We start from the raw sequence: 115343 nt of genomic DNA on the forward strand, positions 1-115343 counted from the left end.
TGCCCCTTACGCACTCAGTGCGAATTGCTCAATGCTTATAGTCTAGATAGTCTGCTCCAGCCCCCCCTCTGTCGCTGGTTGGTGAATTCTGTTGCAAGAACAAGTACTTCAGAAACATTTTGTTTAAAATAAAAAGCTGTGGGGAACCACAGCTTCATTTCGTTCAAATTTGAATCCAGATCCTGCGAAATTTATTGAGCCGGAGCTACCTCAGCTTCAACTGCTACAGTTTGAACACCTTTGATTTCCCTTGCCAACGGTTCAATTCGAGCGAGCTGTTCTTCGGTTGGAACCGTGCCTCGAACCGTCACTGCTCCATCCTCCGCTTCAACAGAGAGCTGACTAGCCGGTAAGTTCGCCTCTAATTTACTACGAACTTCACTCTCTAGGTCACCATCCGCACGGTCTGCATCTCCGCCCGTAATCTCATTACGTTGCTCGCGAGCACGAATATCTGACTCGAGTTGATTCCTGCGGATTTCACTAGTGGCATCATCCTGGGTGTCTTGAGCCGTTCCGGCATCAGGGGCTTGAGCGGTATCACTCGGCTGATCCGGAGCTTCGGTATTGGTCTGAGCCGTTTCAGTGCAGGCCACTGCACCCAGCAGCAAAAAGCCACCCAGTAGAGCTGTTGTTAGTCTTTTCATGTTGAGAATTCCTCACAAACTTGATTTCAATTGATTCGAGTTAACACTTCAACCAGACTAGGCAAAATGCCTCTATCGAGGTTCATCCCGCCGATCCACAATAATCACGTCCGGATCCTGATCCACAACCCGATCCGAAGTCCGCTCGTTAATCATTCGATCGGTAGGACTGATAGCATCCGTTGTAGTTCTGTGGTGTGGTTGAGCAACACTACCCTGGGCATCAACTTCAGTCGCATCATAAATATCCCAATCACGGATGTTGTGACGATTCAGAATAGACTGAGCGCGACGCAACTCATCCTCACTGCCATCCACCATGACTAGATAGTGGCCCCGGTTGACGTGATCGTTGTAGACTTTGGCTCGGTCTTCAGGAATTCCCAAACCGACCAGTCCACCCGTCAACCCACCGGCGGCAGCGCCAATCGCTCCACCTGATAACGCTGTAGCCAAGGCTGTTGCAGCGGCACCACCCAGCATCACAGGCCCAATACCAGGAATCGCCAGTGCGCCCAGCCCAACCAATAGGCCACCTAAACCGCCCACGGCTGCGCCAGTCGCAGCTCCGGCTTTTGCACCTTCGTCTGCTTTGTTGCCAGTTTTGCTGCCACGTTCCGTATTGACATCAACGCCTGCCATATTGCCGTCGCTGTCCTTACCGATAATCGATACTCGATCCATCGAGAAGCCAGAATCGCGCAGTTCGGTTAACGCCCGTTCTGCATCGCGGCGGTTTTCAAAGGCACCAACCGCTCGCCTGCGAGCATTCACCATCCGAGATGGAGTGGTCGTGGCAGTGGTGGCAGTAGTTGTAGTGGGAGGAATCGGCGTTGCTGTGGTAGGAGTAGCTGCCGTGGTAGCCGTAACTCCAGGTGTGGTTGCAGCACCAGCTGATGCAGAGTGAGCCGGAATATCGTAAACTCCGTACTCCTCAATACCACGATGACGCAGAATCGACTCAGCTCTAGCAATATCGGTATCGGTACCATCTACCAGAACCAAGTATTCGCCCCGCGAAACTCGCTCGTTGTATACTCTGGCCCGGTCTTCTGGAATACCCAATCCTACCAACGCTCCGAGCAACCCACCGGCAGCGGCACCAATCGCACCTCCAGCTAGAGTAGTTGCCAAAGCCGTTGCTCCAGCACCAGCCAGCATAATCGGACCGATTCCGGGAATGGCTAATGTACCCAAGCCCACTAGCAAGCCAGTAATACCACCAAGAGCACCGCCCGAAACAGCACCGACAGTTGCCCCTTCATCAGCTTTATTGCCAGCTGCGTCACGGCCTTTGACATCGGCTCCAGCAATCTCATCATTCCGGTCCGCGTCTTTGGCAATTACCGAAACCCGGTCCATCGGAAAGCCGGAATCTCGTAATTCGTGCAATGCTTGTTCAGCCATCTGACGGTTAGGGAATGTACCCACGGCCCGTCTGTGATGATTTCTCGTTTGATCAGAACCTAAAACCATGTTTTGTCCTCCTACATTGATCATTTGGCGATCGTGCAGTGCCCCTATCTCGCGAACGGTAAGCCAGATATCCGAGATGCGCCCTCAAGCAATTGCTTAAGCGGCTTAATCGGGTGCATTCCTTATTACAGGTGAATAATGCTCTCTATCTAGTAATCCGTCGTTAAATTGCTTAAATGCATTGTTCCATGGACATGTGAAGCCAAAAGCACGCTTGCCGTTGATTCTACTGTTTTCCAGGTAACGCTTAGCTGTAATTGTCCAATGGCTGCCTATGCACCCGAGCTTTCTACGGACTGTATTTTCTATCGCTTACTCACGTTACCAACTTCAGCTTCGCTTCACCCTCTATCCTTTGAAGCAACTTACGGCTGTTTTTATCCCCAAAATGATTTATTGCTGCAGTAGGATAGCCGAATGAATTATCTACAATGACTATGCAAACTTTTGTAAATTCGATGAATTTCACTTAGGCTGAAATTCCTGCACCAAAAGAGGCCATCTGCCATGGCCAACAAACGTCTGAAATGATTGAATTTTCGCCACTTTAGGATTCTCTAACCTCTGCTATTAGGTTTGCCAAGTCGAGTAATTTTCATATGTAATATGACTTCTGAAGGATGGCTATAGAAAGTATTTTTTCTAGGTTTAGAACTACGAACTAAAACACCAAGGTTTTAACTCTTTAAGTCTGTCAAGCATTAAGATTGGAGGTTAAAGTGAATCTATTCCACAGAATTCGCGGCGTTTTGGTTGCTTTGTCTTTAGTATTTATCCTGACGGTTACGAGTGCCTGTGCCGGAGCCGTTCAAACCGATCGTACATCTTACCAGCCCAGCGGCACCGCTAGCTCTAGCTACAATCAGCTAGAGCGAGGTGATACTGCTGTGGGTCAAAACTTTGCTGACTGGGTCGTGCAGACGGCACATGGTTTAGTCAAAGATGCTTACGTGCGGGACGATGACAAACTGGGTGTAGTCATTTCACCTCAGGTGAAGCCGAATGAAGTCCGCAATCTTGCCAGGTCTCTAGCTCAGGGATTTCACCGCAATTTTCCTAACCGTGACTTAAACGTGTTGATGTATGCCCCCGACAAAAAGCTGATTCTCAAAGCTCGCTATGACAGCACGACCAAGCAAATCGAGTACCAGCCTGTTGGTTAAACCTGACTGAATGGCACTAGAACACTTTGATTAATTGAAATTCTGAAAATCGTGAGGTAAAACTAATGCCTAGCAGCAATGAGTATAAGCGTCAGATCATGGACGATCTGGCCCAGGGCAATGTGGAATCGCTGGATGATAATACGGTCAGTTCGGGCAACGAATACGACAACTTCGACGATTTCGCCCGTCGGTCTTCTAGGGAAGAACGCCATTCTCTATTTCGTCGCTCGTTCCATCCCGACCGCATTCCTCCCCAGCAAATGGAACCTGAATTACAAAAAGCGATTGCTCAAATTAAACCCAACGAACGGGATGATGTGGCACGCGAATTCTTTAACCATCTCAAGAAGCGGGGGCTGAACGAACGCGAGCTAGAGCAGCAGCTTGGTCTATCAACCCACCACCCAAACCGGATGAATGCGGACGATGTTAGCAAGCTAGCCTCCTTTACCTACCACAACCATCCTGACATCTTCCAAGAAGTGTTAGCCGATCAGCCAGCCCTGGTAAAATTCCTCAGCAATCCGCTGGTAGGAGCTGCCCTGGGTGCAATTGCCGCTAAGTGGTTTGGTCGTCGGTAGTTTTTCACTGTAGTTTTTCACTGTAGCTTTTCACCAATGAGTTCACCAACTCATCTAATCACGGGTCTAATGCATGAGGTTGAAACATGTCTACCGGAATTGATAATAACGAGATTGTCAAAGTAGAGCCTGAGACAACCGATTTGGCGGCTGCTTCCACGATTGATGCTAATGCTGCCAATCAAGATCTGAATCAGGTTGTGATTGAAGATGTACCGTCGGATCCAACATCAGCAGAAGACTGGCAGCGGTTCCAGCAAGACGCAAAGGCATTCTTGCGGAATTTGTCGCAGTCTACGGCTAAGCTGTTTGGCGAAAATCGTTCGTTGCTAATCAGTTTAGGCTGGATTGTTCTAGCCTTGGTCAGCTTCAAACTGCTGTTAGCCATCGTTGACGCAATTAACGATATCCCACTACTGCCATCTCTGTTGGAGCTAGTAGGTATCGGCTATATCACCTGGTTTATCTATCGCTACATGCTTAATGCACGGAGCCGTCAAGAGCTATCTGATCAGATTAACCAGATTAAGGCCGAGTTCTTGGGTCCCAAAGGGCAGCAGCAGTTAGACCAGAGCCTAAATCAAATGCAAAACCAGATGCAGAATCAAACCCAAAGAATGAATGCCGAGCAGGTCGAGCAGGAGTTCACTGAGGATATGAATCGGCTAGAGGAAACTATCGAAGCAGAGCTGCAAACCGAGCTAGGCAACGATCCAGAAACCGAAGCCATGATGAACCGCGATCCCAATCTACCGTAACGATTCTTGCCATAATGGGTCTTGCCATAGCGGTGAACCAGGCATACACCAATTGGACCAGAAAAGTTAGCAAGGTCCATACAGATAGGGGATAGAAGCAAGGATGGAGGTTAACACCTTCGTCCTTTTCTTATGTTGATCAAATCAAGCGTGTTACAAGCAGGAGCAGACTTGGATGATTCTTGGACGATTTTAGGACGAGCTTCTGAATACCCTGATAACAGAACAGGATACAGATGGCTCTGACAGATACTCTTTCTACTGCCGATGGTCCTGACAGCGGTTTTGATTCCGGAGTTTCCTTATTGCAATTGGTGAGATCTATGCGTTCGATAGACTTTAGCTGATCGGGTAGCAGAGATGGTTTATGCGATGTCTTGATCGCAATAGAAACGGAACATAGAAGACAGGGGGGTGTAACTGCACCCCTAAACTGTTCCATCTACCCCTTCTGCATAGGCGCGATTAGCGGATTTCCCAATATGAGCTAGCTCATAGATTAATCTCGGCTAATTTGACAAATTAAAAAGGAAGCCTATTTGGAGAACATCATCCATGACCCACCCGACTCAGCTAGAAACCGCATCCAACCAGCAGGTTCCTGCCGCAGAAACAACGCCTGCGTCTCTATCGGTTCAGCTCAAAGACCAAATCGATTACAGCAAACCCGGCGTGACGCGAAAGGTTCTAATCAAAAATCAGACCAGTTCGTTTATGCTGATGTGTATTACAGCAGGAACCGTATTGCCCGAACACACGGCACCTCGCAATGTTTCTCTTACTATCCTAGAAGGATATGGTTGCTTAACCATCGAAGGCAAGGAGGTGAGGTTGGAACCAGGAGTATTTGTCTATATGCCAGCCAACACACCCCATTCGCTGCGAGCCGACGAAAATCTCGCCTTTTTGCACACCTGAAATAATCCGTAGGATGACCGTGGAACCAACCTTTCCTACCTTATCTCACCGCCTGAGCCAATACCGCCCGATGCTGTCCCCCGAACATGGCGTGTATATTGTGCTGTTGGTGTCATTTATCACCGGAGCAGCGGCAGCCCAAACCTGGACTTGGCAGACAACCCTTGCTCTAATTTGCGCCTTTCTGGGTTTCCAGGCCGAGCATCCCTTGGTTTTACAAATTCGTCAGCGCAAAAGCCTCAAGCCTCGCTTTCTGATTTGGGGCATGATTTATGGTGGCACAGCCTTGGGTATCGCTGTTTATCTGGCACTGCGATCTCCGACGTTGCTGTGGCTCTATAGCGGAGCACTCGTGGCCCTAGGGGTTGATAGCATCGCCGTTTGGCAGCGCGAACAAAAATCGATTCTCAACGAAATGGTTACCTTTACAGCCGTCTGTTTAGCAGCACCGCTGGCCTACGGCGCGACCACTGGGACTTTCTCACGTCTGGCAATCGGCCTCTGGCTATTAAATAGCCTATTTTTTAGCACCACAATTTTTGCAGTTAAGTGGCGGAAAGCCAAGCTAAGTTCAATCAGGCCAGGAGCAATTTATCATGCCATTGCCAGCCTAATTGTGTTTGGTTTGTACGGTAGCGGGTGGTTGCCGTGGGTGACGGCCTTAGCATTTGGTGTGGCGCTGCTCAAGTTTGGCCTAATTTGCTGGCAACAGCAGTGGTACCGCAAGGCCGATATTCGCGCTGTGGCAATGCTGGAAACCTGCAGTGCTTTGCTGTTTTTGAGCATCGTATCGCTCAGCGTTCTGCCTGCCATTCGCTAGGAGCGGTTCACCCGTCTTTTTGCTGCATCAGCCAGCGAACCAAACCCGCATCTAACGAAAAAGCACCTCCTCCGTTGACGCAGAAAAACAGAAATATCGTGCCATAGAGGGAAGCCGTCTCCAAAGGTGGAATTTTGAATCCATCTGCTTTGAGGTGGAAGTAGACGGCCACGAACATCGTTAGCAGCAAAAAGGCGGCATTGACCCGCGTAAACAGCCCTAACGCCAGTAGAATCGACCCAAACAGTTCAGTATAGGCAGCACAGTAGGTAAAGAACACTGGATAGGGCAGCCCAATTGTCGCAACCACGCCCGTTGCGAACCCCTGGACATCGGCTAGTTTGTCTAAACCGTTGTGAATCATCAGCAGGCTGGCTCCAATTCGCAGCACAGCCCAAGTGACTTGAAACCCCAGATTTCCAGTGGCGGTTGAGCGGAGCAAACTAACTAGCAGATTCGTGGAGCCTATATTGACATTTTGAGTGGTGGTCATGGCAATCTCCTGTTTTTTCCGGTGATGTTTGGGCCGAAGGATTGGTTCTATAGAATTCTTGCTCAGGATTCCTGCTAAATAACTCATGCTGAGATGGGCTAATCCATCCATCGCATGATATTGCCCGATTGGATTTGATGGCACACAACTCCATCGATTAGATGCTACTGAACTTTCGGACTTCCCGTAAAGGTAGAAGCCGATGAAAAACTGAGCTGATTATAAAATTGCATGTTTAAATACCACTCTAGATAGATGATTTGTGGGAAGGTTTTAAGAATCACTTCTTTACCCCTTTAACCAATGTCATTTAATCAACGAGCGTCGTATTATCTGGCACAGGTCAATACCGCCACTCTGCGTGCGCCCCTCAGCGACCCCAGCATGGCGGATTTTGTGGCGCGAATTCGTGCTGTCAATGCCGTCGCTGATGCCGATCCAGGCTTCGTTTGGCGATTGCGCGGCGAAGGAGAAGAGGATGCCACTAGCATTCGCGCCTTTGAAGATGAGCGAATTCTGATTACCCTAACCGTCTGGAAATCGCTGGAAGCGTTGTCTAACTACGTCTATCGCAGTACCCATGCTGGCGTAATGCGGGATCGGCGGCGCTGGTTCGAGAAAGCGGATCAGCCAATTCTGGCGCTTTGGTGGATCCCAGCCGCTGATCTGCCCACAGTGGCCGAAGCCAAACAGCGGCTAGAGCATCTACGCCAGTACGGTTCAACGGCCTACGCTTTTTCGTTTAGCAAACCTTTTCCCAGCCCTGCCGCACTAGAAATGGCTACGGTTCAACCCGTTGGGTGAGAACCGCTTTTTTCCTATCTTTCCTATCTGCGCTTCAGCTTTCTCATCTACAGATTAGAAACGCCTCAGGGTTTATTCAGACCCAATTCAGAGCCAGCGTCCACACTAATCTCATCCAGCAATTCAATCGCAGGCGTTGAGTTGAACGGTTTCTGAGTTTAACCTCTGATTCTGCCCTAGACCAGTTCCTGTTCTGTTCCTGTTCAGCATTCGCAAGGAGGACTCCATCATGGTCTATCACGGCAAAATGATCGCTATCGTACTCTTGATTGCTACATTTGGGGCAATCCAACCTGGGTTTGCCCGCCCTCTGAGCACCCTAACCACCACATCCAATGCCCTGCCCTTGCTAGAATCGGTTCCAATCCGTGGCATCATCACCCAAATCGATGGCAGCGAGGTGCAGCTTCAGTTGCCAGATCAGCAAATGCGTACCTATCGCATTCCCAGACGTACTCAGGAGCAGTTTGGCTTAGCAGTTGGCTCAGAAATCACACTGCACGTTAGACGATTGAATCAGCTCGTGACGGCCATTGACTCACCCACGTTTCAGACTGGTGAAACTCCCTGAATCAAGCGCTGATTCAAGCTGACTCAAACTCATGCCCTGCTGGAATCAGAGAATTACTCAATCCCAGCAGGTTTTTTGTTGCCTCACGCTGTAGTTCAGTTATTCTATTTAATTTTTCGCAACCCATTTACCACCCCGTCGCGGCCAAACAATCCAGTCTTCCAAAATGCTGATGCGGTGACGCAAGCTAGCTTCATTGGTTTGCAGTTCCTGCTGCCAAGTATCGGCATTTGCTAACTGCATCGACAAACGGCATAACCCCAAACCCAGCCAGCCCAAACCCAACAAAATACTCACCAGCCGAATGCTCAAAGCCAGGACTGTGCTTAGTTGAAGATGATGCACATCTAGTGGTTCACCAGTAATGCCCACCAAAAATAGCAGCAGCGCAATGGTCATTGCCGGCCCAAAATGACGAAACGATGCTGTAAACAAAAATAGACAAATCCGTAAACACCACAAGCGAATAATATCTCTGAGATTTCTAGCAAGGGGGACCTGATAGCAATACAACGTTACAGGAGTTCTCATGGGTTTTGACGCAGTTGGTGATTCAGTCGGGTGATTCAGTCGTGAGATTAAAACTAAGGTGCTGAGATTCCCCCAGCTCTAAGCTCTACCAGTTCTAAGCTCTCCATTCTACCCATTGAAGGGGGACAAATAATGTTACAGCTTTTGAAGTAATCCCCCTGTAGATAGATTTCTCTAGCGCTCTACGCCTACTAACTTCCCACCTACTGGCTCCGCTTTAGGCTCAGCAATCCCACACTCAGCGTCACAACCCCCACTCCCACAAGTTGTATGCTCGTCAGGGTTTCCTGAATCGCCAGCCAAGCCAGCACCGCCGTCAGGGCGGGGTTACTGGCTCCAATCATGGCCGCCGTTGTAGCCCCAATGCGCCGAATGCCCAAATTGTTCAGAATGTGACCACTGAAGGTCATCAGTGCCGAGAGCAGACCGCCAATCCAGAGGGGCAACCACGGCAACTGATCCTGACCGCCCGGCCACAGCAGCAGGCACAAGCCCGACAACACCAGAGTTGTTGTAAAACTAATCCAGCTAAAGGGAACCGGATGCAACTTTTCAAAACTTTTTTGCGCCACGACCGTATAAAGGGCATAGGCCACACCAGAAACCACACCCGTAATCACACCCGTCCAGTTGTAATCACCAGCCGTGGTATTCGGAACAGGCATAGTCAGCAAACTGCCCAACAACACAGCAGCCATGATACTCCAACGAAACCCAGTTGGACGGTTGCCAAACCACTTCCAGGAAAACAGCGCTGTAAATACTGGGTAGGTAAAGAACAGCGTTAGGGCAATGCTGGTGGGAATCAAGCCAATCGAAATGTAAAGCAACGCCAGATAGAGGAACATCAAGCCGCCACAGCCCACCGACTGCAATAGCAAAAACCGCTGCTCTGGTTGAGCCAACCGCGCCACATCTCTCCACATCGGCCCATAAAGGCGGGGCGCAATCGAGGCCATTAAGGGAACGCCCAGCAGCATTCGCATAAACATTAATAAAAAGGAATGGTGCAAGTTGGGCGTGACAAACCCGCCAGTCTCAAATACACCCAACACCGTCTGCTGATTAAACAAAACGCGGACAATCACATTTTGAAAGCAGAAAAACACCGAAGACAGTAAAACGATCAAAAAACCAAGCACGATTTGCTAGCGCCTATTTCCAACGCCGAAAAGTTCTACAACCGCTATAATAAGTCGCTTTATCAAAGGCTGCCGAATCCAGGTGCTCCTCTCCTAACCAACTAGAGCACCCCAAAGTAAAAAGATAACCGTTCCCCATCCACTCATTCACTCATGTCAGACCAACTCCTTCCAGACGACTACTCGGTCCTGCTTCAGGATCTAAAAGAACGGATTCGCACCACGCAAGTCCGAGCTTCGTTGGCTGTCAATCGAGAATTGATTTGGCTGTACTGGCAGATTGGGCGAGAAATTGTCCTGCGGCAGCAGCAGCAGGGATGGGGCGCAAAGGTAGTGAACCGGCTGGCGCAAGACCTGCAGCAGGAATTTCCAGATATGAAAGGCTTTTCAACCCGCAACCTCAAGTATATGCGGTCCTTTGCTGAAGCCTACACCGATGAGCAAATCGTGCAGCAGGCTGCTGCCCAAATTCCCTGGTTTCACAATTGTGTATTGCTGGATAAGGTCAAAGACCCGCAGGAGCGGCTATGGTACATCCAACAAACGATTCAATATGGGTGGAGCCGTGCCGTGCTCACCTGCCAAATTGAAAGCAGTCTCTATCATCGTCAGGGCGAAGCGGTGACAAACTTTGAGCAAACCCTACCGCCAGCTCAGTCGGATCTGGCCCATCAGCTTCTCAAGGATCCCTACAACTTCGATTTCCTCAGCTTGGGCAAAGAAGTCCAAGAGCGCGATCTGGAGAAAGCTTTAGTAAATCACATCCGCGAGTTTTTGCTGGAGTTGGGCGTTGGTTTCGCCTTTGTCGGCAGTCAGTATCATCTAGAAGTAGGCGGCGAGGATTTCTATATTGACCTATTGTTCTACCATCTACGATTGCGCTGTTTTGTCGTCATCGATCTCAAGATGGCCGAATTCAAGCCAGAATATTCGGGCAAGATGAACTTCTATGTCTCTGCTGTCGATGATCTACTGCGCCATCCAGACGACCAACCCACCATCGGCATGATCCTGTGTAAATCGAAAAACAAAGCCGTAGCAGAATACGCCCTGCGCGATGTCAACAAACCAATTGGCATTTCCACCCACCAAATGCAAGGATTGCCAGAAACGCTGCAAAGCAATCTTCCCACGGTGGAGCAATTAGAAATGGAGATGAATGCCGTCAGCCTGGAGGTTTCAGCTCAAGAGGTCGAGGCGTAACTTAGGGTACATTTAACTACAAAATAAGTAGAACTAACCCAGCATCTAAACAAGTAAATGTACCCTAACTAAGTGATTCACCCAATTAAACAATAAATAGAGTACGAGTGTACGATTCGCGATGGGCAAAATACTCGTACTCCCTTGATCGTTCATTAAGCTAAATGATTTAAAAACTAAATAAAATTAATCCGACCTTTTCTGACCTTTTCCGACTTTTTCCGACCGACAGATGTAGATCGTTGGTTTAACCTAAAACTAAAGGTCCAGTAAGCCCCCCTAGAAAACGTAATGGTTGACATAACACTGAAACTATTAGGACCAATAGAAGCTACGTTAAACGGCCAGCAGATTACCTTCCCCTATGAAAAACTACAGGTACTGCTGGCTTATCTAATGGTAGAATCTAACCGGCGTCATCATCGTCAACATCTGGCATCGCTATTATGGACCGATCAGGATGAAGCAGATGCCCGCAGTAATCTGCGCAAAGCTCTATATTTATTGCGCCGTCTGCTAAACAGTTCACCCAGTGATGCTCCACTCTTTTTTACGACACGTAACACCGTTCAGTTTAACTCTGGAGGAAATCGGTATACACTAGATACCACCGTATTTACAGAACAGATACATTGCTACCATCAATATGTGCTTCAGCCTAGTATGCTCTATGCGAGCTACATATCCAACCTGGAGCAGGCTATAGCCCTATACCGAGGCCCCTTTCTCGGCCAAGTCCGACTACCGGATAGCAAAATTCTCAAAGACTGGGTAATGTTACACCGCCAGTGTTTCCATCAGCTTGCCGTGGATGCCTGCACTAAGCTAATTAGCTATTACGAGTCTCGGCATCAAGATAAGGCACAATATTATATGCAACGTCAGCATGAGTTAGAGAGATGGAATGAAACGACCCATCAGTACCTGACTCCAACTCAGACCTCCAGAAAACGCCATACGTTGCAACAGGATAATCATCGTAAGGTTATAAACCGTAAACCGGCTGCCCAGGCAGAAAAAGAAGAAAAGGATAGTACTAAAACGCAATTTGCCAAAAAGCTAGTGCTATTGATCTAACTTTGATTAGACAATCTACTTTGACTTTCACTGGATTATAGTTAAATTAACTTCCATCGTTCTCTAAATTGAACCTATATTTCATTTTGCTAAATTCAGCTACGCGCTGAAAATATTTAGCACCCTAGTTTCTAAGATATTTAGGATGAAACCAGCTTTTTAGAACGTTAGTAATCCCTAAACCTTTAGCCTAGCAATATGGAAAGGTTTATTCCGACTGTGTTTAGAGTTTAATAAAAACTACTCACTCTTCGGTTGGCTCACCTATCTGCGAAGGTTTAACTCGACCAAGGTAAACGCTTTTGTGAGTTTTGCCATACCAATAACGCAAGTAACGGTAAGGGCCATAACCATTAATATACTTATCTTCGAAGCTGCCTCTTCCACCGCGAATTCCTTTTCGTTCCAAGGCAATTTGTTTACGGGTTTGCTTATCAGGTTTTTGCTGAGCTGATTCTGCTTCGTCCATTGCTTGCAGAATGGAGATTAACTCTAATCGCTCCGCCCGTGAGAGTTGGGCAGCTTGGGCTGTGATGGATTCGAGGGTAGGTATAACTTTGGCACGGGGCATAGCTAGTTTTAGTTAGGGTACATTAAGAGGTACTTTTCATGTAGTTCCGGACTCAAAATAGCCCCTAAGTCTTGCTTGTTGGCTTCCCCTCTCCTCTGTTCAACTAGAGGCGTTCTGAGGTTTTTATCCAGTTGAGTACGGGCTGCGGTAGGCTGTGCACTATTTTGTGGGTTTGGATCATCTGGGTTTGGATCGTCTGGGTTTGGATCATTTGGGTTAGCCTTGTCCGCTGTTGATCCAGTCGATGAATGATTTAGATCTAATATATCTAGGGGTGGATCAGAGACGCTGACGCTACCTGTGGAGGTAAGAGGAGATGGGGCTGAACTGCTGGTGTAGATGGCGTCTCGGGTTTGCCAGTGTCTGAATATTGCATCTCGCTGGTCGTTTGGCGGATGGTACTGATACACACGCAATCCGCCCCGGCGGCCATCAATTGTTTGATCTCGTCGGATGCAGGTTAGCTTCAAGCCCAGTTTATTCAATAGCGCCTGAATAATTTCGATTGGCGTCATGCGTTCTGAGATGGTCAGGTTGAATAGCGTTTTAATATCCTGACTGTGTTGAATGCAGAAGTTGGCGATTTGCTGCACATCGGCATCAGTGGCCCGAACTGCTCGCTGGGGGTCGAGCAGATTCAAGATCTCTAACCCTTTCAAAACTTCAACTTGGGCGGTCAGTAGTCGCACATCCTGCAGAGCAACCTTGCCGTTGCCGCGCTCCAGATGCCCCCGCCACTCTCGGTAATCGCGGGCGTGAACCAGGCTGACATCATGGGTAAGGTAGTAATGTAACCGCAGTTGGGTAAACCAACCCTGTTCATCTTTAAGTTTGAGGTCTGTTGTAATTGGTACCGCATAGCGTTTCTGTAGCTCGTACTTTTGCACTTCGCAGCGCTCTTGCCAGGTTTTGCTGCGCTGATCCTTGAGCGTTTCGTAATCAGCAGTGAGCAGATCAGGTGCGGTGGAAATAGCGAGGGCTTCTTGCTCTCGATGGCGCTGTCGCACAGTGGAAATTTCAGCTAAAACCGATGCCACTTTGGGTTTCGAGTGGTGGCGCTCTAAAAATTCATAGCCAGGTACTTGTAGGTTACCGTTGAGTAAATCGCTGCGAATTTGTTCTGATTGTTCGGGATCCAGAGCAGTAGATGCTGAAAGAATTTGAGACTGGGGTTGAGGCTGCTCTAACTGGATCGTTTTCGATTGCTCTGTTTCTGGACCTGCTTCTGGCTGGGCTATTTCAAATAGGTGTTGACTATCCTGAGCTGCACTGAGAATACGGGTTAAATCAGCCGTGACAATCGTGAGCGGATGCCCTTCATTTTGTAGCCCTTGGGCGAGCTGCTGGCGAAAATTCCACAGCGATGTGTTGACTCGCGCTGCCATTTTGGCCCAGGTGCGGAGAGTGATTGGATCGGTTTGCTGGTCAATATCAAAATCAATGTTTTTGAGTAGGGCAATGTTGTACTTAACCAAGCGGGTTGTCGAAGTTACGACTTCTTGGTAATTACAGCTTCCGTTCCCCACTTTGCCGGGTCCAAACGGAGCAGCCCAGACATAGCGGGGCACCGAATCGCGGACGCGGGCCAAGGCTTGACGGGATTCGGCATCGGATGTGACGCCCTGAAAAATCCCAAACACCGCTTTGAAATGGTTCCGGATATCGATACTGACGCCGGTGCCTATGGTGGGTGTAGCCAGCACAATGTCGTAGCTGGCAATTTCCTGATTCAGCCGTTCGCCAATTCCGTAGGCAGGATGGTCGGGATCGGTGACACTTTCTGAATCGATCCGCAGAATTCGTTTGTGCGGTAACTGGTTTTGCAAATAGCGCTCTAGATTCTTAGAACTCCAGCGTCCGCGTACCTTTTGGGAATCGAGCGCGACAAACACGGCTCCGGTTTTGGCGATTTCCGTGAGGCGAGCCACGAGCGCGGCTGGGTTGGGTGTGTCATAGAACCCTACCTCCCAGTTGGCTTCGGCTTGCCAGTGGTTCACCACAATCCAGGGAGTAACCGACTGTCTGGTTCCCCATCCCTGATCAGAATCAGACGCCTGACTGAGTTTGAGCAAGTAATCTACACTCACATCCGACAGATCGGCGTCTTGGGCAATTAGTAAGCCGCCGCTGCCTAAAACCACCTGCACCAATTCGCGCAGAGTTTCCAAAATTTGGATGCGGTGTTCGTAGCAGGTCAAGGAGTTGAGGGCGTGCCAAAGTACCTGCTCTACTTCATCTAAGATTACAATCGCCCCTTCCCATGCCTGGGGATTAAAACGAGCCTGGGAATGGGGATGCAGCGAATCGATACACAAGCCGTACCCAAGCTGGGTAATTGCTTGCTGAGCTGCTGACTGGTTGGCTAGCTGAGTAGGTGAGTAAACAGATTGGTCAGCTCTACTCATCCCATCCCCGTATGCACCCATCCATTCTTCTGAACAGGGATCTGGATGGGTGGCTGTATCTCGAATGGTTTCGATCCAATCAATGCCAATGCTGTTGCAAATCGCCCGTCCTAACTGAATCCGATGGGTAATCACCAAAACCTTGCGGCCACTGTGGCTGGCTTGTTGGATGAGGGGTTGCAGAGCCGTCGTTTTGCCGGTGCCTTTGGCGCTTTTGATGCAAACCAACCCAGACTGGGGGTAGGGGATTTCCTGCAAATAGGGCTGGTTCAACGTTAGAGCGGCTGGATGGGATAGGGACCAGAGCTGCCGCGCTTGCCAGATCCCCAAGGGTAAGGCTGTCTCGTATCGCTGCTGAAATGCCTCTGCACCCTGGGCCATGACAAAATCATCTACGCCTTTTTCTGGGCCAGGAAGCGTAATCACCTGTACCGGGCAGGCGGCAGCCTGCAAGAGCTGGCCTAACTTTGTAATCGCCAAGGTGATCTGGCGCTGCGGGACGGGGCGGGCGTCGTAATCAAAGCAAATGAAAACCGAGCGTTTGTTGGTCGCAAACCGTTCCAGTTCTGGAATCAGCTGACCCGTCTTGCGGTAGCCGCCAAAAATACCCGGTAGGGCAATCGCCGCGTAGCCCAAGGTCAGCAAACAGCCTGCCTTTTTTTCACCTTCGGTTAAAACGACTGGAAGCTGCTGCTGCCAAACCCAATGCCAAAAGCCCTGCGACCGTTCGAGCGGCATCGACACCCCGTAGCGCTGGGCTACCCGCTGCCAAATCTGCTCTGGTACATCCAGTAATATCAACCGACTAGAACCTGCCCCCCAACGGGGACTAAGATACTTGGCGGGCTTATTTTTGCCTCGGTCTAGGACGGGAGTGCTGGCATCAGGCTTGAAGCGGCCCCACAGCATTGGCTGCCAGCCAAAAGGATCAATCCCACTCACCCACCAACCGCGCAGGGTAGGCCGGGGTTTTTGGCCAAACGGTTTAATCGTCCAGTTCAGCCGTTCGGCAATTGGAAACAAACTATCTGCATACTGTCCTGCGGCTACAGGATAGGGATGGCTAGCTGTATCGGTGAGAGTTTCCACATTCAGGGCAATAATTCCCGCATCTACACCGCTGGTCAGCCACTCTTGCGCATGATCAGGCGCAGCTTTGCCAATCCAACCGCTGTTGCTAGTTCCAGGACTGTTGGCGGTCGGATTGGCCATTCTACCTTCGTCTAATCTTTCTGTCCCTAGGACAGTACTCATGAGCCGCTGTCATAAATCAACTGATTTTGGTTATATCAGGTGGTTTAATCCCGTTTGGGCCAGAAATCAGCCTCGTTTGTAATCAAACTGATTACAGGAGTTTGTAATCAAAAATTGGACGGTTCCCGACCCACAAGGCTCCCAGTTTAGCGTTGGGAGATGGGCGCTAGAAAAATTGGGACCTGGGTTCTAGAGAGCAGGGGAATGGGGGTCTAGAAAATTTGACCCAGGGGGTCTAGAGGGGCTTGGGTCTGGGGTCTAGAAAGATTGGGGCCTGGGGTCTAGACTGAGCCGTTATCAGTTGGGGGTTGGGGTCTAGACTAGTTTTGTAATCAGAACTGAGTTTGGGGGCTGGGGTCTAGAAGATAGCCAAAAAATTACTGACTTAAAGTTGGCTCTAGATCAGGCTTTGGCTGTAATCATGGCTAGAAGAGGGCGCTGTTTGCCCCGTTGGGTTAAGCCTGGACTGAATCCAGGAATTGTGACCTGAAGCTACCCGAACTAGCTAAACCCAGCTTCTGATTACAAATCCTCTAGAGCCTAAACCCCAATCCCTGATTACAAGCCATGTGTCTAGATCGCAACCCCCAAAGAGAAGCATGTTTGTTCCAGGTTTAATCGCTGTAATGTGTGCTGGAAAAGAATTTTGCGCTTTCATCCTCACACCTGACTGCTGCGTGGCTGTAATCAAATTCTGTAATCATCGAGGTGAATTAGCCCGGCTTGGCCCTGGTTGGCTCTGCTGATTACAACCTCTGTAATCACGACTGTAATCATGGTTGTAATCAGCTCTAATTACCGTTTCCGGCGCTGATTGCTCCGATTAGAAGACAAATTAGAGGGCAAAACTGCTGCATTGTACAGCTTTTCATTAGCGGCCGCCGACTTAAACAAATCCACAATCGGCAGTGGGTAATCAACCCCTAGCCTCACTCCATATTGTTTCTGTTCTGCTGCTGAGAGTTGCCACGGTTCGTGGACGCGCTGGGTCGGTACCTGTCTCAATTGCGGCAACCAATGCTTCACATAATCTCCTTGCGGATCATAATCTCTGGCTTGTTTAGAGATATTAAAGAAACGGAATCCACGCGCATCGTTTCCTACTCCTGCCGTATAATTCCAGTTGCCCCAGTTGCTACACACGTCATAGTCAATCAGCTGTGACTCGAACCACTCTGCGCCCATGCGCCAATCAATTCCAAGATTTTTAGTCAAAAAACTGGCTACGTTTTGCCGACCCCGGTTCGACATAAACCCAGTTGTGACGAGTTCTCGCATGTTGGCATCCACGAACGGATAGCCGGTTCTGCCTTCTTGCCACTGATGAAATCGTTGCCAATCCTGTTTCCACGGCAGCGCAATTCCCTGTAGCCCAGATGGGTGGAAAACCTTATTGCCGTGTTTGGCACAAATGAAACGAAAATAGTCTCGCCACAGCAACTCAAAGATTAACCAATAGGTCGAATCATTGCGTACTCGCTGTTCTTCGTAGCGTAGCACCTGTTCATATATATAACGAGGGGATAAACAGCCTAGGGCTAACCAGGGTGAAAACTTGGATGAATAGTTTGCTCCTAATAAACCGTTGCGTGTCTCTTTGTAATAACGCAAGCAGTCTTGCTGCCAAAAATACTGATCTAAACGGGCCTGACCAGCGGTTTCTCCACCTTGAAAGTCTAATACGGCTCGTGGTTCAGCCAACGGCGGCTCTAAACCTAAATCGCTCAAGCTGGGAATTGGCCCAGGGGTAATGGTTATCGGTAACGGGAGGAGGGCACGCGGTGCGGCAAAGGCCGGATTAATCGAGCACTGCTTTTCGACCTGCTTGCGAAAGGTAGTGAAAACTTCTGGAATATTCTGCCGATCAAATGGCAAATCATCCGGATGATAAAGTGTGTGTCCCCAGAATGGCTTGAGTGGAACACGCAGTTGAGCCAGAGCCTGCTTCAGTGCAGCTTCAACGGCTAGTTCTTCGGCAGTCACTTCCTGGTGATAGTGTACGGCTGAAATTTTCAGCGTTTTTACTAAGTCTGGAATTACCTGCTCTGGCAGAGCGTGGAAAACGAGCAGATCGCTACCGAGTAATTGCAGCGATCGGCGTAGATCGAGGACGCTCTGCTGTAAAAATTGAGCCCGAAATCTGCCGGTTTTGGGGAAGCCGAATTGAGTTTTACCAAACTGGCGCGGGTCAAAGCAGTAGACGGGGATAATGGTTGCTTGTTCCTGAAGTGCTTGCTCTAGAGGTTCATGGTCGTGCAAGCGCAGGTCGTTACGATACCAAAGTAGGATTCGGGAATTCACAGGAATGTTCTATATTAATGATTACATCAGGGCTAGCAACAGGATTGAAAACAGGGCTAAAAATAAGACCCTGCACAACCAGCAAGTCATAGACGAGATCGTAATTGGCTTGTAGGCAAATTAAATCCTGTCTTGGTTTTGCGTCTTCCAAATCGCAAACTACTAGTTGAGGTTGCAATTCTTCATACAATGATACATTTGTAGCGATTGAGCCTGGAACGGCTCCGCTACTTTGCTGATGTTACTGCGACTTTTGACGTAAGATGAGCACCATTTTGAGTGATCTGAGGCAATAACCAAGAGATAGGGTTAAATTTTAGGCGAAACTATGGCCGAAACTATGGCCGAAGCTATGGCCGAAACTGTGACGAAACTATCGTAAGACTGCGGCAAAACTGTGGCAAAACTATCAAAATGCTAGCTAGCCGAACAATCCAGAGATGGCTAGGCGAATGAAGTGATTAATCGAGAAAGAGTGAAAGGTTCTAGACAATCAGGGAAGTTGGGGCAAGCGATCGGCAGCAAGATTTTGGGCAATTTCCGATAGACTGGCGGTTTCAGCAAGTAGGAGATGAGCAGCCAAGTAATACAGGGCTTAATTTCGACCGGAATTTATCATGGAAAGATGATTGAAATTGTTAGATTTATGGTTAAAAGATGATTGAAATTACCAAGAATAAGTTAGGATTAGATTCAAACGATTCAGTCTACTGCGCAATGATTTCAACTACTAGACGTTCTCCTAACGCTACGCTTGTTACGAAAGCTTCGATTGATCAGGCATCCGAAGCTTTACAAAGCCTGCCCGAAAAAACTAAAGAGAAGCTCTCCCTCCGGGAAGCAGTGGATGTGCTACGTGATCACATTACGGCTGCTTTGGACAAAGGTTATTCCTACGAGGATATTGCAGCAATGTTGGCTAAGCAGGGTGTTTCCATTGCGCCATCATCGCTGAAGCATTACCTCGCGCGTAGTAACCGCCAGCTCAAAGCAAAGGGAGCAGGCACCCAAACTCGTCGTCGCCGTTCATCGAAGGCGGCTGAAGCATTGGAACCTGAGGAAGATCAAGAATTGCCAGATTTGGTAACGGCTGCATCGACGGAAGCAGCACCCAAACGAGGTAGACGCAGCGCGGCGAAGGCAAGTGCCCCTGAACCCAAAACAACTCGCTCGACTGCTTCACGCACTAAATCGGTTGCGGCTGCTCCCACCCGTAAGCGGCGGGGCAAAGCATCTTCTTAGTCTCAGATCAGTCTCGGATCGCTGATATTCTAAGTAGTGTTCCCCTCAACTCCGATTCAACGACTCATTTACTGCAAGTGTTCTAGCATGGATTGGTTCCGTTTCTAGCGGTTCTACCCTCTCTGTATACAGTACTAAATCAGTTCTAGAGAGGACTCATCTTTAGGTATATTGCCTCCGGTTTCTTGGATATTGGGTTTTTCGTCCCCAGCTTCCAAATTTCACCGGAGGTATTTTTAATCGCAATCGGGTTGACTGGAAATGGGTTGACTGGAACAATGAAACGGTTCAAGGCATAGTCAACCTATTGAGAAACATAGTTTATACAAAATCATCAAAAATCAGCAGGCAATTAGCAGATCAACCAGGAGTAATATACAGAACCGGATGATTCGTTTCTGCTAAGTAGTTTGGTGATTAAAATTGACACAGTTATCCGTGGATGCCGTAACTATTACTCAACCCTAAATTAGACATATATAACGTATACGAAGTTGAATGATTTTGCCCTAACTCTTAGGCTTGGTAAGGCTGACGGCTAATTTTTGATTCAACTCAAGATCCAAGCTCTGTCTTTATCGCTTCATGGCAGTAAGCCAACAGGACTGCTTTTTGAGGAACTTCAACGCAAAATTGCTACAAGCCTTAAAAAATTATGGAATTGATTGAAAATCCCTGCTTTTGGATCGGATAGTCAATCCCGTCTTGTGGTATAAATGTAAAGGTTTTTTAAGTATTTTCAGGGTTCTGCCTGTCCTGATGGTTACTTAGAACCCGAATCTGAGTTTACGTGGGCATGGGGCCATTATCTGTGTTTGCGTCAGGTTCGCGAATCTGGGTTGTGTGATGATGCAACCCATCCTTATATGGAGATGTAATCGACTACATGACTGCAACGACGGAAAATTTTGTCAATACACCCGCTCTCTCAGTAGATGCCGATCTTGATTTTGAACTAAAAGACATTATCAAAACCCTGCCGCCCACCTGTTTTGAAAAAGACCGCCGTAAGGCTTGGCTACAGGTGCTGCTCAGTGTCTCGGCTGTAACAGCTGGCTATATTGCCATTGCTCATGCTCCCTGGTTTCTGCTTCCCTTCGCCTGGATCTTCACAGGCACTGCCCTGACCGGCTTCTTCGTGATTGCTCATGACTGTGGGCATCGCTCGTTTGCTAAACGCCGTTGGGTCAATGATTGGGTCGGGCATATCTTGATGCTGCCGTTGATCTATCCTTTCCATAGTTGGCGCATTCTGCATGATTTCCACCATGTCCACACGAATGAACTGTTGGTAGACAATGCTTGGCAACCTTGGACTTCCGACAACTACGCCGGAGCACCGCCGCTGATTCGATTCGTCTATCGTGGTTTGCGCAGTCGGTTTTGGTGGCTAGCTTCGATTATCCACTGGGGAAACCTGCATTTTGACTTATCCAGGTTCTCCCAACGGGAGCGGGATAAGGTGAAAATTTCGGTTGCTGCGGTTGTAATTTTTGCGGTTGTGTTCTTTCCTAGCCTGATTGCCTTTACAGGTATCTGGGGCTTTGTCAAGTTTTGGCTCCTGCCTTGGTTGGTTTACCATTTCTGGATGAGCACCTTCACGCTGGTGCACCACACTGCTCCAGAGATTCAATTTTATCCAACTGAGATGTGGAATGCCGCAGCTGCGCAATTGGCTGGAACGGTTCATTGTCGCTATCCCCGTTGGGTAGAAATCCTTTGTCACGATATTAATGTGCATGTGCCGCATCACATCTCTGTTGCGATTCCGGCCTACAATTTGCGGGCAGCCCACGCTAGCCTGCAGCAGAATTGGGGGCGTCACATTCAGGAACAGCAGTTTTCTTGGGACTTAATGAAGCGGATTGTTGATCGTTGCCATCTCTATCATCCTGAGACGGCCTATCAATCCTTTCAAGAATACAACCGCTAATTTTGATTGCTGATTCTGCTTGATTAATCGCTGCTAACTCTATAAAAGCTGGACGAAATGCTGGTAGTCCTACTTTGGGCGCATCGAGTGTTTCTTCCAGCTATAGCAGCAGCTTGATGGCTAATACCATTTACCTTTAATCGGGCTACAGATTCCATCATGCAACGGGTTGCGGTATGCAGCTTCCATCATTCAAAACTCAAAACTAAGAATTGGTATAAAACAGTTAATCTAAAACAATTAATCTAAAGAGCTTAAGGGGAGCATTAGAACCTTGCGCATAACGAATTGCGCTCCAGTTCTCAGCTCCCCTTGTCTTACACAGCCTCGCTTACCCTAAGAATACTGTAGTTTCAAGAGTTATTCAAGGGGAGGCGAGGATTTGAATTGGCGGTGAGTGTTCTAATCCCTCTAGCATCTTGTAGGAGGGCAATGAGTTCATTGTCCTGATAAATTCCTGTATCTTTTGCTCGTGTGCCTAACCCATAGTCAGCCGTGTCGATCTGATAGTCGAAGCCTTCCCGTACCAAGATCCGATCACCCTGTCTGCCTCTGAAGTTTCTAATCAAGGTGGGAGTAGTAGAGTTGAGCTGGAAGCTGTCGGCTTTGGCGCTGCCTCTGGCAACTTTGGCCATGTTGAGCCAATCATCTTTGATCGTATTCCAGACACCAGCACGACTGCCGATCAGCGAATCATCTGCAGCTTGGCCTGACTGGCGAATTTGATTCAGCGCTTTTAGGGTGGTGCCCGCTGTTCCTTTTTGGCTGCCCCCCTTGCCGCTGCCTAAGCCAACGATTGGGTTGGATCCAAGATTGATTGAGGGGGTAGTACCCGGCTTTAGGGTTGATTGAGGAGGCGAGGGGTTAGAAAGTGGTGCGGTCGGCAAAACGGTCAGCTTCTGGGCAAACACCTTCTGGTTGCTGTCGGCGCTATCGTCAAACTCAGGAACTGCATTGGTTGGATCGAAGAAGGCAATAATATGATAACTGCCGGTTGGTACTGCAGGAAACGCGCCACTCCAAGTCACAGTTCGCCAGTTAAACGGGGCTAGTGATGAGACGTTGGCATTGCCCAATAGCCAGTGGGATCCTGTGGTATTGGTTACACTGCGATCGGTAGAGGCATAGAACGAAACCGTAAAATTGCCTGATGGAGCTGTGCCATTGTTGCGGGGATAGGCAGTGACGCTAAAGCTTTCTCCTGACCTCACTGATAGTTTGTTGAAGCGGCCAAATTGAGTGTCAAACCAGCGGTCATAATCTACCAGATCAGGGCGATCGGTGGGGCGACGGATTTGATTGTCCTGGTTAATCCAACTGTTGATGGTATCGAATTTATCTTTAGTAATCCGGGTGGCGTCATTGGAAACAGCCAGCCCTTGAGCATTCAAATCGCTGTGGGAGACAACACCGTAAATGGTTTGGTTACTATTCAACCAGACAGGGCCACCGCTATTTCCGGCAATATAATCGAGCTGCGTACTCTGCAATTGATGAGTTGTCAGTTTAGTAATTTGCCCAGTTTGGGTAGACATGTTGTAGTTATCCCAAACCCCGTTTCGATCCGCATCAAATCGGTCGCCTGGATAACCCGTCGCGGTGACGCTAGTGCCAGCCGCCAAGGTATCTGTGTAGCCATAGGCGAGCCAGCCCGTATGATTGCCTAGGTTACGGTCCAGGGTAAGGACTCCCAGATCCCAGTCCAAATCTTGATTGGTTGACCAGTTAGCAAAGGTTGTCATCCAAGCTGCTTTGGCTCGACCAAACCATTCGTTACTGGCGGCATAGGTATCGGTTGCTGACCGATTGCTGATTGCCCTACCCCCGGATCCGGGAATAAACTCAACCACATCAGCAAAACCGCCCAAATCTTTATTGTGAAAGGCGTGTCCAGCCGTTAAAACATGATAGCTGCTCACCATCGTGCCAGACGAGCTGAGGATCGTATCATCCGCGGTGTAGAGTTGTCCATCCTGACCCCGCCAGCGGGCCAAAATTCGCCCAACTGTGCGAAAAGGATAGGCTGTGTAATTCAAAACAGTTTGACGGCCATCAAGACCAATGATGCCTTTGCTGTCTCCGACAATATCGCTCGTCATTTTCTTATTGATGGTACTAAAGCTGCATTTCCACAGGGTTTTCAAGCAATGGTGAGATGGTTGAATTTAGCAGTTACGATTGGGTTAATTTTGTTCAACTTGTTGCGATGCGTCCCCAATTGCAGCAGACTCAGAATCAAGATCAACCGAGCTGCTTCTAATACCACTTCTCTCTAACTGGGCTACCAGTCGAACTGTAATGCAGATTCCACCATCGCCCAAAACTTAAAACTTAAAACCCAAGATTGTTATAACCCCTGCCCAATTCTGATCCGTATAAGCACGGGGCTTTTGGTAAAAAATTTATGATGTTGTATAGTTTTGAACAAGTTTTCAAAAAGTACCCCCTACCCCCTACCCCCTAGCCCCTACCCCCTAGCCCCTAGCCCCTACCCCCTACCCCCTACCCCCTACCCCTACTCCCTACTCCTACTCCCTCACTTGCAGCACATAATTCGCCACCTGTCGCCCTAAACGAACTCCAGCCCGGTTGGCTGACATCGTGTGAATGCCTCCATAAATGCGGCTCATACCTGCTTCTGTGGCTGCCTCACCAAAGGATTGAAACGAACGACGGATACCAGGCAGGTCGAACGAGGTTGCGGTAAACCGATAGGAGCCAAAGGTCCGGGTGAGCACCGTTGCGGCGGCTCCGGCAAAGGTACTGTGGGCTGAAACATAGTCGGGGTGGGCAGGTGTTTCTAGGAAAGATTGCCAATCGGGGACGGCACGAGTCGCGGCATTGCCATCCGAGCCAGCTAACCGAATTGCGGTTACGGGTCGCCAGGAGCGGTAGGTGTATTTTGTGTCCCAAGCGGCAATGCTGGCATCCACGAGCGCTAGGTTGAGCTGCGCAAACAATCGCGCATTGTTCAACAGGGTGGTTCTGGTTTGTTCGGCAGTCTGAGCGGCAATTTCGTTCCACAGGCCAGGAAAGGTGGAAGTTCCAGGATTGCCAAGCCAGAAGCGAGCGATTTGCGTTTGCTCGGCAGTGCGGCTGGTGCTGTCGATTTGACCGAGGCGCTTGACTTGGTTGAGTTGATCAGCGTAGGTGCGGCTTGCCAATCGGGGGGGAGCCTCAGGCCGAAACTGGGCTGCTTGCTGGAGCACGAAGGGAGCCACCTGCCTCCAGGCAACGCCTGCTGCCGGCAGGAAGCGAGGGGGCGTGGGACGCCACAGCCCAGGTTTGATTTTGGCCCGATAGGCCAGGGAGCGGTCAGAGCCATCGTCACGTCGGGCTGCCAGAATTCCATCCGCTACGGTTTGCCCAAAGGCGACCCCGCTCGCTTCTGCGGTTTCGGATTCGGATAGAGCTGTGAGCCAAGCTAAGAGTTCTGCATCTAGTCGGGGTTTTTGCCTGGGGTAAAGTTGGGATAGAACTTGGTAGGCGGCTCCGGCCACGGTTGCAGCTACTGATGCTGAAGCCGGAATCGGCTCTGCCACCGGACGATATAGACGGGTGTTCCCCACGAGAGCGTTGACTGCATCATCAATGGCAACATGGGCAATGGCTAGGGTGCGAGCGGCGGTCAATCCACCTACTCCCTCCGCTCGAAGCGTGCGCAGGATGGTGGCGTTCCAGTTGAGCACCGCATCGACAGAATCGGCAGTGACTCGTTCGAGGCTAGCAGTAAAGCGGCGAGTGCCAAATCGATTCTGAGCTGCGACGGTCAATGATCTGGTGCCTGGGCTGAGGGGGATGTCGGTAAACAGAAATTGACCGGCTGCATTCGCGGTGGTGACTAACGATGTCCCCTGGAGGGATACTTTGACATTAGGTGAAGTCAAGCCAAATAGGTCAACGCTAGCGGCGGTCGTTTTATTGTCGCCCAGCAAGCCAGAATCGGAGTGGGATGACAGGGTAAAACCAGGTCGCATCGGCAAGTTAAACATCGACTTAGACCTCTTAGACCTCAAGTTGGGCAGCTTTGCAGAGCGGCTGGATTGGCTTTGCCGATGATTTCGACTGAGGGTCCGGCTGAGATTCTGACTAGAGCGATGCCAAAAATTGGCAAGCGGCTTGGGGGTTGTAGAGGCAAAAAATTGTGCAGCAGCTTGCTGCCCTAACTCGTCTCGCCGCAGTAGCGGTAGTAGAGCTATAGATTGAGAAAATGGCAGGGGAGGGGCAGAAACAGTCCGCATGGGCAGCAATTTGCGTGATAGAGGCTATCAGATCAAGGTCAAGTTTAAGCTCATTCAATCAGGTCAATTCGATCAGGTCAACTTAACCAGATCAATTCAAAATGGTACCTGCAAACGGCTACGGTGGCTTAAGCAAGATCTACCTTGGGATACAAGTTAGTAGGCTGGTTAGCCACTGTATGATCACAAGTATGGATATTGCTCAACGTATTGCTACTTTAAATCGAATTCGCCGGTTCAGCCGTCTGATGGATAGTGCGTTCCGTCTTCCTGTGATTGGCGTGCGATTTGGACTTGATCCAATCATCGGTTTAGTTCCAGGAGCTGGTGACCTAGTTGCAACGGGATTTTCGTTGTATATTCTCTATTTGGCAACCCGATTTCACCTGCCTGGTGCGGTAATTCGTCGCATGCTGTTCAACATTGGCTTAGAAGCTGTGGTCGGAACTATTCCTCTGTTTGGCGATTTATTTGATGCCTTTTATAAATCCAATATTCGCAATTTAGCGCTTCTAGAACAGTATTTACAGGTTGCCGAACCTGATCTAGAAAATGCTGACCCGCTTGATTTAGCAAGTACTCAGAAAGATGTGGCACTTCAGATATAGTTCCATCGTTTAGGTAGAGCTGCTGCTGCTATTGCAAAGTCTAGAGTCTACCCAAAGGAACTGTTGTGGCTCTGAAAAATTTCCTAACCTGATCGGTAATGTTGCTTTGAGCCAGACGACTAATATGACGACTAATACAAATCCTGACGCCACTAATGCGAACGTCACAAATCCAACCGCTTCTCGACCCGATGGACTTGCTCCCAGAGTGGGTGGTTCTCCTTGGATTGGAGTACTGCTGATCGTGTTGGGAATTGCGGCTATTGCTCTACCAGTTGCTTCCACGATTTTTGTAGAAACTTGGGCGGCTCTGATTTTGGTGTCGGCGGGTGCTGCCAAGATCGTTTATGCGTTTCAGACGCGCCAATCAGGTGGTTTTATCTGGCAGCTTCTATTGGGCATCCTCTATGTTGCTACTGGTATTATGCTGTTTGTCTATCCATATACTGGTATTTTGACCCTGACGTTATTATTAGGCAGCTTCCTGCTTACCGAAGGTGTGTTTGAATTGATTCTTGCCTTTCGGCTGCGGTCACAGAAAAACTGGTTGTGGGTTCTAGGAGATGGGATAATCACCCTGCTGCTGGGTGGAATGATTTGGTTCCAGTGGCCGTTTGATGCGCCTTGGCTCTTGGGTACTCTGGTCGGTGCTAGCGTGCTTTTTACTGGAATTTCCCGCCTGATGCTGTCCCTAAACAGGCCGGATGCAGGACAACCTACTCAGACTGCTTCGGTTTAGTCAGCCATTTATTCAGTGGACTATTTGGGTTGGTATGTGAATCAGTACTGCTGCGGTAATAAATGAGCTAACGATGTAGCGCATACGTGAATATCCGTCAGCCTGTTTCTATTCCTATGAATTGGGTATCAGTTGGGTTGTTTAATTGCCCTGCTGGTGCCTAATGCTTTTTTTAAATGCATCTGTCTGGTTTCTATCCTGCGAGAGATAGGCAAAATTGACCAATCTCGGTAATGTGCTGTTAGCCTAAACCTAAACTTGGATGTATCGTAAATTACAATGCGGATTCCTCAAGCGACCTATCGGATTCAGTTCACCGCTGATTTTGGCTTTGATGTTGCTAATCAAATTGTTGATTACCTGACTGATTTAGGGATTTCGGATCTTTACGCTTCTCCAATTTTCAAAGCTAGGGCGGGTAGCACCCACGGCTATGATGTCGTAGACCCTACTCAAATCAATCCAGAACTGGGTACCGAAGCGGCATTTGAGCAGCTCGTGCAAGCCCTTCAGCGGCGGCAGATGGGTTGGCTTCAGGATATTGTGCCAAACCACATGGCCTATGACAGCGCTAACCGATGGTTAATGGATGTGTTAGAAAATGGTCCCGCATCCAACTATGTCAATTACTTCGATATCGCCTGGAATTCACCGTTTGCTGGAAATCATCAACCGATTCTGGTGCCGTTGTTGGGTAATTTTTACGGCGAATGTTTGGAAAACGGTGAAATTCAACTCCGTTACGATCAAGCTGGATTGACTGTTAATTACTACAGCCTCTGCATTCCTCTGCGGCTCGAATCCTACGCCACTTTTTTGACTCACAACTTAGGTAAACTAGCTAAGCACTTGGGTCGCAAACATCCGGTGTTTGTGCGGCTACTGGGCATTCTTTACTCGCTCAAAAGTGTGCCAGACCTAAGCGGCCAACAGCGGCTCGACCAAACCGAATTTGTCAAAGGCCTGCTGTGGGATCTGTATTTGGAGAATCAGGATGTCAAAGCCTTTATCGATGAGAATATCCAGACCTTCAATGGTGAACCCGGCGATCCCGACAGCTTCAATTGGCTAGATGGTTTACTGTCCGAGCAGTTTTTCCGGCTGGCCTTCTGGAAAGTGGGAGCCGAAGAAATGAACTATCGTCGCTTCTTCACTGTCAACGAACTGATCTCGGTCAAGGTTGAGGAAATTAAGGTTTTTCACGCAACCCACGCTTTAATTTTCAAGCTAATTGAGCAAGGCACGTTTACTGGATTGCGTATTGATCACATTGATGGTTTGTATAATCCAACTCAGTATTTAGAATGGCTACAAGAAAAGGTGGGGGATGTCTACATTACAGTCGAAAAAATCTTGCAGCCGGGAGAAGACCTGCCGCAAAACTGGAGCATTCAAGGCACATCCGGCTATGATTATTTGAATTATGTCAATGCCATCTTTTGCCAAACCGAGAATCAAGCTCAATTCGATCAAATCTATTGGCAATTTAGCGGACGCCGAACGTCATTTGAAGAGCTGGTGGCCGAGAAAAAGCAGTTGATTCTGGACAAAAACCTAGCTGGCGATGTGGATAACCTGGCGGTACTGCTGAAGCAAATCTCTAACCGCTATCGCTATGGTAATGATTTCACGATCAATGGTTTGAAGCGGGCTATCGCCGAAGTTCTGACTCGTTTTCCGGTCTACCGCACCTACACGAATGAATCCGGTTTGCTGGAGAGCGATCGGATATACATTGAGCAGGTGATTCAGGCAGCGAAAGATCATGCTCCCCTGCTGCAACATGAGCTGGATTTTATCGAAAAGCTGTTGCTGCTAGAGTATGACAGCTTCCTCACCTCGGCTGAAAAGGATCAGTGGCTCTACTTGGTGATGCGGCTACAGCAATATACTGGACCGTTGATGGCTAAAGGAGTTGAAGATACTGCGCTCTATGTTTACAACCGTCTCCTCTCCCTCAACGAAGTGGGCGGTGAGCCGAGTCACTTTGGCTTGAGTATAGCTGAGTTTCATGACTTTAATCGGCACCGGCAGGCTCATTGGCCACATACGATGAACGCAACATCTACCCACGATACCAAACGCGGCGAAGACGTCCGGGCACGCCTGAATGTCCTGTCGGAACTGCCGCAGGAATGGCAGCAACAGGTGCAAGCCTGGAGTGAGCTGAATCAGATTCATAAAACTCAGGTCAAGCAGGCTACCTTTCCCGACAGTAATGATGAGTACGCGCTCTACCAAACGCTAGTTGGGGCCTACCCCTTTGTCGAATCGGAACAAGCCGGTTTTGTTGGAAGAGTCAAAGACTATATGCTGAAATCAATTCGAGAAGCTAAGCTCTATACAACCTGGTTGCGCAACAACCCCACCTATGAAGAAGCTTGTCTCAAGTTTGTGGATGCTATTCTCGCTACCGAAGATAATCCGTTTCTCCAGGTGTTTCTGCCCTTTCAGCACGGAATTGCCCATTACGGTGTGCTCAATTCTCTATCCCAGACTTTGCTGAAGCTCACCTCTCCCGGCGTTCCCGATTTTTATCAAGGCAGCGAACTTTGGGATTTGAGTTTGGTTGATCCCGATAATCGGCGTCCGATCAATTTCGCGCAGCGACAAACCTATCTTGCTCAAATTAAAGCTGGGATTCAAGCTGACGTTCTGAAGCTAATCTCTAACCTATTAGCCAATCCAGCCAACGGTAAAATCAAGCTATTTCTGATCGTCCAAGCCCTCAAGGCGCGAAACAAGCATCGGGCCGTATTTCAAATAGGCGATTACCAGCCGCTTGAAGTAGAGGGACCGCACAAAAACCATATCATTGCCTTTGCTCGCCGCCACGCGAATTCTACGGTGATTACTATTGCTCCCCGTTATCTAACGTCGATAGTAGAGCCGGGAGAATATCCTTTGGGTTCTGTTTGGGGTGATACTTACCTGCAATTGCCGGATGGATTAGCAGTGCAGCAGAATTTAATTACGGTTGAATCGTTGGCTGCTGAGGGCAAAATTTTGATCGCTCAAGCCCTACAGCATTTTCCAGTAGCGCTGTTGGCCACTTGAGGAACTTGCTTTGATTTGGATTTAATGGTGAGCCGCTAGGGGCCGCCGCCGTAGCAGTACGGTTTTTAGCGAATTTTCTTCAATGCCGGTAGCCTCTAGCTCTAGCTCGCCATGCACAATGCGTTCGCCTGGAACCGGCACATGCCCCAGCTTGTCAATCATAAATTCGGCCACGGTTTGGGATGGGGAATGGGCTGGTAAGTTGAGTTCTAAGGCTTGGTTTGCAGCCGTTAGCTCCATGTCGCCCGGAACCAGAATTGGTTGAGCTGGTGAAGGTATGGTTAGGGGTGTAAAACTGGTAAGTTCGACCAGGGATTGTGATTTAATCAACCAGCCGGTCAGCAGCCGCACATTGCTATTCAATACCAACAGCAGCGGGTAGAACAGATAAGAGCAGAATCGCAGTGGGCGAATCAGCAGCAGGGCTGTTTGCTCTGGTGCATTGGCTGCTAGAACTTTTGGAATCAGCTCTCCTAAGAGAATCTCAATGTAGGTGACGAATAGAAAAGCAACCACAACAGCAATCGAGTGAGCTGTCACCTGAGCAGGAAGTTGACCCAGCGGTAGCCAGGCAATCCACGGCTCAATCCAATGAACGGTAGCTCCCTCGCCTAACCAACCCAACAATAGACTGGCAGCAGTGATACCCGTCTGCGTGACTGAGAGGTACTGCTGGAGGTTCGTTTGGGCCTGCTGCACGAGCTGAGCTGCTTTGGCTTGAGGTTGCTCGGTTTGTTCTGCTAACTGGCTGATCTCGGTTTTTGAAGCAGCGACCAACGAGAGTTCAGCCGCAACGAAGAAGCCAATCACGAGTACCAGCGCCATCAGTAGGGTTAGGCGCAGTAAGGTTTCTGCTAACTCAACTTCGATGGTGTGCAAATGATGTAACGCCTGTAGTAGCACGAAAAACTCCGCATTTTATCTTCTTTTATTGTAAAAGTTTTGTTGGAAAAGTAAGTAATTCAACTGGATTAAAACCAAGATCAGAGTGTTGTCGCCGCCCGAAGGGCGACAACACCTCCTTTGGGTTTCATGTTTAATTATGTTGTTCTACTTAGCTGAATAGTTTAGCAAAGCGCAACAAGACATTGTCAGTTTGTCATATGCAAATCTCGTTGACTAGTCACCATTTTGATATGGCCGATTTGCGTGAGTACAGCCTTTTCCTAGGAAATAGTGCTCTTACAGTATGGATGTAAGTTATAGCTATTGAATTAGGATCTGAATATTACTCATGTGAGTAATTAAAGCAAACAATGATCAACATGCAAAACCATGTTCATTATATTTTCAACTTGTATTTAAAGCTAGTATGCATCTTCAAATTATTCTTGCCGTGTTGTTTGAAATATGGGCTACACTTGTTTGCCTTATTCTATATTTATATCAACTTAGTCTCACCAAGTGGGCTTTTACTGCAATCCTAAGAAATCTTCTGCATGAATATTTATCGAAATCTTACGGGCAGAAGCAGCTACACCGAGAATGAATGTCCCCTTAGCGTAACCTGTCCATCCCACTTCTAGCTCCTGACTTCTGACTTTTGACTTTTGATATCAAATCCGACTAAACGCCCTAAATTTAAATGCCGCGTTGTACGGGCGTTTCGGCGAAACGCCTCTACGCCAACTCTGGCTGATCAACCGGATTTGATATGACTTCTGACCTTTAAAGATTTCGCCTCATACCTCATCAGCAACTAGTAGCTGTGATTTGCCTCAACCACATCTATGATTGTTCTTGCTGTTGATTGTTCAATATGTGGATTTCAGCTCGCAAGGCAGCAATTTCAGCCTTTAAATCGGCCATTGCCTCCATTCCTACAACCTCGCTATTGGGATCAGCTGCATCCTGTCCAATAAAAAAGCTGGCAATACTGGCTGTGAGATAGCCAAACATGGCGAAGGCGTAGAGCGCTAGAAAAAAGCAAAGCACTCTTCCTTCCGGGCTTTTGGGTGAATAGTCAGTTCCCATCGTTGTCATCAACATGGCTGTCCACCAGAGGGCAGTACTGTAGTCTGGAATACCTGTATTGGGTACATCCTGTTCAAATGCATAGATCCCTGCTGCTCCTATCAACGTCACCAAGGCTGTCAAGCCAACCACATAGCCGAAGCCGCGCCGACGCACACTCGTTGCCAAGGTCCGCATGCCGCGATTGGTTTGAGTGAGTAAGCGTAAGAGCCAGAGGCTGCGGATAGTGCGTGTAGTTTGCAGAACCCGTAGGAATTTAAAAATACGGAAAACCCTGAGAGCTGGAAGGACGAGGGATAATACTGTCAGCCAGTTTCGTTGTAGATAAAGACGTTTATCAGGCGCTAGGAGAAATTCGACAATAAAATCCACAATAAATACAATCCAGATGGTCATGCTGACTGCTTCTAACAAAGGCGTAAGGTCATATGTGAGTTCAATCACAAATAGAGCAAGCCAAACAATGCTAAGAATGAGCATGGGAATGTCGAACCAGTCCTCGATCTGCTGTAGAATCTCCCGCCGCTCCTGATTTAGAGCCTGTTGATGTTGATCGGACGAGTTGAAGTTGTGCATAGCAAGTGAGGCAGCGATTTCAATAGCTAGATCAAGCCTACACCGATGTGAACTCCAGCCAATCAACTTCTGAATGGACTACCGAATGGATAGTATGTACAACAGTGATTTGAAGCGATTAGCGGTGGATTTTGGAGGTTTAAAGAGTAGATCTTAGTGTGACCCTATTAACGAGAGAAGTTTCATAACCAGAATTAGCCTTATCCTCTAGGGCTGATTTAGCTTTGCCCAAATCAAATTCGGACAGATGGTCAATATATCGCATAATTTCAGCTTGACTGAAGCTAATCATTTTGGACTGTCTTTGTGTAGTTCAGTGGACGCTATAAGTGGGTCATGTTAATAATTAAACCGATTTACAATAGCGAGAATAGTTGATATTTGAATTTGAGTTTCAAGCACGGTGAGTGCAACTAAAATGACTCATCGTTAAACCAGTTATGAATTTGAATATAGAACGTTGAAACGGCCAGCCAGGCTGGGTTTTGTGCTTTTAAAAGTGAGTAAATTTTGGAATCTTTATAACAAATTCATATAGAAAAGCTGATTAGGGTTGTCGGAGTTTTTCAGCTTAAGATAGACTACGTGAAGCTTCTGATTCAGTGCACAGTTTGTCAAGTTCCTGATACCTTGCTAATCAAGATTTGTCTGTCTCACTTTTCAAATATGGGTGCATAAGATACATGTATCCAGGACAACAAATCTGTGACCATCGCGGTTATGCAATTCGCAATTAGGGGCAACCGCGGTCAAGTTTTCAATAGCTTTTAGGGTGTTTTCCTCTGCCAAGTGAGTGCAGCAAATAGCCGTTTATTCCTGATTTTAGGAGGAGTTACATGTCAGAGGTTATTACACCACCAGGTACATTAGAGCCCGTTTTCGGTTTGCAAATTTTCAACGAAGAGCCAGTCTCGGTTACTCAGCTTCCCGATGGTAGCGTTACCGTGAACTCCCCTGGCCTTTCAAATGACATCATGATTGTGGAAGATCCGTTTACGACGACGGACTACACAATTAACGCTGGTGCTGGTGACGACTTTGTTGTGACTGGCGCGGGCGATGATTTCGCCAACCTTGGAGATGGTGATGATGTCGCCTTCTTGGGCTTGGGTGACGACTTTGCCATCGGCGGTGCTGGCAACGATCGACTGTTTGGCGGTGCTGGTGATGACGTGATCTCAGGCGGCCCGGGTGATGATTTCATCCGAGGTGGTGCTGGGAATGACGATCTCAGAAGCACGCAAGGCGATGACAACATTGGCGGCGGTGCTGGCAACGATATTATTCGTGCTGGCGCTGGCAATGACACGATGTCTGGCGGCAGCGGCAACGACCTGATCATTGCCGGTCCTGGCAGTGACACCTTGATTGGTGGCGGCGGTAAGGATACCTTCCGCTTCGGACAGGGTTCCAATGCTGAGTTGGATAAGGTTGTCGATTTTGAGCCAGGTAAGGATGTGATTGAACTCAGTCGTGCTCTACTACCTGGTGCTAATCTGCGCGGTACGATCAACGCGGCTGATTTTGAAGTGGTTAACTCCATTGGTTCTGGTAGCGATGCCAAGATTGTGTACGAAGCTTCGACAGGTGTGGTCTACTACAACCCTGATAAACCTGGCAGCACACCTGTAGCTCTACTAGAGTTGAACAAGAATCTCAATCTTGGTGCTGATTCCTTCCGGGTTATTGGCTAGAAATTGAGTAGATTTGATTTGCTTCAATTGATCGTGCAATTGATCCACTGAGACTGTCAAGCATCTACATCTAGCAAGGAACAGTGATCTGTTACCTGTTAGTCTATTAACCGTAGAAACAACATACGCTGTGGTAAGCTCTGAGTGTCGTTTAGGGTTTGGCTCGTAAGCTTACACAGCAATTACGGCTCTGGGAATTTCTTCGTTTCGTGTTTCAAGGCTCTATTTATTAACTAAGTCATCTACTATTTCTATTTGCTCACATCTATCTAGGTACAGATCTAGTGAGTACTGATTCATCATTCAGCTTGCGTCTGCATAGCCTTTATTACAATTTAGGATGTATTCTACATCAACAGGGCAAGTTGGCCGCAGCAGCCGATAGCTACAGTCAAGCACTAGCGCTGAAGCCAATGCCAGCAGCCACAGCTTCCCAACGGCGTCTGACGATTGGTCCTGAGTCGCATGGTCAACGGGTGAAGCGGTCCCACTCCCAGCGCCATGTCAACTCGATTGATTATGCCAAGATTTACAACAATCTAGCCTGTTTGTTTGTACAGCAGGGGCGCTGGCAGGAGGCAATCCAAACCTATCAGCAGGCGATTGCGCTGCAGCCTAATCAAGCGGCCTTGTATAACAATTTGGGGCGTGTCTTGTTTCGCCAGGATCCGGTGCAGGCTATTGGTGCCTATCGCCGTGCGATTGAATTGCAGCCTGATTTTGTCTTAGCGCACCACAACCTGGGCTTGACTCTGCAATATCAGGGACAGCATCGTGCTGCCATTGACTGCTTTCAACGCACATTGCAACTCAATCCAACCCATCTGTCTGCTCACAGCGATTGTGCTGTCTCTTGGTTAGCATTGGGTGAAATCGATTTAATGCTGGATAGCTTGCGGCAGGCGATTTGGTTTGATGCTGACAAACTTGAATCCTACTGCGACGGGGTTGAGCAGGTGACAGATACCGATGATGAGTTGCTCTTAGCGAAAAAAAGCTGCGGTCGGTTTTTGCAAACGCTATTGCAGCAGACTGAATCAATCGATTGGGAGCCGGCCCGTGATTATCTGACTCAAACCTATTGCCATTGGGCCAATGTTCTAACCACCTATGGCGGCAGCGAACAGCTACGACGAGCCGAAATCTACTATCAGCGAGCCTTGCAGCTACAGCCGAAAAATGTTCTGATTGCGCTAGGGTTAGCTGACTGTTTAGTGCAACAAGAACGGTACAATGCAGCAATTTTGGTTTGCCATGCGGCTTTAGCCATTTGTCCGGATGCTGCTCCGATCTATCAGAAAGTAGGGTATGTCTTGGAGCAACAACAGCACTACTCAGCTGCTATCACCTACTATCAAAAGGCGTTGAATTTGCCAAGTCAGTCAAAGCTACCGTTAAAACCACCATCAAAGCTGCCATTAAACAAGGCAGTTAAGATAACCGAGTCCACAGTAGGGTTGGCAGCCGTTGCGGAAAGTGTTCCCCATGCTGTTTCCAAAAGCTACTACGCTTCCACTTGGGATTGGATGGTTGCCCATGACCTGACTGATAACTATGTAGCGTTATCGCTGAATGCCTTCGGCAAGAGAGACAATGCGGCAACCCAGCAGTTGGCGATGGAGCAAAATGATCATTCTATTGATTCGGCTGTTGGTTTAGCAAATACTAATTCAGCTAATGCTAATTCGGGTAACGGCGATAGTTGTGCAGGGTTGAACTGTAGGCGCTGTTTGCAGCAAATCTGGGATCGGTTTAATCCAATTCATTTAGGCGATGGCTTATATATCTGCAATGGAAATCCTGTATCTATTGATACATTCCCTTTGTTTGTTGCGAAGCTTCCTTACGGACAAGCTTGGGCGGTTCCGCAACAGAATGCTTGGATGGTGTGCAATGCCATTGCTGTGCTCACATCTGATCAATATCTGCTAGCCGATCTTTGCCGTGCCTATCCTGGACAATTACCTGGATGTGACCATCCTGATTCTAATCTTCATCGAATATATACACAACCTTCTCTGACTTCGTTGCAGAATATTGAAGGAAGGATCGCCGTGCTATCAAGTCTCTCTGGTAACACCTACTTTCACTGGATGGTCGATGTTTTACCTCGGATTGAGCTGTTGAGGTTTAGCGGCATTGATCTAGCGGAAATTGATTGGTTCCTAATTAATGGTGGTCAACATTCCTTCCAATGTCAAACCTTAGCTCAACTTGGGATTCCGGTAGAAAAAGTTTTGTCGAGCGACCGCCATCCCCATATTCAGGCCACCGAACTGATTGTTCCCTCCTTTGCGGGCCATTTCGGCTGGCTGGATGAATGGGCGTTGTCCTTTCTGCGACGCAGCTTTTTGTTGCCTATGCTGAATGGTGGACCTCCCAACCCAGGTAAGTTCCCAGAACGCATCTACATCAGCCGCTCCCAGGCCAATCATCGTCAGTTACTGAATGAAGCTGCCGTGCTAGAGCAACTCCGCCCGCTTGGCTTTGTACCCGTGCAGCTAGAATCCCTCAGCTTTAGTGAGCAGGTGGCTCTATTTGCCCACGCCAAAGCGATTATTGCTCCGCACGGCAGCGGCCTGACGAATATAATCTTCTGCCGTCCAGAAACCATTGTGGTGGAACTTGTCTCACCTCACTACATCCGGCATTACTACTGGGTGATCAGCCGCCTGTTGGGGCTGCAACACTACTTTTTGGTTGGAGATGACCTCACCTGTGCTCCGGTGCGGGAGTTGATGTATCAAAACCCGTTGATCGAAGACATTTGGGTGAATCTCGATTCGCTCAAAACCACGCTAGACCGCCTGCAATTGAATGACCTCACCCTAGCCTCTTGATATTGCCCATGTCTGATCTTCATGCTTTCACCAGCGATTCCACGATCCCTATCGCACCTGCACTTGATGCGCCCCTGTTTCCTGCCCCGCTATCGCAACTAAGCGGAGCGATTGTGGCCTGTGAACAAGCTCTCCAGGATGGCAAGGATGGTTCGCAGTTAGCTGCCGTCTGTCAGATGTTGGGCAATCTGCTCCAGGGGTTGGGACGGTTTCAAGAAGCGATTTTTTGGCATACGACAGCCCGCGAACCGCAGCCCAATCCAGCCGTGATCTACGCTAACTTGGGACGGCTCTGCACCCGACAGCAGCAGTGGCAGCAGGCCATTGCCTACTACGAACAGGCGGTGCAGATTGATCCGGACTTTGCCATTGCCTGTAAACACCTGGCCAACCTCTACACCCAGGCCGGACAGCGGCAACAGGCGGCAGACTATCGCTACCGGGCCGTCACCCTGAGACCAGATTGGGCCACGGCTCGCAATCAGCTCAAGTTAGGCAATTTGCTGCTGGAGGTAAATCGCTTTGAGCAGGCGTTGGATTGTTATCGCCGCAGTATTGAGCTAGACCCAAACCTGCACCAAACTTACTACAACTTAGCCGTGGCTTTGACCAGTCGCGAATGCTGGCAGGAGGCTGCCGCTGCCTATCAGCAGGCGCTTACTATTCATCCTGATCATGCTGATTCTTACTACGGGTTGTGCAAAGTGGCAGAAGGACAAAACGATACGCAAGCAGCAATTGACTATTGCCAACGGGCGGTGGAGCTGAGTCCCACGTCGTTTGCGGCCCACCATACCCTGGCCACCCTCCTGTTGAAGCTAAACCGCTGGGAAGAAGCGGCAGCCGCCTACTACAATGGCCTCAAAATTAACCCAGATTTTGGTTGGTCGTATCACAATTTGGGCTATGCGCTGCTGAAGCTAGGCAAGGCGGAAGAGGCCGTGACTCAATTACAGCAAGCGATTAAATTACTGGGGGATTCACCCTGGTCGTACCTGCACTTGGGCGATGCCTTCAGCCAGCAGGGCAAATGGGACGATGCCATTGCCACTTTCTTAGCCGTGATCCAAATGCAAGAGGATCTCTACGGCGTATACCAAAAATTAGGTTACGCAGTACGCAAACGAGTGGCCAACGACATCGAACCGGCAATTGCTCAGTATCAGCAAATGCTGTCTACCCATCAGTCCTCTCCGTCGCATCCGTTGCATCAATCCCATCAGCCGAGTTCAGTCTTCTACCGGCAAGTGGCGGCCAAACTCTCGGACATCAACCAAATGGATGCCGCCTATTTCTTTTATCGACTGGCGCTGCATCTAGAGCCGAACCACAGCGACCTGTACAGTGAGGTAGAGCAGGGCTGGTCTAAGCGCGAGCAGTTGCATCGCTGGATGAACGAGCTACGGCAAGCGATTCAAAAGAAACCCCACAATAGCTGGCTGTATACCCAGCTTGCTAACCATCTGGCCGAACAAGGTGAAATGTCTGAGGCGGCTACTGTGCACCGGCAAGGGTTAGCCCTGAAGGGTTGGCAGCATGTGGTGACGAAGGGTTACAGCTTCACGCGGGACTGGTTCAGCCACAATATTCCGGTCTTGACCGAGCAGTTGCAACGGTTTGTGAATGCCAAGGTGAATGCGCTGGAGATCGGCAGTTTTGAAGGTATGTCGGCCTGTTGGCTACTGGACTATATCCTTACTCATCCGGCAGCTCGGCTCACCTGCATTGATCCTTACTTTCAAGAGAATTTTGATACGAATATTGCCAAAACCGGCTCGCCTGAAAAAATCATCAAACTGGTCGGCCATTCTCAGGATCTGTTAGCAACGCTAGAACCAGCATCCTACGATTTTATTTACATCGACGGCTGCCACTGGGCTGAGCAAGTCAAGCAAGATGGAGTCCTCTCTTGGTCCTTACTCAAACTAGGTGGACTAATGCTGTTCGATGATTACGAATGGAGTGACCCGGAATATCCTGGCCAAAACACCAAGCTTGGTGTGGATGCATTCCTAGATTCAGTTCGTTCTCAGGTTGAAATCGTGCATCAGCAGTATCAGCTTATTGTCAAAAAGACATCTGCCTAGTCCGCCATGCGAATTTCCCCCAAACCCCTACCCCGACGCCAATTGCGTCCACCGAGCAACTCGTTGCTAGTTCATCTACCGCCCGTGATTATGTTGAATCAAGTCCAGCATTATCTCACCAAAATCAACTTTTTGCTTGCTAATCAACCCCCGCAACTGAATATGAACGACAAAATCCCCGACAGGATCCATTTGGAGTCTGCCCCTACTGCTAAAACCCTCTACTTGCCCTCTACCCAAGCGGAGCCGCTCAATTTGCCTTCTTCTAATGGAGCCTCAGTTTCTGCTACAGATCACTTCCAATCCGCCAGCCAGTCCGCCAGCCAAGCCGAAGCTGCTGTTGCGATCAAAACGGCAGAGCGGTTAGTGCTGTTGCCTAATTTGGCGGCTTCAGATGCTGAACACGCAAGTCGGGAGTTGCTCCAGCAAGGCAATTTATTGCTTCAGCAAGGCCAACTCGATGCGGCAATTACCATCTATCGCAACGCGCTGCAACTTGATCCCACCTCGGTAGAAGCCTATCAGCATCTAGCCCAAGCCCTGAGTAGTCAGGGGAATTTAGAAGAAGCGGCTGTCTGCTATCGACGAGCAATTGAATTAACAGCTCTAACAGCAACAGCCAATACCCTGGAAGCGAATGCCACGGCGAATCCAGCGCAGAATCATAGTGAGATTGAAGCTGAAGCGAGTTTGGATGAGGCTGAAACTGAGGAAGAGCAACCTTTGCCTTGGTTTGAAGAAGCCGCCTTTTATTTGCAGCAGGGCAAAGCTCACTGTCGGATCCAGAATTGGGATGCGGCAATTACTGCCTGCGAACAGGCGATTCAGTTGATGGGACCCAAGACAGCAGAAGCCTTTTATATGCTGGGGCAGTCCTATCAGGGTAAAGGCCGTCTTGATGACGCCAAGCGCTCCTACAGCCAAGCTCTGCGACTCCAACCCAAACAGGCAGAGGTGTATGCCTACTTGGCCAGCGTCTATAGCGAGCAGCAGGAATTCACCAAAGCGATCGAGTGCTATAAACAGGCGATCAGCCTCAACCCAAAGTTTGCCGGAGCCTACTGGGCAATGGGTGAGCTGTGGCAAAAGTTGGGCAATCAGGAGCAGGCAACGAACTGCTGGTATCAAGCCCTGCAACTCGAACCCGATTGGGGTACCGCCCGCGAACATTGGCGACTAGGAACGGCGCTCACCGAGCAAGGCAAACTCAGGGAGGCGATCCTGTCGTTTACTCAAGCCATCAGCTTTGATCCCAATTTTGCCGAAGCTCACCATAATCTGGGCATTGTTCTAGGCAAACAAGGAAAATGGCAAGAGGCATTAAAATGCCATCGCCAAGCAGTGGAGCAGGATTCTAACAATCCTCAACTTTTAGCCGGCTTAGGTCGGGCTTTGGTGGCCTTAGAAGCATGGGAAGAAGCCAGCGCTACCTATCAGCGCGTCACCCAGCTCAATCTGAATGGCGCTCAAGGCTATGCGGTGTTTCAACATGCTCTGACCCAGTTGGAGTATTGCCAGCGCGCGATTGTGGCCCGCTCCTATCACCACATGGCCGAAGGGCTGTGTCAGCAGGGCAAGTGGCAAGAAGCAATTCTCTGCTATCGTCAAGCCGCCGAACGCAACCCCAGGAGCGCTCAAATTCAGGCTGGCCTGGGCAAAGCCTTGGCCAGATTGGAGCAGTGGGATGCTGCCGTGGCTGTCTATCAACAGGCGATGGAGTTGGCTCCTGATCAAACGCAATACTATCTGGAATTTGGCGATGTATTGATTCAGCGGGAGCAGTTGCAAAAACAGCGGCAGCGCTCCAATTCTCAACCAACTTCGCATACACCAGTGAAAGTTCAAGAAGCTGCGAAGATAGATAGTACGACGGAACCAACGTTTACGCTGCTGTGACTCAATTGCTGTGATTCAATTGACATGATATGGGTGACAAATTGTCAGATATTCTTCCTGATATGAGGAATCTGACTAGAAAATTAAAAGTAGCGCTCTGTGATTTTATTGTTTTTGCCAAGTTTTTAATGCTCTAATTGCAGGATTGTGATGGTTTCTGTCAACTCCCATTTCAACGTCCAGAAATTTTTACCATTGGTCTTCCTGCTATCAATTCAAATATTCTGCCTCAGCTTTAACTAAAGGGTTTTAAGTAGATCAACATCATTGATTTGAAGATCCGTAGTGCAAGCGTCTCGCTGGCGCGAGCAAGATGCCCGAACTGCATCTACTGTTTAATCAGATTGACCTACTTACTGGAGCATTTTTCTACAGCCAAATGGCAAGGATTGAATCATCACTGACTTGCCGCCAGCCTGGAATCAACTCACCCGTTAACTCAAGCAGAATTCTTTAGGTGCGTTCATGATTTCCGATGACACTACGGCCAGTGTTCCTTCGTCTACTGCGGTATCTACTGCAGATGTAGCGTCTGCATCGATTTCATCTCAGGCTCCGCAAAATGGCACCGATCCTCATGCGGTGCTATCGGCAGAGGCGTTTCAGCAGCTTGCTATTGATCTACTTCAGCATGGGCAGATCAAGATGGCGATTGACTATTGCCGCCTGTCGATTCAGTCCCACCCCTCTGCTAAAGCCTACAAACTTTGGGGCGATGGGCTACAGCGGCTAGGCCAATTTGCTGAAGCGGAAACACTCTACAAAAAAGCGCTAGAGCTGGAACCCACAGCGGCTGAAGTCTATGCTAACTTGGGATCCCTCTATGCTCAACAACAGCAGTGGTTAAAGTCATTGGTCTGTTATCGGCGGGCTGTGGCCCTCAACCCCAACTTGACGGATATTGCTGTGAATATCGAGCGGGTGTGGACTCAGATTCGTCAATCGGATGCGGTGATTAACGCAATCTATAAAGCATTTTTGCACCAGCCTCAGCAGGTTGCGGCCTCAGACCATTTCCAGCTTGGGCAAATTCTGGTTGCTCATCGGCAGATCAAGCCAGCGATTGTTTGCTATCGGCAGGCGTTGAAACTAGATCCATCTCTGGTAGAAGCTCAGCAACAGCTTGAGGCGATTATTAACAACAATACGGGTAAAGCTGCTGTTCAAATGCAAGCAGCCCAGCCCCAGCAGCACCCAAACGACTCAGGCGTTCAATCCGCCTCGACTCAACCCGGCTCCGCCGCTAATTTTTGTCGCTTGGGCGATACTTGTCGGCAACAGCAGCAGTGGGACCAAGCTATATCCTACTATCGGCAGGCGATTGCCCTGGATGCCAAGCTAGCTCCAGCCCACTGGGGTTTGGCAAAAGTGCTAGAGCGGACCGGTCAGCTAGAGGCGGCTCAAGTTAGCTACTTCCAGGCACTTTCTCTGCAACCAACCTTGGCAACTGCGGTGGAGTTGTGTCGATTTGGGCAACTGTTTTGGCAGCAGGATCACATTGAATCGGCTTTGGCCTGCTACCAATGGGCGGTGCAGCAAGATCCAACCTGCGCCGATGCCCACGTTCACATCGCTGAGGCCCTGTGTCGGCAGGAGCAGCACGAGGCCGCAATTCCCCACTATCGCCAAGCCGTGCAGTTGCAACCAAGCGGACAGGGCTATCATCAGTTGGGTGATGCTTTGCTGCAATCCCAGCAGTGGGACGCGGCGGTTGAGGCGTATCGGCAGGCCATCGAGCAGGAGCCTAATTTTTCCTGGTCGCATAACAACCTGGGCGATGCCTTGCGGCAGTTAGAGCAATGGGCGGCGGCGGCTCAGGCGTATCAACAGGCGATCAAGCTAAATCCAGACTTTCCCTGGTCGCACTACAACCTGGGTGAGGTGTTGGCGAAGTTAGAGCGTTGGGATGAGGCGATCGATTCTTATAATCAGGTGTTGGCGTTGCAACCCCAAGAGGAATGGGTTCAGAGTAAGGTTGGTGCTTCGCATTTCAACGATGGGATACAGCGAATTGTTGAAGGAAAGATCAAAGAAGCAAATGCTTGTTTCAGTAAAGTCGATCAAATTGGTGACAGTGGAGGAGATTTAATTCGTTGGCCTCAACAGCAAGGTAAGCTATGGCCTTTTTGCCCGTTTAGCCACCTTAAATCAATTTTTGAAGCACTGAAACCGCAAGGCGTTGCTTGGCCTAAAATTACGATTGTTACCCCTTCTCTCAACCAAGGTGCCTACATTGAGGAGACGATTCTTTCGATTCTGAATCAAAATTACAGTAATTTAGAATACATTATTGTAGATGGTGGTTCGACTGATAATACAGTCAGCGTTCTGGAACGCTACAAAGATCAAGTAACCCAGATTGTAATTGAACCCGATCACGGTCAAGCAAATGCGCTGAATAAAGGGTTTCAGCGAGGAAGCGGCGAGTTGATGACCTGGATCAACAGTGATGATCTACTCGGCCCTGGGGCATTACATATCGCAGCGCTCACCTATCTGCAACGGCGTTGGGATGTAATGGCCGGAATTTGCCTCATGTATCGAGATCACCAGATTGTAGCAGTGCGAAAACCCAGAACTAAGACGCAGAATTTTACAGTTCAGCATTTAGCAGACATAGCTCGCTTATGGACAACCGGTCATTTTTTCTTTCAGCCTGAGGTCATTTTTACCCGCCGCATCTGGGAACAGGTTGGTGGAGCTTTGGATGAGTCATTACATTATGCAATGGACTATGACCTCTGGATGCGGTTTGCTCAAACTGATGCTCATCTAGAGGTCGTAAGTTGGCCGTTGGCTTGCTTCAGGAATCATCCATCTCAAAAAACAGCAGATCAAATTTCCTCCGTCAGAGAACTGCTGCAAGTAACTGAGCGCTACCATACCATTGCTGCTTCACCCGATCGCAAACAAGCAATTTGCAGGAGGCTCGAAATCTTCTTGAATCGACCACGCCGGCGAGTTTTGGTTTGGCACCAGCCAGATCAACCGGTAGGAACCTTGAACACGCTGCAAGCAATTGAGACTGAGCATTATTCTCTAACTTTCTGTACCCATCTAAACCAAATTGACCTGGATAATTTTGATGCCGTTCTGCTAGTTGTGGACTTACAGCAAGAATATGCTGCCATTGAGAGCTTGGAGCAACAAAGCTTTGCCGGCTTGCGTCTTGCCTGGTTTTGGAACCACCAGCAGGGTTTTGACCACAATGCTGTGATTGCTGACCGAGTTGATGTCTGCATTCCGTCTCGTCCTTTATTGGCAGCAACGCTACGCAGCTACTTCAGCGTTCTGAGCCTTGAAGTTTCCCCGAGTTTGTCCTACATCGCATCAGAAACAATACACCAATTTATTTCTTCGTTGAGTCAAATTGAGCAGCGCCTCAATCAACTGCTGTTGGAGTTGAAACAGACAGGTGGATTGACCCATTCTAATGGAGCTGTGAGTGCTCCCGGTGCAAATGTTGCTTTGCGCTCTGCTGCTCTCAAGCCGGTAACCGATGAAGATGGAAAACTCTCTCCACCCCACTCATCGGTGTACACGAAATTAGGAGATGCCTACGCCGCTGCTCAAAACCTAGAAGCAGCGATTGCTGCCTACAATACTGCCCTTAAATTTGCTCCTCATACGGTTGACATTCGAGCTAAGTTGAACCAAACAGCCGTTGTCTATGAAATGTCAACTCAGGCAAAGGAGAACCAGTCTGTTAAACCCTGGCCTTATGGAGCAGATCCCCGTCCTGTACCACCCACTCTACCCAATGGCCAACCCTGGCCGAAAATTTCAATCATTACCCCTTCCTTCAACCAGGGAGAATATATTGAAGAAACCATCCTTTCGGTAATTCACCAAAATTATCCCAACGTAGAACATATCTTGATAGATGGTGGTTCTACTGATAGCACGATGCAGGTTGTGAATCAGTACCGAGACCATTTTTCCTATGTGATCAGTGAACCGGATCAAGGACAGAGCAATGCGCTCAATAAGGGTTTTCAACAGGCAACAGGAGAAATTCTGACTTGGCTCAATAGTGATGATCGCTTGGCTCCAGATGCGCTGTACGCGATGGCCCTGGCGTTTTACACGAGTGGTGCAGATGTAGTCGCGGGAGTTTGTCAATTATTTCGGGATGGAATTGAAATTGAACAGCATCTTACATCCTGTGTAGATGGTCTGCTGCCTCTCGATGATTTGCTGGATCTGGATCGCTGTTGGCTGAAAGGAAAGTTTTTCTATCAGCCTGAGGTGATGTTTACCCGCTCGATTTGGGAGCGGGCTGGTGGATATGTAGATGAATCATTGTTCTACAGTATGGACTATGAGCTGTGGACACGATTCGCTGCCCAAGGGGCAAGGCTGTATGTGATTGGACATCCGATTGCTCAGTACCGGATGCATGCAGCGCAAAAAACTAGCGAAGTGGATAAATATGAGCCGGAGTTGCGACAGACTGCTGATTCCCTGCGGCTCCGGTTTAACTGCTCACGTTCTCAAGGTGCTTCCCAAGCTAACCGCAGTCGGTTGCGGATTGCCCTTGTGAATGATGTGGGCACATTGGGAGGAGCGGGAATTGCCCATTCTCGCATGGGTCAGGCGTTTGCTTTAGCTGGCCATGAGGTGATCCCGATTGCGGGTACGCTGGATTGGTCGTTGACGCCAGTGAGCTGCACGGCTGAGGATGTGTTTCAACTGGTGGCTGCGGTGAACCCCGATCTGGTGGTGGTTGGTAATCTACACAACATGGAACAGCCGCTGGATGTGTTGGAACTGTTGGCTAGCCATTTCTATACGGTTTTCATCATGCATGACCAGTGGTTGCTGACTGGACGCTGTGGCTATGTGGGAACCTGCGAAAAATACATGGTGACCTGTGATGCTGCCTGCCCGACCAGTAACGAATATCCCCGCCTAGCGCCGGACAAAATCAAGGATGCTTTTAAACGTAAACATACTCTAGTGCGTAACTGTGATCGGCTTTTGGTGTTGGGTGATAGTTATTGGACTACCAATTGGGCTAGATATGCGTTTTTCAATTATCAACCTCGACAAGCTGTAGTTGAGCTAGATCATAAGTTTCAAACCATTCACTATGGGCTGGATCTGAAAACTTTCTATCCGCGGGATCGCCAAGAGTGTCGCCGGCAATTGGGTTTACCGGAAGACAAGTTCATTATTTTAACGGGTAGTCAGTCGATTGAAGATGAGCGCAAAGGGTTCAGATTCTTAGTGGAAGCGCTTAAGATTGCTGCACTCGATAATGTAATGGTGGTCAGCTTTGGTTATGGGGCTTCGATTGTGGAAGGCGTAGAAGTTCACAGTGCTGGCTATGTCAGCCATCCCCTGTTGTTAGCTTGCTATTACAGCGCGGCTGATTTGTTTGTTGGCCCTTCCCAGGAGGAGGCGTTTGGCCAAACCTTTATTGAGGCAGCGGCTTGCGGTACGCCTGCAGTGGGCTATGCGTTGGGGGGTATCAAAGAGGCGATTACAGATGGAATAACGGGTCGAGTGGCTATTAAACGAACACCTGAAGCGCTAGCAGCGGTAATTGCAGAACTGTATGGGGATCAGGAGCAACGTCAGCTCTTGAGTGCTCTAGCGCCCATTTACATTGCCACTACTTTTTCGTTCCAGGCAAGCTATCACAGCTTTATGGTGGCGTTGGACCAGAGCGGTTGGCTGAATCTACTCCAGCTCAATCCGGCAAGTAAGTTTGCGGCCCATCTGCCAGAGCTGGACCAACCGACAGTCGTGATGGGTGACAATGGGCAGACTTTGCATAGTGTAATCTCGGGTTCAGGCGTTACGGGTCACGCACTGACAGGGTTTAGTGGTATGGAACCGCCTTATCCTCAGCTTGAGCTAGAAAGTCCTAGTCAGTGGTTGCTGTGGCCTGAAGGGGAATTTGTAGTGATCTCTTCTAAGTCTCAACAGGGAAGTCTTGTGATCAATTGCCGCAATATTTCTCCGGATCAGCATCTGGAAATTTGGAGAAATGGACAGCTATGTCTGCAGGAGCAAGTTCCTTGTTCTGATATCAAGCGAAGAAATGTGTTGTCGTTGACAGTCTTGCTTGAACAAGGGGTGAATAGGTTCACGTTGAAGATAAGCGATTATCAAATCGATGAAAGTCAACGAAAGTTAGGTCTTTTGATTGAAAAGATTGAGTTTGAAGTTTGCTCGAATTCGTAGTTTGTGTAATGTTGTTATGTGTCTAGTAGGATGATTGTGAGTTATGTCACTGCTACATCTATATCATCTAATGTCTAATTGTATTTAAGAGATTAGGTAGATAAATGTTTATTCTTGGGTTGGCAAAACTTACATCTAAATGAACAAGCAAAGACTACACAATAAATATGATAGGATAGCTTGCTTTTGTTCAGTCAAGGTTTCAAGAATCAATGTTCTGTAGATAGGTTGAGATGATGCAAAGGGTGATTTATACACAGGATCAACAGGAGATTAAGCTAGAGATTGCTTCTCCAGCTAATGTGGCTAGCTTTTTTGTCTTTGCTATTCCAAAATCTGGCAGTGTGTTGCAAGACAATGTGATGGAGGATATCTGCCAATATCTTGAGATTCCCGCTATTAGCATTGCTAAAACTGCTTTTAAGGAAGGAATTGAGGAAGGTAGGTTTGGTGAGGATATCTGCGAACTGTTTGTTGAACAAGGATACTGCTACTACGGATTTCGCTATTTTCCACCCTATCTGAATAATTTTGACATCAAGGATTTTAAGAAAATTCTGCTAGTTCGGGATCCGAGGGATATTCTGGTGTCTCATTATTTCTCAATGAAGAAGAGCCATCCTTTACCTCAGGGTGCAATGGGCGATCAGCTAGCGCAGTTGCGGCAAAAGTTATCGGAAGTAGATATCGATAGCTATGTATTAGAGAATGCTGAGCGATTTGCTGATATTTTCAGAGCTTATGCTCGAATTGAGGATGAGAATCTTAAGCTTTTCCGTTATGAGGATATTATTTTTGCTAAGCATCAGTGGATTGGCGAGATCTTGGCTTTTCTAGGTTTGGAAATGGAAGAGTCTGTAATCACAGAAATTGCAAAACGGCACGATATTTTTCCGAATCGAGAGAATGTTGACTTGCATATACGTAAAGTGACACCTGGTGATTACAAAGAGAAATTAAAACCAGCAACGATAGAGATTTTGAGCGAATTGCTGGAAGATGTGCTGATTAAGTATCGATACGAATTGACTTAATCTAGAACCTATTAAAAAACAGATTTTAACAAGAGTAATTCAATCAGGTTTTAACAACTAATTCTCAGCTCTAGAGTTTGTCAAAATTTAGAAATCCTGCTCACGTCTTGCTAAATCCTGAACTATGAATTACTTAGCTGAAGCTTACGCTGCGTATAGCCAAGGAAATTTGGACGAGGCATATCTTCTGTCTCAACAAGCTACTACAGCAGAACCCGGCAGTGCAGAAGCCTATGCCCTATGGGGAAAGGTTTGTCAAGCGCGATTGAACTACGAGGAAGCACTCAAGCACTATCAAAAAGCTGTTAAATTAGAGCCTGAGAAAGCGGTATACCGCTACCAAATGGCGAATGTTTTTATGCTGCAAGGCAATTATAAGCAGGCTGAAACCTTCTATCGTCAAGTGCTTGATAGTGAGTTTGATGACCCTTGGTTGTTCTGCAATTTAGGTAAAGCGCTCTTATATCAAGACAGTATTAAGGAAGCTGCTGATTTCTTGCAAAGGGCTGTTGATTTGGCTCCTCAATTAGCAGAAGCACATTGCTGTCTTGGACGAGTTTTGACCAGACAAAAACGTTTTGCAGCATCAGAGCTACACTATCAAAAGGCAATTGAGCTAGAGTCTGGTCAATTTATCTATTACCATGACCAAGGAGATAATTTCTTACTGCAAGGCAACTATCAGGCGGCAGTGACTGCTTATCGTAAAGCTATTGAACTCAACTCGTCGTATGTATGGTCTTACAGGAATCTGGCTAGAGCCTTACTACAGCTAGAAGAATGGAACAACGCGGCTACTGCACTTGAGGAAGCCATTTGCCTAGGTTCTAATTCTGCTGAAACCTACATTGAGTTGGGCTATGCTTTCTCAAAACAACAGAAATTTGACAGTGCAATTGCAACTTATCAAGCGGCAGTTGAAAAGCATCCTAACGATACTGTTTTGTATTGTGAGTTAGGAGCAGCGCAGGAGAAAGCTGGCGATAGTACAGGATGTATCTTGAGCTTGCGTCAAGCGATTGAGTTGGATCCTCAGCAGCCAGTGTGGGTCTATGAAACATTGCTGAAGTTAGTCCACCAGCAGGGGAATTTGGATGAAGCGATTGCGATTGGTCAGCAAGGGGTTGAACTGTATCCACAAGCATCTCTAGAACAACATTTGAATCGCTTACAGCAAGAAATCCAGGCAAAAACCACGTCACAATTGAAAAATCAGGAATTGGCCATTAACGGAGATGGCAAGCATCCATCTCAGCCTAAACCTACCTCAGCAACTTTGTCCAATGATGCACCTTGTACCAAGATATTTATAGTCACTCCTACCTATAATGTCGTTGATACAATTGACCGAACGATTGCCAGTGTAGTTTTACAGGCTGGAGATTTCTCAATCCGTTACCATGTTCAGGATGGTGGCTCCACCGACGGGACGATTGAAGTACTGGAACGTTGGGCTGAGCGAATCAGAACAGGCGCTATTCCTCTCTTGTGTAAACAAATAGAGTTTACTTATGCAAGTGCTGAAGATGAAGGTATATATGATGCCTTATTCAAGGGTTTTAGTAGCCTAAGTATGCAACCTAACGATTGGATGACATGGATCAATGTGGATGACATACTTATACCCGGCGCTTGCGCTTTTATAGCAGAGCTTGATAAACAGCTTGATAAAAAAACGGTTCGTTGGGTAACTGGTACTACATTCGTTGCCAGCAGCAATGTACCGGTTGCAACTAGCGAAATACCAGTAAATCAAGAGGTGATCAAGCACGGGCTATGTGATGGACGACACTGGGATTCTATTCAACAGGAAGGCACTTTTTTCAGGAATAGTTTGTGGCGTTCGGTAGACACTGATAAAGGATTTAGAAGATATAAATTTGCAGGGGATTGGAATTTATGGCGTCTATTTGCAGAAAAAAAGGCAAATATTTTTCAGGTTAACTTTTCACTAGCGCAAAGCTCGAAAGATATAAGCGAAAAGTCGCAGGATAAAATAAGTAAATACTACCTGGAGGTTGATAAAACCGTTCCGGAAGAGTTACGTTTTCAAAATCTACAGGCAATAGATCTGTATTCTTTAAAGCGGTGTCTAATTAAGAGTAGCATCGATGGGAAGATCTCGCTTAAGAAGGAGCCTTTTGATATCTATAACAAGACTTCCTTGAGTAAGAAGTCACAATTTGACTTTGCTATCAACAGTCAACATAGCAAGTTGTTGGATGCTAAATTAGCCGCAAAGCGCGTCACTTGTAATAAAACAGTGATAGGTTTTGACAGCGATTGGCAGTTTCCTGCAATTACTGAGAAGCAAGCATTTCTGAAAGCTTGCGAGATGCTGTCGGAGACTCAAGGTGCAGTTTATTTCGCATTCCCTTGGGCAACGCTAATTGACCAATTGAACACTGGGGTTATCAAAGGAAATGAACTTAAAGCGATACTAGATAGCTTCCAGGCAGAGCTTAAGAATTATCAATATGTGATCACGGTTTGTCAACATATCCTAATGTTGAAATACCAACATCTGTTTATTGATTCGGGTATAACTCACATTTATTGGAGCCATGCCGTCAAGGGACAGACCACATTGCCCCAAAATGAGTGTGTTCAGATATTGCCTTTCCCTCTATTTCCAGTACAGGTATCAGAAGCAGAAGTTAAGCAGGTAAATCAAAGAAAATATCTGTACTCTTTCATTGGTGCAAGAGCTAATCAGTGGTACCTAACTAATGCACGGGATTTGATTATAGATAACCTCAGCAAAGATCATAGAGGTTTGGTTGTTGGCCGAGATAATTGGCACTTTCAAAAAGTTGTCTATGATCATCAAATTTTTCAGAAGCAAAAGTCTAAGCAGGAGTTGGTCAATACTCAAGCTACAGAAGAATTCAAGACTGTATTATCTGACAGCCTGTTTAGTCTTTGCCCTTCAGGTACTGGACCGAACTCGATTAGGCTATGGGAATCGATTGGGTATGGAGCTATTCCAGTGGTTCTAGCTGATACCTATCAACCTCCAGGCAACAAGTCTTTATGGGAAGAAGCAACGGTTGCATGCGGAGAAAATCTTGAGGAGATATTAGCTCTTCCAAATCGCCTTGCAGAAATGGCCAAGGATGAACAACTTATTCAAAGAAAGCAGGCCGCGCTGAAACAATTATGGATGTTGTATGGACCTGATTGTTTTATCCACGATATTGTAAATCTGTTTTTAGAGCTGCAACAAAAACAGGTGACAGAAGCAAGAAAGGTGGAGCAGTTAGCTGTATAAGAACCTGTTTTGGAGTTGCTGTCTTTGCCCCTACTCCACTAACCTCGCTTTCTGATGTTAGTAGAGTTATATTTCGAGGGAAATTGGTTACTTACTAGCCCAAGTGGCTGTGCTAACGTATATGCAAGCGGACGGAAGCCCTAAACTATACCTTTGTGAGCACGCTCTAAAAGCGAGTAAAAAGCAAGGAGGAATATAGTTTTGAGCGTCTCAGAATGCAGGATATTCGATAATTTCTGGATGGTTTTAAGGTAGCGCAGATCGTGTACTCTAAAGGAGATTTTTAGGTTAAATGGCTAAATTGACGTTGTATTTATTCGGTAAGCACTCTAAGAGAACCCCCTTTGCCTATCAAAGTTACCGCTCTATTTTCGAAAAAAGGTTTGATTATTCTACTGATCCTTTTAAGGCTGATGTGATTCTTACTGGTTTTATCAAAGACTTTAATGATGATAAAGAACTCATTCACCAAATTAAGTCTAAGAACCCATCAAGTAAACTGGTTGTGATTTCTGAAGAACCAGTTTGGGACACAATTTGGACACCAAATTTTACCCGTAGAATAGTTGAAATTACCTGTTTTGACAAAAGTTATACTGTTCACCAAATTAACCATTATAATAGTAATGTTTTTGAATTTTCTAGTTATCCTTACTATCTCACAACCCATAACCGTTTCTTTACGCGCTACTGTTCCATTCTCAAGGTTGCAAGCAAATACTCTGAACAGGATATTTTAACTGTTTGGAACTCTGCACCGTACAAAATATCTTTTATTGCAGAAAAGAGACTGAGTGACAATTATGCCAAAAGCTATCCGGAGCAAAATACGTGGGGATTGAGTAAATTCCGTACAGACCTGGCGCTTAATTTTACTGGACAAAACAATTTGGTCGAAGGAAAAGGTTGGCATTCTAAGCAACCTCGGCAGGATCTACCAGATTGGCATCTTGATAAGCTTGTAAAGCTCAATAAAGCTAGCACATTTATTTCTGCTATTGAAAATACTTATTACAAGACATATGTTACTGAGAAATTATTTGATGCTTATGCCTGTTTAGGAATTCCTGTGTATGTAGGTGGTGCGGAGCATGGAATCAGAAAGATTATTAAGCATAAATCCTGGATTGATCTATATGGCCTCAATCCTAAAGAAGCATTTGATATGATCGATAGCTTTGTGCCAAATTCTGAGTTTGTGCAAGCATATATTCAAGAGTTGCAAGATTTGGCTATACATTTTTCGGACTCATTTGCATATATTTCAGAGAGAGAGCAATTTTCAGAGCGATTCAGTCAGTTACTACACTGCCTGGAGGGCTAACAATTTGTGAATCTTTCAGCTTAGTCAGAGTTTTTCTCTGGATTCATGAAGTTACTAGGAGATGCCAAATGCGAAATATCCTGATTTTTGCAAACTGTCATGGTGCGATTTATAAGAACGCTTTAGTAAAAGCAGGAGTTGATCATCAATTTAATATTGAACATATTTTATCTTATGAGAATATAGAAAATTATAATGAGCTAAAAGGAAAATTCTCTCAATGTGATGCATTGATCATACAACCGATCCAATCCTACGAGGAATTTAAGCTTGAAAACCTCAAGTCAATTCTTAAATCTGATTGTTGTATTATCAGAGTTCCCTTTGTTCGATTTAATGGCTTTTGGCCTCCAAATGATGTTCGTGAGCTTGAGCGAATTAACAGTGCTGCTGTTATGTTTTTCCCAAAAATTTATGAAGAAAGGCAAGTTGACCCTTATCTTTGTGGAGCCGATCTGGATGAAGATATTATCCGATCCACATTCAATGATGCCATGTATCGCTTCTCAGAACTTGAGAAGTTAGGTGATGTTAAATTCATAGATTTTTTTAAGGAAAGATACAGAGATATACCATTTTTTAGGGATCCGTATCATCCCACTACGCCTTTTTATGAGTACCTGGCTTTACAAATAACTGAGATGATAAAAGAGTACTTTTCCTTATCGAAGGCAGCCTGCCAAAGTACCTCGAATTTGGTATGGAATAAGGAATTTGGACATTTTAAGCCCATAACCGATCGCTTTGCTCAAGTTCTAGGGCTGCGGTATGATCTGAATTCCTATTTTGTATATTCAAGACATGATTTTTTAACTGGGGTACTAAGATATGAAAATCAAGGCATGAATACGATTGATAATTTAAGTGAGCTGAAGAATTACTTTGATACGGTGTATAGAGTGAAGTAGATATGTTTAATATTCTAAGGTTAATAGCAATCAGGGCAACGGAGGTAAAGTAGTAACTGTGAGTATAGGACTGGAAGGCCAAAACCTAATTTTCCTAATATCTCAACCTCGAGCTGGTTCTACGTTGACCCAGAAGATTTTGGGGAGCCATCCCCAAATCCACACAATATCAGAGCCTTGGATAATGCTACCACTTTTATATCCCTTATGTTATGACGATCTTCAAGCGGAATACAATACCAAGCTGGCTAGAATTGGCTGGGATAACTTTTTTCAACAACTACCAGACGGTAAAACTGCATATTATGAACATCTGAGTTTCATGTATGCTGATCTTTATAGTCAAGTATTAAAATCTACTGGAAAGAAGTTTTTTTTAGACAAAACTCCACGGTATTACTACATTATTTTAGAAATTTATAAAGTCTTTCCACAAGCTCAGTTCATTATTTTGCTTAGGAATCCCTTGGCAGTTCTTTGCTCAATTATTGCTACTTGGGTTAAAAGTGATTGGTTGCATCTGGATCAATTAAAAAATGACATCGTTAAAGCACCTGGTTTATTGTTAGAAGGAATCAGAGAATTGGGCGATGATTGTCTGGTTTTGCATTATGAAAAGTTAATTGCCAAACCAGAGATAGAATTCAAAAGAGTTTGTCAAGCAATGAAACTGAAATTTGCTCCGAAAATGATTGAGTATGGCACTACTAATTCAACAGTCTGGCGATTCGGAGACCAAAAATTGGTTTATCAGAAGTCTCGGCCAGATCCACAAAATTCAGATAAATGGATTTCATTGCTCAAAGCTCCTCAAACTTGGCAAATTGCTAATGATTATTTGGAATTTCTGGGGCATGAAACCTTGTTTCAGATGGGATACTCTTACCAGGAATTGCGAAAGACACTTGATACCCATCGTCCTCAGGAGCTTGATTCTGCTGATGTGATTCGCGTGGAATGGTTGCAAAGAAAATCTAACCAGAGCATAGAGGTTGCTCCGATGAATTAATGCATGTTCATAATTTACGGTAGTTTACTTTAGATAGGTAATTTATGCTTTTTGTGCTTATAGCGAGGAGAGGTTCCCTGATGTTATAAATTGGTTCTCATATCTAGTTGTCAGTGGCTAAATGTTGTCTAGGCAGGATAAAACGGATCTATGACTCATCCCAAACGCGCACTCATCACCGGCATTACTGGCCAAGACGGTTCCTATCTCAGCGAATTTCTATTGGAGCAGGGCTATGAAGTCCACGGCATCATCCGTCGCACCTCCACCTTCAACACCGATCGCATTGATCACATCTACGAAGACCCCCACGATCCCAACGCTCATCTTCGTCTCCACTACGGTGACCTAACCGACGGCACCACCCTGCGCCGCCTCCTGGAAGAAATCCAGCCCACCGAAATCTATAACCTCGGTGCCCAATCCCATGTCCGCGTCAGCTTCGATTCTCCTGAATATACTGTAGACTCTGTAGGTATGGGCACCCTCCGCCTTCTGGAAGCGATTCGCGACTACCAGCAGCGCACCGGCATCCAGGTTCGTTTCTACCAAGCTGGCTCCTCCGAGATGTTTGGCCTGGTTCAAGAAGTCCCTCAGAAAGAAACCACCCCCTTCTACCCCCGCAGCCCCTACGCCTGCGCCAAAGTCTACGCCCACTGGCAAACCGTCAACTACCGCGAATCTTATGGACTATTTGCCTGCAACGGCATTCTGTTCAATCACGAATCTCCCCGACGTGGTGAAACCTTCGTGACGCGCAAAATTACCCGTGCCGTAGCTCGGATTGTTGCTGGACAACAGAAAAAACTCTACATGGGTAATTTAGACTCCAAACGCGACTGGGGCTATGCCAAAGACTATGTCCGTGCCATGTGGCTCATGCTACAACAAGAGCAGCCAGATGATTACGTGATCGCTACCGGCGAGACCCATTCGATCAAAGAATTTCTCGATCATGCCTTCGGCTATGTCAACCTCGACTGGCAAGACTATGTCGAATTTGACGAGCGCTATCTCCGCCCTGCCGAAGTAGACCTGCTGATTGGTGACCCTAGCAAAGCTAAACAAAAACTAGGCTGGGAACCCTCTGTTACCTTTGAGCAGTTAGTTCAACTGATGGTGGAAGCTGACCTGAAAGCAATTGGCTTAGTTCCCCTGAATGGCAGTGTGGCACAACTAGTTGAAGACCGGGCTACTCTGCGTCAGCAAAATGTTCTTACATCTGCCTAATGGCTAACACTATGAAACCAGATTCTCCAATCTACGTTGCTGGACACAAGGGTTTAGTTGGTAGCGCCATTGTCAGAACCCTGCAAGCCAATAACTATCACAACCTCCTGCTCAAAACCAGCCAAGAACTAGATCTACGACGGCAAACCGAGGTCGAAGCCTTCTTCGCTGAAACCCGCCCAGAGTATGTCTTCCTCGCTGCCGCCAAAGTGGGAGGGATTCATGCCAACAATACCTATCGAGCTGAATTCATCTACGACAACCTGATCATGGAAGCGAATGTGATTCATAGCGCTTACCAATTCGGTGTCAAGAAACTACTGTTCCTCGGCTCATCCTGCATCTATCCCAAACTCTGCCCCCAGCCGATGCGGGAAGAACACCTGCTCACTGGGTTGCTAGAACCCACTAACGAACCCTACGCTATTGCCAAAATTGCCGGACTCAAACTCTGCGAAAACTACTGTCATCAGTATGGCGTCAACTTCATTTCTGCAATGCCGACCAATCTCTACGGCATCAACGACAACTTTGACTTAGCCAACTCCCACGTCCTGCCTGCCCTGATCCGTAAGTTTCATGAGGCTAAGCAGACTCAGGCAGACTATGTGGAAGTCTGGGGTACGGGTTCTGCCCTGAGAGAATTCCTGTTTGTCGATGACTTGGCCGATGCGTTGCTGTTTCTGATGCAGCATTACAACAGCGCAGGCTTTATTAATGTCGGAACCGGTGAAGAGATCTCGATCAAAGAACTGGCGTTGACAATTAAAGCCGTAGTTGGATACTCAGGAGAGATAAAGTTTGATCCATCTAAACCCGATGGTACACCCAGAAAGTTACTCGATACTTCCAAAATTAACAGCTTGGGGTGGCGAGCAAAAACATCGCTGAAGGAAGGAATTGAAAAGACTTATGAATGGTTCACTAAGCACCATGACCAAGTTCGAGGCAAATAAAATTTAGATTAAAGTTTCAATGGATTGTATGTAGATTATCCTGTTTCAGAGTTTATTTACTCTAGGGAATAGTGTGTCATGCTTCCTAATCGGTTAAAAGGATACTCCAAGGACAATGAGTTCGCAAGCAGAGGCAAATATCAGCACAAGGACTATGCGAAGAATATCAAATGGTCTCCACTCAAAATCACTATTGCGACTCTCTGCATTATTCTTCCTTACCTAGTAGTTGTGATTGCGATTGCCTCCGCAATTTCAATCGGTGCTGCAATGCCTCTCATCGTCATTCCACTGGTTCTAGCCGTGCTGCTTGGATTAGTTTATGGCATTGGTCTCCTAGGACGGGCCAGACCCCGCCGCCAAAAGCATTCCAAACGCCAGCGATAAGCCGAGCAAAAATTTGAATTCGTTTACTTACCACGCAACTGTCTCAACGTTGCCTGCAACCGAGCAACGTTCGGGTGAGGCTATGGGATTGCATGAAAACTTTATCCATCAGCCTGTTGCTGTTCCTGCTGGGCGGCTAACCATGCTTCTAAGTCCGCAATCGTTTTGAAATCCAGCAACGCTTCACTCAACTGTTCGAGTTGGTCTAAGGATAAGCGGGTGATTTGCACTTGCAGCGGCTCTGACAAGGCGTTCTGTAGCCGGCGGTTCAATTGGCGTAGCACCAGATTCAAGGATGCCTCTTTACGGCCCTCTTCTAGTCCTTCTGCCCGACCTTTTTCTAGTCCTTCTGTCAAAATATCTTGATAAATCACTGACTCCTGCATAATGTCCCTCCGTAACACGCGTCGAATCACCTGTTGTTTTAATATTAACCCAGCCAAAAGTGCTGTAGAAGCCGCTATGTCACTTTGAGCGACTCGCTCTGGGAAATCCTCAATCGCAGTTGCTACTCGCTGCAGGGTCTGCTCTGGCTGACTCGTCTGACTCAGTACGGCAAAAGGTAATAATCCTGGAGACTGAAAAAAATAGCTCCGTTGGTTGCTCCCATAGCTGCACCACTTCATACTCATGCCGAGTGCCGGGCATCTCGAATGCACTCTGATAGGCCAAGGGAGATGTCGTGGGATAGAGATAGACCACCACTTGACGCATAGCTTTGTTCGGAAACCGACGATACACTCGTAGGCGGTAGTCGGCCATGCAAAAGGGAACATCGGGTTTGGGTTGGGTTTGGAACTCGACATGCAGCACAACCTGATCCGATTGCAACAGCACCAGCGCATCGGCTCGTATCGGCTGCAACGACAACTCGGAAGGACTTAACTCAGTCAGTGTGACAGCTTCGCCCAACAGCCAAGTTGCAAAGTCGGTTGTGTAGTGCTCAATCAGGTATTTGCAAATATTGTCATATATAGTGCAAATGTATTGTAATCGCTCTTAAAGGTGATCCCCCTAAATCCCCCTTATCAAGGGGATTTCAATCCATAATTGGTAGGTGCTGCGCACAGGCTGCGCCTCTTCCCTCTTGATTTAAGGGGGGTTAGGGGGGATCTTCTTGTGTGGACATCGTAGCCAAATCTGGGAGGCTAGGGGGGCAGAAATTGCTGAGCTGCATAAGTCCTGAAACAAATACAGCCCTTGCATAAACCTATGCTCTAATCGCTGATTCAGGTATAACTGATGCTTAAGCAAATCCTACGTTTGCATCAACAATCGCTGCATTAGCTCACTTCATTCCAACGTTTGCTCAAGCCATCGCTGCATTGGCTCCCTCTATCGTTGCATCTGCTGCAACCAAACTTGCCTTTTGCGCAGTTCTCCTAGAAAAGTCGAACCTTTCAACTAAAATTCATACAACAGTTCCTCAAAAATACTGCGCTCCCATGCTTAAACCCTAGGCTAAGGTTTGGATATTCTGTAACTGCATCTACTCTTTACCGCATGAGGTCATCGACTATGCCTAGACGCAAACGTGGTTCTGCAATTCTCGACAAATCCCAACGCCGGATGGCTGGCATGAAATCCATTGACCCCTCCCTCGATCTGGGTAATGGCTTAACCGTCGCTACTTTTGCGGCCCTGATTGCCGATACGCAGCAAAAACTCGAAGCCTATAATACGGCCCTATCCACCGTAGATCAAACTTACCAAGCCATTCTAGAAGCCGAACAAATCTTGGCTGAATATGCTGAACGCATGCTAACGGGAGTGGCCTCTAAATACGGACGCTACAGTAACGAATACGTAATGGCCGGAGGCACACCCCGCCGCACCGTTCGCCGCCGCCCAACCTCAATCAGCCCTCTTGCCCTCGTCAATGGCTCTGCCAATGGTTCTACTGATGGTTCTACTAATGGTTCTAAGAATGGCTCAACCAGAGCTAGCAGCAAATCCTAATCGTTGTTGATTGCCTGCTGGTGTGCGTCCAACCAAGCCTCCAACTCGGCCAAAGTTGAAAAATCTAACAGCGCCTCCCCCAGCGCTTCTAACTGCTCCACGTTCAACTGCAATACCTGATTGCGTCGCTCCTCTGGCACTGGCCCTACTCGTCGTGCTAACAGCCGCAGGACTAAAGCGGCCTCTCCTTCCCGCCGACCTTCTGCCCGACCTTCTGCCCGACCTTCTGCCCGACCTTCTGCTAGTGCTTCTGCCCGCCATTCCTGATAAATTACCGATTCGCGCATGATTTCTCTCCGGAGTATTCGTTGAATTACGCTTTTTTCTAATACTAATCCAGCTAACACCGCTGTTGATGCGGCCACATCCCTCTGCATCTGTCGATCAGCTATCCCATCTACTGCTAGTGCCACTTGTTGCAGGGTTTCGATCCGATTTTGAGTTTGTCCAAGCACCGCAAATGGTAATAACCCTGGATACTCAAAAAACACTTGGCTCGGTTGCTCCCATAGGCGAATCACTTCATAGCGATGGCGCATTCCACCTGCTATAAATTCCTGTTGATACACTAGCTCTGAGCTTGTTTCTGCGAGATAGATCACCACCTGCCGCAGACGTTTATTGGGAAACCGGCGATAGATTCGTAAGCAATAATCGGCCATCCGAAATGGAATAGTTGCGCTCGCTTGGGTTTGAAATTCTAGATGCAAGACTACCGCTTCGGACTGCAACAGCATGAGTGCATCTGCTCGAATTGGCTCTAACGACAGCTCAGAAGGGCTTAACTCGGTTAACACAGTAGCCTCTCCCAATAGCCAGCGGGCAAAATCACTCGAAAATTGTTCAGCTAAGTATTTGCAGACGTTATCAAACATAGGTGGAGGTGATGGGAAACGACAAAGGTAATGAAGATCAGGACGATGGGGAAGACTACTCAAGACAGGCTCTATGGCTCCCCTCGTTCGGCGAGGCTCACGATCCCCATCTCCCCCATCTCTCCTATCGCTCTATCACCTCACCAACACAGTCATATACTGCCCTGCTGCAAACGGAGCGGGAACCAGTGGCGTGAACTTCGAGCGGTCGGTGGCGATGCGCTTGACAGTGAACTCGTTGATCAGGTGCAGCACCTCATCGCGCTGGCCGACAATCCAGATCTGGGTTTTACCGCTAGGCGGAACGGGCAGCAGTTCGTTGAACTCTGTAGTCATGAGTATTAACCTCGCTTGTGGTTGAGAAGAAAAGGCTTAAGGGAGTGACCTGACTTACAGTCAACACTCAGCGAGGCAGGTGAGATAAAATCAAACACAGCCTTGCTTCCTGGGACCACAGGAAGTCAGGTTAGCTGGTCTTGAGTGGTTGCGACACTCTTGATCAGCGCCCTGCCTTAAGCCGAAACACTGGTAGATCTAGGGCGAGAAAAACCAGTATCGGACAGAATAGAGCAAAACTGAGCAGAAGGCAAGCGTATGCTAGGGGTTTGTCAAGATTTTGTTAAGTTTGCTTTTGGCCTTTAGATTGATCGATTTTTGGGTTCTGCCTGGGTTCTGCGTGCCGATTATGCAAAGGGGTAGGGTATATATAGAGTCAATATTAGGAGGGCTGCTCCTATATTCTTACGGCTAATTGATCGATTAGATATAACTTCTGCTTCTCTACAAGATTTTTGGCGTTACTGAGAGGTATGAATTGTGGAGTTGCTGTAACGTTGGTAGCCCCCTAAATTCCCCAATTCTGGGGGACTTTGAAAGATTTTCCCCCAGAATTGGCTATGGTGTCCACACAAGTCCTCTCAGCCCCCTTTTCTGGGATGCCCGCAGCGCTATAATCCCCCGTCATGGGGACCTTCCGATCTTTCTCTATTAAACGAGCGAGTCGTTTGACAAACCGCAGGCGATGCTGGTGGGAAGAGCGAACAAGCGGGTTCAAAGTCCCCCAATTTTGGGGGATTTAGGGGGCTACCAACGTTACAGCAACTCCACAATTCATACCTCTATTCAGCAACGCCACAAGATTTTTTGCAGTTTTTGCAATAGGGTAATGATTTGATAAATATCGGTAGCAAAATGAGCTAGATCATTGAATTCCTACCGGACGATCCAATATTGTTGCGGATATTAACTAAGAGACAAATAAGACAAATAAGACAAATAAGGGTGGATCTGTTCCAAAACAGCCTAGAGTTACTGAAGTTGAATTGGTTAGTCTCAGTAGATCGCAAATCCTGTTGAGATCCCCCCTAGCCCCCCTTATGAAAGGGGAGAACCGTGGATGAAACCTGGGTTTGAAGTCCCCCTTATCCTCGCCGAAGGCGCATCCCCGCTGGGTTTAGGGGGATTATAGCCCTGCGGGCATCTCAGAAACGGGGGATTGTGCGATGCACGCGCTGCGCAAACAAACCAACCCTAGTAATCCAAACGAATTCATGTTCGACCTACTGAGTCTTTGATAATGGTTTTTCGTTGCTGAGTCATACCTGAATTCGGCAAGGGCCAAGGTTTGAATAGAGTGGTCACTGGATTTGCTGCTCTGTAGGTGCCTTCTACTAGGTTTGTTGAACCATCTTGTTCTCTTGGAGGCAATTTTGAATCACGATTTGAATAGCATTGCTCCCCACGGCGGCACTCTAATTAACCGTATTTGCACCCCGGAACAAAAGGCCCAATTTCTGGAGCAAGCCGATCATTTGCCGCGCATCTGTCTGAATCAGCGTGCCCTTTCCGATTTGGAATTGATTGCGATTGGTGGCTTTAGTCCGCTCACCGGGTTTATGGATGAGGCAGATTATCAGCGCGTGGTTGATGAAATGCATTTGGCTAACGGATTGCCTTGGTCGATTCCGATTACTCTTTCGGTTGATGCGAAACAGGCGGCCTGCCTCAAGGAAGGAGACTGGATTCGGTTAGATGATCCAAATAGCCGGTTTGCGGGCGTGCTGCAACTGACTCAGAAATATATCTGTGACAAAGAACACGAAGCTCAGCAAGTTTATCGCACAACCGATGAGAAGCATCCGGGCGTTAAGGTGGTCTATAGTCAGGGTGACGTTAATCTAGCAGGCGATGTCTGGTTACTAGAGCGCCGTCCCCATCCCAACTTTCCCACCTACCAAATTGACCCGGCTGAGTCCCGTGCCCTGTTCCGTCAAAAAGGTTGGCAAACGGTTGTCGGCTTCCAAACGCGCAATCCGATTCACCGAGCGCATGAGTACATCATCAAGTGCGCCCTAGAAACCGTAGATGGATTGTTTCTGCATCCCTTGGTAGGTGCAACCAAAGAAGATGATATCCCGGCTGATGTGCGGATGCGCTGCTACGAGATTCTGCTAGAAAAATACTTTCCGCTGGACCGTGTGATTCTGGCCATTAACCCAGCAGCGATGCGCTATGCTGGACCGCGAGAGGCCATTTTTCATGCGTTGGTGCGCAAAAACTATGGCTGTACTCATTTTATTGTTGGGCGCGATCACGCGGGTGTTGGCGACTACTATGGCACCTATGATGCCCAATATATCTTTGATGAATTTGCACCAGGTGAATTGGGTATTCAACCCATGAAGTTTGAACATGCCTTTTACTGTCAGCGGACTCAGCAAATGGCAACTAGTAAGACGAGTCCGAGTACATCAGAGGAACGGATTCATTTATCAGGGACAAAGGTACGAGAGATGTTACGTCGAGGTGAACTACCACCGCCAGAATTCTCCCGGCCTGAGGTGGCGGCTGAGCTGGCTAGGGCAATGCAAATTCCGGTTGGGGTTTAAATCCTAACCAAAAGCTTGAAGGTCCCTCTTATGAAGCTATGGTGTACACAGATCTCGATCGCAAATCAATGCAAGGGTTTGATCCCCCTAAATCCCCCTTATCAAGGGGGACTTCAATCCCGGTTTGTATGAGCTGCGCCCAGGCTTCGCCTACGGTTCCCCCTTTGGGTAAGGAGGGTAAGGGGGGATCTTCGACTGGTGTGGACACCGTAGCTTATGAAGGGGGATTTAGGAGGATCGGCAATCATCCGTATTAATGGCAATGGAGCAAATCATGCAGCATCGTGGAGTTACCGTTTGGTTCACTGGATTAAGTGGAGCTGGAAAAACAACCATTACTCAAGCCGTCGCTACCGAATTACGCAATCAAGGCTGTCGGGTTGAAGTCCTGGATGGAGATATTGTTCGGGAGAACTTGACCAAAGGGCTGGGGTTCAGCAAAGCAGACCGGGATGAGAATATCCGCCGGATTGGGTTCGTCTCGCAGTTGCTGACGCGCAATGGAGTCATTGTCCTCGTTTCGGCCATTTCTCCCTATCGGGCGGTGCGGGAAGAAGTGCGAGGTAAAATCGGGCAGTTTGTTGAGGTGTATGTGAATGCGCCGCTTGCAGTTTGTGAACAGCGTGACGTGAAGGGGCTGTACAAAAAAGCTCGAGCTGGCGAGATCCAGCAGTTTACGGGTATTTCCGATCCCTATGAGCCGCCTCTCAACCCGGAAGTGGAGTGTCGCACCGACCTGGAAACCCTGGATGAGAGCGTTAACAAGGTTTTCGCAGCTCTGGAAGAGATGGGCTACTTGCCGATACACTTCAGGGCTAAAATGGCTGTTTGAGATTACTGCGTTACTATGACTTCTTTGATTAATCCCATTGCCCTGACGTTATGCGTTCTGGTTGCTGCTCTTGTCTGTTTTGTCGCCGAGTGGCTCCCGGTAGATCTAACTGCCCTCGCCATTACCGTGGTGTTGATCCTGCTGGGACTGGTGACGCCAGAGGAAGGCATTTCTGGCTTCGGCAACTCGGCCACGATTACGGTGATGGCCATGTTTATTCTTAGCGCTGGGATTGCCCGCACGGGGGTAATTCAAGTGATTCGGAATTTTCTGATCCAATGGGGCGGCAAGAACATCAGCCAGCAGATTTTGGTGATGGGATTGATCGTGGGTCCGATTACGGCCTTCATTAATAACACGGCGGTCGTGGCGGTGTTTCTGCCCATTATAGAAGATTGGTGCAAAAAGCAGAGAATTTCCCCGTCTAAACTGCTGATTCCCCTCTCCTACGCGACGGTGTTGGGCGGCATGATCACGGTGATTGGTACCTCTACAAATGTCTTAGCTAGCGGCATTTCCAGTAAATTGGGCTATGGTGAGTTCAGTTTGTTCCAGTTCACGGGTTTGGGACTGATCACTTTTACGGTAGGGCTAACCTATCTGGCGTTTGCCGCCCCCAGGCTGTTGCCCAACCGCAAAGCGCCCGAAAGTAGCCTCAGTCAGGATTACAGCCTTAGGGATTATGTTAGTGAGGTGGTAGTAACGCCGCGCTCTAACCTAATTGGACAAACGCTGCGCTTAAGCGAGATTCAACGCAAATTTGACATCGACGTGCTGGAGCTAATCCGCGATGGTGCCCATTTTCCTCAGCCTCTAGCTGATAAGCTCTTGGCAGCTGGCGATATTCTGCTGGTGCGCGGTAGTCGAGAAGATTTGCTGAAAATCCGGGAAGAGCGAGGGCTAGACATGCTGCCGGATGTCAAATTTGGCCAGGGGCCGTCTGGTGAGGAATCCCTGGAGGCCGAATTGAGTTCAGGAGAAGAAAAAATTGCCGAGGTTTTGATTCTCTCCAACTCGCGGTTAACTGGCTCTACCCTCAAGGATCTACGCTTTCGCCAACGCTACAACGCCACGGTGCTAGCAATTCGGCGTGGCTCGGAAGTATTGCGGGAACGGCTAGGGAAAGTGCCCCTCCGGTTTGGCGATCTGCTGCTGGTGCAAGGGCCGCGAGAGAGCTTTTTGGGTTTACAAACAAGTCGCGAACTGCTGGTGCTAGAGCAGCGTGATGTGGAATCGCTGCGGCAAAATAAAGCCTGGATTGCCCTGGCGATTATAGTCGGTGTGATCGTGGTTTCGGCCTTTGACTGGATGCCGATTCTGGTGGCGTCGCTGACTGGCGTGATTCTGATGGTGATAACCGGCTGCCTCAAACCCGGCGAGCTGTATGGTGCGGTGCGGTGGGACATTATTTTTCTGCTGGCTGGTCTGATTCCGCTGGGAATTGCTATGGATAAGTCAGGTACGACCAAGTGGTTGGCAGATCAATTGCTATTGGCCGGTGGTCATTTGTCTGGATTCTGGATTTTGACTCTGTTCTATTTGGCGACCACGCTGCTGACCGAAATTCTGTCAAATAATGCCACGGTAGTCTTGATGATTCCAATTGCAGTGGAGGTAGCCAAGTCGCTGAGTTTGAATCCCTACGCCTTTATGTTTGCCGTTACGTTCGCAGCCTCCAACAGCTACATGACGCCAATTGGCTACCAGACGAACACGATGGTCTACGGTCCGGGCGGCTACAAATTCCTCGACTTCACTCGCATTGGCGCTCCGCTAAATCTGCTCTTGACAATTCTGACGCCGTTGCTGATTAGCTGGCTCTATGGGCTGTGATCGGCCTAGTTCGGATCGACTGTCTGGGCTGTTTGCTCCTTGAGGGACTTCTGCTGCAATTCCTCGACCAGCATTTGATTCTGGCGCTGTAGGTTGGCTAGCTCTAGCCAGTCCTGAAAGGCCCAAATTGCATCGCCCCAACTGCTGAGTTGCCGCCGCCGGTATAGATCCACGGTATAGATCCACGGGATAGATCCACGGGATAGATCCAGAGACAGATTGGCCGGTTGCCATGCTGTAATTTCCAGGTTCTCGTATAGCTGTATAGCTGAATTGTCTGAGGAAAATAGCGGGGAATTAAATTTAATCGGTAATGATTAAATTGGTAAGAATGCGGTAGAGATGAATCATGCCGCTGCTCGTTGGAAACAGTCAACGCAAGCTGAAATTTCTGATTAATTGCTTCAGTCCCGACCGATTGATTTTGAGTAATTGTTTGGATATTAGCCAGTAAACACTGCTCGGATGCTTGCCAACAGAACTTGAGAAGCTTCTGATTATAATCTAGTCAAAATTTAATAGCCAAGTTGGGCTGGGGCTTGAGAATTCGATCACCATTCTGCCTCCTGCTAAACAAAATCAAAATTAAAGATAAATTGAAGTTTTCACCATTCACCCATCAACTGATTGCAGTTTTAGCTATCTTGGGCATTGCACAACCACCTTGGAGTAGCATGGCATGATCGCTGTGATCGGTAGATTGGTGCACAAAGTTCAATGTTGGTTCCGTCAGTTTTCCAGAAATTCCTCTAGGCCACAGCTTCCCGCTAGTACCGCTTCATCCGATTCTGTTGCTGCAAACTCTTTGGTTCCAGAAACGCTGACTTTAGAATTACTTGAACCAGAGGTGCTAGAAATTGCAGCAGCGCCTGACCTTCTGCTGTCGCCGCCTGCTCTACCCGAATCCTCAGCTTCAGCAACGGACGATCGGGCGAACCAGATAACGTCAAGCGAGTCAGGGCTGGATGAAGCATCTGCTGATGAAGCCTCTAGAGCATCGACGCTGGAGTCTACCTATACGCAGCTATCCAACGCCCTGGAGATGGCCTGCACTGAACTTGATTCTTTAGTTGCTATCTACACTCAGCTATCCAATGCTGTAGCTGCCAAAAAACCAGCACTGCCGGAAGAGACTCCTGATGTTTCTGGCCAAATAGATGTTTCTGGCCAAATACCAGGCCAAGTATCTGAACCAGTGCCTGAACCAGTGCCTGAACCAGTGCCTGAACCAGTGCCTGAATCAGTGCCTGAATCTATCTCTAAACCAGTACCTGAACAATTTGTTGCCGAGAAATCCCGATTGCTGCCAGTTGGGGATGTAAATATAGATGTGAATCAAGATAGGGCTGCAGAACCGTTTGCTTTGGCGTTACTAAAGTCTCTTGCAGAAAATCTTGCACCTGAAACTCCTTCTATGCCACACACTCAAGCTAGCCGGCCTATTGCTGAACTCGAACAAGCGGTTGAACAAAATCCAGATTCCTTTTCAGCTCACAGCAACTTAGGGCAAGCACTGCTAGAACAGGGAAAGATTGAACCCGCCATCGCAGCTCTTCAACGGTCGCTAGACCTCAATCCTGACTTTGCCCTGACCCATGAGCGGTTGGGTTTTGCCCGTCTGCAGCAGAAACAGTTCGATGCGGCCATCGCCGCGTTTCAGCGAGCGCTAGAACTAGCTCCAACTGCAGTGGTCAGTCAGGATGGGATGGGGAAAGTGCTGTTGGAAAAAGGTCAGCTCGATGCTGCACTCAACTATTTTCGTCGTGCCCTTGAGTTAGATCGCACTTACCTGCCTGCGCTTTACAATTACGGCCTTGCTGCGCTGCGTAAAGGGGATCTAGATATTGCGATTGAAATCTTTAATTACTTCACGAAACGCTCTCCCCAGGATGCTAAAGCTCATGAAAGCTTGGGACGGGCCTATTTACGTCAGCAGCGCTTGACCGAGGCTATTGCTGCCTTTCAACGGGCTGTTGAGCTGAACCCAGAAGAATTCTGGGCCTACCAAGGCTTGGGAGAGGCTTGTTTGCAGAATCAGCAGTTAGATGAAGCGCGGCAAGCGCTCCAACAGACTATTGCGCTCCAACCTGACCTAGCGCTAGCCTACAATGCTCTGGGGCAGGTGAACTTACAGCAAAAGCAGTTGGATCAGGCGCGGCAAGCATTCCAACAGGCGATTCAGCTCGACCCCAATTTTGTGCAAGCCTATAGTGGCCTGGGACATGCAAGCTTACAGCAGGGACAGTTTGACGAAGCGCAGCAGGCGTTTCAACAGGCGATTCAGCTCGACCCCAATTTTGTTCAGGCTCATAACGGTCTGGGCCATACCTATTTGCAGCAAGGCCAGCTTGATCAAGCCTTGAATACCTTTCAGCGCATTGTAGAACTGGATCAAAAATGGCCTGCTGGCTACAACGGTCTAGGACGTGCCTATCTGCGCCAAGGCCAACTTGATGCAGCGATTGCTGCCTTGAATCGAGCGCTAGAATTAGATCCCAACCACACTCCGTCTCGGACTTTGCTGGAGCAGGCCAAGGCTAGGGCCAATGCGGTAACTGGATGATCAGCGTCAGCCTCCCCCGTTTCTGCTGCTAATCGATTACTATTTTTGAAAGCAGCGATCTGACGCCAGAGGAGCAACACAGTGATCATTTCCCATTCCAATTACCTATGCTGGTTCTGTGCTGCTCTGTCTAGATTCAAGCATCAACTTAGCTTCCTGTTCTCTCTGGGTCTCTGTGGTTGCATAAGCTTGTACCTCTGGCTAACCCTGACTCTGGTCAGTTGGGCTGCCCCAGCTGCAAATTCTAACCCATTCTTGAGCCTGGAGGATCTACCGGCGGAGTTTGTGGTGGCCTCTGAGGCGGAAGCCGAGAGCTGTCAGATGGCAGGTGAAAAGTCGGCGTTTGTGCTGAAGCAGCAGTCCCAACTGGTCGAGCTGATCTGTGTGTCGTCGTTTTCGCTGGCGGCGGTGAGTCCAGAGCCGGATCAGGTAGATAGGGTGCGACAGGTTTATGATGCAATTTTGCAGAATCCTGGAGCGCTGGTCGAACAGGCGCAGTCGATGGGAGTAGAGGGAGTCAAGACGCTGTCCCAGCTTCAAGACATCGGTGATGTGGCCAGCGGGTTCAGCAAAACCGAACCAGAGATTGGTCAAACAGATGTGGTGCTGTTCCGGCGGGGAAACCTAATCAACTCCGCACTAGTGCGATACCAGGTAGGACAAGAACCGCTGATTCCGCTGAAAACGGTAGCTCGCAAACTAGACCGCCGCATCGCTGAATTGACGACCTCTACGGCTAATTCAAACTAGTAACTGCATTGGCTATTTTTAGCGCCCAACCTAACCAAAACGTTTTGGTTAGGTTGGGCGCTACATAAATGCTTTTTCTGTGGAACATCTCATGAAGATGGGTGGATCCCGACGCTGTAGCCATGCTTCAGGGATTAGCATTACGTATTTTTTTGACAGCTTGATGCCAGATCAGAGAATTGGTGTTACCATCAAACGTCATGGCTAAACAAAGATTTTGGTTATTTAACCTATGCCAAAGGCTAAGTCTGCAAAAACGGCAGTTGCCCCTCAAAAATTGCCCAAAATTTTGGCGTTTGTGAATCAGAAGGGCGGCTCTGGCAAATCGACCGGGGCTGTGCATGCAGTTGATTGGTTTACGCAGAAGGGCTACACGACGGTTCTGGTAGATGCAGATGGGCAACAGAGTTCTTCGGGTTGGCTGCATGAACTCCAGCTTCCCTGCAAAGTGATTGGCGATCCAGAGGCGCTGTTTGATGAGTTGCCCAAGCTGACGGAGTATTACGATGTGGTCGTCGTTGATGGGCCTGGTAACGCTAGTGAGGTAACTAAAGCGATTCTGGTGCGGTCAAACTTGGTGCTGATTCCCTGTCGCGATTCCATGATCGACCTGGCCAGTACGGGCAAAATTGTCCAGTTTGTGCGTCAGGCCCGCGAGATCCGGGGTGGTTGGCCGGTAGCAGCTCTTTATCTGAATGCGGTCAAAGGAAACACGGTTCTGTTGCGAGAAGCAAAGGAAGCGTTAGAGGGTGGCATTTTGCCGTTGCTGAGTACGGTCCTGCCCGATCGGCAATGTATCAAAGATGCGCCGGGTCAGGCTAGTACGGTGTTTCGCATGAAGGGAACAGCACCCAAATCGGCAGCAAATGCCTACACCAAACTGTTGACGGAAGCTCTGAAGCTATTTGAGGCTGAATTATGACGACTCGTCGCAAGCTAAAGGACGCAATCGCTAGCAATCAGGAACTGAGCTTTGTGTTTGGGCAAACCGCTGAGAAAATTGTTCAGGCAGCGGAAGTGACAACAGAAAAGGAAGTTGCTTGGGATGCCGTGATCTGCTCGTTTAGTTTTGTTCCCGATGGTAAGCCAGTTCGCCACTATTACGATGCCGAAGAACTGGAACAATGGGCCTTTAACGACATCAAACCCAATGGCATCCGCTCGCCTCTTTGGGTGCGCCCTCATCCGATCCAACCCCAAAAGTATGAGCTGGTAGCCGGACTGCGACGCTTAAAGGCTGCTGGCATCGTTGGATTAACCACCGTTCCGGTGAAGGTATTTGACTGGGATGACCGAACCGCATTTCAGGCCGCAATTTCGGAAAATGCCAACCGACGCGATTTCAGCGCCCTAGAAGAGCTAGATAACATGCTGCGGCTGTTGGAAATTCAGCTCGGTCAGAGCACTGACGATGTGATCAGCCTGCTTTATCGGATGAACAACGCGGCCAAAGGCACAACTAACCAAAACGTTTTGGTTAGTTCCGAAGCCGAACTTGTGAAGCAAATTTTTAATTCCTTTGGTCGCATCACCTGGCAGTCTTTTGTAGCGACACGTTTACCTTTGCTGAAAAAGCCACCCGAAATTCTGCAAGTGATTCGCCAGGGCAAAGTTCACTACACCAAAGGCATTCTGCTGGCCGGGGTCAAGGATGAATCACAGCGACAACAGCTGCTTGAAAAGGCCGTGTACGATTCCCTTAGCTTATCTGAACTCAAAACCCAAATTAAGGCTCTTAGCCCTACTCCTGAAGCTACTGCCAAACCACCCAACTTACAGCAACGATTGACTCAGGTAGCCCAGCAAGTCAAGAAGAACAAGACGCTCTGGCGAGATACGGCTAAAACGCAGCAGCTTGAAACCTTGCTGAATCAATTGGAGGAGTTGCTGATGGGCTAATTGTCGGAACTATCATATTTAGAGTAATTTTTAGTGTAAGAAAAATAGAAGCCTGAAATAATGATGCGAGGTTTTGCGTGTGCAGTCTTACTTGTGAATAAGCACGATAGGAACGAACCGTCATGAATCGCCGTTTGATTTCTTCTGGATCATCGTTTGAAGCTGAAATTGGCTACTCCAGAGCAGTAGTAATAGGCGACTGGGTTTTTGTAGCGGGTACCACCGGATTTGACTATGGCACGATGACGATTGCTGCCGCTGTGGTTGAACAGGCTGAACAGTGTTTTCAAAACATCATTGCAGCTTTGGCTGAGGCAGACTGCACGTTAGATGATGTCGTTCGAGTTCGCTATATCTTGCCCAACCGAGATGATTTTGAACCCTGCTGGCGAGTGTTGCGCCAGTACTTGGGAGAGGTGCGACCTGCCGCCACTATGATCGTCGCTGGACTTTCCGATCCCCGGATGCGGATTGAAATTGAGGTGACGGCCTATCGAGGGCCAGATGCAGCTCAATCGGGGGCGCTTCCTGTTTAAGTGCAACGCCTACGACTCAGGGGTTGTCGAGCAAAGGTGGGCGGCATCAAATCTATATCTTTTGTCTAGTAATTTATCTGGTACAGTCTGGTAAAACTGATGCTGTCTCCTGAGATGCTTTGGATGCCAATGCCCAGCTTTTCTCTAGCCCATGCAGCAGTTCAGCTGTAAGTTCAGAAGCTCCAGTGAGCTGTTGGGTAGTTTCGACTCCTGTCTCCTCATGCCTCGGTAATCGCAATACGTTCTCTTCTTAACCCGATCTAACCCAAACGAGATATTAACTGTGGCTGCTATTTTTATTAACCTTTACTTAACCTAATCTTTACCAAATGGCTAAAGACGGGTCAAATGAACCGTTCTATAAGCGGAAGGTGGGTGATTTGGAATGGAGCAAATGTTCATGACCTCAAACGACTGGCTCGGTCTTGCAAGTAGACTGACGTTAGCCCTGTTGGCTGGCTGCGTGATTGGATTGAATCGCCAGCAGGGGGGGCGTCCCGCAGGCATGAGAGCATTTATGGTGGTAAGCATGGGGGCTGCCCTATTTGTGATGATTCCTCTACAGGTAGAAGGCGTAAGTCCTGTGGCTTCAATTAATGCCCTCAGCCGCACCATTCAGGGCGTCACCACGGGAGTTGGATTTTTAGGTGCGGGTCTGATTTTGCAGCAATCGTCGCAAAAGTCTGGTGAGGTGAAGGTTAGAGGGTTAACGACGGCAGCCTCGATTTGGAGCGCGGCGGGTCTGGGCGCGGCATTTGGCTGTGGTTTATGGCAACTGGGCCTGCTGGGAACAGGGTTGATGCTATTGACGCTGGGTGGTGTGAAGCGAATCCGAAAGCAGATCAAACTTCGCGCTTTGAATTCCGAACCTCATATACTTCACGACTCGGAGCGGCTGTTCCGTAGAGATTGAGTTTCAGGACTTCATTTAATTGCTAGTTCAGGTCGTTATTAGATCAAATTTAGATCAAATTTGGTATGGAACGGGAAGTCACTGACAGTGAGGGCATCACTTGGACCTGTATTCAGGCATTGAGCGGCATTTCTGACGATGCGGCTCAGGTGAAAGGCGAGGATGCGTATTGGGTTGTCTGTACACCGAGTGGAGGAGCTGCCTCAGTACGGCTCATGGTATACAGCACTGCCATCCAGACAAATTCCTGCCTACAAACATCTGACTGACTCTCAGCTGGAGCAGGCTATTGCGTTAGCCCATGCCATAATTGCCCAGCCCGATGAATACCTGCGGCAGTTGAACCAGAATAGTCTAGGTTGGCGTGGGCGGTTGTCGCAAAATGATTTTTAAACCAGCGCCTCTGATTGCTTCAGTTGCCAGGTTTGATCTTGAGCAAGTTCCAGCACGAGCGAGTGGTAATTTGCTAATGTAGCCCGATGTCCTACACTCAAAAAAGTGGTGTCAAGTGCCTGCAACTGTTGGTATAAGCGCGCTTCGTTATCCAGATCGAGGGCGCTAGTAGCCTCATCGAGAATGGCGTAGTTGGGTTTATTTAGCAGGAGCCGGGCGAAGGTCAGACGCTGCTGTTCACCGAGAGAGAGCACATCGGCCCAGTCTTGTTCGGCATCGAAACCACCAAAGCGTTGGCTCAAATCGGCTAAATTCACCTGTTCTAGAATTCGCTGTAAGTCGGCATCTTCGATCTCCAAATTGGGATTGGGATAGAGGAGCTGATCTCGTAGAGTGCCCAGCACCATATAGGGACGTTGAGGTAAAAACAGAATTTGATCAAGGGGAGGGCGCAGGATCTTGCCTTTACCAACATTCCATAAGCCTGCAATCGCCCGCAGTAACGAACTCTTGCCGCAGCCGCTCGGACCCATAACCAATAGACCGGCTCCAGTCGGCAGTGCGACTGACAAATCTGCGACCAAAGTGCGCTGGTGATTCGGCGTCTCTAGTGTCAGATGCTCCAATGCTAGCTGGTCAGCAGTGGTGGTTTGAATCAGGCTGATGTCACTGCTCTGCTCGGTTGCTGGCTCCTCATCGAGAAATTCAGAAAACTGATACAACCGGCTAATTCCAGCCCCAAAGGTAGTCAAAGCCTGGAAACGAGCCACGACTACGTTGAGCGAGAAAAAGACGCGAATGAACGCCCCCTGAGCTTCACTGACTTTCCCAACTTCAATCTCTCCCGCAAAGATAGCCGGAGCCACGACCAATGCGGGTAGAATAAACGGGATAAACTCGTAGGCATTCGTCAATACGTTTAGATTTAATTCCCAGATCAGCAAGCGTTTAACGTTCTCAAACACAGCTAAAAAGCGCTGCTTAATCTGCTCTGACTCCTGTTCTTCGCCGCGATAAAAGGCAATCGCTTCGGCATTCTCCCGCACCCGCACCAAACCAAAACGCAAGTTCGCTTCTTTTTTGAGCTGCTCATAATTAAGCCGCACCAGCGGTTTGCCGAATACTACAGTGGTGGCCAGCGTACCCAGCACGGCATAGAGTAGCAGAAAGAACACCAGCGGTCTAGAAATGCCCCAGAGTACACCGCTAAAGGCAATAATTGACAGCACGGATTCAACGACCACCAGCAAAAGGGTAAGCGACTCTTGGGTGAAGCTACGCACATCTTCTGCAATGCGCTGATCTGGGTTGTCAATCTCGGTGGCGAACATGTGCAGTTTGTAATAGGCCCGATCGTGGAAATAATGATCCACAAACCGATGCGTCAACCAGCGCCGCCATTGCAAACTCAGCCGGTCGCGCAGATACTGATACCCTGCCAGCAGCGGAGCGTAGATCACCAATACGGCCAAAAAAATCAAAACCGTTTGCCAAAAGCGCGGTTCATCTTGAGCAGAAAGGGCAGAAATCAATACACCTCGCTTGTTGTTCAGCACAACGCTCAATCCGGTGTAGGCTAACAAACACAGCACTACGGCCAGCAATAACCCTCTAGCCTGCCATTTTTCATCGCTCTGCCAATAGGTTTTAGCAATCGTCCAAAACTGCTGGAACACCTTCAGATTCAATCGATCCATGATTCTTCCACCTTTTAGAATTAGGCAAATTAGAATTAGGCAAAACTGCCGCAGCCTAACTATACCCTCCCAATCAGGGCACTTTTCCTACTCAGGTACTTCATAGTGTCTAGCGCTTCATACCTCATCTCCCCAACTGCTGTATCTATGACAACGCTGCGCCGACAACGCTGCGCGTAGGCAACGACCCATCCACTCCCTACCCATCCACCCAACCTTGGAGAGTGTAGCATCGTATCCACTGACTTTTGATTAGACGCAGGTGTGAAATTTAGTTGATAATCTAGTGGATAATAAAGCATCGAGTTTGGTGATTGCCCATGACTCAGCAACTTCTAAACGATGACGAAATCGTGACTGAGCTGGATATCAGCCATTTGGTGATTGAGGACGATACCCCTGTGGACAATTTTCAATCTGAGGAGCAGCAGCGGCTGCTTGTGGAACCGCTTTACAGTTCTAAGGTATTGCCGACTCCGTTCTTAGCGGCGGCGAATGTGGGATTGTTCTATAAACTCAAAGGCGATCCGATTGTGCCGGATGTGATGCTCAGTTTAGGAGTGCAGCGTTCAGAGGACTACTCGCAACGGCGGAACCGGTCCTACTTTGTCTGGGAGTTTGGTAAAGTGCCCGATGTTTGCCTTGAGATTGTCTCGAATCAGGAGGGAGACGAATTGGTGCTGAGCCAGAAGTCGCATCAGAAGGGAAAAACGGTCAGCAAGAAAGATATTTACGCCCAGATCGGTGTGCGGTATTATGTCGTGTTTGATCCGCTTCAGCAAATTCAGGGCCCAGAGGAAATGAATGGTGCCCTTTTGCGCATCTGGTCGATTGCTGCGGATGGCTACATTGAGCTAACTCCACCGGAGGGAATTACCGCCGTAGGTCAATCGGTTTGGCTGAATGGGGTAGGACTTGGCTTAACTCTTTGGGAGGGTCAGTTTGAGGAAGAGATTACTCGCCTGTGGCTGCGCTGGTGCGACCGCGATGGGCAAGTCATTCCAACCGGAGCCGAACGAGCCAACCAAGCCGAAACACGAGCGAATCAGGAGGAAACGCGAGCCAACCAAGCTGAAACGCGAGCCAACCAAGCAGAGGCAAGGGCCAGACTATTAGCCGAACAACTCCGTGCTTTGGGCATCAATCCTGATGAAATTGAATGAATTGCAGCAATCTCCCACCGGAGTGACTAGAAATGACCGATCCACCTAAACCGATTGGAGAGCGGAATTATCAGCAGTTCGCTGAGCGTTATGCGGCTGCGGTTGAAACTAAAGCCCACAATGCCTATTATGAACGGCCTGCTACTTTGTCACTCTTGCCGGATGTAGCAGGGTTGCGGATTCTCGATGCGGGTTGTGGGCCAGGTATCTATAGCGAGTGGTTGTTGCAGCGGGGTGCTTTGGTGGTGGCTTGCGATGTCACGCCTCAGATGGTAGCAATCACCAAACGGCGATTAGGCATTCAGGAAAAACCTGAAGAGCAGCGAGTTAAGGTTTACCAGGCCGATATCACGCAGCCGCTCAACTTTGCTGATGATGGCAGCTTCGATCTGGTGCTATGTCCGCTCGTGTTGGACAACATTGCCGATTGGCATCCGGTGTTTGCCGAATTCGTTCGGGTTTTGCATTCTGGTGGCAGGTTCGTTTTCTCCTGCGGCAATCCCACCGCAGATTTCATCTATACCCAAAGCAAGCAATTAACGCTGGGCAATTACTTCGAGGTGGAACAATTCACAATGGAGTGGCGAGGGTTTGGTGAACCCTATCCGGTGGTGACATCCTATCGTCGCTCTTGGCAGGCGGTGTTAAATCCATTGATTGAAGCTGGTTTTGTACTGGAGCAGATTCTGGAACCGCAACCAACCGAGCAATTTCGTTTAACCGATCCGGTTGGTTACGCGAAATTAATGTGCGAACCGGGTTTCTTGTGTATTCGTGCTCGTAAACCATGAGCTAGTTCTTTGTGTTACTGAATGGGAATGCATCCGGTAAAAGAATTATTTGTAAATCTTTGATTCAAATTTATTTTTTAAGTGTCAGTCAATCTCTCAATAGTGTTGATGAATTGAATTGCTCGATGTTTATTTGATGCTCTCTCAACCATTGGATCAGTAAAATGTTCAACGAGGCCAAATGGATTTCCAGCAACATCAAAATAATTTGCCATATCCCAAGGAGTCACTACAACTTTGATCACAGAACTGAGAGTACTAGCCGTTTTCTGAATCAATCCGGCCCACCATCCAACTCTATGAGGTAGCTCTTGGGCAAGAAATTCATTAAATTCAGGAATAATTACACGCTCGACAGTTCGACGGGCTGCCTCGTTGGCATCATTAGCAGTAGATTGAAGCCGCTGTTCAACGTTATCGGTCATTTTGCTCAAGTAATCTATAAAACCCTGTTTATACGGAGCGACTTCCTCCCGTAACTCAAGAATTTGTTCGGGGTGAAGTTTTTCAAGCTGAGGTAGTTGATATTCTAGGAGCGAGGTGGCAAGAACAGTTTGCAGATGCTGGGTTGAGGTATTTCCTGGGCGAGATGTAATGAATTCAGGATCGGTCGTTTGACTGAAAAGAGCGTGCATGGCTAACGCCAATTTACCGCTGAACACTTGAGATGATGTAAAGTAGGGAAGCGATGATCCTAGTTCCTCTAACAATCGCTGCGCTAAATCGACAGGTTCATCTCTTTGCGCTTCTAAGGGTGGTGGTAAGACTTCTAGCACTCCTGCATTGAATAATTCTTTGTTGGCATTGATCCAGGAGCGGTAGTGGCGTTGCTCAATCTCAAGATCATCTAATTTATCAAACGGCCATCTAATCAACGGTTTTGCATTGGCGTCGAGGTCGTAAGGATGTGGTAAGGATACCTTATCGTAAAAGAGAGCGAGTGTGGTGAGTAGACCTGAATCAGAGATCAGGAGTTCCGATGCGTATACACAATTGAAACTTTTGGCACGCATAGTTTGTAGCTTAACTCAGTTGGGATGTAATTCAATCAAGCTAGAACGTTTTTCTGATTCTGCTAAGGAAACTTAATACATTCAAATAAAACACGTTGCTCAAAGCCAATACAGTACTGCGGTAGTTGATTTGTAAACTTTTTTTGATTCGTCCTGATGTCTCTCAGTTAAGCTGAATTTTGATCAAACTGCTTGCTCAGTCATACTTGTTAGAAAGTTCATCATATTGGGATACTATGCCAAAAACTATAAAGCAATTCTGAGTTGTATAATAAAAAGTTGAATAAAAGATCTATTTGTATATGAAATTTAGTATGAAAAATTCGCATGTTTCTACTGGCAAAACGAAAGCTACCCTGCGTTCTCTAGCTAATCAAAATTCCTATCAGGTTGGTGTCGCCAAAGCCAATATCACTCCATCCGACTGGCAAACGCGCACCTACTGGCTGGCTGGGTTTAACGCTGACCGACCGGCCACCCGCGTCAACGATCCGCTCTACGCCCGTGCGATGGTAGTGGATGATGGTGCCACGCCCCTGGCAATTGTAACGCTAGACTTGATTGGACTCAGTGCTCCTGATGTGCAGCGGGTGCAAGAGGCGATTGCGGCCAAGGTGCCCCAGTTAGCCAACCGGATTTTGGTTCATGCTACCCATACTCACGCCAGCCCCGATACGATTGGCCTCTGGGGAGGAGTGGGGCCGGTGCCGTTTCTGAATCCGCGTCCGCTCGACTATATCGAAACGATTGCGGCTCAAGCCAGCAAAGCGGTCAAATCGGCCTGGACGAATCGCAAAGCCGCCACTCTCAAAGTCGCCAATATTGACCAGAAAGTGCTGCAAGACTTGGTAGTAGACTATCGTCCACCCGATGTTTTTGATCCAGCGGCGCGATTGCTGGTGTTCTCGTCAGGTCAACAGGTGGTGGGTACCCTGGTAAACTGGGCCAGTCATCCGGAGGTGCTGGGGGAAAAGAATCAGGCAATCACGGCTGATTTCGTTAAATGGGTCGTAGACGAGATGGAGGCCAAACTGGGTGGGCAGACCCTATTTGTGAATGGGGCTGTTGGCGGACTGTTGACCAGCGAAAGCGGTGATGTTTTGCCGAACCTACCGCGTAAATCCTTTCAAAAAGCTGAAGCGATTGGTCGTCAAGTGGCACAGCGCCTGCTGAAGCAGTTGAATAATCCGGGTGCAACCGACCGGATCGAACCCCTCAGCCAACTGTCGCCGATCGAATACCGCAGCCGCACGTTCTATTTGCCAGTTGAAAATCCGCTCTACATCAGCGCCAAATCCCTGAACCGAATTCCTACGCCTACTTTCCGGCAGGACCAGATTCCGACTCCAGAGCGGAGACGAGCTGCGGGTTCACAAACCTTGTATGTCAAAACCGAGGTGAACTATGTTGATTTTGGTGCGGTGTCGTTTCTGACGATGGGCGGGGAGCTATATCCCCAGTTGCTAGTGGGCGGCATTGACCCAACGATTGGTACTGCACCCTACAATCAGGCCCCGTTGGAACCACCCTTAGTCAACCACCCCGACTGGGCCGAAGACCCATTCAAGTTTTTCTTTGGCCTCACCAATGATTTCCTGGGATATTTTGTACCGCAAGCTGAATGGGACGGATGGTTTGAGGGCTACTATGGGGAGCAATTTTCTCCCGCTCCTGATGCGGGCACCATCCTGTCGGAAAATCTGCGCTGGTTGCTGGCGGGCTACGAAACGGATGAATATCCCACTGTACCGGGCTTGACTAGTATCAACGGTGGTATCGGCAACGACACGCTCAATGGCAGCAGTGGAGCCAATATTCTGAACGGCTATCAGGCTGCGGATGTCCTGAATGGGAACGACGGCAACGATATCCTCTATGGTGGCAGTGGAGCTGATACGCTCAGAGGCGGCAATGGAGCCGATAAGCTCTACGGCAAAATTGGACGAGATACCCTCTTGGGCAACGGCGGCAATGATATTCTGATTGGCGGACTGGATGGCGATACGCTCACGGGTGGCATCGGCAACGACCGCTTTGTCTATCAGCAGCTCGGCGACCGTCAGGACCAGATCACTGATTTCAACCCAAATCAGGACCGGATCGACCTGAGCCAGATTTTTGCCAATCCGGCTTACACCAGCAACGCCCGCTTCCGAGACTATGTACGTCTAGTGCAAAGCGGAGCGAGTGTGACGGTACAAGTTGATGCGAATGGCGGCAGCTCTGGTTCGTTCAAGGTCTTGGTGACATTGGCGAATATGACTGTAGATCGCCTTGGTGCTGCTCAATTCTTACTGTAGGTCGGTAGCGATCGATATTAAACTTGGACAAATTGGCGCAATAGTAAATCAATTTGCTGATGAATGTTAGCGATATGAAACCGCTCAGATGCTTGGACCTTAGCATTGTGGGCGACTGTGGTGGCATGCTCTGGAAACTGGAGGCATTGGTTGATTGCGGCGGCCAGCTGTAGCGAATCCTGCGGCGGTACGAGCCAGCCTGTCTGGTTCGGTTCGATCAGTTCCATTGCGCCTCCGGCAGCGGCAGCAATCACGGGTTTTCCTGCCAGCATTGCTTCGACAATCACGCGGCCAAACGGCTCAGGCGCTACCGAGGAATGCACTACCAAATCGCAAGCCGCCATTAACTCAGGTACATCAGCTCGAAACCCCAGGAATTGGACCCGCTGTTCTAGCCCCAACTGCTGGACCTGTTGATGCAACTGCTCGACATAAGCCTGTTCGCCAAACAAGGCATCGCCTACAAACAGGACCATCGCCTGTTCAGGGCAATGGGATAGCGCTTCCAGCAGGACATGTTGCCCTTTCCAGGGAGAGAGACGACTGAAGTGACCAATCACCCACCGCTCCTCTAGCCCCAAAGCGGCCCGAAGCACCGAACGCTGCTGCTTGGCCTGTTGATAGGGCTGGGGGTCAAATCCGTTGTAGACCACATGAACCCGCTCAGGGCGTCCACCTGCCTTGATGAAAGCTGCTTGGGTCGCGGATGAGTTGGCAATAATGAGGGCAGCAACTCGATTGGCTAACGTCACTAGAATTTGTCGATTGACCGCACTAAAGTGATCAGGTGAAAGAATATCGTGGAGATGATAAACTAGCGGTTTACGACTAATTAAGCTAGCCAATGCGCCGAGTACGAATGCTTTCTGCGTGTTGGCATAGATCAGATCAAACTGGCGGCAGAGCTGAGCAATCTGTCCGATCAGCGGCAGTAACTGTATGCCACTGCGGATTCCCTCCAGCCAATCGCTCTCTTTACGGACTCGAATCGCTTGTGTGGTCAGCACTCGAACTGGGATTTGCTGCTGCTCTAGTCGCTCCCTAAAGCTACCATCTGCCAGCAGCCCAACTAAACAACATTCCCGATAGGGGGTTGCGATATCCAAAAGACAGAGTTCTGCTCCGCCCGGTTTGCCGCTCTGATCCAAAAACAGAATGTTCATGGTGCTATTGCATAGTTTGTCTAGAAACTGGATGCTGCTTCATAAACTTCTCAAGGCTTAACAAACTGATAATTGATGCTGCAAGGAAGTAAGCGTTGCAGGTAAGGCAGCTTACTCAAAATCATGTAGTATAAAGTTTCGCCACCCCCACGTCTGAACGTGTGGGGATAGAAGTTTGGTGTACAGACTAATCCTGATTCACGGGCGATTGCCTCGATTTTGGGGTAAATTAGCACATCCTCTGGAACCTCTGGCCGCTTGTGGTTGACTCGCCAATGGGCCAAGCTGTATAGGAATGCTAGACAGGACGGTTCATAGAAGTAGTAGCAGTGGCCGTTTGGTTTCAGTACTCTAGCAATTTCTTGCAATGTACGGCGATGGGCAACAAAGTGATGGGCCGCTGCAAAGCAAAAGATTAGATCAATAGATTGATCGGGTTTAGGAATTTCGTAGCTTTTACAGGCGATCGTTTCATCGATCTTGACACGATAAATGTATTCCCATTTATGGATTGATTGTAATGCCCAGTCGCTGATGTCGGTAGTGGTAACAAACGCAGTTGGACAGAGTCGCTTTATGAAGCAGGATGCCCATCCTTGCCCTGCTCCCAGTTCTAAAATCGTTTCGGCTGAATTGAAAACGGCGGTATACGGCTTTAAGCAATCCGAGAGGATAGATGCATCAATTGCTTTGTCAAGCATTACCTGTAATGAATCAGCTTCAGGCCGTTCAATTGGAGAATACTTCCAAAAGTTGATTTCAACCTGTTGTCGTGCTTGTAGTTCCATACTGATGGCTCCAAAATTACTGCTTTTGTTTCTATAGATTGTTATTGAGTTTTGTTCTAGTCATTTGATGTAGCTGTTGATAATACATGCGCGCTGCTATACTCACACCTAAAAAAGACCAGAGGATTACTCCGCTCACTCCGCTAATTGGGTCATTCACAGGTAAGCGAATCATGGCACTCAGTACCGCAGCATGAGCTGCCGCTACAAACGGATCAAAATTCCCCTCCGAACCTTGGAAAACAGCAAAAACTAACAGTAATAGACCGCTGAGATAAAAGCTGGTGCCAATCCATCCCAAATTGAGCAACAGGGTTAGAATAGCGCTATCGATAGCGCTATCTGCGTCTGTGCGATCGACTCTGTCGCTGGCTGCTCCTAACCCTCCTCCCACAACTTCAGTCACTGCTTGTCCAGCAATTTCGCGATAGGTATTCCGCCTAGCCTCCACGCTGCCATCTTTGTTCAAGTTAGAAAATGTGCTGATTCGTTCAGAAATCATTTCTGAGAAAGGTTCCATTGTAGTTAAGGGAGCCAATAGCAGAGCAATCACCAAAAAGGTAGCAAGCAGGCGGATTTGCAAACTAGATTTCAACGATTTGGCCTGAGCGAGTAAACCAATCAACCAAGCCAGCCAAGCTGCCCGCATTGCAGTGAGCAGAAAAGCCAGAAAGCCAACAATGATAGCTGGAATTTGTAGGGCACCGCTGGTGCTGAGGACAACCAGCAACCCTGCCGCCATGAATGTCCCAAAGGGTTCGACTGAGTTCATGGTACTCCAGACCCGTACCGCCAAGGGTTCAGGGTTACCATGCGAGGTTAATTCAGTGCTGATCAACCAGAATCTATCCCATTCTGGCAACACTAAGAACTGAAGGATGCCGTAACTGCCCATGATTAAAACACCCCAAACAAAAACATGAGTGATATTGCGACGATAGGCAGGATAGCTGCGCCAGTTTGCCATCAGATGAAACCCCAACAAAATCGGAGCAAGGCTTTGCAAAAAATTCAGACAGACTCCGACTGGAGGGCGTTGAATCAACCCAATCAGAAACCCATAGGCTACTCCCGCAATCACTAGAATAAATGGGAATCCGGCTCGATGTCCTAGTTGGGGAAGGTGTCGCCCTAAGGTAATTACTGTCACCATAGCCACCAAAAAGGGAGCCAACAGCATTGGGCTAGGATCCATAAAGCCAATTTTCTGATCGACTAAACGGCGGACAAAGGGTGTCAGAAACCACATCCACCAACTAAATCCATGATAAAGAATAGGATAGCGAATATAGAGCAACACACCTACGAGCAAAGCGCCTGCCGGAAAAGCCAAATTGAGTAACTGGCTTAACCCCGTAGCTAGACATAAAGCCGTGAATACCACAAAGCCGAGAATGATGCTCCAGCCAACGGCTGGCTGAAGACCAAAGCTGAATGACTGAGGTAAGGCATGGGTAGTTGTTCTTGCTTTCACACTATGCTCCGTGATGCCTTCAGAAAATTGGCCTTACTAACTGATGAGCGTCAAACGATGGTTCGTTGTATTTGTAACCATATCTTCAAACAGTTGAATATAGCGCTTGGCCTTACTACTCCAGCTATGCTGTTGAGCAATCGCGTAACCGACTTTGCCCATGCGGTGGCGCAGGTCTGGATCGGCCATCAATCGCTGCATAGCGGCTGCTAATGCTTCTACATCTTCTGTGTCGGCTAGAACAATGCCGCAGTCTGGGGTAATTAATTCAGCTACGCCGGCAATCGCGGTTGTGATCACCGGTAATTCGGTTGCCATTGCTTCCAGCACCACCATGCCGAACGGCTCATAACGAGTCGGAAACACAAAGAAGTCTACAACTCGCATTATCTGGGCAATATCCGAGCGAAAACCCATAAAATGAACGCGATCCGCAACGTCTAATTCTACCGCCATTGCCGGATAGGGACTACGCTCCACTGCTCCAATTACAGCCAGATGCAGTCCGGGCACATGCACCAAAGCCCGCAAGACGGTATCCAGATTTTTGCGATTTAACCGAATATCGCCCGCAAATAGCGCTAAAGGCACATTGATAGGTAAATTCAACTGACGCCGATCGGTTCGCTCTGGATTGGGTTCTGGATGAAACTCGGTTAAATCGACACCGTTGTAAATCACCTCAATTTTCTCAGCCGTGACTCCAATATCGATCAACTGCTGTTTCACGGTTTCGGCTACGGCAATGGCCTGTTTAGTTTGGCGAAAGGCCTGCTTTTCCCAATAAGCATGCCAAGCGGTGTGCAGCCATTGATAAATGCCATAGAAATCACGCCGCTGACGACAAGCATGCACTGGTGATTTTAGCCAAGCATTGTGGGAAAACTGAGCGGTGTTGACATCGCTAGCAATCCCAGTGGCGGTACCATAGACCTGAATCAGGTCAAACTCGTGCCGATGTTGACGTAGCCAAGCAGTACTGCGCCAAGCAAAGACAATCTCGCGAATTAATGCCAACGGATACTGTTTGGTTGGAATATTGATCCAGCGAATCTGCGGCTGTTGCTGCAAATCGTGAGCCACCTGACTGGCCACCAACGTCACCTGATGCCCCTGGCGGATTGCTTCCCAGACGATTTCGTAATTGGCTCGCCCTTGTCCATCGCCGCGGATCACGCCGGGTGTGACTACACAGAGCTTCATGCAATTCCTCCTTTTGCACGCAAATAATTGGCAAATAAATTTCTGAGTGGATTGCCTGGTTGCAGAAAAGTTTACGATCGTGGTAATGCCTGGGATGAGACTGGATTAATCGGCTCTAGCTCGTGCTGCATTTGGTGATACTTCCAGAGTACTCCCCGCTGTTGCAATAAATCTCGGTAGCTGCCCTGCTCTACAATCTGACCCTGCTCTAGCACCACCACCTTATCGGCCCGTGTAATGGTAGAAAGCCGATGGGCAATAGCAATGACGGTACGGCCTACCGACAACTTTTCTAGCGAAGCCTGAATCAGACGTTCTGAGACCGAATCGAGGGCACTAGTTGCCTCATCGAGGATCAAGATCTCTGGGTCACGTAGGAGTGCTCTAGCAATGGCTAGCCGCTGGCGTTGCCCTCCCGATAACCGCACACCCCGATCGCCCAACTGAGTATCAAACCTCTGCGGCAGATTTTCGATAAACTCTAGAGCGTTGGCAAGACGGGCCGCCTCGCTCACGGCAGTATCGCTAACATTTGCTAAACCGTAGGCTATGTTGTCTCGGACTGATGCATTGAAAATAAATGTATCCTGACTGACCACAGCAATTTTGCGGCGCAGTGAAGTTAGGTCAAATTGGCGTAGATCGATACCATCGATTTGAATGAGTCCGGCGGTTGGGTCATAGAAGCGAGGAATGAGGTCGGCTAAGGTGGTTTTGCCAGCACCCGATGCGCCCACAAGGGCAATCATTTGTCCTTGTGGAATGGTGAGCGTAATGTTTTGCAGAACTGGATGGGTGGCATCGTAACTAAAATCTACCGAGATGAATTCGAGCGATTGCTGCAAGCCACTAAAGGGGAGTCTGCCATTCTGGAGGTAGGGTTTGTTAGAAGTTTTCAGCAGTTCTTCAATTGTTTTGACCGCACCATGCAAACTGGCGATCCGAGCGATGCCACCATTGATTTCGTGAATTGCTGGTACTAATCGAAATAGCGTGAACAAAAACGTCAATAGGGCTGCGATCTGAAGGGTGCCATTAGCGACGAACACTGTCATGCCAACAATGATCATGCCGACGAGTACTGTGGTAGCTAAGCCTTCTGCTAAAGGACGAACTAAGCCCCAGCCCATGACCGAGTAAGTGGATGCCCGCACCACCTCCGTACTCGCTTGATAGTAGCGCTGCCGCTCAAAATCTTGCGTTGCAAAAGCTTGAACCGTGCGGATTCCGTTGATAAATTCCATTGCAATTGCAGTAAACCGACTATTGGCTTGCGAAACTGGGAAACTGCGCTCACGAGCTATGCGGTTTAAGCGGGTTAATCCGACAGCCACTAGGGTAAATAGCAGGGTGGATATCAGCGTCAATTGCCAGGAGATTTGCAAAACAACGACAATGTAGGCAATTAACGCTAGTCCTTTGGTCAGTACAAAGCCTGCCGTTTGCAAAATCTGCTGCAACAGCGTGGTTTCGGTCGTGATCACATTGATGATTTCGCCAGAATTCGATTTACTGAAGAATCCTAAACTCAGAGCTTGCAATTGTTCAAAGATGCGTTTGCGCAACCGATCGACTAAATTGACCTGAGCCATCTCTAAGAAAACATAGCTGAGGTAGTTAAAGCAGGCCCGTACCCAGGTTGAGAGTAGAATCAGCCCGGAGACGCGATAGAGCCGTTCGGTTGCCGATTTGTGGATGCCTAGTACCCAGATGTCAAACCATTGCACGCCAGTTTGAAACGGCTGATCAGCAGCACCCACTAAGCTTTGAAGGAACGCCAGCAGAAATCCCATCCCAATTCCTTCACAAACGGCAGCCAGCAAGGGAAAGAGAATGGATAGGGCCGCGATCCAGGGAAAGTATTTGACTTCTCGCAGGACAAGCTGATTATCTTGCCAGAACTGGGATGCTTTGATGCCGTTCCGTAGCATAGACGAAAATTTTCTTTGCATAATTTGCATGAATGATTGCATCCAGATGGATCAATAAGCTCCGAACCCTGAGATTACTTTAGGAATGGTTAGCAGCAGTAATTTCAAATCTTGCTGAATAGACCAGGAGGTGAGATAGTACAAATCCAATTGATTCACGGCCTCTAGATCGAGCAGCGTCGAGCGAGCCTGCACCTGCCATGCGCCGGTAATACCAGGTAAGGCATTTAACCGACGTTGGCTTTCGCCCGTAATCCGCACCGCGTCATACAGCGCCCAAGGGCGGGGACCAACCAAGCTCATTTCACTCCGCAACACGTTGAATAATTGCGGCAGTTCGTCCAGGCTATATTTCCGCAGCCAGCGACCCAAGGGCGTAATGCGTGGATCATCGAGGTGCTTGTGTAGGCCGTTCTGGTTGCCCATAATTTGGTGATGCATAGTTTCGGCATCGGCGATCATGGTGCGGAATTTGAAGACGCGAAATAGCTTGCCCCGCTCTCCAACGCGCCACTGCTTGAACAAAATTGGCCCCGGCGAGGTGAAACGAACCAGGAGAGCAATCGCGATCAGAACCGGACTGAGAAGCGTCAGGATCAGGGCCGCTGCCAACCAATCGACCATGCGTTTCAGTCGCCAGCTCAAGGTGCAGGCTTTTTGCGGCAGTTCGGTAGCGGCGGGCAAACGTAGAAAAGCAGTCTTTCCAGCCTGCTTACAGGCATCTGCCCAGAGTTTTAGGGCTTCTTCTCCCAGGTTCGGATCCAGGCAAATAAGTTTGACGGGCGAGCGATTCAAACAGCTTTTCAGCCAAGCTTGATTTCCTAGTGCCGGAAGCTGCATCTGCGGCTGAAACTGGGCACGACTGACCCAAAGCTTGCCATCCCGCCATTTAACGGTACAGTGATGGCTTAAGTCATAGGATGATGACTGAGGCGCTTCTAGCAGCAGAATTTTGGCGGTTGTGAGTAGAACGTTCGATGCACTCATGTTAGTTATAGGTATGAATTTTGAATTTTGAATTTGCAATGTTGGATCGAGACTGAAAACATTTGATTAAATCATCTTTTGGTGTTTGGTCTAGGACAAAGCTTGTGATGTAGGGGATTACACAGTCTTCAAAATTTTTGGAAATTCATCTCTGATCGATTTGTGGTGGTATTTGTCTGAGTGGTTCTGATGGTATAGAAGAGACTGCCAGCGCCCTGCTCTCGGTTGTTCTACCTGAATTGCCGCCTGCTAGTTTGACATTATTCGCTACTACTCCTACTAAATTCAGTGAACTGAGCATGGCAGTGGCTTGGGCCAAGTCGGAACGAGTCACCTGATGAAGTCGGGCACTCAGGACAAAACCGCTGCAGCAGGAGCCGATTTGAATCGCATCGACTAATCCGAGGATGGGTGGGGCATCGACTACGATTAGGTCATAGTGTTCGGTAAATGTGGCCATCAGATCGCGAAACCTTTGAGAGCTTAAAAGCCGCATGGGGTCGGTAGGGGCCGGACCGGCGGTGAGTACATCAATCTCGGCATCGGCAATCACGAGATGGCGAATAAAGTCGTTGGCCGATCTGAGTTCTAGGATTGCCATCGACAAACCCTGATGATTCGTTAGCCCCAACTGCTGGTGAATGGCTGGCTGCCGAAAGTCTGCGTCTACTACTAAGACTCGCCGATGGGACCGAGCTGCACTCAGCGCTAGTCCTAATACCAGGGCCGTCTTACCTTCCTCAAACGAAGCAGAGGTGACGACCAGTGATTTCAGAAGTTTGCCTGGATTCTGGATCTGAAGATTTTTGTAAATCAAATCCAGCGATTCGCGGAATTTTGGATGCAATAGGGTTTGGATTGTGGGAACGGCAGGAGCCGCTTGGAATGGCCAGCGGTGATGCGGTTGCAGGCTGGACAGTGCAGGTAGGGTGCCCAACAGGGGCTGCTCGATCTGTTGCTTCAGATCTTCGAGGCTGCGAATCACATTGTCCAGCATCTCGCGTGTAAAGGCAGCAATCGTGCCCAAGAAAATGCCGATCACGGCTCCCAGCAATAGGTTTTGTAACGGTTTAGGACTGATTTGTTCACCTCGCTGGGGTGCTTCCACCACTTCCCAATTAAAGCCTCCCCGCAGCAGATCATTGCTGAGTTCCTGCCGATCTTCCAGCAGTTTTTCCAAAATGATTCGTTGGGTTTCCACTTCTGGCTGGAGCCGGTCATATTGGGCAATTAGGCTAGGAAAGCGGTTGAGTTCCTGCCGCAACTGCTGTTCCGATTGGGCCAAGCTCCTCTGACGCGCTGCTAAACCGGCCAGTAGGGACTGGGTTTCTGCTAAGTCCTGAGCTAGCTCCAAATCGTTCTTACTCAGTTGCCCAGCGGTAAGCAAGGATTCGCCCGATGCACTGGCTTCTGCTCCTAATACTCGTCCCATTTCCTGTTGTAATAGCTCTAGCTGTTTCTGTCGCCGTTCCTGAAGCGATTTGATACGGGGCGTGATGTCTGTGTAAATGACCTGATTTTGGGCCAACTCTAGTTCAGTTTTCTGAAGCTCGTTGAGCAATTCTTGATAACGGGTTGATTGGCTCAGCCGAGAGGCAATCAGGGCATTGCGAGGCGACAGGGCGAGCTGCTGCTGCAAACTGGCATACTTTGCTTGAGCATCCCGATATTCAGCCTGCACCTCGCGCTGATCCTGCAAAACCTTCTCTAGTGCTTCTGCAACGGTGGTTGCTTGCTCCTCTGGATCGATCAGGTTTTGATTTTGCCGAAATCGCTCTAACTGCTGCTGAGAGCTTGATAGTTCTTGCCGCAGCATTTCCAGCTGTTCATTGATTAGCGCTAGCCCTTTATCCAGCCGCAGCTTTTGCTGCTTTAAATTGTAGTCCTGATAGATCTCCTGAATTGCTTCTAGCATCCGCTGAGTTTTAATATCGTCGTTATCGGTATAAACCACCTCGACAATTTTAGTTTCAACTTTACCTTCTTCTAGCAGGGAGATCGTCAGGTTTTTTCTAATCTCCTTGATGGTTAAATCTGGATATGCGCTCTTTAATCGATCTAGTGCCTGTTCCATAAACTGATAGCTGCGTATCAAATTCAATTGAGTGGCATAGTCTACTTCATCCTGACGGTCCGTTCGGTATGTATTACGTTCGTTGTTCCGCTTCAGTCCTAATTGGTAGTTTGGCTCGACTAAAAGCTGCATTGAGCTGCGATAGGTAGGTTTGGAGAATAAGGTGATCAGCATTGAGGTACCCACTATTAGCCCAAATGTTCCAACCAACCAGAGACTGCGTCGCCACAGCACTGCAAACAGTTGCCCGTAGCTAAGCTCATCATTAGCCGCAGATTTAAGAGGGTCTACAGTCACAAAAACCTCGTTTGCCTGATTGGATTCCGATAACCTACGATGTTGGCCTTTCAGGCTGGGGTCAGGGTGGCCCCAACGCCCAGATCCTTGAGCACCTGTTCAACTCGCTGAAAGAATACCTCCTCGGTAAAGTTATTTAGGGCATGGTTGCGAATCTTGCCATAGTCCCACTCAGTTCGGCTCGCTGCTAGCAGAGCGGCTTGGACTGCATCGGGTGTTTGGCGTTTGAAGAAGATGCCGGTTACACCAGGCCGTTGGGTATCTAGAACACCGCCTGCCCCAAAGCAAATCACCGGAGTGCCGCTGAAGTTGGCTTCTATTGGAACTAGACCGTAATCCTCGAGAGCGGCCACCACGACTCCACTGGTCTGAGCCATTAAGCTGGCTCGTTCTGCATCACTCACATGACCTAAAAATTTGACATTTTCCAGGGCGATCGCTTCTAATCGTTTGCGCTCTGGTCCATCGCCAGTAATCAACAGGGGCCAACCTAACCAGTTGAATGCTTCAATAATAATGTCAATCCGTTTATAGCTAAGTAATCTAGAAGACACAAGATAAAAATCTTGCTTGCGATCGGAAAAGAAGAAGCGGCTGTTATCGATTGGATAATTGATTACAATTGCCTGTTTACCGTAAATTGAATGGATTCGACGGGCGACGGTAGTAGAGTTGGCAATATAGAGATCAGGTTCCTGGGCATATTTGACATCTAATTTTTTCAAGTGGCGAAACACGCTGTTGATCATGGGATAAAGTCGTTGATACTCACGGTATCCCTGGAGATAGACCTGAGTATCCCATAAAAAGCGGGTGACATTATGGCAAAAGCAGACATGCATTGCATCCGGACGTTTTCTCACGGCTTTGGCAAAACTGGATGTACTGCTGAGAATCAAATCATAGTTCTGCAAATCGATGGCGCGAAAAGCAGGGTAATAGAGGGGAGCTAATAGCCGGAAGTATTTACTAGAACCGGGAATGCTTTGCAAATTTGTGGTGTGAACCGGACGTGCGCCCAAATCAACCGTCGCTTGGGGATTGTACAGCGATGTGAATACATCAGCCTGAGGAAATCGCTTACACAACAGCTCAAATACCCGTTCGGCACCGCCACGCTGCGTTAAGTAATCATGAACCAGTGCAACTTTCATAGATTGTCCTACTGTATGTTCATAAGAACTCAGGTGAAAAACATGAAAACAGAAAAAATATGCTTCAGTTGATTCCAAGAAGCATCACGCGGCTCAGTTTCAGCTTTACGATCTGCAAAGCGCTCGTTGAATAACGATTCGCTTGAACAAGCTGCAAAATATCAGCCTATTTTGGATATTTAAATCTATTTGTCAAATTATTCCTAGATCGACTAGATAGGTGCTGTTGTGTAACTGGTTACGAAGCAAAAACAAACAGAGAACACTTCTAGCTACACCTATCTATAGTCCTAGCCATACATGTAGCTATAGGACTGAAGCTATAGGATCAGAACTTAGAAGTCAAACAAAAGTTTATAGTTGAGTGACGTCGAGTAGATATTCCGATGTAATCAGGGAGACTCCAGCCCGACTTTTCACTCTAGGAACTCATCCCTGCTATGGAGCAGTGCATTCGCAGAAGAAGCAAGTAAAAAGTAAGGCTATAGAACGATAAAACAATGGGTACAAGAACAGGTCTCGTCCCAGAATTCGTCTAGCACTCAGAGAAACCACTTCCTCAAGTGCAACCGCTTGAAAGCCTTGCACAAAGCGCTTAGCTCAAATACAAGCGATGAGCTAGCCTGATAGACCTTGAGAAGTAACATTTTTGAAGCTCCTGAACCGCACCTTCTGAGAGTTAGACAACTAAAAACCGATAAAAACCTTGCACTCTCTCGTCCCGGACATCAACAGTGGATTCAGTACGACTAGTCAAACCGAGGATAGAAGTCAGTATCACATACTGCTCTAGGCAGCGCTATACCCAATTATAAAGTTTGTATGAACTTAATGTGAAGTTGCTGTAAAGAAGCGTCCTATCCTGGAACATTATTTTTGGTTTAAATGCATGAAAACCTTAGAATCGCTGGTGCAGATCGAGTTTGGCTTCAGAAACTTGAGATGGTGCCGCATGACGCTGCTGCAAAGTTAAGCGGCCTTTTGGAACGTTCCTTATGTTATGGCTAGATGCTTCACGGTTGCGTATATTAGCCTGTTCGTTGTTATGCGGAACCATTTCGGTGATTCAGTCAATTGAACAAGCTGTGTATGTCTAGATTACGCCAGATAATACGTTAGATCTGGGCGAATTTGTGATCAGTGGGTGCGGCAGTTTACACCCAATCCGCTAGAGCCATTGGCAGCACAACCCCCATCGGGCAACTCTCCAGCCTCGACGCTACTGCCAACGAAATCAACTAGCCCACCAGCACTGCTGTTTTGGCTCTATCGGTGTTGCGGTCAGATCCGCCCAGCCCACCAGATCAAATAGTTTGGTCTGCCTCAGGCAGAAGCCGATTCTAGGGCCGCTGCCACGACTCGATAATTTTCATCTTGCTGGAGCTGGGCGAGCAGTTGCTTGGCTTGTGGATCTTGACAGCCGTGCAGTGCGGTTGCAGTTCGCCAACGAGTCCGCCAATCTGCATTCTGAGCCAATTCACTCAACAAGGTCAGCGCCTGCGGCTGCAACGGAGATTTTAAGATTTGATTGAGGGCCAAAATGCCGGTTTCCCGGACTGTTTCGGTGTCGTCTTCAAGGGCCTGGCGGACCATTGTTAGCAGCACCTCGTTGTAAGGTGTGCCGATCAGCAGAGAGATGATTGTCTGCCGCACCAACCAGTGATCCGAGCGTTCAAACAACTGCTGGAGCGATGGAATCGCCGCCTCGCCAAACTCAAACATGGAATTGGCGGCTTCGGCCAGCACATTCGCGTCCTGATCCTGACTCACCATCTGCTGTAGGGCCTGGAAAGCGGCATCGGTTCGATGGTTGCCCAATCCCATTGCTGCTAAACGCCGCAGCGCAAAATCTCTTTCGCCAGCCAGCTTCTCTAGAATGGGCACGGCTACCTCTGGGGGAAACTCGGCCAATTCATCCAGAGCTTCCTTACGCTGATTCAGAGCTTCAGAGCGGAGGCGCATCTGCATTTGTTCAATCCGCTGACGTTCCATGCAACTGATCTACCTTGGGCTTTAGGACAAGAGTCGTTTGACTCTTGAGTTCACCATAGCAGAAACAGCTAATCGCTTCAAAAAAAGCACTTCTGCAAATTGCGTCTGGAATGTGAGAGTAAATCTTGCTTACAGCCTTTTCCAGGCTAATGAAGTACAAAAAATGGGGAGCAGGGGCCGTGCCCCTGGGTGGAGGCGAAGCCCCTACACCCCTCGTACCTTACTAGAGTGGAAAAAGCTATATCTAGAAACTAGATTTTTAAACTACTGGAGCCGGGTTTCCAAGCTTAAGGTTTCAGAGGCGAGCTTCAGCTTGATAGCAGCATAGCCTTCTAGAATCGGATCGCCGATTTCCTGAGCAATGAGGATAGCGTTTTGGTAAGCTTCAATCGCTGAAGGGTATTGGGCCAGCGCTTCATGGGTTAATCCCAAATTGTAAAAAGCAACTGCGGCAGCCTGACCGTCGCCACTCGCTGCTGCCAGGGTCTGCGCCTGTTGATAGAACCCCAAGGCTTGCTGGAATTCTCCTAGATGGGAATAGGTGGTTCCTACTGCCACTAGCGCTTTGATCGTCAATACGGGATCCGAAATAGTTTGAGCCAGTTCTAGCGCCTGAGTATAGAGCGTCAACGCTTGCGAATAGTTTTGCTGCTGCAGGTAAACGGTTCCCAAGTTCCCCAGGCTGTAGGCTTCTAAACGCTGATCGCCAACCCTCCGATTCAGCTCAATGGCCTGCTGACAGGTAACAATGGCCTGCTGGGCCGCGTTTTGGTAGACCAGATCCAGACAGGTCTCGCTGACTGCCGTTGCCTCTGGAGGGGTTGGCTGCGGTTGAGCGAGTCCTTGCGGCGCATACCAGACTGTGCCCAGCAGGACGAGGAGACCAGACAGAGCGGTGAATCGGGAGGAGGCACGGGTGGTTTGGCGGAGTGAAATGGTGGTTCCTGGGATGCTGTGCATAGTCTCTGCTCTGTGGTGTGGGGGTAAGGCTACTATTCAGTGCTTCACAAGCCGAGAGGGGCTTTTCGCAAGACTTTGGAATCTTGGGATGCAAGCTGTAAAACTAGCTGCTCTCGACTTATGCTCTCGACTTAATTAGATATAGTCCTTGACCCTCTGCTACTATGCAGGATTTGAGTAGGCACGGTTTGGGATTGATCGGCAGATGCTGTCCAGCGCACAGTCCTATTGATGGGGAGGCAGTATCATACTAGGGTCCTTTGTTCGAATCCCTGAATGAGCCGCATGAGTGTTGAAGATTCTAAATTCACAGTTGCCGCTGAAATAGAAGCGTTAGTTCCGTCAGAAAAGCTAGAGAAAATCAAGCGTTCCTTTGTTGAACTAGATAGTAATCATGACGGTAAGATTGCGCTAGAGGAATACCTCGAATATTTTCTAGCGATAGAACGAGAGAAACTGTTGAAGCGTTTTCAATATATCGATAAAAATCAGGATGGATACATTGAATTTGAAGAATTCCTGATTGCTGCTGAGCCAAACTATTCCCTGCTAAAGCGGTTCAGAGAATTTGATGCCAATCATAACGGCCTGCTTTCGGTAGAAGAAGCGCTACAAATTGCCGAAGAATTCAAATTCCCGATTACGAAGGAATGGCTAGATCAGTTAGTTCAGGTGGATCAGGCTGGCAAAAAGCGGATCAGCTACAACGAATATCTAGGTGCAGTGATGCGATTTGGATTTCAGTGAAATGTTAGGAAAAAAGGGGCTGTATGCCCCTTCAACTCATCAATCAATTGTCCAATTCAACCGTTGTATGGTTGACCGATCTAGAACCGGAACGTGGTTCGTAGCACACCCATAAATTCATCGTTATTGTCATCATTGTGGTTAGGGGCGGTAATCCAGATGAAGCCAGGGGTGATATCGATGTTGTCGTTGACAGCATAGCGATAGAACGCTTCCAAGTGGAAACCCACATCTGGATCTTTGCGTTGTCCCAGCCGATTGCCAATTGCGGCGTCTGATCCAGTCAAGCGGGGCTGCATGCCAAAGATAATACCGCCCAGGCTACCGCGACTGAACAGATCGGGAAAGGCTAAGGTACCCGCGTAGTTCCAAACGCTGGCATCCCCCACGCCAATTGCTCGAATTGCCGAATAGCCAACCCAGCCGCCCAATTGGAAACCAGGGAAGAGCTTGAGGTTGGCTTCAATACCATAGGAATTGGCAATCACAGGTCGGTCGATATCGACTCTAGAAGCGCGGCTGCCTAAACCGAACGGTACGCCTGCCGTGATCGAACCGTCGGCGTTGGTGCTAGTGCCAGTGTAGGCATTGACATAGGTAAACGCCAGATCGACTACGTCAAAGATATTGCGGAACGTTAGCTGACCGAGAGCGCCGTAATTGCCGTTAAACAAACCGCTGCCCGGACTGGGATCCGAGTTTTCTCCAGCTAAGTAGGCGGCTTGCAGGCTGATGTTATCCGTCAAGAAGAAGTTGATTGCTGCGCCTGCCGAGGTGCTGGCAGTCCGGTAAATAGCGTTGCGCTGACCAAATCGGGTAATAGCGCTGCGAGCAGGGTTGTCGAGTGGGTTGATGGTGTTGCCAAACGTGGCATCATCGAGGCCACCGCCGTTTGCAAAGATATTGATTCGGGCAACGTCACTCACCGGGAATTGATAGCTCAGCAAATCCATGAAGAAGCGGCCATCCGTATTGCCAAAGGCACCAAAGCCCAGTTCATTTCCAGGTTGGTTGAACGGCTCTAATGTGCCGGCTTGGATCCTGGCGCGCAGTTGGTCGGTACCAGAGAAGCTGGTATCGAAGATTAAACGGCTGCGGTACTGGAAGACGGTTTCGTTATCAAACCCAGCTTCTTCGTTGAAAATATCAGCGACGTAGAACAGCGTTTCCCCCGACAGCTTAGTGGTGGTAGAAAACTGGTTTGCCTCTAGAGCTGCCGTGCGAGCTTCGAGTACATCGACCCGTCCGCGCAAAGCTGCCAATTCGGCGGCAAATTCTTCTTGCAAGCGCTGCAGCGTTGCTAAATCCTCCTTCGTTGCCAAATCAGCCGTAGACGCTGCCAACAGCTCGCTAATTCGGTCCAAACAGGCATTCATCCCAGCTGCAAATTCAAACCGGGTCAAAGCACGCTGCCCGCGATAGGTGCTGTCTGGATAACCGACAATACAGCCATAGCGCTCTACCAAGGATTGCAACGCTTGATAGGCCCAGTCGGTTGGCTGCACGTCCGTCAATTGGGTAATCGAAGTCAACTGGTCCATTGCGCCCTGTTGGCTAGCCGCACCTGGTTGTGAGAGCTGGTCAACCGAGGTTAACCGAGTCATATTAGGACTTTGGAACGAGCGAGTCTGCCCTGCCGAAGTGATGCTGTATGTGCTGGTAGCGCCAGTTGCGCTAGGAGCGGGTGCAGGGGTTTCAGCCATTGTTTGGGGCATCTCTTGGGGTATTACTTGAGGCATCCCTTGGGCTGTAACGACCGAAACTGGACTAACCGTTGGCAACTCGACTTGAGCGGGCTGCGGAGCCACGGGTTGGGCTGCATTGAATGTTGGTGTAGCGTCAGCCGACACCGCAGCTGGTTGAACGGTTTCTGTTGCTGCGGTTTCTGTTGCTGCAATTTCTGTAATTTCTGCGATTTCGGTCGGCGCTGCGATGGCTATCTCAGATTCAGCAGATGGCTCTGCGGTTGCTGAGCTGTGTCCCCAAAGCGTTGCACTGAAGACGGCAGGCACTAACACCAACCATTTCCACCCCATTATATTTGTCATTATTCCTCACACCTAAAACTGAAAATTAATCACACCACATCAGACTCATGTCAGTCTGATATCAGTCTGAGTACTTACTGCAGCAGCTCCAACCTAAAGGTCAAGCTGATCGACTCGTAAATACCTCAAAAGCACTTAATGCTGACTAGCAGCAAAGACCCCAGAGCCTCTTAGATACTGAGTATAAAATACCGCATATCGCCGAATCCTGAATTGCATTGCGATGCTAATCTGCACCATTTTAAAGGAGGCGACAAAACGCCGTTTGTATTAGCCAATACCATAGTTTGGGAGCCGAGTTGCTTTAATACCCTTTAGCGCTTCAATTAGCTTGATAGACTTTATACATCAAGTGTCTATGGGTTAAGTGTCTATAGGTTAAGTGTGTATGCATTAAGCGTGGTGGTTGAGCTGTTAAGTAGGTGAGTTTTACTCCATTTTCTCTCTTGCCTCTGCAGCGAATTTCACGTCTCCAGTTCTCCTGTGGATTATCCAACTATGGTTTCTAAATGGGTGGTAATCACATACATCTATGATCTGAAAACTACAGCAAAAATTCGCCTCAGTGGCAACAGAAATGTATTGTAAACTACATTCCTGCGGTTCCTTTCTGTCGTATACAGAGTGCTGACCTCTATAAATTAAATGTTTTATTGCCTAGAGCTGTTAGGCGTCTGGATAGTCCTATGAAAAAAACTTGGTTAGTTTGCCTGATTTCCCTATCCCTTTTGTCCCCTTCACTGCTGAGCGGCTGTCAGTCTCAACCGTCGGCGACCACTCCATCGCCAGCTGGAGACAATACGGCCACAAATACAGCACCCACTGAGAAGCGAGCTATCAAAGTCAACCCTTCTTGGCTGCTACAAGGCGATAATGCGCCGATCACGATAGCGAAGGAGAAGGGCTACTTTGGTGAAGAAGGTTTAGACGTGACGATTGAACGAGGCTTTGGCTCAGCGGATACTCTGGCAAAGGTCGCGGCAGGACAGTTCGAGATCGGCTTTGGCGACATGTATTCCATGATTGAGTTCAATGCCAAGAATCCCAACGATCCTCTGGTTGCTGTGGCAGTGCCCTACAACAAGTCTCCTTTCTCGATCGTTTCGCTCACGAAAAGTAATATCTCCGACCCGAAAGCTCTAGAAGGCAAAAAGCTGGGTGCTCCGGCTGGAGATGCACCTCGAAAGCTGTGGCCGGTGTTTGCTCAAGTGTCCGGCGTTGATCCCAACTCGGTGGAGTGGGTCACGATGGAGCCAAAACTGCGGGAAACCTTCTTGCTGAAAGGCGATGTGGATGCGGTGAGTGGATTTGTCACCACCATTGTTCCCTCACTGGTGAAAGCAGGCACTAGCCCCGATGACATGGAAATATTCCTCTATGCCGACAATGGTTTGGACCTCTACGGCAATGCCATCATCGTTAAAAGGTCGTTCCTACAGGAAAATCCTGATGTCGTCAAAGGGTTCCTCAGCGCCTATTTCAAGGGTTTGCAGGACACGCTTAAAGATCCAGCCGCTGGTTTGGCAAGCGTGATGGCTGCTGGAGATTCGTTGATGGACGAAAACGCCGAAAAGCTGCGTCTCCAAATCGCGCTTGAAGATCTGTATGTCACTCCTGAAGTTGAGAAAAACGGTTTAGGAGGAGTTGACCCGGCTCGTTTAGAGAAGACGATTGAGCAGGTTGCTAAGGGGCTGGGAGTGGCTGTGCCCAAGCCTGAAGAAGTATTCGACGATAGTTTCCTACCACCTGCTTCTGAACGTAGCCTGCCCCCTGCTTCTGAGCGTAAGCCATTGAGCTAAGCTATATTACAGCTAGCGTTTACGCTTGAATTCCTGAATTAGACTTGAATAGTATACAGCTATATCCAGCTCAAGAGGTGGCTCCGACCATCTCTTTTTTTATCAATTTGTGATTCGCAACTCTAACTTATCTGGAATAAATCTGTCTTTAGGATGAGTGCTGAAAATGTAATTCTTCTAAAAATATGCTATTCTGTATAATAAGATACAAAAAGAATGGATTTTAGACGGAAAGAGCTAAATCTTGCTCTTGCTTGGGTGCTGCTTGGGCGCTGAATCAAGCAATAGGCGGCTATCAAGCGTGCTGTCTGAGATGAAAGGAGGGGAAATACACATGAAATTTTTGCATCGTAATCTGATGAAACAGTCTCAAACTATCGCTTCAGAACACGAAGCACAGCCACATCAGCCAGTAGGCTATTTGCATCCCCATTTCCGCCATTGGATGTTTTTCCGACCGACCGGGCAGGAGTCTAGACCGGAGTGATCGTGTCTGACAGAATGGCTGTGAGGCCATGCCACTTACACCCATTTTCTAAACCTAGAGAGTGAAATCCCTGGGCACCCCCCCTTTGGGTTTCATGTTTAATTATGTTGTTCTACTTAATGCCTAAAAGTTATTCCTAATTGCTGAAGGAGTATCAGCGCGCCCAATAGATGACATATTTCTCTAACATTGCAAAGAATGCATAGAGAATCACTCCCATAGCTGAGAGCACCAGAAGACCAGCAAAGGCAAGCGGCACATCAAAATTAGAGCTAGCACTGACAACCAGATAGCCAATCCCGCTGTTAGAAGCGACGGTTTCTGAGATCACTGAACCAATAAAGGCAAACGAAACGGCTACCTTCAACGAGGCAAATAGATAGGGCATCGTGTGGGGGAAACCGATTTTCTGAAAGAATTCAACTTGGCTCGCTCCCAACGAGCGCAAAATATCCTTCACCTCTGGCTCAACCGTATCTAGACCGAGAGCCACATTGACCGCAATTGGAAAAAAGGCGAGCAGAAATGCCGTAAGGATAGCCGGGACAGTACCAATACCAAACCAGAGGGCAAACAACGGTACGAGTGCTACTTTAGGAATTGTGTTGAAGCCTACCAATAGCGGATAAAGAATCAAGTAGGCAATCCGAGAATAGCCAATCATAAACCCTAGGATGACGCCTGCAATAATTCCTAAGAAAAAACCGCCCAAGGTAGTAATCAGAGTCTGCCATGCATTTTCAATTAGTGCCTGACTTTGCTTGATCGTAGCAGCATAAATGGCAGAAGGAGCAGGCAGATTGTAGGGTGGAATTTTGAATAAATGGGTTGCTAGCTCCCACAGCACAAACAGAAGCACCGTAGCAATTAGGGGCAGGATAACCCCGGCGGATTTGGAACGAAGCAGTTTCTCAAGTCGAGACATGGTTTTGGCTGAAGAGGAATAACGTAAGAATAAATTGAGTTGTAATGAGTTGTAAAATTAGGGAAAATTCGGCGAGATTAATTTGACAAAAGCATAACCGTTAGATTAACTGCGGTGAATATGGCGTCGTAGATCAGTCACCAAATGGTTAAACTGATCCGATAACATCATTTCAGTTGTAGTGGGACGCGGCAAATTGACCTTGAGTTTGTAAATAATACTGCTGGGGCGGGGTGCCATCACATAGACCGTATCGGACAGGAAAACGGCTTCTCGCAAATCGTGGGTAATTAACACGCAGGTGCACTTGAGCCGCATCCACAGTTCCTGGAGCATCCCCCACATCTCTTCGCGAGTGAAGGGATCGAGTGCCCCAAAGGGTTCGTCCAGCAGCAAAATTTCGGGTTGGTGAATCAGAGCGCGACAGAGCGAAGCCCGTTGCCGCATACCTCCAGAGAGCTGCCAGGGAAATTGCTTTTGGAAATCTTGCAGTCCCACAGTTTTAAGCAAAGCCTCTGCACTTTTAATGTATTGAGCTTTGTTTTGCTTAAAATCGCGTTTGTAGGGTTGAACTACCTCTAACGGTAAGATGACATTGTCAAGAATGTTGCGCCAAGCTAAAAGAATCGGGCTTTGAAAGGCGATACCAACGCTTTTTAAGGGCTTTGTAATTTTGCTGCCGTGATAGCGAATTTCACCAATCGGGGCGGGTGCTAATCCCGAAATCATCCGCAAAATTGACGTTTTACCACAACCGCTAGGGCCAACAAACGAAACGAACTCCCCCGGTTCAATAGCGAGAGAAATTTCTTCGATGATGCGCCTCGGTTTGCCATCAACCATATACTCAAGTCCAACCTGATCAAATTCAAGAATAGGAATGGTGCTGATGGCGATGGGAGGATCAGACGGCTGATGTTGAACCATAATTTTCGAGCAGAAGCAGCAGAATTTTTATGAACTGTACACCCTATACAGTGAAGGCCGAGAGTGGCTCTGTATCGCAGTATACAAACCGCCTGATTGTTTCTGGATAGTCTCAAAGGTTTAACATATCGAAACCGATCTCAATACAGCATTGAGCGTGAACTCTTCAGTATTTCAAAAATATAGCAGTAGCCAAACCGCTTAGGACAGTTCCAGCTCTCCAAGCTCATCCGATTGAGCTATTTAAGATTGTCCTACAGCCTTTTTCGGGCTAGTGAAGTACGAAAAACGGGGTGCAGGGGCACTGCCCCTGCGTAGGGGCGAAGCCCCCACGTTCCCTACACCTCACATGAGGTTCCCTACACCTTACATGAGTGAAAACCGCTGAAAGATTGTCCTATCTGTTTCATCAGATTTCAGTTTTCGGCAATTAAACCTGCCGGTTGCGGTTGTTCAGTCGCTTTAATTTGGCAACTAAGATTACAGAGAAGCCTGCTGTATTCACGATTGTGTCTCTCTATTGTGGTAATCACAAGCGTTAGAGGATTCAATCATGTCTCAACAACCGATTCAGCAATCCGGTTTTCCACTGTTTCGTTTTGCCGAGTTTGAGCTGTTGTGTTTAGAAATGGCAGCAGCTACTATCCTCACTACATTAACCTTCGCGACCCTGGGCAGTCTTGTTGCTAAACCAGCCGCTGCTAATCCAGCGCCATTGGCAATCGTCGCCGATACGGATTCAGGAACGGCTTTGGAAACACCGCTGTTAGAGCCAGGCATTAGCACTGCTGCCTCTGACTTAGGAGAACCAATGTCACTTCAAGTCGAGCAGATTAGCGATTTTGACTGTGTGATTGCGGTAGCTTGGCAAGATAAACCCTACTGTTCAGCTTCTGGCAATTCTGAAGGATTGGTTTTTGATCCAATTTCGCTTCAGTTTACGTTAGAGAATTCTACCCGTGCCAACAGTCAACTCAGGTTGTTTGAAATCCAATTCTAGTTGAGCGAGTTTTACCTTCAATTGCTTCTGAATAGACCAGTTCTTACAGAACTGCCTACTCGCATCACCTCAAAAACTGAGATCCACTATTGATTTCATTGGGTATTTCCATGTTTGACAATTCTAGTAATCGCAACGTCTCCTTTTGCGTTCAATCGCAGCCATTAGCTCAGCCAGAAATCGACCCAGCTCCTTCTCCCTATTTTCCTACTTCCCGTACACAAACCCTGCTCTCGCAAGCAAAGCTAGAGAAGGAAAATCACCTCAATCGGCAAACCAATTTAGTAGACCGCATCGACCACCTTGGTAACGCCGAAGCCCCGCTCGTACAGAACCGAACATCAACCGAGCAGGTGATCACACCGTTAAAGCTCAACCAACAATCCGAGAAAGCAGCGCGACAAGGTCAAGACTCGCTAACGGGCTTAAAGCAAAGTCAAACCATTGTAGCAAGTGCAACGGCGAGTAAATTGCTGGGTAGCTCATTTGATACTACGTTCGGTTATGGATTGGTGAATGCAGCTAAAGCCGTTGCCTGGGCGGCTGGTTATTATCCCCACGCCTTTGCGGATGTGGCGAACTGGGGTGGCGTTCATTGGGGTAACGATTATGTGAAAGCACAGGAAGCGTGGGCCTGGGGTAAGACGGGTAGAGGTGTGACGGTAGCTGTGATTGATTCGGGCGTAGACATTTATCATCCAGACCTCAACGATAACATCTGGCGCAATCCCGGAGAAATTGCTGGCGATCGAATCGACAATGACCGCAACGGCTATGTCGATGACCTGTTTGGCTGGAACTTTGGCGCAGGCCAGAATAACAACAACGTGCTGCCAGGTACACGCGATCCAGGGCAAGCGCACGGAACCCACGTAGCCGGAACCATCGCAGCCGAGTATAACGGATTTGGCACAACGGGTGTTGCCCCCAACGCTAAAATCATGGCGCTGCGCATCAGTGATGTACGAGGCAATCGCTTTACGAATCCAGGCAATTTAGCCGAAGCCATTCGCTATGCGGTAAATAACGGCGCGAAAGTCATCAACATGAGCCTAGGATGGACCGAATCGCCTGAGTTGATCAATGCCCTCAACTACGCCGCTAGTCGCAATGTCATCACCGTCAGCGCGGCTGGCAATAGTGGGCTGGCTTCGCCCGCTGCTCCCGCTAAATATGCCACCCATCTTGGTATTTCGGTAGGTGCCATTGATTCCGGTGGTAGAATTGCCAACTTCTCTAACCGAGCTGGGTACGACAGCCGCATGCAGCATGTAGTTGCGCCGGGAGTAGGGGTGTGGTCCACCATGCCGACGACTTTCACGAAGTGGTATGACACAATGAACGGCACCTCAATGGCGGCTCCCCATGTGGCTGGAGTTGTAGCCTTGATGCTGAGCGCCAATCCCAACCTCACCCATGCCCAGGTTCGCTATATTCTGACTCAGTCGGCAACTGGTCCCAGCTACAGCAGTAGTTTTAGCTCAAGCGCCCGCTCCTCGCCTTCCGGTGGCAGCCGTTCTACGAACTCGATGAGAACCTTGCATCGGAACCACGAAGGAGAAGCTATTGATGTTTTGATTGGCAAACTTGTGTAGCAGTCTGTTTCAAGTAGCGTTTACTAAAGTGCACAAAATGCGCCAAACCGCATCATTAACTAATCATTGAACGACTCAGGGTTGCATCACCATTGCCTATTGCACTTTAAAAAGCCTCAAAAAATTCTAGTCTTCTAATTCATCCCATGCCCCCCCAACTTTCCGCCACTGATCAAGCTTTTCTACAGCGGCTCGCCCGCATCGACTTTGGCCCCATCGCCTTCAAGCTGATGCATCCCGACAAAGGTCCCGGTTGGCCGCTAGCCCAAACCACCCACGCGATTGAGCAATACCGTCGGTTTTTGTTTCTCCACCATCGCTATCCCACCGCCCAGTTGGTGCCTTCGCAAGAAATCGACCAGGTTTGGCATATCCATATTCTCGATACAGCTAAGTATCGTCAAGACTGTCAATTCTTGTTTGGTCGCTTCATCGATCACTATCCTTACTTTGGCCTTAGAGGTGAAGCCGACCGACAGGCTATGGAACATGCCTTTGCCCACACCCAAGCTCTGTTCGAGCAATGTTTTCAGGAGGTGAAGGGGTAGGGGGGTAGGGGGTAGGGGGTAGGGGGTAGGGGGTGCTGTCAGCATGTTTGGTTTGTATCAGTACTCGCAGGAGGGTTTATGGATTTCTCTGTTTATTGCCTACCAACTTTACATCAATTGGATTCTCGTCAATCTAGTGTATGTTTACCGAATTCAGCCAATCGTTGTGGTTCATGCCTGTTGAGCAATGTGTCACCAGAGCGCCCTCGAATTGAACTTCAGTTAGAGGATCTGGCGCTGATGGTATTACCGATTCAACGTTCGGAATGAGAATATCTATGACAGAGGACAACCTCAAATTGCTGAACTCCAAAAAAGATTTGCAACTGTCCTAATCATTAAAATTCAGAACTCCAAACTACCCCCTACCCCCCACCCCTCACCCCTCACCCCCTACCCCTCCAACAACCCCTCCATCTCCGCCGCCTTTGTTCTCATATGCAGCGCCATAAAACTCGCTTTGGCGATTCTGGCCCAATGTTGGGTGGCTGATACATTACCTCTGGCCTGTTCTAGGAGCGCAAAATAGCTTTGGCAAAAGCTTAAGCAACGTTTGTCTTGGTGTTGTTCAGCTTGTTGTAGCACATAGTTCAGCAATTGCTCGGCTTCGTCTAGATGCTGTTGAGTAATCGCAATCAAGGCTAGCCCACCTTTGATGTAAACGATTGCCCGCTGCCATTCAATGGTTTCGGCGTGCTGCAAGGCTTGTTGATAAAATTGTTTGGCTTGCTCGTAGTCTTGATCATGTAAACAGAGTTGGGCTTTGTAGTAATCGATGTTGAGCCATTGATCCAAGTGGGTAGTGGGCTGGTCAAACTGGTGTAGCAAGCGCTCGCCTTGGTTAAGCCAGTCCCAGGCGGATTCAAATTGCTGATCTTGAATATACAGGGCAGCTAGATGAATGCATAGATCGGCCTGGAAGCCCCAGTTGCAGTGGGATTGGGAAAGCTCCCAGGCTTGCTGAGCAAAGGCAATCGCTTGTTGCGTCTGCTCTGGCTGGTTGAACAGATAGAGGGTGCGGCTGGCGTGGTAGAGGGCGTCGGCCATTGTAGGCCAATCGGTGTGTTGTGTCGCGGCTTCCATCAGCCAGTCCATCCAGGCAGTGCGTTCGTGCCAATGACCGTAATTTTGGGTGTAGCCCTTCAGGCATTGCCAGAGCTGCTTAAACTCTGGATAGCGATTGTGGTCTTTGCACCATTCCATCACTTCGCGAATTGTGTCCCATTCTGGTTCGAGAGAAGCATATCCCTGCCAGTCGCGCCAGTTCTGTTGACTGTAGGGCTGCAAAAAGTTGAGGTACCAAGCGATCCACCGTTCCCGGACGGTTTGTTCAAATTCGGGATTCATCTCTAGTTCAGCTCGCATGTAGGTTTTTGTCAGTGGATGCAAATCATATCGGCCTTGGTGAGATTCCACCAGCGAGAGTCGATCCAATGTTTCTAAATTCTGATGCGTAATGTTCACATCTGCTGCTCCAAACGCAATCTGATGGAGTGCCTCCAGAGAAGCTGATTCTGGGAATAGGGCTAAAACCATCAGCAGCGCATGGGTTGGTTGAGACTTCAGAGATTGAACGATCTCGGCAAAACAATACTGAATCAGGTCATGTTCTGGTGTAGTTAGCTTCGTAGAGGATGGCTCTACCGTTAAATCATAAACTGCAATTTGACTAATGATATAGACCATTGCTAGCGGTAGGCCACCGGCTTTTTGGTGAATGAGTTGGGCTTGGTTGGGGGTGAGGTCTACGCCTTTCTCTTGGGCATAGTGCTGCATCAAGGCGAGGCTATCTTCTAGTGATAAATAGCTCAGCTCAATTGCAGTCCCCAATCCCAGTCGAGTACGACTCGTCAAGATCGCTTTAACCGTGGCAGGCAGTTCAGCGAGAAAGGAAAAAACCTGCTCTGGTTCGGTCAGTGTTTCTAAGTTATCTAGAACCAGTAATGTACGTTGACGCGCCAACAAATCTTGCACCCACTCAACCTGTTCAGTCAAATCGGGTGGAATCATGTCCACAGCGCCCAACGTCCGGAAAATCACCCGAAAAATATCGCGCAGGTTGCGTTCGGCTTTTAATCGAGTAGACCGATGCGCCCCAACAAACTGATCGGCTTTGGCCGAAATGAAAATAATTGCCTCGAAGCCGGGAATCTCTGGAAACATGTCTGGTTGTTGAGCCGCTTGCCAGCAGCGATGGGCCACTTCTAACGCCAGGGTAGTTTTACCGACGCCGCCGATGCCGGTCAGATTAATCAGCGTGGCTGGATGATTGGCGGCCAATAGGTGAAGCAAGCGGATCAACTGGGGCTTGAGGCCGATTAGGGCCGTATGCTGACGGGCGGGTAGATTTTGTCGGATGTTGACAGCGGGAGTGACGATGGAATTGACCTGAGGAGACGGTGATTTGCGGGCCTGCCACTCGCGTTCAAAGGCTGCTAGATTGGGCTGAGTGGAGCGGTGCCAAAGCTTCAATGTGAAATGCCAGTGCTCGGTTCCCTGGGTTTTAGTGCGGTTATCCTCCAAAATGTCTAAAAAATCGCGCAATAGGCGCAGATCATGGCGAACATGTTCTTTTGTAGCCTGGTTTGGCTGTGCTGGTGAAGGGTTTATTAGGGCCGCCAAGCCATTCAGCGTTGTCTGGACAATTAACCGCGGTTGAGGGGACTGGAGATCCCAGCGGGCCATCAGTTGCTTAGATAGGGATTCGCAATCGGGCCGCTCGTTGTTAGCGAAGGCGATTAGCTGCTCTAGAAGGCGAGCTGCTCGGATTTTAGCTCGATCGCTGGTACTCAGTCTCGGCATAGAAGAATGCTAGGGAGCGTGAGGCTACCAAAAAAGGCAGGAAGTGTCCCGAAGTCAAAGAGTAGTTCCGAAGTACTTGTTCCTAATCTTACAGGGATTTCTATCGCTCTGGAAAGCACGTTGCTTCGGGACAAGTTCCCAATTTAGGCTAAAGGACAACGCAAACTCGACAGTCTGCCAACAACTCCTACCGCAGTCTGAAGGGTGATCGTGGAGCAACAAACGAGTAGAGCAGGTTTGATGCCGGAACAAGCCTTGCCTCACTACTTCAGCCCTTTGTTGCTCCACGCTTTTTCAACGAATGGCCTTGATAAGGCAATAACGTTTCTAGGACTTACGCGCTTGAAAGCTGGAAACTCGATCCCCCCTATCCCCCCTTAAAAAGGGGGGAACCTCAGAAGCCCCCTTTTTAAGGGGGCTGGGGGATCTCTTTTGCGTAAGTCCTATTTTCTTTAAAAGAGGGGTTGCGTTTTATAACTAGCGCAGAGAAGGCCGTATGAGCAATTGGCAAAACTATCTCGACTACAGTATTGCCCACATACCGGGTGGTCCGATCTAAAGGTGAATTGAAATGTCTACACTGCTTGTATCAGTCAACTTCAACGGAAATGACGGAGCTGTTCAATCCTACAGTACGATTACCGGTCGGTTACTGTCACAACAACGTCTTTCAGGGATTCCAACTGGCTTAGCTGTTGGTAGGAATGGTTTGTTTGTCGGAAACGCAAGCGATCGGTTTTCGATCATCGCCAGGATCGCTCAGAATCAGGTGAGGCCATTTGCTGACCCGCCCGTGGGCACAACTGACTTAGCGATCGGTTTTAACGGCAACCTTTTTTCTCTCTCCAGGCAAGGATTTATTCAGGAATTCGATGGGCGTACAGGGGCATTTATCAGACCATTAGCTATCGGAACAACCTTTACAACTGGCATTACGTTTGGCCCTGATGGTGCGATTTACGCCAGTACTGTGAGGGGCAATATTGAAAGGGTAGATCCTAGAACGGGTCGAATCCTGGCCACGGTTGGTTTCCTCATCCCTGGACCCAGAGATCTAGCCTTTAACCGCTCGGGGCAGCTCTTTGTGCTGACCGCTCGTAATGGGAATTCTGTTGAAATTATTGGGGGACCTCGTGGCCCAATCCCATTTGTGCGCGGACTCAGAACTCCAACTAGTCTGGCATTTTCTCCGCAGGGAAATCTCTTCGTTGCCGATGCTGGCTTTGGTGGTGTACTTGAATTTAACGGTGCCACGGGCGCATTCCTGCGGCTTTATCAGACGAGGAGCACGCCACAGTATATTGCGTTTTCTGCTGCCCAAACTAGAAGAGTTAATGGACGCGGGCAAACTAGGGTTACGAACCAACCAGATCCGCTGACAGGACTGCGAACAGAGCAGGGTCTCATCGGTATTACCCGTAGTGATGAGTTAGTGAACTATTTTGCCAGGAAGAATGGTAACAAAAACAATAGAGAGCCAATTATGAAACAGGTGAGTGGTAAAGCTTTATATCAAGACGACGCTGATAGACCGCTGGCAATGGGCTTTGGTGATCCTGATTTAAGAACAGAATTTAGTCAGAAGCAAAGGGGTTTACAGCCTCAGAGGCAAGAGATGACGCCATTTGATAGCAACTCCTCTGGATTTTCTCCAGTAGCAGCAATGATATCACCGAGTCATAATAATTTGTCTGCTTAGCTTTCTGAATAGACAGAGCCTGCACAAGAAATTGGATGTATACCGTAGTTGTTTTGGAGAAAGATTGTAGACATACGGCCTTTTTCAGGCTAGTGAAGTACGAAAAACGGCGTGCAGGGGCATTACCCCTGTGTGGGGGTGAAGCTCCCACACCCCCTGTACCTTACATAAGTGAAAAACGCTGTACTACAGCTTTGACTGCTAATAACGAAGCAACAAGTTTGAACTGAATCGTTTTGTCACAAACATGTGACGGTGGCAATGTAGAGTTAGTCTACATTGCCTTTTTCTTGATATCGTATTCTTGATATCGTACCGTTACTGCAATTGTCTGTTGAGGAATACACGCCTCTGCTGCTGCAACTGTCATGGCAGGAGTTGATTGAGCGATTCCAAAGTTCTGCTTCTGAATAGGCGATGTGTTTCTAAAGATTTTTAGTGCAGAAGCCGCGAATTTTAGCAGCTTGTGATAACAATGCTCTAGTCTATTATGTGGCTAGAGGAGTTAGGGTTGTGCGTCATGCTAAGGGTTGGCAGCTAGGGTTAGTCTGCTGGAGTTTGGTTGGAGTGGTTGCTTTGAGTGATGCAGTTGAGGCTCAGGTTGTGCCTGACAATACGCTGGGTGCAGAGCGTTCGCGGGTGCGGGCAGATCGAGTTCGCGGCAGAGATGGGGTCGTACGCGATAGTGATGTGATTGAGGGCGGGGCGCAGCGCGGCAGCAACCTGTTTCACAGTTTTGAGCAGTTTGATGTGCCGGAAGAACGGGGCGCATATTTTGATAATCCGGTAGATGTGCAGAATATTTTCAGTCGGGTGACTGGGGCTGATCGCTCGGAGATTTTGGGCAGATTGGGTGTGTTGGGCAATGCGAATCTGTTTTTCATGAACCCCAACGGCATTCTGTTTGGCCCAAATGTGAGTTTGGATGTAGGCGGTTCGTTTGTAGGCACAACGGCAAATGCGATCCAGTTTGGCGAGCAGGGCTTTTTTAGCGCGACGAATCCGGAAGCTCCATCGCTGCTGACGGTGAATCCTTCGGCGTTTTTGTTCAGTCAGATTGGGAATGGAGCAATTGTTAGTCAAGCTAGAGAATTAGCTGCTGCACCGGGACGAAATCTGCTGCTTGTGGGTGGAGATATTGTTTTAAATGGCTCTACTCTGTTTAGTTCAGGTGGCAGCGTAGAAATGGGTGGATTGGCGGAAGTTGGGACAGTACAATTTGCTACTAGCAGCAATATTCCACAGTTGGAATTTCCAACAGGCGTTGCTCGCGCTAATGTAGGGTTACAGAACAACTCGTTTATTTTCACGAATGCTGGCGGTTCTGTCACTGTCCATGCCCAGAATCTGGAATTAACGAATAGCAGCATCTTTTCTAGTCTGTTTGCTGAGCAGGGTGGGCGCAGCGGCGATCTTGCAATTGATCTAACGGGAAACTTGATCCTCGATCGCAGTAATATTGCTCAGATTGGGCTTGCAAATTCTTTTGGTGACACAGACGATCTTTCTATCAATGCTCAGTCCGTTCAACTATTTAATCGAAGTTCGATCTTTAATAATAGTCAACGCAATGCAGGGAGTGTTTATATTAACGCAGCAGACAAGGTAACGTTAGATAGCAGCTTAATTTCCTCAACTAATTCATCTAGTTTCACTGTGAGAGGTAGTGATACTTTTATTACAGCGCAATCGATTGATTTAACAAACCAGAGCATTATTGGCTCTATTTCTGTTGGGCAAGGTTCGTCTGGACAAGTTTCTTTGGTTGCTCAAGGTGCGATTACTCTAGCTGGCGGCAGTGCTATTCAAACCAGTGCAAATCCGTTGATTGCTGGAAATATAAGTCGCGCATCTGCTGGAAACATTAATCTTCAAGCTCAATCTCTTTCATTAAAAGAAGACAGCCAAATTGCTGCAACTAGCCTTGATGCCGGACGATCGGGCGATGTTCAGATCAACGTTCGCGAAGGGATTACGCTCAATGACTCTATTATTACGTCTGATACTAGAGGCATTGCTGAAGCAGGTGGAAATATTAATATACAATCTGACTGGCTATCATTACTCGATGCTAGTGCAATTAGTACACTTACAGCTAACAATTCCCAAACTGGAACCGTAGGGCAGGGCAATGCTGGCAATATCACGATTATAGCTCAACGCTTATCTTTAACGACTGGCAGCCGGGTTGTTACAGATTCTACCAGTAGCCGTGGCAATGCTGGCAACATCGTTGTTCGAGCGAATGATGTAGAAATATCTGGTTTTATAACCGCAGAAGAGTTCAATTCTTCTAATACGCCCGCTTCTCGTACTGACTCAGTTCCGGGTGGTTTGCTATTGAGTAGCATCAGCTCAAATGTGACGAACGATGATGTCATGGCCGTCCCAGTCCAAGGTGGGACTATTACTATTGAAGCGAATCGACTGCGGCTCAGTAACGGCGGCAGAGTTATAGCTAACGTTCAACAAGCACGAGGTCAAGCAGGCAATATAGTCATTCGTGCCACTGACTCGATCGAAATTTCCGGTAGACCTCGCCCCAACAATCCTTCCGGTCTGTTTTCTAGTCTTCAAACAGATGGTATCGGCAGAGGTGGCTCTATTCAGGTAACAACTGATCGGCTGAGCTTAAGTAATGCTGGCGAAATTACCACAGCAACGTTCAGCCAGGGAAATGCAGGAAATATCTTGATTGAAGCTGCCGAAGTTGATTTGAGAGGATTAAATACGAGCATCTCAACTCGGATTAATGAAACAGGCAGAGGTGATGCAGGAGATTTAGAACTGAGAGTGCGAGAGTTGCAAGTTCAAGACAATGCTCAAATAGATGCTAGTACTTCTGGAGTTGGCAATGGTGGAAATTTGATAATATACGCCGATGAGATTGCACTAATTGATACGCCTGATCCACGAGATGCAGATACAGGTTTGTTTACTATAGTGGTTCGAGGTGCAGAGGGAAACGCTGGCAACATCTCTGTTATAACAAACCGCCTTACTATGAACAATGGTGCAGGTCTGCTTTCTGGCACATCTGGACAAGGGCGAGCAGGTAATATTAATATTCGGGCCAAAGAACAAATTAGCTTAGATGATGATGCAGTTATAGCGAGTAGCGTTGCAGCAGGAGCAGTAGGTAATGGTGGTAGTTTGAGTATTACAACACCAGCATTGTTTCTGCGAGAAGATTCAGATATCACAACTTCTACATCTGGAAATGGTAGCGCAGGTGATTTGACAATTAGAGCAGAGCAAATCAATTTACAAGATGCTGCTATCAGCACTGGTGTAGCTGCTAGCGGACGAGGAAATGCAGGTAATCTGGCGATTAGTACAGAAGGATTACGACTGAGAAACGCGACTATCAATTCCTTAAGTGAGGGAATTGGTAATGCTGGCAACATGATGATTAGGGCAGAACAAATTGATCTGCAAGGTCTCAGTGCAAATATCACAACTCAGATTAATTCTGGTGGTCAAGGTCGTGGAGGAAATATAGATATTAGAACAAGACAATTACGAGTTCAGGACAATGCTCAAATTAGCACAGGCACTCTAGGAATTGGCGATGCCGGAAATTTACGCATTCGTGCTAGAACGATTGAATTGGTTGATACTCCTGATCCAACTGACAGATTTACAGGCTTACTTACTCTCGTGAACGAGGAAGGAATTGGTAATGCTGGTAATCTCGTAATTGATACTAATCGTCTCACTATCCGCAATGGCGCAACGATTTCTTCAGAAGTGTTTGGACAAGGGCAAGGTGGAGATGTCCAAATAAGAGCGAGAGATAGAATCAATATCAATAGCTTTGTTCCTTTAACAAATGGTGATATCAACAGAAGCGGCGTATTTACGGGAACAAATGGACAGGGCGATGCAGGTAATATTTCAATTTTTAGTGGTAATAGTATAACTCTGCGGCAACAAGGACTTATCTCTAGCGCTAGTCAAGCCGGTAGTGTAGGAGATGCAGGAGACATTAATCTTCAGACTGACAGGTTGACAATCTTGGAAGGCGGTAGCGTATTGGCTAGTGTGGGTTCAGCTCGTCGAGATGCTCAAGGCATTCCATTAACAGGGGGACAAGGAAGAGGGGGTGACATTCAAATCACTGCAAGCGATGGAATTCGCGTCTCTGGAATTGATCGCAATGGACTTTCTAGCATCGTCTCAACTTCAACTGGACGGGGAGCAACCGGACGTGCAGGCACAATTACACTCACAACTGGTAATCTTGAAATTGATGATGGTGGGATTGTTACTGCCAGAACATTGAACGATAGTCCTGCTGGAAACATCGTTGTCAATGCTGAAACCTTGACTGCAACAGACGGCGGGCAAGTTGTTACTAGCACAAGTGGCGCTGGTAATGCTGGAGCAATCAGACTTAATGTTACCGAAGAGATTCGTCTTTCTGGTACTGATGTCAATTTTTCTGATCGTCTTGATAGAGCTAATCGCTATATCAATCGCTTAGACCAAGATGATCAAATCAACAGCTTCATCTCCAATCAAGGGGCAGCAAGTGGCTTGTTTGCTAACACTTCTGCTCGTTCGAGTGGCGACGGCGGCTCGATTAACTTAAACACGGCAAATCTATCTCTGACAGATCGGGCCACAATCTCCGCCCGCAGTCAGGGAGCAGGCATTGCAGGCGACATCAATCTGCATGTTGATCAAGCACTGAACGCCAACAATAGCAATATCACCACATCAGCTCAAACATCAGGCGGGACTATTAATATTACAGCCAGTGATATTCGTCTACAAAACAACAGCGATATCACAACCAGCAGCGGCGGTGACGGCGGTAACATCACGCTTCAAGCCGACAGCATTCTAGTATTCGATGACAGCGACATTCTAGCTCGCTCGCAAGACGCGCGTGGGGGCAACATCATTCTCGATACGCCTGCCTTCTTTGGCGAAACCTATCAGCCCGACGCTGCTACAGAGAACAATCCTGACGGCAACAATCGAGTAGACCTGGATGCTTCAGGTACAGTCAGCTCAGGCACAGTGCAAACGCCTAACACTGACTTCATCCAAAACAGCCTCTCCGACCTGCCCACCAACGCCATCAACACCGACCAACTGCTCGCCAATAGCTGCATCGTCCGCACCGAGTCAGGCGGCACATTCCTGATCACAGGCACAGGCGGTTTACCAGCGGCTCCCGGCAACGATGCCGCCTCTACCTATCCTACAGGTGAGATTCGCGCCATTCCGGCAGCAGATGCTGCCACAGATCAAACTTGGCAACTCGATGATCCAATTGCCGAGCCGCAAGGTGTGTATCGACTCCCGGATGGGCGACTGGTGATGAGCCGCGAGTGCGAAAATCAAGAGACACAATAATGGAACAATGTTGAAATACACTGTGTATATACGCTCCCCCACTGTATATTTCTCGTCTCCGCTTCGACCAATACACTAAACAGTTCCTCGACCAGTTTCTCTCTCCCTTTGGCACAGTCGAACGCAGCTATGAAATCCCTGGCGAACCTAGACAAGTTGATCTCTACTTCATCCCTATTCCCCAACCTGCCGCTGACCTGATTTCTCTCGGCTTGCTATGTCAACGAAAAATAAAGTTTAAGTAAAATCCGGTAGATTTTGGCCCATTGCCAGTATTGTAGAAGCAATTCTGTGTGCGAAACTCTGAAGGGGTCAGAGGTGAGTTTACTCATTAAAGTAGTGATTGTCGTCAAATTTGCGGTTTCGATGATCGTGAGTGAAGTGATGATTGGGTCTAGCGCTATTGCCCAATCCATTCCTCCAGAGGAAACGTTGCCCCCCGGCATAACCGAACGAGTTGAGCAATCCACTCCCACCCCAGATCCATCGCCGCTGCCCAATCAACCGGCCGATTCCCCTGAACCCGGTTTGCAGTCGCCTTCAGAACCTCAAATGGCACCGTCTGATTTATCCGATATGAGCTTTCCAATCAATCGGGTAGAGGTTTTGGGCAATACGGTTTTAGACATAGAAATTGCTGAGATCGTAGAGGAATTTTTAGCGAATCATCCCACCGCCACATTCGATGATTTAGTGACACTGCGTTCTTCGATTACTCAACTCTATATCGGCAACGGCTATATTAACTCTGGTGCCTTTCTGCCCAATAATCAGGATTTGAGTGATGGCGAAGTGCAGATTCAGGTCGTAGAAGGAACCCTGGAAGACATTCAAATTACCGGCCTGACTCGTCTGCAAGAGGTATATGTCCGCTCTCGCTTGAATCTGGCTAACTCGACGCCGCTGAATCAACGCGATCTAGAACGAGCACTGCAACTCCTTCAGCTCAACCCGCTGATTCAACAGGTGAATGCTGAGCTAACGGCGGGCAGCGCACCGGGCCGCAATATTTTGCTCGTTGAGATCCGAGAAGCATCGCCATTTCAGTTGGGGAT

The 115343-nt window shown here is 48.3% G+C and carries 83 protein-coding genes (1 of these 83 only partly in view); 50 read left to right on the forward strand and 33 right to left on the reverse strand.

Annotated elements, in window-relative coordinates:
- Positions 1 to 191 precede the first annotated feature (191 nt).
- Positions 192 to 647, reverse strand: a complete 456-nt coding sequence (locus tag HJG54_RS31425) for a BON domain-containing protein (protein WP_036011001.1) — start codon at positions 645 to 647, stop codon at positions 192 to 194.
- 72 nt (positions 648 to 719) lie between these two features.
- Positions 720 to 2123 carry a general stress protein gene (locus HJG54_RS31430; protein ID WP_316437078.1) on the reverse strand — a complete coding sequence of 468 codons (1404 nt, stop codon included), beginning with the start codon at positions 2121 to 2123 and terminating at the stop codon, positions 720 to 722.
- A 719-nt stretch (positions 2124 to 2842) separates the two neighbouring features.
- Here HJG54_RS31430 and HJG54_RS31435 point away from each other — a divergent pair.
- From HJG54_RS31435 to HJG54_RS31455, 5 genes are all read left to right on the forward strand, one after another.
- Positions 2843 to 3286, forward strand: coding sequence for a hypothetical protein (locus HJG54_RS31435; RefSeq protein WP_316437079.1), 444 nt, complete (start codon positions 2843 to 2845; stop codon positions 3284 to 3286).
- A gap of 65 nt (positions 3287 to 3351) precedes the next feature.
- Positions 3352 to 3870 carry a hypothetical protein gene (locus HJG54_RS31440; protein ID WP_316437080.1) on the forward strand — a complete coding sequence of 173 codons (519 nt, stop codon included), beginning with the start codon at positions 3352 to 3354 and terminating at the stop codon, positions 3868 to 3870.
- An 86-nt stretch (positions 3871 to 3956) separates the two neighbouring features.
- Positions 3957 to 4628 (forward strand): CAAD domain-containing protein, encoded by a 672-nt coding sequence (locus HJG54_RS31445; RefSeq protein ID WP_316437081.1) that lies wholly within the window; start codon positions 3957 to 3959, stop codon positions 4626 to 4628.
- A 555-nt stretch (positions 4629 to 5183) separates the two neighbouring features.
- Positions 5184 to 5546, forward strand: a complete 363-nt coding sequence (locus HJG54_RS31450) for a cupin domain-containing protein (RefSeq protein ID WP_316437082.1) — start codon at positions 5184 to 5186, stop codon at positions 5544 to 5546.
- A 13-nt stretch (positions 5547 to 5559) separates the two neighbouring features.
- Positions 5560 to 6366 (forward strand): YwiC-like family protein, encoded by an 807-nt coding sequence (locus HJG54_RS31455; RefSeq protein WP_316437084.1) that lies wholly within the window; start codon positions 5560 to 5562, stop codon positions 6364 to 6366.
- A 7-nt stretch (positions 6367 to 6373) separates the two neighbouring features.
- Here HJG54_RS31455 and HJG54_RS31460 read toward each other — a convergent pair whose 3' ends face one another.
- Complete coding sequence (locus HJG54_RS31460) at positions 6374 to 6859, reverse strand: DoxX family protein (RefSeq protein ID WP_036010980.1); 486 nt, start codon at positions 6857 to 6859, stop codon at positions 6374 to 6376.
- Positions 6860 to 7162: 303 nt separating this feature from the next.
- Between HJG54_RS31460 and HJG54_RS31465 the strand changes: the two genes are divergently transcribed.
- Positions 7163 to 7663 carry a DUF3291 domain-containing protein gene (locus HJG54_RS31465; protein WP_316437085.1) on the forward strand — a complete coding sequence of 167 codons (501 nt, stop codon included), beginning with the start codon at positions 7163 to 7165 and terminating at the stop codon, positions 7661 to 7663.
- A gap of 229 nt (positions 7664 to 7892) precedes the next feature.
- A complete protein-coding gene (locus HJG54_RS31470) occupies positions 7893 to 8234 on the forward strand; it encodes a hypothetical protein (protein WP_036010974.1) in 342 nt (113 codons plus the stop codon).
- 108 nt (positions 8235 to 8342) lie between these two features.
- On the opposite strand, the gene HJG54_RS31475 is transcribed toward HJG54_RS31470, so the two are convergent.
- Both HJG54_RS31475 and HJG54_RS31480 read right to left on the reverse strand, forming a co-directional pair.
- Positions 8343 to 8633 (reverse strand): hypothetical protein, encoded by a 291-nt coding sequence (locus HJG54_RS31475; RefSeq protein ID WP_316437086.1) that lies wholly within the window; start codon positions 8631 to 8633, stop codon positions 8343 to 8345.
- Positions 8634 to 8968: 335 nt separating this feature from the next.
- On the reverse strand, positions 8969 to 9907 hold the full coding sequence (locus tag HJG54_RS31480; protein ID WP_316437087.1) for a DMT family transporter: 939 nt from the start codon (positions 9905 to 9907) through the stop codon (positions 8969 to 8971).
- Between the two features lie 153 nt (positions 9908 to 10060).
- Between HJG54_RS31480 and HJG54_RS31485 the strand changes: the two genes are divergently transcribed.
- Together HJG54_RS31485 and HJG54_RS31490 are read left to right on the forward strand one after the other, a co-directional pair.
- Positions 10061 to 11110 (forward strand): PDDEXK nuclease domain-containing protein, encoded by a 1050-nt coding sequence (locus HJG54_RS31485; protein ID WP_316437088.1) that lies wholly within the window; start codon positions 10061 to 10063, stop codon positions 11108 to 11110.
- A 291-nt stretch (positions 11111 to 11401) separates the two neighbouring features.
- Complete coding sequence (locus tag HJG54_RS31490; protein WP_316437090.1) at positions 11402 to 12187, forward strand: AfsR/SARP family transcriptional regulator; 786 nt, start codon at positions 11402 to 11404, stop codon at positions 12185 to 12187.
- Positions 12188 to 12431: 244 nt separating this feature from the next.
- Here HJG54_RS31490 and HJG54_RS31495 read toward each other — a convergent pair whose 3' ends face one another.
- The 3 genes from HJG54_RS31495 to HJG54_RS31505 form a co-directional block, all read right to left on the reverse strand.
- Positions 12432 to 12758: a hypothetical protein gene (locus tag HJG54_RS31495; protein WP_316437092.1), complete on the reverse strand. Its 327-nt coding sequence runs from the start codon at positions 12756 to 12758 to the stop codon at positions 12432 to 12434.
- A gap of 8 nt (positions 12759 to 12766) precedes the next feature.
- Positions 12767 to 16417 carry a plasmid replication protein, CyRepA1 family gene (locus tag HJG54_RS31500; protein ID WP_316437093.1) on the reverse strand — a complete coding sequence of 1217 codons (3651 nt, stop codon included), beginning with the start codon at positions 16415 to 16417 and terminating at the stop codon, positions 12767 to 12769.
- 795 nt (positions 16418 to 17212) lie between these two features.
- The gene (locus HJG54_RS31505) at positions 17213 to 18718 is read right to left on the reverse strand and encodes a DASH family cryptochrome (protein ID WP_316435697.1); all 1506 of its coding nucleotides are present in this window, start codon (positions 18716 to 18718) and stop codon (positions 17213 to 17215) included.
- Positions 18719 to 19435: 717 nt separating this feature from the next.
- Between HJG54_RS31505 and HJG54_RS31510 the strand changes: the two genes are divergently transcribed.
- Both HJG54_RS31510 and HJG54_RS31515 read left to right on the forward strand, forming a co-directional pair.
- Positions 19436 to 19960, forward strand: a complete 525-nt coding sequence (locus tag HJG54_RS31510; RefSeq protein ID WP_158673161.1) for a hypothetical protein — start codon at positions 19436 to 19438, stop codon at positions 19958 to 19960.
- 886 nt (positions 19961 to 20846) lie between these two features.
- On the forward strand, positions 20847 to 21893 hold the full coding sequence (locus HJG54_RS31515; RefSeq protein WP_316435698.1) for a fatty acid desaturase: 1047 nt from the start codon (positions 20847 to 20849) through the stop codon (positions 21891 to 21893).
- 353 nt (positions 21894 to 22246) lie between these two features.
- On the opposite strand, the gene HJG54_RS31520 is transcribed toward HJG54_RS31515, so the two are convergent.
- The gene (locus HJG54_RS31520) at positions 22247 to 23992 is read right to left on the reverse strand and encodes a trypsin-like serine protease (protein ID WP_316435699.1); all 1746 of its coding nucleotides are present in this window, start codon (positions 23990 to 23992) and stop codon (positions 22247 to 22249) included.
- Positions 23993 to 24421: 429 nt separating this feature from the next.
- Positions 24422 to 26134, reverse strand: coding sequence for a vanadium-dependent haloperoxidase (locus HJG54_RS31525; protein ID WP_316435701.1), 1713 nt, complete (start codon positions 26132 to 26134; stop codon positions 24422 to 24424).
- A 191-nt stretch (positions 26135 to 26325) separates the two neighbouring features.
- Here HJG54_RS31525 and HJG54_RS31530 point away from each other — a divergent pair, with 191 nt between their 5' ends.
- From HJG54_RS31530 to treY, 3 genes are all read left to right on the forward strand, one after another.
- Positions 26326 to 26742: a DUF4112 domain-containing protein gene (locus tag HJG54_RS31530; RefSeq protein ID WP_316435702.1), complete on the forward strand. Its 417-nt coding sequence runs from the start codon at positions 26326 to 26328 to the stop codon at positions 26740 to 26742.
- A gap of 124 nt (positions 26743 to 26866) precedes the next feature.
- Entirely contained in the window at positions 26867 to 27481 is a 615-nt protein-coding gene (locus tag HJG54_RS31535) for an HdeD family acid-resistance protein (protein WP_316435703.1), read from the forward strand.
- 279 nt (positions 27482 to 27760) lie between these two features.
- Positions 27761 to 30538, forward strand: coding sequence for a malto-oligosyltrehalose synthase (gene treY / locus HJG54_RS31540; RefSeq protein ID WP_316435704.1), 2778 nt, complete (start codon positions 27761 to 27763; stop codon positions 30536 to 30538).
- Positions 30539 to 30559: 21 nt separating this feature from the next.
- On the opposite strand, the gene HJG54_RS31545 is transcribed toward treY, so the two are convergent.
- On the reverse strand, positions 30560 to 31441 hold the full coding sequence (locus HJG54_RS31545) for a CNNM domain-containing protein (RefSeq protein ID WP_316435705.1): 882 nt from the start codon (positions 31439 to 31441) through the stop codon (positions 30560 to 30562).
- Between the two features lie 825 nt (positions 31442 to 32266).
- Entirely contained in the window at positions 32267 to 33088 is an 822-nt protein-coding gene (locus HJG54_RS31550; RefSeq protein ID WP_316435707.1) for a potassium channel family protein, read from the reverse strand.
- Between the two features lie 836 nt (positions 33089 to 33924).
- Here HJG54_RS31550 and HJG54_RS31555 point away from each other — a divergent pair.
- The 12 genes from HJG54_RS31555 (at position 33925) to fcl (ending at position 57529) form a co-directional block, all read left to right on the forward strand.
- Positions 33925 to 34782: a calcium-binding protein gene (locus HJG54_RS31555; protein ID WP_316435708.1), complete on the forward strand. Its 858-nt coding sequence runs from the start codon at positions 33925 to 33927 to the stop codon at positions 34780 to 34782.
- 284 nt (positions 34783 to 35066) lie between these two features.
- Positions 35067 to 37622, forward strand: a complete 2556-nt coding sequence (locus HJG54_RS31560) for a tetratricopeptide repeat protein (RefSeq protein ID WP_316435709.1) — start codon at positions 35067 to 35069, stop codon at positions 37620 to 37622.
- Between the two features lie 8 nt (positions 37623 to 37630).
- On the forward strand, positions 37631 to 39709 hold the full coding sequence (locus HJG54_RS31565) for a tetratricopeptide repeat protein (protein ID WP_316435710.1): 2079 nt from the start codon (positions 37631 to 37633) through the stop codon (positions 39707 to 39709).
- A 6-nt stretch (positions 39710 to 39715) separates the two neighbouring features.
- Complete coding sequence (locus HJG54_RS31570) at positions 39716 to 41605, forward strand: tetratricopeptide repeat protein (protein WP_316435711.1); 1890 nt, start codon at positions 39716 to 39718, stop codon at positions 41603 to 41605.
- 465 nt (positions 41606 to 42070) lie between these two features.
- A complete protein-coding gene (locus tag HJG54_RS31575) occupies positions 42071 to 47797 on the forward strand; it encodes a tetratricopeptide repeat protein (RefSeq protein WP_316435712.1) in 5727 nt (1908 codons plus the stop codon).
- Between the two features lie 233 nt (positions 47798 to 48030).
- Positions 48031 to 48831 (forward strand): sulfotransferase domain-containing protein, encoded by an 801-nt coding sequence (locus HJG54_RS31580; RefSeq protein ID WP_316435713.1) that lies wholly within the window; start codon positions 48031 to 48033, stop codon positions 48829 to 48831.
- Between the two features lie 124 nt (positions 48832 to 48955).
- A complete protein-coding gene (locus tag HJG54_RS31585; protein WP_316435714.1) occupies positions 48956 to 52102 on the forward strand; it encodes a tetratricopeptide repeat protein in 3147 nt (1048 codons plus the stop codon).
- Positions 52103 to 52394: 292 nt separating this feature from the next.
- The gene (locus HJG54_RS31590) at positions 52395 to 53426 is read left to right on the forward strand and encodes a glycosyltransferase family 10 domain-containing protein (RefSeq protein ID WP_316435715.1); all 1032 of its coding nucleotides are present in this window, start codon (positions 52395 to 52397) and stop codon (positions 53424 to 53426) included.
- Between the two features lie 68 nt (positions 53427 to 53494).
- Positions 53495 to 54334 (forward strand): WcbI family polysaccharide biosynthesis putative acetyltransferase, encoded by an 840-nt coding sequence (locus HJG54_RS31595; RefSeq protein WP_316435717.1) that lies wholly within the window; start codon positions 53495 to 53497, stop codon positions 54332 to 54334.
- A gap of 58 nt (positions 54335 to 54392) precedes the next feature.
- Positions 54393 to 55343, forward strand: a complete 951-nt coding sequence (locus tag HJG54_RS31600) for a sulfotransferase (protein ID WP_316435718.1) — start codon at positions 54393 to 54395, stop codon at positions 55341 to 55343.
- Between the two features lie 150 nt (positions 55344 to 55493).
- A complete protein-coding gene (gene gmd / locus HJG54_RS31605; protein ID WP_316435719.1) occupies positions 55494 to 56573 on the forward strand; it encodes a GDP-mannose 4,6-dehydratase in 1080 nt (359 codons plus the stop codon).
- A gap of 11 nt (positions 56574 to 56584) precedes the next feature.
- A complete protein-coding gene (gene fcl / locus HJG54_RS31610) occupies positions 56585 to 57529 on the forward strand; it encodes a GDP-L-fucose synthase (RefSeq protein WP_316435720.1) in 945 nt (314 codons plus the stop codon).
- Positions 57530 to 58017: 488 nt separating this feature from the next.
- Here fcl and HJG54_RS31615 read toward each other — a convergent pair whose 3' ends face one another.
- Both HJG54_RS31615 and HJG54_RS31620 read right to left on the reverse strand, forming a co-directional pair.
- On the reverse strand, positions 58018 to 58302 hold the full coding sequence (locus tag HJG54_RS31615; protein WP_316435721.1) for a DUF4351 domain-containing protein: 285 nt from the start codon (positions 58300 to 58302) through the stop codon (positions 58018 to 58020).
- Positions 58303 to 58411: 109 nt separating this feature from the next.
- The gene (locus HJG54_RS31620) at positions 58412 to 58828 is read right to left on the reverse strand and encodes a hypothetical protein (RefSeq protein WP_316435722.1); all 417 of its coding nucleotides are present in this window, start codon (positions 58826 to 58828) and stop codon (positions 58412 to 58414) included.
- Between the two features lie 606 nt (positions 58829 to 59434).
- Between HJG54_RS31620 and HJG54_RS31625 the strand changes: the two genes are divergently transcribed.
- On the forward strand, positions 59435 to 59875 hold the full coding sequence (locus tag HJG54_RS31625) for a hypothetical protein (protein ID WP_316435723.1): 441 nt from the start codon (positions 59435 to 59437) through the stop codon (positions 59873 to 59875).
- Here the strand turns inward: HJG54_RS31625 and HJG54_RS31630 are convergent.
- Positions 59872 to 60750, reverse strand: coding sequence for an Rpn family recombination-promoting nuclease/putative transposase (locus HJG54_RS31630; RefSeq protein ID WP_316435724.1), 879 nt, complete (start codon positions 60748 to 60750; stop codon positions 59872 to 59874). The genes HJG54_RS31625 and HJG54_RS31630 overlap by 4 nt on opposite strands.
- A 135-nt stretch (positions 60751 to 60885) precedes the next feature.
- On the reverse strand, positions 60886 to 61086 hold the full coding sequence (locus HJG54_RS31635) for a hypothetical protein (RefSeq protein WP_316435725.1): 201 nt from the start codon (positions 61084 to 61086) through the stop codon (positions 60886 to 60888).
- A 1373-nt stretch (positions 61087 to 62459) separates the two neighbouring features.
- Here HJG54_RS31635 and sat point away from each other — a divergent pair.
- The 3 genes from sat (at position 62460) to HJG54_RS31650 (ending at position 66303) form a co-directional block, all read left to right on the forward strand.
- Positions 62460 to 63638, forward strand: coding sequence for a sulfate adenylyltransferase (gene sat / locus HJG54_RS31640; protein ID WP_316435726.1), 1179 nt, complete (start codon positions 62460 to 62462; stop codon positions 63636 to 63638).
- A gap of 262 nt (positions 63639 to 63900) precedes the next feature.
- A complete protein-coding gene (gene cysC, locus HJG54_RS31645) occupies positions 63901 to 64470 on the forward strand; it encodes an adenylyl-sulfate kinase (protein WP_420717409.1) in 570 nt (189 codons plus the stop codon).
- Between the two features lie 15 nt (positions 64471 to 64485).
- Positions 64486 to 66303, forward strand: coding sequence for an SLC13 family permease (locus HJG54_RS31650; protein WP_316435729.1), 1818 nt, complete (start codon positions 64486 to 64488; stop codon positions 66301 to 66303).
- 5 nt (positions 66304 to 66308) lie between these two features.
- On the opposite strand, the gene HJG54_RS31655 is transcribed toward HJG54_RS31650, so the two are convergent.
- Entirely contained in the window at positions 66309 to 66476 is a 168-nt protein-coding gene (locus HJG54_RS31655) for a hypothetical protein (protein WP_316435730.1), read from the reverse strand.
- 632 nt (positions 66477 to 67108) lie between these two features.
- Between HJG54_RS31655 and HJG54_RS31660 the strand changes: the two genes are divergently transcribed.
- The 7 genes from HJG54_RS31660 to HJG54_RS31690 all read left to right on the forward strand — a co-directional run bounded on the left by HJG54_RS31660 (position 67109) and on the right by HJG54_RS31690 (position 73233).
- The gene (locus HJG54_RS31660) at positions 67109 to 68866 is read left to right on the forward strand and encodes a tetratricopeptide repeat protein (protein ID WP_316435731.1); all 1758 of its coding nucleotides are present in this window, start codon (positions 67109 to 67111) and stop codon (positions 68864 to 68866) included.
- Between the two features lie 255 nt (positions 68867 to 69121).
- Complete coding sequence (locus HJG54_RS31665) at positions 69122 to 69616, forward strand: hypothetical protein (RefSeq protein ID WP_316435732.1); 495 nt, start codon at positions 69122 to 69124, stop codon at positions 69614 to 69616.
- A gap of 232 nt (positions 69617 to 69848) precedes the next feature.
- Complete coding sequence (locus HJG54_RS31670) at positions 69849 to 70538, forward strand: ParA family protein (RefSeq protein ID WP_316435733.1); 690 nt, start codon at positions 69849 to 69851, stop codon at positions 70536 to 70538.
- On the forward strand, positions 70535 to 71515 hold the full coding sequence (locus HJG54_RS31675; RefSeq protein ID WP_316435734.1) for a ParB/RepB/Spo0J family partition protein: 981 nt from the start codon (positions 70535 to 70537) through the stop codon (positions 71513 to 71515). The genes HJG54_RS31670 and HJG54_RS31675 overlap by 4 nt, the downstream gene beginning before the upstream one ends.
- 122 nt (positions 71516 to 71637) lie before the next feature.
- Positions 71638 to 72051, forward strand: a complete 414-nt coding sequence (locus tag HJG54_RS31680; RefSeq protein ID WP_316435735.1) for a RidA family protein — start codon at positions 71638 to 71640, stop codon at positions 72049 to 72051.
- Between the two features lie 400 nt (positions 72052 to 72451).
- Entirely contained in the window at positions 72452 to 72964 is a 513-nt protein-coding gene (locus HJG54_RS31685; RefSeq protein WP_316435737.1) for an MgtC/SapB family protein, read from the forward strand.
- A 65-nt stretch (positions 72965 to 73029) separates the two neighbouring features.
- Positions 73030 to 73233 carry a hypothetical protein gene (locus tag HJG54_RS31690; protein ID WP_316435738.1) on the forward strand — a complete coding sequence of 68 codons (204 nt, stop codon included), beginning with the start codon at positions 73030 to 73032 and terminating at the stop codon, positions 73231 to 73233.
- A gap of 120 nt (positions 73234 to 73353) precedes the next feature.
- Here the strand turns inward: HJG54_RS31690 and HJG54_RS31695 are convergent, their stop codons facing one another.
- The gene (locus HJG54_RS31695) at positions 73354 to 75054 is read right to left on the reverse strand and encodes an ABC transporter ATP-binding protein/permease (RefSeq protein ID WP_316435739.1); all 1701 of its coding nucleotides are present in this window, start codon (positions 75052 to 75054) and stop codon (positions 73354 to 73356) included.
- Between the two features lie 320 nt (positions 75055 to 75374).
- On the opposite strand from HJG54_RS31695, the gene HJG54_RS31700 reads away from it, so the two are divergent.
- Both HJG54_RS31700 and HJG54_RS31705 read left to right on the forward strand, forming a co-directional pair.
- On the forward strand, positions 75375 to 76217 hold the full coding sequence (locus tag HJG54_RS31700) for a Uma2 family endonuclease (RefSeq protein ID WP_316435740.1): 843 nt from the start codon (positions 75375 to 75377) through the stop codon (positions 76215 to 76217).
- A 32-nt stretch (positions 76218 to 76249) separates the two neighbouring features.
- On the forward strand, positions 76250 to 77008 hold the full coding sequence (locus HJG54_RS31705) for a class I SAM-dependent methyltransferase (RefSeq protein WP_316435741.1): 759 nt from the start codon (positions 76250 to 76252) through the stop codon (positions 77006 to 77008).
- Between the two features lie 77 nt (positions 77009 to 77085).
- Here HJG54_RS31705 and HJG54_RS31710 read toward each other — a convergent pair whose 3' ends face one another.
- Positions 77086 to 78021: a hypothetical protein gene (locus HJG54_RS31710; RefSeq protein ID WP_316435743.1), complete on the reverse strand. Its 936-nt coding sequence runs from the start codon at positions 78019 to 78021 to the stop codon at positions 77086 to 77088.
- A gap of 314 nt (positions 78022 to 78335) precedes the next feature.
- Between HJG54_RS31710 and HJG54_RS31715 the strand changes: the two genes are divergently transcribed.
- Entirely contained in the window at positions 78336 to 80321 is a 1986-nt protein-coding gene (locus HJG54_RS31715; RefSeq protein ID WP_316435744.1) for a type I secretion C-terminal target domain-containing protein, read from the forward strand.
- 17 nt (positions 80322 to 80338) lie between these two features.
- On the opposite strand, the gene HJG54_RS31720 is transcribed toward HJG54_RS31715, so the two are convergent.
- The 8 genes from HJG54_RS31720 to HJG54_RS31755 all read right to left on the reverse strand — a co-directional run bounded on the left by HJG54_RS31720 (position 80339) and on the right by HJG54_RS31755 (position 91392).
- Positions 80339 to 81484 (reverse strand): glycosyltransferase, encoded by a 1146-nt coding sequence (locus HJG54_RS31720; protein WP_316435745.1) that lies wholly within the window; start codon positions 81482 to 81484, stop codon positions 80339 to 80341.
- Between the two features lie 50 nt (positions 81485 to 81534).
- The gene (locus HJG54_RS31725) at positions 81535 to 82272 is read right to left on the reverse strand and encodes a class I SAM-dependent methyltransferase (RefSeq protein WP_316435746.1); all 738 of its coding nucleotides are present in this window, start codon (positions 82270 to 82272) and stop codon (positions 81535 to 81537) included.
- A gap of 31 nt (positions 82273 to 82303) precedes the next feature.
- A complete protein-coding gene (locus HJG54_RS31730; RefSeq protein WP_316435748.1) occupies positions 82304 to 83746 on the reverse strand; it encodes an O-antigen ligase domain-containing protein in 1443 nt (480 codons plus the stop codon).
- 36 nt (positions 83747 to 83782) lie between these two features.
- On the reverse strand, positions 83783 to 84949 hold the full coding sequence (locus HJG54_RS31735) for a glycosyltransferase family 4 protein (RefSeq protein WP_316435750.1): 1167 nt from the start codon (positions 84947 to 84949) through the stop codon (positions 83783 to 83785).
- A 71-nt stretch (positions 84950 to 85020) separates the two neighbouring features.
- Entirely contained in the window at positions 85021 to 86901 is a 1881-nt protein-coding gene (hepA, locus tag HJG54_RS31740) for a heterocyst formation ABC transporter subunit HepA (RefSeq protein WP_316435751.1), read from the reverse strand.
- A gap of 30 nt (positions 86902 to 86931) precedes the next feature.
- A complete protein-coding gene (gene hepC, locus HJG54_RS31745) occupies positions 86932 to 87867 on the reverse strand; it encodes a heterocyst development glycosyltransferase HepC (RefSeq protein WP_316435752.1) in 936 nt (311 codons plus the stop codon).
- Between the two features lie 145 nt (positions 87868 to 88012).
- A complete protein-coding gene (locus HJG54_RS31750) occupies positions 88013 to 90238 on the reverse strand; it encodes a GumC family protein (RefSeq protein WP_316435753.1) in 2226 nt (741 codons plus the stop codon).
- Between the two features lie 50 nt (positions 90239 to 90288).
- Entirely contained in the window at positions 90289 to 91392 is a 1104-nt protein-coding gene (locus tag HJG54_RS31755) for a glycosyltransferase (RefSeq protein ID WP_036011148.1), read from the reverse strand.
- 1144 nt (positions 91393 to 92536) lie between these two features.
- Between HJG54_RS31755 and HJG54_RS31760 the strand changes: the two genes are divergently transcribed.
- The gene (locus tag HJG54_RS31760) at positions 92537 to 92704 is read left to right on the forward strand and encodes a hypothetical protein (RefSeq protein WP_316435755.1); all 168 of its coding nucleotides are present in this window, start codon (positions 92537 to 92539) and stop codon (positions 92702 to 92704) included.
- 11 nt (positions 92705 to 92715) lie between these two features.
- On the opposite strand, the gene HJG54_RS31765 is transcribed toward HJG54_RS31760, so the two are convergent.
- Positions 92716 to 93384 (reverse strand): HEAT repeat domain-containing protein, encoded by a 669-nt coding sequence (locus HJG54_RS31765; protein WP_316435756.1) that lies wholly within the window; start codon positions 93382 to 93384, stop codon positions 92716 to 92718.
- Between the two features lie 264 nt (positions 93385 to 93648).
- Entirely contained in the window at positions 93649 to 94344 is a 696-nt protein-coding gene (locus tag HJG54_RS31770) for a tetratricopeptide repeat protein (protein ID WP_316435757.1), read from the reverse strand.
- A 285-nt stretch (positions 94345 to 94629) separates the two neighbouring features.
- On the opposite strand from HJG54_RS31770, the gene HJG54_RS31775 reads away from it, so the two are divergent.
- Complete coding sequence (locus HJG54_RS31775) at positions 94630 to 95091, forward strand: EF-hand domain-containing protein (RefSeq protein ID WP_316435758.1); 462 nt, start codon at positions 94630 to 94632, stop codon at positions 95089 to 95091.
- An 80-nt stretch (positions 95092 to 95171) separates the two neighbouring features.
- Here HJG54_RS31775 and HJG54_RS31780 read toward each other — a convergent pair whose 3' ends face one another.
- Positions 95172 to 97139: an iron uptake porin gene (locus HJG54_RS31780; RefSeq protein WP_316435759.1), complete on the reverse strand. Its 1968-nt coding sequence runs from the start codon at positions 97137 to 97139 to the stop codon at positions 95172 to 95174.
- A gap of 686 nt (positions 97140 to 97825) precedes the next feature.
- Between HJG54_RS31780 and HJG54_RS31785 the strand changes: the two genes are divergently transcribed.
- A complete protein-coding gene (locus tag HJG54_RS31785; RefSeq protein ID WP_316435760.1) occupies positions 97826 to 98938 on the forward strand; it encodes an ABC transporter substrate-binding protein in 1113 nt (370 codons plus the stop codon).
- A gap of 641 nt (positions 98939 to 99579) precedes the next feature.
- Here the strand turns inward: HJG54_RS31785 and HJG54_RS31790 are convergent.
- Together HJG54_RS31790 and HJG54_RS31795 are read right to left on the reverse strand one after the other, a co-directional pair.
- A complete protein-coding gene (locus HJG54_RS31790; protein WP_316435761.1) occupies positions 99580 to 100350 on the reverse strand; it encodes an ABC transporter permease in 771 nt (256 codons plus the stop codon).
- A 105-nt stretch (positions 100351 to 100455) separates the two neighbouring features.
- Entirely contained in the window at positions 100456 to 101277 is an 822-nt protein-coding gene (locus HJG54_RS31795; RefSeq protein WP_316435763.1) for an ABC transporter ATP-binding protein, read from the reverse strand.
- Positions 101278 to 101830: 553 nt separating this feature from the next.
- On the opposite strand from HJG54_RS31795, the gene HJG54_RS31800 reads away from it, so the two are divergent.
- The 4 genes from HJG54_RS31800 (at position 101831) to HJG54_RS31815 (ending at position 104604) form a co-directional block, all read left to right on the forward strand.
- A complete protein-coding gene (locus tag HJG54_RS31800; RefSeq protein WP_316435765.1) occupies positions 101831 to 102277 on the forward strand; it encodes a hypothetical protein in 447 nt (148 codons plus the stop codon).
- Positions 102278 to 102387: 110 nt separating this feature from the next.
- Positions 102388 to 103872: a S8 family peptidase gene (locus HJG54_RS31805; protein WP_316435767.1), complete on the forward strand. Its 1485-nt coding sequence runs from the start codon at positions 102388 to 102390 to the stop codon at positions 103870 to 103872.
- A 146-nt stretch (positions 103873 to 104018) separates the two neighbouring features.
- Positions 104019 to 104420: a glycine-rich domain-containing protein gene (locus tag HJG54_RS31810; protein WP_316435769.1), complete on the forward strand. Its 402-nt coding sequence runs from the start codon at positions 104019 to 104021 to the stop codon at positions 104418 to 104420.
- A 43-nt stretch (positions 104421 to 104463) separates the two neighbouring features.
- Positions 104464 to 104604 carry a hypothetical protein gene (locus HJG54_RS31815; protein WP_316435771.1) on the forward strand — a complete coding sequence of 47 codons (141 nt, stop codon included), beginning with the start codon at positions 104464 to 104466 and terminating at the stop codon, positions 104602 to 104604.
- Positions 104605 to 104813: 209 nt separating this feature from the next.
- On the opposite strand, the gene HJG54_RS31820 is transcribed toward HJG54_RS31815, so the two are convergent.
- Complete coding sequence (locus HJG54_RS31820) at positions 104814 to 107222, reverse strand: NB-ARC domain-containing protein (protein WP_316435773.1); 2409 nt, start codon at positions 107220 to 107222, stop codon at positions 104814 to 104816.
- Positions 107223 to 107793: 571 nt separating this feature from the next.
- Between HJG54_RS31820 and HJG54_RS31825 the strand changes: the two genes are divergently transcribed.
- The 3 genes from HJG54_RS31825 to HJG54_RS31835 form a co-directional block, all read left to right on the forward strand.
- Positions 107794 to 108921 (forward strand): hypothetical protein, encoded by a 1128-nt coding sequence (locus tag HJG54_RS31825; protein WP_316435774.1) that lies wholly within the window; start codon positions 107794 to 107796, stop codon positions 108919 to 108921.
- A gap of 750 nt (positions 108922 to 109671) precedes the next feature.
- On the forward strand, positions 109672 to 114288 hold the full coding sequence (locus HJG54_RS31830) for a beta strand repeat-containing protein (RefSeq protein ID WP_420717442.1): 4617 nt from the start codon (positions 109672 to 109674) through the stop codon (positions 114286 to 114288).
- Positions 114289 to 114606: 318 nt separating this feature from the next.
- On the forward strand, positions 114607 to 115343 hold the 5' portion of the coding sequence (locus tag HJG54_RS31835; protein ID WP_316435776.1) for a ShlB/FhaC/HecB family hemolysin secretion/activation protein. Its footprint extends 994 nt past the window's final position; only the first 737 of its 1731 coding nucleotides appear in the window; the start codon lies at positions 114607 to 114609; its stop codon lies beyond the right edge, outside the window.

The organism is Leptolyngbya sp. NK1-12 (assembly GCF_032598965.1).
Taxonomy (GTDB): Bacteria; Cyanobacteriota; Cyanobacteriia; order Elainellales; family Elainellaceae; genus Elainella.

Coding starts and splice junctions, on each gene's coding strand:
- HJG54_RS31425 (WP_036011001.1), bottom strand. CDS start 647: ATGAAAAGACTAACAACAGCTCTACTGGGTGGCTTTTTGCTGCTGGGT.
- HJG54_RS31430 (WP_316437078.1), bottom strand. CDS start 2,123: ATGGTTTTAGGTTCTGATCAAACGAGAAATCATCACAGACGGGCCGTG.
- HJG54_RS31440 (WP_316437080.1), top strand. CDS start 3,352: ATGCCTAGCAGCAATGAGTATAAGCGTCAGATCATGGACGATCTGGCC.
- HJG54_RS31445 (WP_316437081.1), top strand. CDS start 3,957: ATGTCTACCGGAATTGATAATAACGAGATTGTCAAAGTAGAGCCTGAG.
- HJG54_RS31450 (WP_316437082.1), top strand. CDS start 5,184: ATGACCCACCCGACTCAGCTAGAAACCGCATCCAACCAGCAGGTTCCT.
- HJG54_RS31455 (WP_316437084.1), top strand. CDS start 5,560: ATGACCGTGGAACCAACCTTTCCTACCTTATCTCACCGCCTGAGCCAA.
- HJG54_RS31460 (WP_036010980.1), bottom strand. CDS start 6,859: ATGACCACCACTCAAAATGTCAATATAGGCTCCACGAATCTGCTAGTT.
- HJG54_RS31465 (WP_316437085.1), top strand. CDS start 7,163: ATGTCATTTAATCAACGAGCGTCGTATTATCTGGCACAGGTCAATACC.
- HJG54_RS31470 (WP_036010974.1), top strand. CDS start 7,893: ATGGTCTATCACGGCAAAATGATCGCTATCGTACTCTTGATTGCTACA.
- HJG54_RS31475 (WP_316437086.1), bottom strand. CDS start 8,633: ATGACCATTGCGCTGCTGCTATTTTTGGTGGGCATTACTGGTGAACCA.
- HJG54_RS31485 (WP_316437088.1), top strand. CDS start 10,061: ATGTCAGACCAACTCCTTCCAGACGACTACTCGGTCCTGCTTCAGGAT.
- HJG54_RS31490 (WP_316437090.1), top strand. CDS start 11,402: ATGGTTGACATAACACTGAAACTATTAGGACCAATAGAAGCTACGTTA.
- HJG54_RS31495 (WP_316437092.1), bottom strand. CDS start 12,758: ATGCCCCGTGCCAAAGTTATACCTACCCTCGAATCCATCACAGCCCAA.
- HJG54_RS31500 (WP_316437093.1), bottom strand. CDS start 16,417: ATGAGTACTGTCCTAGGGACAGAAAGATTAGACGAAGGTAGAATGGCC.
- HJG54_RS31510 (WP_158673161.1), top strand. CDS start 19,436: ATGATTTCAACTACTAGACGTTCTCCTAACGCTACGCTTGTTACGAAA.
- HJG54_RS31515 (WP_316435698.1), top strand. CDS start 20,847: ATGACTGCAACGACGGAAAATTTTGTCAATACACCCGCTCTCTCAGTA.
- HJG54_RS31520 (WP_316435699.1), bottom strand. CDS start 23,992: ATGACGAGCGATATTGTCGGAGACAGCAAAGGCATCATTGGTCTTGAT.
- HJG54_RS31525 (WP_316435701.1), bottom strand. CDS start 26,134: ATGCGGACTGTTTCTGCCCCTCCCCTGCCATTTTCTCAATCTATAGCT.
- HJG54_RS31530 (WP_316435702.1), top strand. CDS start 26,326: ATGGATATTGCTCAACGTATTGCTACTTTAAATCGAATTCGCCGGTTC.
- HJG54_RS31535 (WP_316435703.1), top strand. CDS start 26,867: ATGACGACTAATACAAATCCTGACGCCACTAATGCGAACGTCACAAAT.
- treY (WP_316435704.1), top strand. CDS start 27,761: ATGCGGATTCCTCAAGCGACCTATCGGATTCAGTTCACCGCTGATTTT.
- HJG54_RS31550 (WP_316435707.1), bottom strand. CDS start 33,088: ATGCACAACTTCAACTCGTCCGATCAACATCAACAGGCTCTAAATCAG.
- HJG54_RS31555 (WP_316435708.1), top strand. CDS start 33,925: ATGTCAGAGGTTATTACACCACCAGGTACATTAGAGCCCGTTTTCGGT.
- HJG54_RS31565 (WP_316435710.1), top strand. CDS start 37,631: ATGTCTGATCTTCATGCTTTCACCAGCGATTCCACGATCCCTATCGCA.
- HJG54_RS31570 (WP_316435711.1), top strand. CDS start 39,716: ATGCGAATTTCCCCCAAACCCCTACCCCGACGCCAATTGCGTCCACCG.
- HJG54_RS31575 (WP_316435712.1), top strand. CDS start 42,071: ATGATTTCCGATGACACTACGGCCAGTGTTCCTTCGTCTACTGCGGTA.
- HJG54_RS31580 (WP_316435713.1), top strand. CDS start 48,031: ATGATGCAAAGGGTGATTTATACACAGGATCAACAGGAGATTAAGCTA.
- HJG54_RS31585 (WP_316435714.1), top strand. CDS start 48,956: ATGAATTACTTAGCTGAAGCTTACGCTGCGTATAGCCAAGGAAATTTG.
- HJG54_RS31590 (WP_316435715.1), top strand. CDS start 52,395: ATGGCTAAATTGACGTTGTATTTATTCGGTAAGCACTCTAAGAGAACC.
- HJG54_RS31595 (WP_316435717.1), top strand. CDS start 53,495: ATGCGAAATATCCTGATTTTTGCAAACTGTCATGGTGCGATTTATAAG.
- gmd (WP_316435719.1), top strand. CDS start 55,494: ATGACTCATCCCAAACGCGCACTCATCACCGGCATTACTGGCCAAGAC.
- fcl (WP_316435720.1), top strand. CDS start 56,585: ATGAAACCAGATTCTCCAATCTACGTTGCTGGACACAAGGGTTTAGTT.
- HJG54_RS31615 (WP_316435721.1), bottom strand. CDS start 58,302: ATGCAGGAGTCAGTGATTTATCAAGATATTTTGACAGAAGGACTAGAA.
- HJG54_RS31625 (WP_316435723.1), top strand. CDS start 59,435: ATGCCTAGACGCAAACGTGGTTCTGCAATTCTCGACAAATCCCAACGC.
- HJG54_RS31630 (WP_316435724.1), bottom strand. CDS start 60,750: ATGTTTGATAACGTCTGCAAATACTTAGCTGAACAATTTTCGAGTGAT.
- HJG54_RS31635 (WP_316435725.1), bottom strand. CDS start 61,086: ATGACTACAGAGTTCAACGAACTGCTGCCCGTTCCGCCTAGCGGTAAA.
- cysC (WP_420717409.1), top strand. CDS start 63,901: ATGGAGCAAATCATGCAGCATCGTGGAGTTACCGTTTGGTTCACTGGA.
- HJG54_RS31650 (WP_316435729.1), top strand. CDS start 64,486: ATGACTTCTTTGATTAATCCCATTGCCCTGACGTTATGCGTTCTGGTT.
- HJG54_RS31670 (WP_316435733.1), top strand. CDS start 69,849: ATGCCAAAGGCTAAGTCTGCAAAAACGGCAGTTGCCCCTCAAAAATTG.
- HJG54_RS31675 (WP_316435734.1), top strand. CDS start 70,535: ATGACGACTCGTCGCAAGCTAAAGGACGCAATCGCTAGCAATCAGGAA.
- HJG54_RS31680 (WP_316435735.1), top strand. CDS start 71,638: ATGAATCGCCGTTTGATTTCTTCTGGATCATCGTTTGAAGCTGAAATT.
- HJG54_RS31685 (WP_316435737.1), top strand. CDS start 72,452: ATGACCTCAAACGACTGGCTCGGTCTTGCAAGTAGACTGACGTTAGCC.
- HJG54_RS31690 (WP_316435738.1), top strand. CDS start 73,030: ATGGAACGGGAAGTCACTGACAGTGAGGGCATCACTTGGACCTGTATT.
- HJG54_RS31695 (WP_316435739.1), bottom strand. CDS start 75,054: ATGGATCGATTGAATCTGAAGGTGTTCCAGCAGTTTTGGACGATTGCT.
- HJG54_RS31700 (WP_316435740.1), top strand. CDS start 75,375: ATGACTCAGCAACTTCTAAACGATGACGAAATCGTGACTGAGCTGGAT.
- HJG54_RS31705 (WP_316435741.1), top strand. CDS start 76,250: ATGACCGATCCACCTAAACCGATTGGAGAGCGGAATTATCAGCAGTTC.
- HJG54_RS31710 (WP_316435743.1), bottom strand. CDS start 78,021: ATGCGTGCCAAAAGTTTCAATTGTGTATACGCATCGGAACTCCTGATC.
- HJG54_RS31715 (WP_316435744.1), top strand. CDS start 78,336: ATGAAAAATTCGCATGTTTCTACTGGCAAAACGAAAGCTACCCTGCGT.
- HJG54_RS31720 (WP_316435745.1), bottom strand. CDS start 81,484: ATGAACATTCTGTTTTTGGATCAGAGCGGCAAACCGGGCGGAGCAGAA.
- HJG54_RS31725 (WP_316435746.1), bottom strand. CDS start 82,272: ATGGAACTACAAGCACGACAACAGGTTGAAATCAACTTTTGGAAGTAT.
- HJG54_RS31735 (WP_316435750.1), bottom strand. CDS start 84,949: ATGAAGCTCTGTGTAGTCACACCCGGCGTGATCCGCGGCGATGGACAA.
- hepA (WP_316435751.1), bottom strand. CDS start 86,901: ATGCAAAGAAAATTTTCGTCTATGCTACGGAACGGCATCAAAGCATCC.
- hepC (WP_316435752.1), bottom strand. CDS start 87,867: ATGAGTGCATCGAACGTTCTACTCACAACCGCCAAAATTCTGCTGCTA.
- HJG54_RS31755 (WP_036011148.1), bottom strand. CDS start 91,392: ATGAAAGTTGCACTGGTTCATGATTACTTAACGCAGCGTGGCGGTGCC.
- HJG54_RS31765 (WP_316435756.1), bottom strand. CDS start 93,384: ATGGAACGTCAGCGGATTGAACAAATGCAGATGCGCCTCCGCTCTGAA.
- HJG54_RS31770 (WP_316435757.1), bottom strand. CDS start 94,344: ATGCACAGCATCCCAGGAACCACCATTTCACTCCGCCAAACCACCCGT.
- HJG54_RS31775 (WP_316435758.1), top strand. CDS start 94,630: ATGAGTGTTGAAGATTCTAAATTCACAGTTGCCGCTGAAATAGAAGCG.
- HJG54_RS31780 (WP_316435759.1), bottom strand. CDS start 97,139: ATGACAAATATAATGGGGTGGAAATGGTTGGTGTTAGTGCCTGCCGTC.
- HJG54_RS31785 (WP_316435760.1), top strand. CDS start 97,826: ATGAAAAAAACTTGGTTAGTTTGCCTGATTTCCCTATCCCTTTTGTCC.
- HJG54_RS31790 (WP_316435761.1), bottom strand. CDS start 100,350: ATGTCTCGACTTGAGAAACTGCTTCGTTCCAAATCCGCCGGGGTTATC.
- HJG54_RS31795 (WP_316435763.1), bottom strand. CDS start 101,277: ATGGTTCAACATCAGCCGTCTGATCCTCCCATCGCCATCAGCACCATT.
- HJG54_RS31800 (WP_316435765.1), top strand. CDS start 101,831: ATGTCTCAACAACCGATTCAGCAATCCGGTTTTCCACTGTTTCGTTTT.
- HJG54_RS31805 (WP_316435767.1), top strand. CDS start 102,388: ATGTTTGACAATTCTAGTAATCGCAACGTCTCCTTTTGCGTTCAATCG.
- HJG54_RS31810 (WP_316435769.1), top strand. CDS start 104,019: ATGCCCCCCCAACTTTCCGCCACTGATCAAGCTTTTCTACAGCGGCTC.
- HJG54_RS31815 (WP_316435771.1), top strand. CDS start 104,464: ATGTTTGGTTTGTATCAGTACTCGCAGGAGGGTTTATGGATTTCTCTG.
- HJG54_RS31820 (WP_316435773.1), bottom strand. CDS start 107,222: ATGCCGAGACTGAGTACCAGCGATCGAGCTAAAATCCGAGCAGCTCGC.
- HJG54_RS31825 (WP_316435774.1), top strand. CDS start 107,794: ATGTCTACACTGCTTGTATCAGTCAACTTCAACGGAAATGACGGAGCT.